This is a genomic window from Streptococcus sp. 3.1, from assembly GCF_016648915.1.
GTDB classification, from domain to species: Bacteria; Bacillota; Bacilli; order Lactobacillales; family Streptococcaceae; genus Streptococcus; species Streptococcus salivarius_E.
In genome coordinates, this window is the sequence record NZ_JACLQV010000002.1 from 1 (window position 1) to 115343 (window position 115343).

The 115343-nt window shown below is 40.4% G+C and carries 105 protein-coding genes, 1 tRNA gene, 5 pseudogenes and 1 other annotated feature; of the genes and pseudogenes, 102 read left to right on the plus strand and 9 right to left on the minus strand.

All coding sequences use genetic code 11. From position 1 onward, the window contains the following. The 15 genes and pseudogenes from H7U02_RS01290 to H7U02_RS01360 form a co-directional block, all read left to right on the plus strand. A partial coding sequence (locus tag H7U02_RS01290) for a DUF6287 domain-containing protein (RefSeq protein ID WP_221339829.1) occupies positions 1-384 on the plus strand: 384 nt, incomplete at its 5' end. A gap of 64 nt (positions 385-448) precedes the next feature. Further along, the gene (locus H7U02_RS01295; protein ID WP_002885564.1) at positions 449-739 is read left to right on the plus strand and encodes a hypothetical protein; all 291 of its coding nucleotides are present in this window, start codon (positions 449-451) and stop codon (positions 737-739) included. A gap of 285 nt (positions 740-1024) precedes the next feature. Beyond that, positions 1025-3580 carry an SH3 domain-containing protein gene (locus H7U02_RS01300; RefSeq protein ID WP_201042635.1) on the plus strand — a complete coding sequence of 852 codons (2556 nt, stop codon included), beginning with the start codon at positions 1025-1027 and terminating at the stop codon, positions 3578-3580. A gap of 201 nt (positions 3581-3781) precedes the next feature. Further along, a complete protein-coding gene (locus H7U02_RS01305) occupies positions 3782-4534 on the plus strand; it encodes a response regulator transcription factor (protein ID WP_037600457.1) in 753 nt (250 codons plus the stop codon). Positions 4535-4669: 135 nt separating this feature from the next. Further along, positions 4670-5335, plus strand: a complete 666-nt coding sequence (locus H7U02_RS01310) for a DUF6287 domain-containing protein (protein ID WP_037600454.1) — start codon at positions 4670-4672, stop codon at positions 5333-5335. 247 nt (positions 5336-5582) lie between these two features. Continuing rightward, positions 5583-6317 carry a response regulator transcription factor gene (locus H7U02_RS01315; protein ID WP_037600451.1) on the plus strand — a complete coding sequence of 245 codons (735 nt, stop codon included), beginning with the start codon at positions 5583-5585 and terminating at the stop codon, positions 6315-6317. Then, complete coding sequence (locus H7U02_RS01320; RefSeq protein WP_037600449.1) at positions 6314-7633, plus strand: sensor histidine kinase; 1320 nt, start codon at positions 6314-6316, stop codon at positions 7631-7633. Before H7U02_RS01315 ends, H7U02_RS01320 begins: the two co-directional genes overlap by 4 nt. A 97-nt stretch (positions 7634-7730) precedes the next feature. Next, positions 7731-8384, plus strand: coding sequence for a DUF6287 domain-containing protein (locus H7U02_RS01325; protein WP_037600446.1), 654 nt, complete (start codon positions 7731-7733; stop codon positions 8382-8384). Between the two features lie 274 nt (positions 8385-8658). Continuing rightward, the gene (gene ldcB, locus H7U02_RS01330; RefSeq protein WP_201042636.1) at positions 8659-12477 is read left to right on the plus strand and encodes an LD-carboxypeptidase LdcB/DacB; all 3819 of its coding nucleotides are present in this window, start codon (positions 8659-8661) and stop codon (positions 12475-12477) included. 131 nt (positions 12478-12608) lie between these two features. Further along, positions 12609-13391: a carbon-nitrogen family hydrolase gene (locus H7U02_RS01335; protein ID WP_110981043.1), complete on the plus strand. Its 783-nt coding sequence runs from the start codon at positions 12609-12611 to the stop codon at positions 13389-13391. A 9-nt stretch (positions 13392-13400) separates the two neighbouring features. Beyond that, a pseudogene (locus H7U02_RS01340) lies at positions 13401-14581 on the plus strand (pyridoxal phosphate-dependent aminotransferase). Between the two features lie 127 nt (positions 14582-14708). Then, entirely contained in the window at positions 14709-15731 is a 1023-nt protein-coding gene (gene argC / locus H7U02_RS01345; RefSeq protein WP_156685158.1) for an N-acetyl-gamma-glutamyl-phosphate reductase, read from the plus strand. Positions 15732-15759: 28 nt separating this feature from the next. Next, positions 15760-16953: a bifunctional glutamate N-acetyltransferase/amino-acid acetyltransferase ArgJ gene (gene argJ / locus H7U02_RS01350; protein ID WP_155198045.1), complete on the plus strand. Its 1194-nt coding sequence runs from the start codon at positions 15760-15762 to the stop codon at positions 16951-16953. A gap of 26 nt (positions 16954-16979) precedes the next feature. Beyond that, a complete protein-coding gene (argB, locus tag H7U02_RS01355; RefSeq protein ID WP_156685157.1) occupies positions 16980-17717 on the plus strand; it encodes an acetylglutamate kinase in 738 nt (245 codons plus the stop codon). 3 nt (positions 17718-17720) lie between these two features. Then, on the plus strand, positions 17721-18851 hold the full coding sequence (locus H7U02_RS01360; RefSeq protein ID WP_107372619.1) for an acetylornithine transaminase: 1131 nt from the start codon (positions 17721-17723) through the stop codon (positions 18849-18851). A gap of 40 nt (positions 18852-18891) precedes the next feature. On the opposite strand, the gene H7U02_RS01365 is transcribed toward H7U02_RS01360, so the two are convergent. Beyond that, positions 18892-19770, minus strand: a complete 879-nt coding sequence (locus H7U02_RS01365; protein WP_201042637.1) for a polysaccharide deacetylase family protein — start codon at positions 19768-19770, stop codon at positions 18892-18894. 172 nt (positions 19771-19942) lie between these two features. Here H7U02_RS01365 and H7U02_RS01370 point away from each other — a divergent pair, with 172 nt between their 5' ends. From H7U02_RS01370 to H7U02_RS01540, 35 genes and pseudogenes are all read left to right on the plus strand, one after another. Continuing rightward, entirely contained in the window at positions 19943-21229 is a 1287-nt protein-coding gene (locus tag H7U02_RS01370; RefSeq protein WP_201042639.1) for a homoserine dehydrogenase, read from the plus strand. An 83-nt stretch (positions 21230-21312) separates the two neighbouring features. Further along, entirely contained in the window at positions 21313-22173 is an 861-nt protein-coding gene (gene thrB, locus H7U02_RS01375; RefSeq protein ID WP_201042641.1) for a homoserine kinase, read from the plus strand. Further along, the gene (gene rarD / locus H7U02_RS01380) at positions 22166-23050 is read left to right on the plus strand and encodes an EamA family transporter RarD (protein ID WP_201042643.1); all 885 of its coding nucleotides are present in this window, start codon (positions 22166-22168) and stop codon (positions 23048-23050) included. Before thrB ends, rarD begins: the two co-directional genes overlap by 8 nt. A gap of 112 nt (positions 23051-23162) precedes the next feature. Next, positions 23163-23780, plus strand: a complete 618-nt coding sequence (locus H7U02_RS01385; protein ID WP_070576484.1) for a PepSY domain-containing protein — start codon at positions 23163-23165, stop codon at positions 23778-23780. 132 nt (positions 23781-23912) lie between these two features. Continuing rightward, complete coding sequence (locus H7U02_RS01390; protein WP_002886082.1) at positions 23913-24116, plus strand: hypothetical protein; 204 nt, start codon at positions 23913-23915, stop codon at positions 24114-24116. 227 nt (positions 24117-24343) lie between these two features. After that, positions 24344-24559 (plus strand): hypothetical protein, encoded by a 216-nt coding sequence (locus H7U02_RS01395; RefSeq protein ID WP_037612505.1) that lies wholly within the window; start codon positions 24344-24346, stop codon positions 24557-24559. Positions 24560-24570: 11 nt separating this feature from the next. Continuing rightward, positions 24571-24849: a hypothetical protein gene (locus tag H7U02_RS01400; RefSeq protein WP_142390731.1), complete on the plus strand. Its 279-nt coding sequence runs from the start codon at positions 24571-24573 to the stop codon at positions 24847-24849. 396 nt (positions 24850-25245) lie between these two features. Beyond that, entirely contained in the window at positions 25246-25824 is a 579-nt protein-coding gene (locus tag H7U02_RS01405; protein WP_201042645.1) for a flavin reductase family protein, read from the plus strand. Between the two features lie 13 nt (positions 25825-25837). Beyond that, a pseudogene (locus tag H7U02_RS11465) lies at positions 25838-25960 on the plus strand (GNAT family N-acetyltransferase); the annotation flags it as partial. Positions 25961-26029: 69 nt separating this feature from the next. After that, a complete protein-coding gene (locus H7U02_RS01415) occupies positions 26030-27226 on the plus strand; it encodes a hypothetical protein (RefSeq protein WP_257056723.1) in 1197 nt (398 codons plus the stop codon). 13 nt (positions 27227-27239) lie between these two features. After that, positions 27240-29891 carry a valine--tRNA ligase gene (locus H7U02_RS01420; RefSeq protein ID WP_201042654.1) on the plus strand — a complete coding sequence of 884 codons (2652 nt, stop codon included), beginning with the start codon at positions 27240-27242 and terminating at the stop codon, positions 29889-29891. Between the two features lie 73 nt (positions 29892-29964). After that, positions 29965-31062 carry a hypothetical protein gene (locus H7U02_RS01425; RefSeq protein ID WP_201042655.1) on the plus strand — a complete coding sequence of 366 codons (1098 nt, stop codon included), beginning with the start codon at positions 29965-29967 and terminating at the stop codon, positions 31060-31062. 640 nt (positions 31063-31702) lie between these two features. Then, a complete protein-coding gene (locus H7U02_RS01430) occupies positions 31703-31936 on the plus strand; it encodes a transposase (RefSeq protein ID WP_201042657.1) in 234 nt (77 codons plus the stop codon). 188 nt (positions 31937-32124) lie between these two features. Then, a complete protein-coding gene (locus tag H7U02_RS01435) occupies positions 32125-32436 on the plus strand; it encodes an IS3 family transposase (protein WP_201042659.1) in 312 nt (103 codons plus the stop codon). Positions 32437-32781: 345 nt separating this feature from the next. Next, a complete protein-coding gene (locus H7U02_RS01440; RefSeq protein ID WP_002890193.1) occupies positions 32782-32979 on the plus strand; it encodes a F0F1 ATP synthase subunit C in 198 nt (65 codons plus the stop codon). A 32-nt stretch (positions 32980-33011) separates the two neighbouring features. Next, positions 33012-33719, plus strand: coding sequence for a F0F1 ATP synthase subunit A (gene atpB, locus H7U02_RS01445; protein WP_037601951.1), 708 nt, complete (start codon positions 33012-33014; stop codon positions 33717-33719). Between the two features lie 20 nt (positions 33720-33739). After that, complete coding sequence (atpF, locus tag H7U02_RS01450; RefSeq protein WP_014634008.1) at positions 33740-34237, plus strand: F0F1 ATP synthase subunit B; 498 nt, start codon at positions 33740-33742, stop codon at positions 34235-34237. Continuing rightward, the gene (locus tag H7U02_RS01455; protein ID WP_037601953.1) at positions 34237-34773 is read left to right on the plus strand and encodes a F0F1 ATP synthase subunit delta; all 537 of its coding nucleotides are present in this window, start codon (positions 34237-34239) and stop codon (positions 34771-34773) included. The genes atpF and H7U02_RS01455 overlap by 1 nt, the downstream gene beginning before the upstream one ends. Before the next feature lie 15 nt (positions 34774-34788). Beyond that, positions 34789-36294: a F0F1 ATP synthase subunit alpha gene (gene atpA / locus H7U02_RS01460; protein ID WP_037601955.1), complete on the plus strand. Its 1506-nt coding sequence runs from the start codon at positions 34789-34791 to the stop codon at positions 36292-36294. Between the two features lie 18 nt (positions 36295-36312). After that, positions 36313-37191 carry a F0F1 ATP synthase subunit gamma gene (locus tag H7U02_RS01465; RefSeq protein WP_002890208.1) on the plus strand — a complete coding sequence of 293 codons (879 nt, stop codon included), beginning with the start codon at positions 36313-36315 and terminating at the stop codon, positions 37189-37191. Positions 37192-37267: 76 nt separating this feature from the next. After that, the gene (gene atpD, locus H7U02_RS01470; RefSeq protein WP_002890209.1) at positions 37268-38674 is read left to right on the plus strand and encodes a F0F1 ATP synthase subunit beta; all 1407 of its coding nucleotides are present in this window, start codon (positions 37268-37270) and stop codon (positions 38672-38674) included. Positions 38675-38686: 12 nt separating this feature from the next. After that, the gene (locus H7U02_RS01475) at positions 38687-39103 is read left to right on the plus strand and encodes a F0F1 ATP synthase subunit epsilon (protein ID WP_002890211.1); all 417 of its coding nucleotides are present in this window, start codon (positions 38687-38689) and stop codon (positions 39101-39103) included. A 258-nt stretch (positions 39104-39361) separates the two neighbouring features. Further along, positions 39362-40642 (plus strand): cell division peptidoglycan polymerase FtsW, encoded by a 1281-nt coding sequence (gene ftsW, locus H7U02_RS01480; RefSeq protein ID WP_037601957.1) that lies wholly within the window; start codon positions 39362-39364, stop codon positions 40640-40642. 236 nt (positions 40643-40878) lie between these two features. Further along, positions 40879-42075, plus strand: a complete 1197-nt coding sequence (gene tuf, locus H7U02_RS01485; RefSeq protein WP_002886182.1) for an elongation factor Tu — start codon at positions 40879-40881, stop codon at positions 42073-42075. A gap of 254 nt (positions 42076-42329) precedes the next feature. Next, positions 42330-43088, plus strand: coding sequence for a triose-phosphate isomerase (tpiA, locus tag H7U02_RS01490; RefSeq protein WP_002885895.1), 759 nt, complete (start codon positions 42330-42332; stop codon positions 43086-43088). Positions 43089-43391: 303 nt separating this feature from the next. Further along, positions 43392-45377, plus strand: coding sequence for a transketolase (gene tkt / locus H7U02_RS01495; protein WP_201042666.1), 1986 nt, complete (start codon positions 43392-43394; stop codon positions 45375-45377). A 92-nt stretch (positions 45378-45469) separates the two neighbouring features. After that, positions 45470-45542: transfer RNA gene (locus H7U02_RS01500), tRNA-Thr, on the plus strand. 110 nt (positions 45543-45652) lie between these two features. After that, complete coding sequence (tmk, locus tag H7U02_RS01505; RefSeq protein ID WP_155123811.1) at positions 45653-46282, plus strand: dTMP kinase; 630 nt, start codon at positions 45653-45655, stop codon at positions 46280-46282. A gap of 8 nt (positions 46283-46290) precedes the next feature. After that, positions 46291-47166 (plus strand): DNA polymerase III subunit delta', encoded by an 876-nt coding sequence (locus H7U02_RS01510; RefSeq protein WP_073685601.1) that lies wholly within the window; start codon positions 46291-46293, stop codon positions 47164-47166. Next, positions 47163-47969, plus strand: a complete 807-nt coding sequence (gene ricT, locus H7U02_RS01515; RefSeq protein WP_048676194.1) for a regulatory iron-sulfur-containing complex subunit RicT — start codon at positions 47163-47165, stop codon at positions 47967-47969. The genes H7U02_RS01510 and ricT overlap by 4 nt, the downstream gene beginning before the upstream one ends. Further along, a complete protein-coding gene (gene yabA / locus H7U02_RS01520) occupies positions 47956-48276 on the plus strand; it encodes a DNA replication initiation control protein YabA (RefSeq protein ID WP_002887582.1) in 321 nt (106 codons plus the stop codon). The genes ricT and yabA overlap by 14 nt, the downstream gene beginning before the upstream one ends. A gap of 2 nt (positions 48277-48278) precedes the next feature. Further along, positions 48279-49145: a 16S rRNA (cytidine(1402)-2'-O)-methyltransferase gene (gene rsmI, locus H7U02_RS01525; protein ID WP_155123812.1), complete on the plus strand. Its 867-nt coding sequence runs from the start codon at positions 48279-48281 to the stop codon at positions 49143-49145. A gap of 120 nt (positions 49146-49265) precedes the next feature. After that, positions 49266-49504: pseudogene (locus H7U02_RS01530) on the plus strand (ammonia permease); the annotation flags it as partial. Positions 49505-49628: 124 nt separating this feature from the next. Further along, positions 49629-50285 carry a glucosaminidase domain-containing protein gene (locus tag H7U02_RS01535; RefSeq protein WP_021144572.1) on the plus strand — a complete coding sequence of 219 codons (657 nt, stop codon included), beginning with the start codon at positions 49629-49631 and terminating at the stop codon, positions 50283-50285. A gap of 17 nt (positions 50286-50302) precedes the next feature. Beyond that, complete coding sequence (locus H7U02_RS01540; protein ID WP_060972511.1) at positions 50303-51124, plus strand: Cof-type HAD-IIB family hydrolase; 822 nt, start codon at positions 50303-50305, stop codon at positions 51122-51124. A 17-nt stretch (positions 51125-51141) separates the two neighbouring features. Here the strand turns inward: H7U02_RS01540 and H7U02_RS01545 are convergent, their stop codons facing one another. Next, positions 51142-51651, minus strand: coding sequence for a YgjV family protein (locus H7U02_RS01545; protein WP_175057441.1), 510 nt, complete (start codon positions 51649-51651; stop codon positions 51142-51144). Between the two features lie 225 nt (positions 51652-51876). Here H7U02_RS01545 and H7U02_RS01550 point away from each other — a divergent pair, with 225 nt between their 5' ends. The 8 genes and pseudogenes from H7U02_RS01550 to H7U02_RS01585 all read left to right on the plus strand — a co-directional run bounded on the left by H7U02_RS01550 (position 51877) and on the right by H7U02_RS01585 (position 62834). Further along, positions 51877-52953 (plus strand): SH3 domain-containing protein, encoded by a 1077-nt coding sequence (locus tag H7U02_RS01550; RefSeq protein ID WP_175057442.1) that lies wholly within the window; start codon positions 51877-51879, stop codon positions 52951-52953. Positions 52954-53090: 137 nt separating this feature from the next. Then, complete coding sequence (locus tag H7U02_RS01555; RefSeq protein WP_002890237.1) at positions 53091-54722, plus strand: Na/Pi cotransporter family protein; 1632 nt, start codon at positions 53091-53093, stop codon at positions 54720-54722. Positions 54723-54806: 84 nt separating this feature from the next. Then, positions 54807-55955 (plus strand): N-acetylglucosamine-6-phosphate deacetylase, encoded by a 1149-nt coding sequence (nagA, locus tag H7U02_RS01560; RefSeq protein WP_175057443.1) that lies wholly within the window; start codon positions 54807-54809, stop codon positions 55953-55955. A gap of 105 nt (positions 55956-56060) precedes the next feature. Next, positions 56061-57292 (plus strand): annotated as a pseudogene (locus H7U02_RS01565) (hypothetical protein). A 454-nt stretch (positions 57293-57746) separates the two neighbouring features. Beyond that, positions 57747-58664, plus strand: coding sequence for a glycine--tRNA ligase subunit alpha (gene glyQ, locus H7U02_RS01570; RefSeq protein ID WP_002886077.1), 918 nt, complete (start codon positions 57747-57749; stop codon positions 58662-58664). 282 nt (positions 58665-58946) lie between these two features. After that, positions 58947-60983: a glycine--tRNA ligase subunit beta gene (glyS, locus tag H7U02_RS01575; RefSeq protein ID WP_021144565.1), complete on the plus strand. Its 2037-nt coding sequence runs from the start codon at positions 58947-58949 to the stop codon at positions 60981-60983. Positions 60984-61016: 33 nt separating this feature from the next. After that, the gene (locus H7U02_RS01580; RefSeq protein WP_002886085.1) at positions 61017-61274 is read left to right on the plus strand and encodes a DUF896 family protein; all 258 of its coding nucleotides are present in this window, start codon (positions 61017-61019) and stop codon (positions 61272-61274) included. A gap of 168 nt (positions 61275-61442) precedes the next feature. Next, positions 61443-62834 (plus strand): amino acid permease, encoded by a 1392-nt coding sequence (locus H7U02_RS01585; RefSeq protein WP_021144564.1) that lies wholly within the window; start codon positions 61443-61445, stop codon positions 62832-62834. Between the two features lie 69 nt (positions 62835-62903). Here the strand turns inward: H7U02_RS01585 and H7U02_RS01590 are convergent, their stop codons facing one another. Continuing rightward, positions 62904-63539, minus strand: a complete 636-nt coding sequence (locus H7U02_RS01590) for a hypothetical protein (RefSeq protein ID WP_021144563.1) — start codon at positions 63537-63539, stop codon at positions 62904-62906. 305 nt (positions 63540-63844) lie between these two features. Here H7U02_RS01590 and H7U02_RS01595 point away from each other — a divergent pair, with 305 nt between their 5' ends. Continuing rightward, entirely contained in the window at positions 63845-65746 is a 1902-nt protein-coding gene (locus tag H7U02_RS01595) for a beta-glucoside-specific PTS transporter subunit IIABC (RefSeq protein ID WP_201042668.1), read from the plus strand. Positions 65747-65782: 36 nt separating this feature from the next. On the opposite strand, the gene H7U02_RS01600 is transcribed toward H7U02_RS01595, so the two are convergent. Further along, the gene (locus H7U02_RS01600; RefSeq protein ID WP_155198067.1) at positions 65783-66541 is read right to left on the minus strand and encodes a peptidylprolyl isomerase; all 759 of its coding nucleotides are present in this window, start codon (positions 66539-66541) and stop codon (positions 65783-65785) included. Positions 66542-66830: 289 nt separating this feature from the next. Between H7U02_RS01600 and H7U02_RS01605 the strand changes: the two genes are divergently transcribed. The 21 genes and pseudogenes from H7U02_RS01605 (at position 66831) to rplL (ending at position 89181) form a co-directional block, all read left to right on the plus strand. Then, positions 66831-68183, plus strand: a complete 1353-nt coding sequence (locus H7U02_RS01605) for a hypothetical protein (protein ID WP_201042670.1) — start codon at positions 66831-66833, stop codon at positions 68181-68183. Positions 68184-68517: 334 nt separating this feature from the next. Further along, the gene (locus H7U02_RS11475) at positions 68518-69024 is read left to right on the plus strand and encodes a hypothetical protein (protein ID WP_260318286.1); all 507 of its coding nucleotides are present in this window, start codon (positions 68518-68520) and stop codon (positions 69022-69024) included. Between the two features lie 79 nt (positions 69025-69103). Next, a pseudogene (locus H7U02_RS11610) lies at positions 69104-69217 on the plus strand (TIGR01741 family protein); the annotation flags it as partial. Between the two features lie 76 nt (positions 69218-69293). Continuing rightward, positions 69294-70187, plus strand: a complete 894-nt coding sequence (locus tag H7U02_RS01620; protein ID WP_038675501.1) for an ABC transporter ATP-binding protein — start codon at positions 69294-69296, stop codon at positions 70185-70187. Then, positions 70184-70924, plus strand: a complete 741-nt coding sequence (locus tag H7U02_RS01625; protein ID WP_037602000.1) for a hypothetical protein — start codon at positions 70184-70186, stop codon at positions 70922-70924. The genes H7U02_RS01620 and H7U02_RS01625 overlap by 4 nt, the downstream gene beginning before the upstream one ends. Continuing rightward, complete coding sequence (locus H7U02_RS01630) at positions 70917-71495, plus strand: hypothetical protein (RefSeq protein WP_107373361.1); 579 nt, start codon at positions 70917-70919, stop codon at positions 71493-71495. The genes H7U02_RS01625 and H7U02_RS01630 overlap by 8 nt, the downstream gene beginning before the upstream one ends. 326 nt (positions 71496-71821) lie before the next feature. Further along, positions 71822-73060 (plus strand): CD20-like domain-containing protein, encoded by a 1239-nt coding sequence (locus tag H7U02_RS01635; RefSeq protein WP_175057446.1) that lies wholly within the window; start codon positions 71822-71824, stop codon positions 73058-73060. Between the two features lie 115 nt (positions 73061-73175). Beyond that, entirely contained in the window at positions 73176-74081 is a 906-nt protein-coding gene (locus tag H7U02_RS01640; RefSeq protein ID WP_164332291.1) for a LysR family transcriptional regulator, read from the plus strand. Between the two features lie 8 nt (positions 74082-74089). After that, positions 74090-74551, plus strand: coding sequence for a signal peptidase II (gene lspA, locus H7U02_RS01645; RefSeq protein ID WP_037602007.1), 462 nt, complete (start codon positions 74090-74092; stop codon positions 74549-74551). Next, a complete protein-coding gene (locus H7U02_RS01650; RefSeq protein WP_002886027.1) occupies positions 74535-75425 on the plus strand; it encodes an RluA family pseudouridine synthase in 891 nt (296 codons plus the stop codon). The genes lspA and H7U02_RS01650 overlap by 17 nt, the downstream gene beginning before the upstream one ends. Positions 75426-75645: 220 nt before the next feature. After that, complete coding sequence (gene pyrR, locus H7U02_RS01655; protein ID WP_002890254.1) at positions 75646-76167, plus strand: bifunctional pyr operon transcriptional regulator/uracil phosphoribosyltransferase PyrR; 522 nt, start codon at positions 75646-75648, stop codon at positions 76165-76167. 532 nt (positions 76168-76699) lie between these two features. Further along, positions 76700-77977 (plus strand): uracil-xanthine permease family protein, encoded by a 1278-nt coding sequence (locus H7U02_RS01660; RefSeq protein WP_048676126.1) that lies wholly within the window; start codon positions 76700-76702, stop codon positions 77975-77977. Between the two features lie 24 nt (positions 77978-78001). Next, positions 78002-78928, plus strand: a complete 927-nt coding sequence (locus H7U02_RS01665) for an aspartate carbamoyltransferase catalytic subunit (protein WP_175057447.1) — start codon at positions 78002-78004, stop codon at positions 78926-78928. Between the two features lie 163 nt (positions 78929-79091). Continuing rightward, a complete protein-coding gene (locus tag H7U02_RS01670; RefSeq protein WP_002890257.1) occupies positions 79092-80180 on the plus strand; it encodes a carbamoyl phosphate synthase small subunit in 1089 nt (362 codons plus the stop codon). Between the two features lie 230 nt (positions 80181-80410). Beyond that, on the plus strand, positions 80411-83590 hold the full coding sequence (gene carB, locus H7U02_RS01675; protein ID WP_201041611.1) for a carbamoyl-phosphate synthase large subunit: 3180 nt from the start codon (positions 80411-80413) through the stop codon (positions 83588-83590). A gap of 367 nt (positions 83591-83957) precedes the next feature. After that, positions 83958-84713, plus strand: a complete 756-nt coding sequence (locus tag H7U02_RS01680; RefSeq protein WP_201041610.1) for a class I SAM-dependent methyltransferase — start codon at positions 83958-83960, stop codon at positions 84711-84713. Positions 84714-84775: 62 nt separating this feature from the next. Next, positions 84776-86029 (plus strand): efflux RND transporter periplasmic adaptor subunit, encoded by a 1254-nt coding sequence (locus H7U02_RS01685; protein ID WP_004183010.1) that lies wholly within the window; start codon positions 84776-84778, stop codon positions 86027-86029. A 10-nt stretch (positions 86030-86039) separates the two neighbouring features. Further along, positions 86040-86726: an ABC transporter ATP-binding protein gene (locus tag H7U02_RS01690; RefSeq protein ID WP_207185601.1), complete on the plus strand. Its 687-nt coding sequence runs from the start codon at positions 86040-86042 to the stop codon at positions 86724-86726. Between the two features lie 9 nt (positions 86727-86735). Continuing rightward, on the plus strand, positions 86736-87944 hold the full coding sequence (locus H7U02_RS01695) for an ABC transporter permease (RefSeq protein ID WP_201041609.1): 1209 nt from the start codon (positions 86736-86738) through the stop codon (positions 87942-87944). A gap of 122 nt (positions 87945-88066) precedes the next feature. Continuing rightward, positions 88067-88203: a sequence feature (ribosomal protein L10 leader region), on the plus strand. A 31-nt stretch (positions 88204-88234) separates the two neighbouring features. Beyond that, positions 88235-88738, plus strand: a complete 504-nt coding sequence (gene rplJ, locus H7U02_RS01700; protein ID WP_004183007.1) for a 50S ribosomal protein L10 — start codon at positions 88235-88237, stop codon at positions 88736-88738. Between the two features lie 74 nt (positions 88739-88812). After that, complete coding sequence (gene rplL / locus H7U02_RS01705) at positions 88813-89181, plus strand: 50S ribosomal protein L7/L12 (RefSeq protein WP_002886110.1); 369 nt, start codon at positions 88813-88815, stop codon at positions 89179-89181. 123 nt (positions 89182-89304) lie between these two features. Here the strand turns inward: rplL and H7U02_RS01710 are convergent, their stop codons facing one another. Then, complete coding sequence (locus H7U02_RS01710; RefSeq protein ID WP_201041608.1) at positions 89305-89577, minus strand: hypothetical protein; 273 nt, start codon at positions 89575-89577, stop codon at positions 89305-89307. A gap of 324 nt (positions 89578-89901) precedes the next feature. Here H7U02_RS01710 and H7U02_RS01715 point away from each other — a divergent pair, with 324 nt between their 5' ends. Further along, positions 89902-90468: a transcriptional regulator gene (locus H7U02_RS01715; protein ID WP_201041607.1), complete on the plus strand. Its 567-nt coding sequence runs from the start codon at positions 89902-89904 to the stop codon at positions 90466-90468. Positions 90469-90706: 238 nt separating this feature from the next. On the opposite strand, the gene H7U02_RS01720 is transcribed toward H7U02_RS01715, so the two are convergent. Both H7U02_RS01720 and H7U02_RS01725 read right to left on the minus strand, forming a co-directional pair. Continuing rightward, positions 90707-92014 carry a sensor histidine kinase gene (locus tag H7U02_RS01720; protein ID WP_201041606.1) on the minus strand — a complete coding sequence of 436 codons (1308 nt, stop codon included), beginning with the start codon at positions 92012-92014 and terminating at the stop codon, positions 90707-90709. Between the two features lie 9 nt (positions 92015-92023). Further along, positions 92024-92767 (minus strand): response regulator transcription factor, encoded by a 744-nt coding sequence (locus tag H7U02_RS01725; protein WP_060972017.1) that lies wholly within the window; start codon positions 92765-92767, stop codon positions 92024-92026. A 978-nt stretch (positions 92768-93745) separates the two neighbouring features. Between H7U02_RS01725 and H7U02_RS01730 the strand changes: the two genes are divergently transcribed. From H7U02_RS01730 to H7U02_RS01765, 8 genes are all read left to right on the plus strand, one after another. Continuing rightward, on the plus strand, positions 93746-93868 hold the full coding sequence (locus tag H7U02_RS01730) for a putative RiPP precursor (protein WP_151404978.1): 123 nt from the start codon (positions 93746-93748) through the stop codon (positions 93866-93868). Between the two features lie 180 nt (positions 93869-94048). Next, positions 94049-94765, plus strand: coding sequence for an ABC transporter ATP-binding protein (locus H7U02_RS01735; protein ID WP_201042677.1), 717 nt, complete (start codon positions 94049-94051; stop codon positions 94763-94765). Beyond that, a complete protein-coding gene (locus H7U02_RS01740; protein WP_037601755.1) occupies positions 94755-95546 on the plus strand; it encodes a membrane protein in 792 nt (263 codons plus the stop codon). Before H7U02_RS01735 ends, H7U02_RS01740 begins: the two co-directional genes overlap by 11 nt. Then, on the plus strand, positions 95543-96250 hold the full coding sequence (locus tag H7U02_RS01745) for a hypothetical protein (RefSeq protein WP_070654837.1): 708 nt from the start codon (positions 95543-95545) through the stop codon (positions 96248-96250). The genes H7U02_RS01740 and H7U02_RS01745 overlap by 4 nt, the downstream gene beginning before the upstream one ends. A 5-nt stretch (positions 96251-96255) precedes the next feature. Beyond that, complete coding sequence (locus H7U02_RS01750) at positions 96256-96963, plus strand: response regulator transcription factor (RefSeq protein ID WP_201041605.1); 708 nt, start codon at positions 96256-96258, stop codon at positions 96961-96963. Next, positions 96948-98045 (plus strand): sensor histidine kinase, encoded by a 1098-nt coding sequence (locus H7U02_RS01755; RefSeq protein ID WP_201041604.1) that lies wholly within the window; start codon positions 96948-96950, stop codon positions 98043-98045. The genes H7U02_RS01750 and H7U02_RS01755 overlap by 16 nt, the downstream gene beginning before the upstream one ends. 365 nt (positions 98046-98410) lie before the next feature. Next, a complete protein-coding gene (locus H7U02_RS01760; RefSeq protein ID WP_002885969.1) occupies positions 98411-100147 on the plus strand; it encodes an ABC transporter ATP-binding protein in 1737 nt (578 codons plus the stop codon). A 12-nt stretch (positions 100148-100159) separates the two neighbouring features. Beyond that, positions 100160-101947 carry an ABC transporter ATP-binding protein gene (locus H7U02_RS01765; RefSeq protein WP_201041602.1) on the plus strand — a complete coding sequence of 596 codons (1788 nt, stop codon included), beginning with the start codon at positions 100160-100162 and terminating at the stop codon, positions 101945-101947. 96 nt (positions 101948-102043) lie between these two features. Here the strand turns inward: H7U02_RS01765 and queA are convergent, their stop codons facing one another. Next, the gene (queA, locus tag H7U02_RS01770; protein ID WP_201041601.1) at positions 102044-103087 is read right to left on the minus strand and encodes a tRNA preQ1(34) S-adenosylmethionine ribosyltransferase-isomerase QueA; all 1044 of its coding nucleotides are present in this window, start codon (positions 103085-103087) and stop codon (positions 102044-102046) included. A 150-nt stretch (positions 103088-103237) separates the two neighbouring features. On the opposite strand from queA, the gene H7U02_RS01775 reads away from it, so the two are divergent. The 13 genes from H7U02_RS01775 to H7U02_RS01835 all read left to right on the plus strand — a co-directional run bounded on the left by H7U02_RS01775 (position 103238) and on the right by H7U02_RS01835 (position 114589). Beyond that, a complete protein-coding gene (locus tag H7U02_RS01775; protein ID WP_022496435.1) occupies positions 103238-103939 on the plus strand; it encodes a glucosamine-6-phosphate deaminase in 702 nt (233 codons plus the stop codon). Positions 103940-103947: 8 nt separating this feature from the next. Continuing rightward, positions 103948-104295 carry a DUF2200 domain-containing protein gene (locus tag H7U02_RS01780; RefSeq protein WP_073689830.1) on the plus strand — a complete coding sequence of 116 codons (348 nt, stop codon included), beginning with the start codon at positions 103948-103950 and terminating at the stop codon, positions 104293-104295. Positions 104296-104464: 169 nt separating this feature from the next. After that, a complete protein-coding gene (locus H7U02_RS01785) occupies positions 104465-105448 on the plus strand; it encodes a rhodanese-related sulfurtransferase (RefSeq protein WP_107372706.1) in 984 nt (327 codons plus the stop codon). A 178-nt stretch (positions 105449-105626) separates the two neighbouring features. Then, entirely contained in the window at positions 105627-105824 is a 198-nt protein-coding gene (locus H7U02_RS01790; protein WP_004182985.1) for a helix-turn-helix transcriptional regulator, read from the plus strand. A gap of 13 nt (positions 105825-105837) precedes the next feature. Beyond that, complete coding sequence (locus H7U02_RS01795) at positions 105838-106332, plus strand: DUF6773 family protein (RefSeq protein ID WP_107372708.1); 495 nt, start codon at positions 105838-105840, stop codon at positions 106330-106332. 78 nt (positions 106333-106410) lie between these two features. Beyond that, positions 106411-107181 carry a nucleoside phosphorylase gene (locus H7U02_RS01800; RefSeq protein ID WP_107372710.1) on the plus strand — a complete coding sequence of 257 codons (771 nt, stop codon included), beginning with the start codon at positions 106411-106413 and terminating at the stop codon, positions 107179-107181. A gap of 91 nt (positions 107182-107272) precedes the next feature. Continuing rightward, complete coding sequence (locus H7U02_RS01805; protein ID WP_107372711.1) at positions 107273-107956, plus strand: VIT family protein; 684 nt, start codon at positions 107273-107275, stop codon at positions 107954-107956. 79 nt (positions 107957-108035) lie between these two features. Further along, entirely contained in the window at positions 108036-108755 is a 720-nt protein-coding gene (locus tag H7U02_RS01810; RefSeq protein WP_107372713.1) for a 16S rRNA pseudouridine(516) synthase, read from the plus strand. Between the two features lie 248 nt (positions 108756-109003). After that, the gene (locus tag H7U02_RS01815; RefSeq protein ID WP_155198077.1) at positions 109004-110143 is read left to right on the plus strand and encodes an amidohydrolase; all 1140 of its coding nucleotides are present in this window, start codon (positions 109004-109006) and stop codon (positions 110141-110143) included. A gap of 453 nt (positions 110144-110596) precedes the next feature. Beyond that, positions 110597-111709, plus strand: coding sequence for an alanine dehydrogenase (gene ald / locus H7U02_RS01820; RefSeq protein ID WP_155198078.1), 1113 nt, complete (start codon positions 110597-110599; stop codon positions 111707-111709). Positions 111710-111932: 223 nt separating this feature from the next. Continuing rightward, on the plus strand, positions 111933-112295 hold the full coding sequence (locus H7U02_RS01825) for a hypothetical protein (RefSeq protein WP_173018045.1): 363 nt from the start codon (positions 111933-111935) through the stop codon (positions 112293-112295). Positions 112296-112330: 35 nt separating this feature from the next. Further along, positions 112331-113131 (plus strand): alpha/beta fold hydrolase, encoded by an 801-nt coding sequence (locus H7U02_RS01830; protein WP_201042679.1) that lies wholly within the window; start codon positions 112331-112333, stop codon positions 113129-113131. A gap of 141 nt (positions 113132-113272) precedes the next feature. After that, complete coding sequence (locus tag H7U02_RS01835; protein WP_155198081.1) at positions 113273-114589, plus strand: FAD-containing oxidoreductase; 1317 nt, start codon at positions 113273-113275, stop codon at positions 114587-114589. Positions 114590-114771: 182 nt separating this feature from the next. On the opposite strand, the gene H7U02_RS01840 is transcribed toward H7U02_RS01835, so the two are convergent. After that, positions 114772-115335, minus strand: coding sequence for a nucleotidyltransferase family protein (locus H7U02_RS01840; RefSeq protein WP_155198082.1), 564 nt, complete (start codon positions 115333-115335; stop codon positions 114772-114774). Positions 115336-115343: the final 8 nt, after the last annotated feature.

Genomic DNA, 115343 nt, shown 5'->3' on the forward strand with positions numbered 1-115343 from the left:
GAAACAGCTGGAGTAAATCAAGGAACTCCTACAGAACAACCAGCTGCTTCAGCGGAACAAACACCAGCTACCACAGTGGTTGATGCTACGGCAATGGCTAATGGTGATTTCTCTAGTGTTGCTGGTACCTATCAAAATGACTTAGGGGACACAATTACAGTATCCCCATCCGGTAGTGTAACCCGTGTTGGTGCTGAAAGTGGTTATAGTGATACAAGTAGTCAGCTCTTTAATGGTTTTGCTCAAGATGGCGGTTATGTAGCAGGATTTGCTCATAATGATGGACCAACTAGTGACCCAATTTTCTTTGATAGTAATGGACAGATTCGTTTCGGTTCTGATGCGATATATGGTCGAATGCATGTTTACAATAAATTAGATTAATGGTATTGTCCCTCGGTACTTAAGAAAAGGAAATTACAAGTAGTAGAAGGAGTACGCTTTAAAAATGTCTCAAAAAGAACATGGAGAAGTGAGAAGTACTAGTGGTACCTTAAAGGGGACCTATCACTATTTGGATTCTCCCAGTCCTCATTTGTTTCCGTTTGTCTTTATTAGTAACGTAACAGATAGCCTTCAGATGTTTCGCGTGTGTAAGAATGGAAAGCCAATTGCCTTTCCATTACTTCTACCAAATCAGTATAAAATTGTTTACATTAAGGACTTTCAAAATGTTAGCTCCTGCGATGAGATTACAGTGACTGAACATTTAGAAGAATACATCTATGATGAATCATAGTTAGACCAGATTGATACCTATAGTCAAATCAACCCAGAATGAATTAATTAATCTATTCAGATTTGCTTAATGTGTCAAGGAATTAGATGTAGCAAAAGCCCTCAGGTAGTTCTTGGGGGTTTTCTTAATTATAGTTATTTGAAAGAATTAGATATCAATTTTCTACAAAATAAAGTTTAGTAATAATATTGAAATAATTGTAAAAAATATTTCAAAGGGGTATAATAGAAATGTGAAAACGGTTCCAAGTTTTATCAAACAGCCTAGAAAGTGAGAGTGATCAAAATGAGAAAGGCATATGTTGTTAAGGAACGTCAACGTTACTCAATTCGTAAATATTCTTTTGGAGCTGCATCAGTCTTGATTGGTGCGAGCTTGATGCTTGGTGGACATGCTTTGGCTCAGGAACAAGCCAATGGCGCAAGTTCCAGCAAGGATTATGAAGTTTTTGTAAATAATTCTGAACCACTTCAAATCGACCAGGCGACTTCAGAAGCTGTTACCGATGTCCTCAATCAACCAGCTTCAAGATCTGAAGCGCCAAGACCTAAGCTTGCCAGCAGTGAAGTTGCTTCTTCTGAAGCTAGTAGTGTAGTAGCTAGCGAGGCTGCTTCTTTGGAAGTACCGGCAGAGGTTGCTCATTCTGCATCTGCTGTTGCTACTGTTTCTAGATCAGAAGTGGCTAGTCCACGTTCTGAAGTGTCATCAGTAGCTAGCTCTGAAGCAGCAAGTGAGACTAACCGTTCCGCAACTTCAGAAGTAGCAGAAGTTAGAGGTACTGACCGTGAAGCTGTCGAAACACGTCAACCTGGTGTAGATGGTCCAGTGACTGCTGATGGTTCTCTTGATATCCCATCAAACGGTACTTTTTATTTCCGTCGCACAACTGAAATTCGTACAGCGCCTATCATGGATATCAAACCTGCCTTTGTCTTTAGTGCAGGTGACCATGTTATCTATGATAAGGTCTTGAAGAGAGACAATCATCAATGGATTTCTTACATTGGCTACGACTATGAACGCTACTACGCTGATATCGCAGCATTGAAGGCTGAAAACACTAATAGCACCACTGAAGCAACTAGAGATGAAGTCATCCCTGAACGTGGTACTTATTACTTTACTAAACCTGCAGATGTGAAGAACCAACCTAGCTTGACTGCCAAGACTGAGTTCAATTTTGATCCAGGCATGTCAGTCAACTACGATAGATCTTTGCTTGCTGACAACCACCGTTGGATTTCCTATGTGTCATACAATGGTACTCGTCGTTACGTCGATCTAGGTGCTGCAGCAGAGGCTGTAGCTAAACCAAGAGGCGATATTGCTATTGAAAGCCATGATAATGGTGACTTTAGTGTGGTTATCAGTAATGTTTCAGATCAAAACGGTGTCCTTGGGGTATCTGTTCCAATCTGGTCTGAAAAGAATGGTCAAGATGACATCATCTGGTACAATGCGACTCGTCTTAACAATGGTAACTACAAGGTTAACGTCAGTCTAACTGACCACAAGAATGAACGTGGCCTCTACAATGTTCATCTTTACTATGTTGAAACTAATGGTAAATTAGTTGGTGTGGGTGGCATAACTTACACAGTTCCTGCCAAAGTTGAAGAAACTCATACAACTACTAGCTATAGCCTTCCTGATGCAGGAACTTACACCTTCAAAGAACGTTCTAGCATCAAGGCAGAACCTCGTGTGGCAAGTCCAGAGTTGGCCTACTACGATGCTGGCATGTCAGTCAACTACGACAAGATTGTCAGTGGTGATGGTTACCAATGGCTTTCTTACCTCAGCTACAATGGCAACCGCCGTTATGTAGCCGTGTCTAAACTTGCTCAACAAGAAAGCAAACCAAGCGGTACTATCAATATTGAAAATCTCTCTAACCTTGGTTTTGACGTTCATATCACTAATGTTTCTGGTGGTGATAAAGCTATCCAAGGCGTAAGTGTTCCAGTTTGGACAGCTCAAAACGGTCAAGACGATCTTGTATGGCACCAAGCTAGCAGACAAAATGATGGTAGCTACAAGGTTCGTATCAATGTTAGTGACCATAAGGCTGAAGCAGGTGAATACATTGTCCATCTCTACTATGTCCAAGATGGTAAAATGGTAGGTATCGGAGGCACTAGCACAACTGTTCCAGTTCAAAATGCAACCCGCCACAACCTTCCAGCTTCAGGTTCATACACCTTTACTGCTCGTTCTGGCATTAAGACTCAACCTTTGGTAGCCAACCCAGATGTTAGCTACTACGATGCTGGTATGTCAGTCAACTATGACAAGGTTGTCAATAATGATGGCTATACATGGCTTTCTTATCTCAGCTATTCAGGACATCGTTTCTATGTTGCTATCGCACCAACAAGTGTAACTAAACCTGTAGAACAACCAGTCCAACCAAGTACACCTTCATCTGGTACCTATACTTTCAAGGAACGCTCTAGCATTAAAGCAGAACCAAGTGTGGCAAGTCCAGAGTTGGCCTACTATGATGCTGGTATGTCCGTTAACTATGACAGATTGGTGACTGCAGATGGTCATACCTGGCTCTCTTATGTTAGCCATGGAGGCAACCGCCGTTACATTGCTATTGATGCTAAGGCAACAGCAGTTGCTCAACCAGCAAGTCCAAGCCTAGCGGCAACTGGCACCTATACCTTTACCAAACCTAGCTCTATCAAGGATCAACCAAGCGTTGCAAGCCCAGAGTTAGCCTACTATGATAAAGGCATGTCCGTTCGCTATGACAAGGTCCTTACAGCTGATGGCCACACCTGGTTGTCTTATGTAACCTATAGCGGTGCAAGACGCTATGTGGATATTTCTTAAGATTCGTAACATCACTCTCTTTTGAGGGTGGTGTTTTTTAGTTTCAAGAGTTGAATAAATATATTGTTCAATATGTTTTGAAAATATTTGCCGTAAATTAGAGAAAGTTGTAGAATCAAAATGAAAGTATAGGATTCGTTCTATAAGTAGCTAATTCATCAAGTTATTGAAAGGAAATGTTATAAAACGGAGGTATTGAGCATGTTAGATATTTTTGTTTTAGAAGAAGATTATTTTCAACAAGCTCGTCTTGAGGATGCCATCCACAAGTCTAAACAAATATATATTTTAAGAATTGGGAAGGTCAATTTATACGATAAACCCAATCAATTATTAGAGCGTATTACGGAAAGGGGCTCGCATTTACTGTTTTTTCTAGATATTGGATCTGATAGTGATATCGAAGGGGGAGTATTGGTTGCTCAACAGATTCGTGAGCGAGATCCTTATGCTAGTATTGTTTTCATCACAGCACATCCCGAACTCCTACCTTCAACCTTTCAGTATCGCTTAGCTGCACTTGATTTTATTGACAAGAATTTGCCTGATATTGAATATGAAGATAGGATTATTTCTGATATTGGATTAGTACTTTCTAAAAATGGTTTGAGCCAAATAGAGTGTGCTTTTACGGTAGATACAAAGAATGCAACTATACAAGTTCCTTTTCATAAGATTCTTTATTTTGAAACATCTCCAACAGTTCATAAGGTGATTCTTCATACAACGGAAGAGCAGATTGAGTTCTATGGTCAATTGTCAAAAATTGTGAAACAAGACTGCAGACTATATAAATGCCATAAATCATTTGTTGTAAATCCCGAAAACATTGTGAGATTGGACAAAGAGTTAGGTGTAATTTATTTTGAAAATGGAGAGTCATGCTTGGTTTCGAAAGCTAAACAAAAAGAGATTGTTGCTAAGATGCTTGTTCCAAAACCCATGGCAGTTTGATATATATATAGTATTTTTATTTTAAATGTTATTTTCTGATTATGACGAAAAAACGACCGTTTATGACTTCAATGAAAAATTTAGCTGTTTTTGTATTATAATATCCGAGTAAATTATCAGTAAAGGACATCACTCATGAAAAATACAAGTAAACTTATTGGTTTAGTATTAGCCCTTATCGTAGTTATCCTCGCTATCTTTTTGGTGTCTAAATTTAACAGCCATGAATCAGCTCGTGTTAGCACAAGTAGCAGTCCAGTCAAAACGGTTAAGAAGTCATCTTCAAGCTCAAGTAAGGCTGTTAAGAAGGATAAGAAATCAGTTCAATCATCATCTTCAGCAGTCACAAATGAAGAAAATGACAATCAGGCCTCAGCAGTAGCACCTAAAGTTTCCTCTCAAGAACAAGCTCAAGCAGGCACTACAGATGGTGGACAAGTGGCTGAATCTGCAGCTGGAACAGATAAGGCTAAATCTGAGAAGAACACAAATAATAGTCAATCATCGCTTGACTTTGGTGCCCTTGACAATGGTGATATTAGCTCTCTTGTGGGAACTTGGACTAATGCGAATGGTGAATCAGTTACAATTAATGCTGATGGTACAATTATTAAAAACTCAACAGGTTATACTGCTCAATTGAAGCCTCAAAGAGTTTCAGATAATATTTTCTATGCAGGAGTTTTCTCAGATACAAGCTCAGCTGCATTGAGAGCGATTTCTGGAGGTAGTAACGGCTCTGATTACCTTGTTATTGGTCAGGACCAAACTGCTGAAGGTGTCCCTTATTATCGTAACTAGTACGAAAAAGATTGCTATTTATGAACTGCACCCCAAAAGTTAGACAGATAAAATCTAACTTTGTGGGGTGTTTTTTTGGTTGATTGGAGCAAAAAAATGTTACAAACTATTGTTTTTTTGTAATAAAAATGTAAAATAAGTAAAGAGAACAATAAATCTCATTTTGAATAAATAAGAGAGGTTCATTTATTAAAGAAATGCTCTAACTTAGAATTTCTCTTAAGATTATGCTAAAGGAAGTTATGCCATGCTTAACATCTATGTTTTAGAAGATCATTTTATCCAACAAAATCGTATTGAAGAGGTTATTCATACGATTCTTAAGAAAAATAATATTAAAGTGGGGGACTTTGAGGTTTTTGACAAACCCAATCAACTGTTAGAGTCTATTACCGAGCGAGGGTCTCATCAGCTCTTTTTCTTGGACATTCAAATTAAAGACGATACTAAAAAAGGTTTGGAAGTGGCTAAGCAGATTCGCAAGAATGATCCCTATGCCAGTATTGTTTTCTTCACGACTCATTCAGAGTATCTTCCCTTAACTTTTCAATACCAACTGGTAGCTCTAGACTTTATTGATAAGTCTTTGGAGGGTGAGGACTTTCAAAAGCGTGTGGAAAGTATTATCTTATTAACCTGCAAAAAGATACAGAGTCAGAATCCAGAAGACGCTTTTCGGATTGAGAATGCTAAGACCGTTATTCAGGTTCCCTTTCATGATATCTTGTACTTTGAGACCTCGGATATCGTTCATAAGGTTATCCTTTATACTAAAGAGGAGCAGATTGAGTTTTATGGCAGTCTCTCACAAATTGAAAAGAGTGACCCTAGACTGTTTAAATGCCACAAATCTTTCCTTATCAACCCAGAAAATGTCATCAAATTAGATAAAAGTACGGGGACAGTCTATTTTGAAAATGGTGGCGTTTGCTATGTTTCAAAGTTGAAACTAAAGAAATTGCTTGAGAGAATCAGCCTATGACAGCAATCAATTTTTTGTTGGATAATCTAGACTTTTTAGCGGAGATTATCCTCTTTATTGTCATTTATCAATACATTACCTCCGAGAAGATAAAGCTAAGATGGTATATCATCATCCCCTTGATTATCCGATTTTTGTTTGTGCTTTCTCCAGCCCTATCCTATGTTTTAGGGCATGCCTTCTTGGTTGTTTATTCCCTCTACAGAAATCGTTATGGCAATAGGTTATTAGATATTTTCTATGGCTTGTTTCCAATCGTCATAGAGAGTCTTGTTCACAATCTTATTATTTATGGGATTGCCTTAGTCATCAATCGACATTATTTGATTGTACTTAACCATTTTCATTTAAACCTTGTCATTGAGTTGCTAGTCTTTCCTGTGTTTTGGTTAATCATTAAGACCTTAAAAGTAGATTTCAAAGCACTGAACTATGGTTTTAGAAAGTCATTTTCAAAGTACTTTTTATTGCTTATAGATATATCAATGTTATCTTATGCTCCCCTTCTCCAATATATCACCTTTTTTGTGCAACAGAGCCCTGGAGGAAGAGATTGGCATGTTTATCTCGTGGTGACCTATGCTTTACTCTTTCTTGCGACACTTGTTTACATTAATGCGACTTTCAGTGAAAGACTAAAAGAAGAAGTCCTACTCCAAAAAGATAGGCAAATTAGTGATTTGGCTCATTATAGTCAACAAATCGAGCAACTCTATACGGATATTCGTCGCTTCAGGCATGATTACCTAAATGTTTTGTCTAGTATCAAATATGGCATTGACTCCAAGGATATAGCTATGATTTCCGATATCTACGATAATATCCTTGAAAAAACAAAGACTCGGATTGAGGGAAAACAGTACGAAATTGCCAACTTGATTAATATTAAAGATGAAGCTGTTAAAGGTGTCCTGACTAGTAAAATCTTGGAAGCACAGGGACAGTCTATTACCGTTCACCTTGAGGTCAGCGACGTCTTTGAAGTATCGAGGATGGAATTGTTGGATTTCATAACGGTGCTGTCCATCTTCTTGGATAATGCTATTGAGGCTAGTTTGGATAGCAGTACTAAAGAAGTAAACATTGCTCTTATCAGTGGAGAGACAAAGGTAGTAATAGTGGAAAATACCATTGCTCCAGAATCTATCAATACAGTCGGTATCTTTAAACTTGGTCGCTCAAGTAAAGGAGAGGGACGTGGTATAGGTCTGTCCACTGTTCGAGAGATTTTAGGGAAGTATCCTAATTGTTCTTTGTCAACACAATCTAAAGACTATCGTTTTAAACAGACACTAAAAATAGAAGATGTGGTTTGATTATGACGAAAAAACCACCGTTTATGACTTCAATGAAAAATTTAGCTGTCTATATATTATAATAACCTAGTAAATTATCAGAAAAGGAACATCACTCATGAAAAATACAAGCAAACTTATTGGTATCGTGGCAGCTCTTATCGTAGTTATTCTTGCCATCTTCCTGGTGACTAAGTTTAACAGCCATGAATCAGCTCGTGTTAGCACAAGTAGCAGTCCAGTCAAAACGGTTAAGAAGTCATCTTCAAGCTCAAGTAAATCTACTAAGAACGATAAGAAAAATTCAAACCCGCATGTAAAAAATGAAGACACAAAAGATGAAACAGTTGAGGTTAGTGAGTCTTCTGTTGCCAAAGATTCTGCAACTAAAGACACTGATGAAACGGTCTTATCTTCAGGAGAAGTTTCTGAGCCTACAAAAGAAAAAACAGGAGAAGAAACACAATCATCATCATCGTTTAATGGGAAGCAACTAAGTTCAGGTGATTATAGTTCAATCGCTGGTACTTGGACAAACTCTCGAGGAGAATTTGTTACAATTTCACCAGATGGCACAGTACAAAATGGGAGTGGTTATACTTATCATCTCTATTCTGGACATTTAAATAATGGAAATTTTTCAGGAACAATTGCTTCTGATATTGATAGCGCAGCTTTTTGGGCTATTCCTGGAACTGGTAATGGCGATTCAGACCATCTTGTTATTGGTCAAAGTGATGATGCAGAAAATTATCCATTTTATCGCAATTAACATGAAAAAAGATTGCTATTTTAATAGTGATCTTTTATATTTCTCTTAACTTTTTTCTAACAAAATTACGAATAAATTAGTATGGCTTGCTTCGACTTTCGATTATGACAAAAATTGGACAGTTTATGATTTAGGTGTGAACAAGTCAAATAAATTTGGTATACTAATGGACAAGTGAGAAATATTCAGTAATATTCTGTAAAATACTTGTAATGTTTGTCACCGAGTGTTACAATCAAACAGTAACATCAATTCGATAGAGAGAATAATTGATATGAAACGAGAAAAATTTTTACACGAACAACAACGTTTTTCCATTCGTAAATATTCATTTGGGGCAGCATCAGTCCTTTTAGGAGCAAGTTTGGTCTTTGCAGGTCAAGCTTTGGCTGATGAGCATCATGAAGTTTCAACACCTTCAGATGCCACTTTGCGTGCTACCTCAGATAGTGATGCTGTGACAGCAGCTGATATTTTCAATGGTGTAGCGACCGATGGGGTAGCATCAAGCGAGAAAGCTAGCCAAGTCTCAACAACTAGCCAAACCGCTAGTGAAACTGCTACTAGCGAGGCTAGAAGTGAAGTGAGTGCTAGTACCTCACAAGCAGCTGATAAAATTTCTGAATCAACAGCTGCCAGCTCAGAAGTGACAAGGAACACAAATGCTTCATCTGAAACAGCCACTAACCTTGAGGTATCTGCCTTAACGAGAGCAGCTGTCAATACTAGTTTGGTGAGCCAACCAGCTACAACTACAGACAGCGACCTTCCAAGTCAAGGGACTCATGTCTACAAGGAACGTACAGAGATTAAGAATCAACCCAAGGTGTCTGCCAAGGCTGAATTTTATGTAAATCCAGGAGACAGCGTCCTTTACGATCAAGTCGTGACGGCTGACGGCTACCAATGGATTAGCTACAAATCATACTCTGGCGTGCGTCGTTATGCGCCAGTGAAACCAGTGGCAGCTGGTAGTGGTAACGGTAATAGTGGTAATGGGGATGGTAAGCCTTCTAATGGCACTCAAGCCACAACAGGTGCTTTGAACATCCCAGCGACAGGAACTTTCTACTTTACACGTGACACAGATATTAAGAAAGAACCAAAAGCAGACCTCAAACCTACTTTTGTTTTCAGTAAGGGTGACCATGTTATCTATGACAAAGTTTTGACTGCGGATAATCACCAATGGATTTCTTACCTTGGGTATGACTATGTTCGCTATTATGCCGATATTGCGACTTTGACACCTGCTAAAGCTGAAACACCAACTGTTAAACCAACAGAGACTAATCAAGCAAAACCAGAAACTACTGGTGCTGAAAAACTTCCAGCAAGTGGTACTTATAATGTGACACGTAGCTTGAATGTTAAAAACGAACCTAAGGCCTCTGCAGAAACGCTTTATACCTTGGAAAAAGGCTACAAAGTGAACTATGACAAGGTCTTGACTGCGGATAACCACCAATGGATTTCTTACATTAGCTACAGTGGTACACGTCGTTATGTGGATATTGCGACCTTGAAAACTACTGAGTCTAAACCACAAGAAAACCGTGTTTCTGGTAACCTTACCATCAACAACCAAACCTCTAATGGCTTTGATGTTGTCGTTACCAATGTTTCAGGTGGTGGCAAGGCAGTCCAAGAAGTTCGTGTTCCAATTTGGTCAAATAAAGATGGTCAAGACGACCTCACTTGGTATCATGCTGACAAACAATCGGACGGTAGCTACAAGGTTCATGTAGATACAGCCAGCCATAAGGGCGATGCTGGTACCTATTCTGTGCATCTTTACTATATGTTGAATGGTAAGAGAACCTATATCACAGAAACCAAAGCCACAGTCCCTGAATCTCAAGTAACAGGGAAATTGACTATCGACAACCAAACGTCTAATGGCTTTGATGTTGTCGTAACTAATGTTTCAGGTGGTGGCAAAGAAGTTAACGAAGTCCGTGTTCCAATCTGGTCAGATAAGAATGGTCAAGATGATCTTACTTGGTATCATGCCGATAAACAATCAGATGGAAGCTACAAGGTTCATGTAGATAAAGCCAGCCATAAGGGTGATGCTGGTACCTATTCTGTGCATCTTTACTATATGTTAGATGGTAAACGAACTTATATTACCGAAACTACAGCCACAGTTCCTGAATCTCAAGTGACAGGGAAATTGACCATCAGCAACCAAACGTCTAATGGCTTTGATGTTGTCGTAACTAATGTTTCAGGCGGTGGCAAAGAAGTTAAAGAAGTGCGTGTTCCAATTTGGTCAGATAAGAATGGTCAAGATGACCTTACTTGGTATCATGCCGACAAACAATCAGACGGTAGCTACAAGGTTCATGTAGACACAGCTAGCCATAAGGGTGATGCGGGTACTTATTCTGTGCATCTTTACTACATGTTGGATGGTAAACGAACTTATATTACCGAAACTACAGCCACAGTTCCTGAATCTCAAGTAACAGGAAAATTGACGATTACCAACCAAACGTCTAACGGCTTTGATGTTGTCGTTACCAATGTTTCAGGTGGTGGCAAAGAAGTTAAAGAAGTCCGTGTTCCAATCTGGTCAGATAAGAATGGCCAAGATGACCTCACTTGGTATCATGCCGACAAACAATCAGACGGTAGCTATAAGGTTCATGTAGATAAAGCCAGCCATAAGGGTGATGCGGGTACTTATTCTGTGCATCTTTACTATATGTTGGATGGTAAGAGAACCTATATCACAGAAACTACAGCTACAGTCCCTCAAATCACTGAAACTCAAGTGACAGGGAAATTGACCAATAACGGTTCTTACTATAGTGTTCGTGGTAAATATGATGATATTATCATTGTCAATAAGAAGCATGGTCTTTCTAAGGACTATAATCCAGGTGAAAATCCTACAGCTAAGGCAGCCTTTGTTCGCCTTCGTGATGATATGATTAACCAAGGTTTGAATGTCGGACGTTCATACAGTGGTTTCCGTTCTTATGACTATCAAAAGACTCTTTACGACAATTATGTTAGCCGTGATGGTCAGGCAGCTGCAGATCGTTACTCAGCTCGTCCTGGATATAGCGAACACCAAACTGGTTTGGTCTTTGATTTGACTGATAAATCAGGTAACTTGCTTGAGGATGCACGAGCTAGTCAATGGCTTAAAGACAATGCACATAACTATGGCTTTATCGTGCGTTTCCAAGCAGGTAAAGAAGCTTCAACCGGCTACATGCCAGAAGCATGGCATATCCGCTATGTGGGTAAAGAAGCTAAAGACATCCACGATTCAGGATTGAGCTTGGAAGAGTACTTTGGTATCGAAGGTGGCGATTATGCTACTAGCAGCAAACCTGCTGAAAGCAAACCAGCCACTACAGGTGCCATCAACCTTCCAGCGACAGGAACTTATACCTTCACAGGTCGTGCGTCAATCAAGGCAGAAGCTAAGGTTTCAAGCCCAGAGTTGGCCTACTATGACAAGGGCATGAGTGTTAACTATGACAAAGTTTTGACAGCCGATGGTCATCAATGGCTTTCATACATGACATCAAGCGGTGCCCGTCGTTACGTTGATATTGCAACAGTTAAAGCTACAGAAACTAAACCAGAAGTTAAACCGGTTGCTAAACCAGCGGACCAACCAAGTCTTCCAGAATCAGGCACTTATACCTTCACAGGTCGTGCGTCAATTAAGGCAGAAGCTAAGGTTTCAAGCCCAGAGTTGGCCTACTATGATAAGGGTATGAGCGTTAACTACGACAAGTTTTTGACAGCTGATGGTCGTCAATGGCTTTCATACATGACAGTAAGTGGTGCTCGTCGTTATGTTGATATTGCAGCAGCCAAGGCAGAAGCTAAACCAGAAACAAAACCCGTTGCTAAGCCAGCCGATAAACCAAGTCTCCCAGAGTCAGGTCGTTATACCTTCACAGGTCGTGCGTCAATCAAGGCAGAAGCTAAGGTTTCAAGCCCAGAGTTGGCCTACTATGACAAGGGCATGAGTGTTAACTACGATAAGGTTTTGACAGCGGACGGTCACACATGGCTTTCATACATGACAGTGAGCGGTGCTCGTCGTTACGTTGATATTGCTTAGTGTAATAATGATTAGGTTGGACATTATGTCCAGCCTTTTTTGATAGCCTTTCTTTATCATGAGATTGAATTTTTCAATTTTTGTGACGTCTTTTGGAGTGCTATAATGGTTAATATAGAATCGAGGTTATTATGAAAATTGCGTTGGTACAGATGGATGTCGTTCACGGGCAGCCTGTGGAAAATAAAAAACACGTCATAGAGATGTTGGAGAGGGCGCTTGATGACAATCATGATGTTATTGTGCTTCCTGAAATGTGGAATACAGGCTATGCTTTAAATGAACTTGATGGGCTTGCGGATAAGGATGGATTGGACTCTCAAGAACTCTTGTCTCATTTTGCTAGGAAACATGCTGTAGCTATTATTGGAGGGTCCGTTGCTATTGAGAAAGATGGCAAATTTTACAACACGACCTATGTCTACAATAAGTCTGGGGACTTAATCAATACCTATAGCAAGGTCCATCTCTTTGGCCTTATGGCAGAGGATCAGTACATGTCTGCTGGGTCGAATGAGTCTGTTTTTGAGCTTGATGGTGTGATAGCTGCCAGTGTCATTTGTTATGATATCCGTTTTCCTGAATGGGTGCGAACACAGATGGCACAAGGGGCAAAGGTACTTTTTGTGGTAGCGCAGTGGCCGGAACCTCGAGTGCAGCAATGGGAGATTTTGTTAAAGGCGCGTGCGGTTGAAAATCAAGCTTTTGTAGTTGCTGTCAATCGTGTTGGAGCAGGACCCAACGATATCTTTTCAGGACATTCTATGGTTATAGATCCACTTGGAAATGTGGTCTTACAAACCAAGGAGCATGAAGAGGGCATTTTTACGGCTGATATTAATCTTGAAGAGGTAGATAAGGTTCGAGGTCAGATTCCTGTTTTTGAGGATCGTCGCACGGACTTGTATCATTAAGGAGCGTTTATGTTATTTGAAGAATCTGACTTATTGAAGGCATTGCCAGAACAGTTTTTTGCAGGTTTGGTTGCTAAGGTTAATGCCAAGGTGGCGGAAGGAGCAGATGTTATCAATCTTGGTCAGGGTAATCCAGACCAACCAACCTATGACCATATTGTTGAGGCGCTTTGTACCTCAGCGAAAAATCCTGCTAGCCATAAGTATTCACAGTTTCGAGGCAATCGTCCTTTTAAAGAAGCTGCTGCTAGTTTTTACAAGAAACATTATGGGGTAGATTTGGATGCGGAGCGTGAGATTTGTGTCATGGGAGGTGCTAAAATTGGGCTTGTGGAATTACCCCTAGCTTTGATGAATCCAGGTGACCTCCTGCTCCTACCTGACCCAGGATATCCTGATTATTTATCAGGAGTGAGTTAGGACGTGTAGCCTATGAGACCTTTCCTTTGACGGCTGAAAATGATTTCTTGCCAGATTTGGATGCCATTCCTGAAGAGACAGCTCGGCGTGCTAAGTTTATCTATATCAATTATCCAAATAATCCTACGGGTGCTGTGGCGACTAAGGCCTTTTATGAAAAGTTGGTTGTCTGGGCTAAGACTTACGAAGTTGGCGTGGTGAGTGATTTAGCTTACGGAGCTTTGGGCTATCGAGGCTATGAGAATCCTAGCTTCTTATCAACACCTGGTGCTAAAGATGTGGGCATTGAGTTCTATACTTTCTCGAAAACCTTCAATATGGCTGGTTGGCGTTTGGCCTTTGCTGCTGGGAATGACCAGATGATTGAAGCCTTAAATCTGATTCAAGACCATCTTTTTGTGGGAATCTTTCCTGCCTTGCAGGAGGCTGGGATTGCAGCCCTCTTAGATCCTAAATCTGAGGAGGCTGTTGCTCAACTGAATGCGACTTATGATAGCCGTCGAGATGCTTTTGTCCAGGCAGCTGCTAAGATTGGCTGGAAGGCCTTTCCATCCAAAGGTTCTTTCTATGCTTGGATGCCTATACCAGAGGGTTACACTAGTGAGAGTTTTGCGGATCTTTTGCTTGAGAAGGCCCATGTTGCTGTGGCACCAGGTAAAGGATTTGGTCCTGCAGGAGATGCTTATGTTCGTATTGGGCTTTTGGTAGAGCCAGAACGTCTGGTCGAAGCAGTCGATCGTATTGCCAACTTGCAATTATTTAATAACTAGATAACAATCATGAAACAAGTAGTTGGAAAAGACTGCTTGTTTTTTTCATGTTAATTTCAATTCTTCCTTGACAAATGAATAAAAATACAATAAACTAGTTACATATTTATTCAAAAGGAGTGCATAAATGGAAGTTTCAATCGTTGGTATCACTGGTTATAGTGGTTTAGAGTTAGTTAAAATTTTGAATAATCATAAAAAAGTGGAACTTGTTTCTATTCACGCAACCAAGGAAGTGGGCCGACGATTGTCTGATGTGTATCCCTATCTGACAGGTGTTTGTGACTTAGAAATTGAAGCTTACGATGCGGAAAAGATTATGCAAAAGGCGGATTTGGTTTTCTTTGCCACACCTTCAGGAGTCGCTAGCTCGCTAGCAGAGGAATTTGTTCTAGCTGATTTTCCTATTATTGATTTGTCTGGCGATCATCGCTTGCCAGCAGATGTTTATCAAGAATGGTATAAAAAATCACCTGCTAAGCAGAGTGTTTTGAATAAATTTACATATGTATTATCAGAATATGCAGATGTGAAGGATAAGAAATTTATTGCCAATCCTGGATGCTATGCAACAGCGACAGAGTTGGCCTTGCTTCCTTTGGTTGCTACTGGTCTGATTGAGACGGATAGTGTCATTGTGGATGCCAAGTCTGGTTTAACTGGTGCGGGTAAGGCTTTGAGTGAGTCTAGTCATTTTGTCAATGTTCATGATAATTACGTGACTTATAAACTCAATCATCATCAGCATATTCCTGAGATTGTTCAAACCTTGCAGTTCTTTAATCCGGAAATGCCTGAGATTCAGTTTTCAACGTCGCTTTTACCCGTTAATCGTGGAATCATGGCTACGGTTTATTGTAAGTTGAAGAAGGACGTGACTGTAGCTGATGTAGCTTCAGCATTCACAAAGGCTTATAGTGATAAACCCTTTGTACGTGTGCAAGACAGTTTGCCAGAACTACACAACGTTATTGGATCGAATTTTACAGATATTGGCTTTGCCTATAATGAGAAAACCAATGTTCTGACAGTTATTTCAGTGATTGATAATTTGATTAAGGGTGCTGCTGGTCAAGCGGTTCAAAATCTTAACCTCATGCAGGGGTGGGATGAGACGGAAGGTTTGCTTCTGACACCGTCATACTTGTAGATGTAAGCATAGAGTTAGGAGAAAAAAAATGAAAGTCATAGATGGAACAATTGCTAGTCCGCTGGGATTCTCAGCAGATGGGCTACATGCAGGATTTAAAAAGAGAAAAATGGATTTTGGTTGGATTGTCTCTGAAAAACCAGCCAGTGTGGCAGGGGTTTACACGACTAATAAGGTTATCGCAGCTCCTTTGATTGTGACCAAGACCTCAGTTAAAAAGGCTGGGAAAATGAAGGCCATCGTTGTTAACTCAGGTGTAGCCAATTCTTGTACAGGGACTCAAGGATTGGAGGATGCTTACACCATGCAGGAGTGGACCGCTGAAAAGCTAGGTGTTGAACCAGATTTGGTTGGTGTGGCTTCTACAGGGGTTATCGGTGAGTTGCTACCAATGGATACACTGAAAAATGGTCTTTCCAAGTTGGTGGTCAATGGGAATGCTGATGATTTTGCCAAGGCGATTTTGACGACGGATACAGCAACTAAGACTATTGCTGTGACGGAGACTTTTGGTCGTGATGTTGTCACTATGGCTGGTGTCGCTAAGGGTTCAGGCATGATTCACCCGAATATGGCAACCATGCTTGGGTTTATTACTTGTGATGCCAATATTTCTAGTGACACCCTTCAATTGGCCTTGAGTCAAAATGTGGAAAAAACCTTTAATCAGATTACAGTTGATGGGGATACATCAACTAATGATATGGTTCTTGTCATGTCAAATGGTTGCACGCTCAATGAAGAGATTCTGCCAGGTACACCAGAGTTCGAAAAATTTTCGAAAATGCTTAATTTCGTGATGCAAGAACTGGCTAAGAAAATTGCCAAGGACGGTGAAGGTGCCAATAAGCTCATCCAAGTTGATGTGGTTAATGCCCCTAATGCCCTTGATGCTCGTATGATGGCAAAATCTGTTGTCGGTTCAAGCCTGGTCAAAACAGCCATTTTTGGTGAAGATCCTAACTGGGGGCGTATTCTAGCTGCTGTTGGCTATGCCGGTGTGGACGTTCCTGTGGACAATGTTGATATTATGCTTGGCGGTCTGCCAGTCATGCTTGCCTCTAGTCCTGTGACCTTTGATGATGAGGAAATGAAAGACATCATGCATGAGGATGAAGTGACCATTACGGTAGATCTTCATGCTGGACATGAAAAGGGAACCGCATGGGGGTGTGATCTTTCTTACGATTACGTTAAGATTAATGCCCTCTATCACACTTAGACTATCTAAGGAAAAGGAGTTAACTGATGACTGCTGAATATATTGTAATTAAGATTGGTGGAGTAGCCAGTAAGCAGCTAACTCCCGAGATATTGGCTAAACTGTCAGAATGGCAGCAGGCTGGTCAGAAAATTGTTATCGTCCATGGGGGTGGTTTTGCTATCAACCAACTCATGGAGGAACATGACATCCCAATTCATAAGGTTAATGGTCTTCGTGTGACGGGTCAGTCAGATATGGACTTGATTAAAGAAGCCTTGGTTGACATAGTTGGGAAAAACTTAGCAGGTGAGCTGACAACTGCAGGTTTGCCAGCCTATCAGCTTGTAGATGAATTGCCAGACCTTGTTCATGCTGATTTTTTGGATCAAGAGACTTATGGCTTTGTGGGTGAGGTCAAAAACATCGCCAATCAGACCTTAGTAGCACTCCTTGCTCAAGGTAAGATCCCCTTGATTCCTAGTTTGGGTTACAGTGAGCAGGGTGATTTGCTCAATATCAATGCGGATTACCTTGCTAGAGCTGTGGCAATTAGTCTAGGTGCCAAAAAACTTATCCTTATGACAGATGTCAAGGGAGTTTTAGAAAATGGTCAGGTTTTGGAGCATCTGAATTTTGTGGACGTTCAGAAAAAAATAGAGTCATGCGTGATAACTGGGGGCATGATTCCTAAAATTCAAAGCGCTGTTCAGACAGTTCAAGCCGGTGTTGAGCAGGTCATTATTGGTGATAACCTGACAGATGGTACCATAATCAAGGAGTAAGAGATGACAAAACTATTTTCAAACTATAAGCGGGCAGCGATTGATTTTGCTTCGGCACAGGGCAATTATTTGACAGATACAACTGGCAAGACCTACTTGGATTTTTCATCAGGTATCGGGGTAACCAATCTGGGCTATCATCCCTCTGTCAATCAGGCTCTAACAGATCAGGTAGGCAAGATTTTGCACCAGCCTAATCTTTATCACAATCAGTTGCAAGAAGATGTTGCTGGACTTTTAATTGGTGACAAGGACTATCTAGCCTTTTTCTGTAATAGTGGTGCAGAGGCCAATGAAGCAGCCATAAAAATCGCTCGTAAGGCATCAGGTAAACAAGAAATCATTACCTTTCAAAATTCCTTCCATGGTCGAACGTTTGGATCCATGTCTGCCACTGGTCAGGATAAAATCAAACAAGGCTTTGGTGAAGGTGTGCCCCACTTTAGCTATGCTATTTTCAATGACATAGATAGTGTCAAGGCCCTAGCTAGTGACGAAACAGCGGCTATTATGTTGGAGTTGGTTCAAGGGGAATCAGGTGTTCAACCTGCTGATAAGGACTTTGTTAAGGCTTTGGCTGACTTTTGTAAGGAGATGGGTATTTATCTTATTGTAGATGAGGTTCAGACAGGCCTTGGTCGTACTGGTAAGCTTTATGCTTATGAGCACTACGATATTGAACCAGATATCTTTACTCTGGCAAAAGGTTTGGCAAATGGGGTGCCAGTTGGTGCCATGCTTGCTAAGTCATCTCTTGGAGAAGCCTTCTCTTACGGAAGTCACGGCTCTACCTTTGGAGGAAATAAACTGGCTATGGCGGCGGCCAAAGCTACGCTTGAAGTTATGTTGGTCCCAGGTTTTCTAGATACTGCCCTTGAAAATGGAAACCAGCTACAAGCAAAATTGCAGGCAGCTTTATCTGATAAAGAGACGGTTACCACTGTACGTGGCTTGGGCTATATGATTGGGATTGAGACTACTGGCAATTTAGGAGAATTGGTCCAGTCGGCTCGAGATAAGGGGTTAATTGTCTTAACTGCAGGGACAAGCGTGATTCGTCTTTTGCCACCAATCACCCTAAGTGATGCTGAAATTGAAAAGGGTGTGGCTATCCTATCAGAAATATTTGACTAGAACATAAAAATCACTTGATTCTTGAATCAAGTGATTTCTTTTACTCATTGTCAGTATCAATCTCGCTGAGAAGTCCTTTAGCTGTTGTTGTTGGCAGAATACGGACACGATTAAGTGAGAGAAGACCATCCTTGGCACTGGCTAGCCCTTCGTTGGTTGTTAGTCCTAACTTGTAAGTTTTCTTAGCTAGGTCAAGTGTCGTTTGATTATAGCGACCTGATGGGTAGGCAATGGTATTGACCTTGGTATTGAGTTTATTTTCAAGGAAGTCAATAGAATCCGTTAATTCAACCTTTTGTGTCGCCTTATCAGTGGTTGACAAATCGGGGTGGTTAACCGTATGAGATTGGAAACTCATACCGTGAGCCATCATTTCTTTCATCTGTTTGACGGTTAGATTTCCAGCATTCCCTTTCTTGACAAAGCCAGTGATAATATTATTGGTTGCCTTAGCCTTGTATTTTTTGAGAATAGGATAGGCAATAGTATAGAAATCTTCGTTACCATCGTCAAAGGTCAGCCAGACAACCTTCTTAGCAGGTAGGGCGTTTTCAGTGAAGGCTTTGTAGGCTTCTTCAGGCGTTAGGAAGTAGTATCCTGCCTTCGCCAAGGCCTTGATTTGTGCCTCGAAGAGGTCTGGGTCAACGATAAGGTTGGCGTTGGAGGCTTCAGATGGATCCATGACGTGTACTGCATGATACATGAGGATAGGGATTTGGACAGGATCGTCATAGGTTTTCCATTTAGCTGTCGTCTTAGACTGACTGGTCTGAGCTTGTTGTTGCTTGCTTTTCGAATGATTTGGTCGGTTAAGCATAAAGACTGCTAGTAAGCCAAGAAGGACAATATTTAGGAAAAGCAGAAGAAGGTTCAGTTTCTTTCTGTTAGCTTGAGTTGTTTTTTTCTTTTGAGAAGTCATTGTATCCCCTTTCAAATAGGTCTAGTTATTATTCTAACAAAAATGGGATGGAAATGCACAGAATTTTCAGTAAAAAGAATACTTGCCTCCTTAAATGGCAACAATATTCTGTCAATTCCGATAGAAATGTGGTACAATTAAAGAAATGTATGTTTTTAAGGAGAAATCGTAAATGTCTATTAAAATTGGATTGCTTGGCTTTGGTACAGTAGCTAGCGGTATTCCTTTCCTCTTGAAGGAAAATGGTGAAAAGGTTCTTGCGGCCTCACGTGACCAACTCGAAATTGCCAAAGTTTTGGTTAAAGATGACGAGGAAAAAAATCGTCTTATCGCTTCCGGAAACGACTACAATTTTGTCACAAATGTTGACGAAATCCTTAATGATGAAGAGATTCAAATCGTGGTTGAATTGATGGGTCGTATCGAGCCAGCTCGTACCTTCATCACAAAAGCACTTGAAGCAGGTAAAAACGTTGTTTCTGCTAACAAAGACTTGATTGCTACTCATGGAAAAGAGTTGATTTCTCTTGCCCAAGATAAGGGAGTGGCTTTCTACTATGAAGCTGCTGTTGCTGGTGGTATTCCAATTTTGCGTACTTTGGCTAACTCTTTGACGTCTGATAAGGTGACACGTATCCTTGGTGTGCTTAACGGAACATCTAACTTCATGATGACTAAGATGGTTGACGAAGGTTGGTCATATGAGGACGCTCTTAAGACTGCTCAAGAACTTGGTTATGCCGAAAGTGATCCAACTAACGACGTTGAAGGTATTGATGCTGCTTATAAAGCTGTTATCCTTAGCCAATTTGGATTTGGTGCCACAATTGATTTCGACGATGTGACTCACAAGGGGATTACAAACATCTCTACTGATGATGTAGCTGTTGCTCAAGAATTAGGTTATGTCATCAAATTGGTTGGTGATGTGCGTGAAGTAGAATCAGGTATCTCAGCAGAAGTGTCCCCAACATTCTTGCCAAAAAATCACCCACTTGCTAGCGTCAACGATGTCATGAATGCAGTCTTTGTTGAATCTATCGGTATTGGCGAATCAATGTACTACGGTCCAGGTGCTGGTCAAAAACCAACAGCAACATCTGTTTTGGCAGACATTATCCGTATTGCTCGTCGTCTTTCAGATGGCAATGTGGGTAAACCATTTAATGAGTTCCGTCGTGACTTGCCATTGGCTAATCCAGCAGATGTTAAGAGCAACTACTACTTTGCCCTTGATACGCCAGACGAAAAAGGTAAAATCCTTCACTTGTCTGAAATCTTCAACTCAGAAGATATTTCATTTGAACAAGTCTTGCAACAAAAAGCAAATGGTACAACAGCTCGTATCGTTGTGATTACACATGCTATGTCTAAGACACAACTCAAAGCTGTTACTGAAAAACTTGAAGCAGCAGAAGACTTCACTGTTGTCAATACATTGAAAGTTTTGTCTAACTAATTGATAAGCCCATACTGGTGCGTATAAGAAAGGTATTCAAGGAGAAAAGTCGCTGATGGCTTTCCTCCTTTTGGTGTATTATTATGAAAATTACTGTTCCAGCAACATCTGCCAATATTGGTCCAGGTTTTGATTCTGTGGGTGTTGCCGTTTCTAAATATTTGACAATCGAGGTGCTTGAACCAGCGGATGCATGGCATATCGAACATGAATTGGGAGATATTCCTTCAGATGAAAATAACCTCCTCATTTCAACTGCCTTGCAAGTTAAGTCTGATTTGCAGCCCCATAAATTGGTGATGGCATCAGATATTCCCTTGGCGCGTGGGCTAGGTTCTTCAAGTTCTGTTATTGTCGCAGGAATCGAGTTGGCCAATCAATTGGCAAACTTGCAGCTCTCAGACGATGATAAACTTGATATTGCAACCAAGATTGAAGGTCATCCGGACAATGTTGCCCCAGCTATTTTTGGGAATCTCGTTGTAGCCTCTTATGTGGATGAACATGTTAATAGCATCGTGACAGACTTTCCAGAGTGTGCCTTTGTAGCCTTCATTCCGAGCTATGAGCTTAAGACGTCTGATTCACGTGGGGTACTTCCAAGTGACCTGTCTTACAAAGAAGCTGTAGCTGCATCATCTATTGCCAACGTTGCCATTGCTGCCCTCTTTGCAGGCGATTTGGTTAAGGCGGGACATGCTATTCAAGGGGATATGTTCCACGAACGCTACCGCCAAAAATTGGTCAAGGAATTTGCGACTATTAAGGAATTGTCAGGTCAATATGGTGCTTATGCGACCTATCTCTCAGGCGCTGGCCCAACAGTTATGACCTTGACGCCAAATGATCAGGCTGAAGCTCTTAAAACGGCTATCGATGGTCTTGGTTTAGATGGTGAAACCTTCATCCTGTCTGTGGATAAAGCAGGTGTTGTCGTTGACTAGAAAAAATCAAGGGCTACTCTTTGGTCTGGCCACCTATATTCAATGGGGATTTTTATCCCTTTTTTGGAAGCTTTTAGCAGGTGTTTCGGCTTACAACACCTTCTCGTGGCGCATTGTTTTTACAGTGGTGACTATGCTGACTTACGCCCTAGTCGCTAAGCAAAGTACACGTTTCAAAAAGGAGCTTGTGGAACTTTGGCAGGATAAGAAAGCCTTGCTTCGTATGCTACTTGCTAGTTTTCTCATAGCAGCTAACTGGTTGATTTATATCTATGCTGTGGGTCATGGTCAAGCGACGCAGGCTAGCCTGGGCTATTACATTATGCCTATTGTTTCTATCCTGCTTGCCCTCATTTTTCTTCGTGAATCATTGAGTAGGACCATGTGGGCAGCAGTAGTATTGGCCTTTATAGGAGTACTGGTTCTTGTTGCCAATACAGGAAAACTTCCCATGGTTTCATTGGGGTTAGCTCTGAGCTTTGGTTTCTATGGTCTAATCAAAAAAGGGGTTAGACTCTCCAGTGACGTAGCCATGCTAGTAGAAAGCGGCTTGCTACTACCTTTTGTAGCTATCTATCTCGTTTTCTTTTCTCCAGAATCATTTTCTTCCTATTCGAGCATGGAAATGTTTCTCCTAGCCATATCCGGTGTGGTGACGGCTGTTCCATTGCTTTGCTTCTCAGAAGCAGTCAAAAGGGCACCGCTTAACCTTATTGGTTTCATCCAGTATCTTAATCCTACGATTCAACTTCTCGTAGCCATCCTCATTTTTGGTGAGACGGTCAGCTTTGGAGAGTTGAAAGGCTTCCTCTTTATCTGGATGGCCATACTAGTCTTTGTAACTGGCCAAATAGTAACATTTCGTAGAAGTTCCTGATAGCTATCGGGAACTTTTTATGATGTTGTCCTAAAAATGAGCCAAGTTTATCTGACAATTTTAGAACTTTAAGATATAATAGTAGTATTAGATTAAAATAGCGGAGAATTTTATGCGAAAAATGAAAAAGCTAGCGGGCTATCTGCTTCTGCTCGCTATCCCAGTTGCCATCGCTGCAGGCCTGTTTATCTTTAACGGTTCAGGTTATCGCTTGTCAGAACAAGATGCGGCAGACATTGCTTACAAAAATGCAGGTGTCAAAACTTCTGAGATTTCTCAATCAACAGTTTCGAAAGCACGTTCTGGGCTTCACGGAAGTTATGAGATTAGTTTCACAACGTCAGACAACCATTTTGAGTATACAATTGATGGTCAGTCAGGATCTATTTTGAAACATAAGAGTGACCATCCAACAACTAAGGATGAGGATGACGCTCAAAAAGGTGAAGAACCTAAAGACGAGACTCAACCTAGTGAAAGCAAGGAAGAGACAGCTGTATCAAAAGAGACTGCGCAAACAACAGCTCTTAACCATGCTGGCCTAGCTGAAGGTTCTGTGACAAACTTGAAAACGGAATTGAAGACTGAAGGAGATGGTAAGGTCTACAATATCAGCTTTGACTATGCTGCTAGCGGTCTACGTTATAAATACGCGGTAAATGCTGATTCGGGAGCTATCGTAGCCTATACGACTGAGTATCTCACAGGGGCTGCGACTCCTGCTCAGTAGGTCGCAGATAGAGTGAAAGCTCTCCTTATTATTAAGGAAAATCCTTGCAATTTCTCTGAAATGGTGTAAACTAAAGGTGAAAACGGTAACAGTAGCTGTAGATCTTGCCGTAGAATCAAGGAGGCTTTGACCATGAAAGAATTCCAAGCATTTAAAGACACGCTTAGCAATAAGGCTCTCAAAGCCATTTACGAAGAAAGTAAATTGGAAGTCCAAGACGAAACAACTGAAGGTACAGAAGCCTTCTCGCTAGCCTTGGCAACCCAAATGGCTATCAATCTACTCGAAAGCTATGAAAAATGGCTAAAAGAAGAAAGAGCTAAGGAAGAAAAATAAGATGAAATCCTTGTCGGAAGACAGGGATTTTTCTAATAGAAAATAAAGTTATCTAGAATGTAGATTATCTGTCTTGAAATATCTATAATACCATCATTCATGTACTTAAAATAAAATAAATGCTTTTACTTATGATAAGTGAGCCATTTCTTGTGAAAACGGTCTCGATTTTAGCCGATGTTTTGTTACAATGGTTTCAGCAAGTTCCTTAAGAGAGGAGTAGAGAGATGATTTTCTTGGTGGTTAGGATAATTACTATGATGTTAGGGGTTATAGTTACTTACCTGCTATTGTGTTATTTTATTAGTCATACACAGTCCGAACATGTTTTAATTAGAGCACATCAAAGACGAGTTGCAGCTGGGAAAAAGCTCAAAGATGTTTGTGGGCTTGAATTAAAAGTTCATAAAGAACATTTTCAGAAGGATTTTGAAGGAAAGTGATGGTGAACTTCATGGAGTTAATTAAATCATTTCTTGTGGCGCCCTATTTTCTTGGGATGATTCTTGGTGGTGTATTTTTAGGGATTTATGTGTTGATAGATAAGATTATTAAGAATCCGATAAAAGATATCGATTATTACAAACAGTTTGTAGAATCTTACAAAGAAGAAGCAGTTTTTTATAAAATGTCCTCCGAAGAGTATAAAACGATGGCAATAACTTACCGTAAGAGATATTTGGAAAGCCAAGCAAAGTTAGAACTTGTCATGAAAGGTAATAGTAGCCATTGAAAATTGTGAGGAAAAGTAGGACAAAGGACATACTTTCAAATTCAAAAATCAATAAGATTTCCATCAAAATTTCATTTGTCTTGGTCTTAAAATTGTGATAAAATAAGACCATTCAGAGGTGCTTTGAAGCCCATTTGTCACAGGAAGCGGTGGTACTGAGAAATCCGCACAAATGTCAAAGCTGGTTGCTGATGGTCAAATTGAATCAAGAAAGCTGTGAGTGGTTACCACTCAAAACTGGGTGGTACCGCGGATACACATTCGTCCCTGTCATAGTTATGGCAGGGATTTTCTATAGCTTTTAAAGAACCAAGACCGAAGGTCGCAGGTGAATTTAGAGATATTGATGCAGACAGAGCGCAAGCGAGGTCTACGTTCCTATCAGAGGAGGGTGACATGAAGCAATCTTTTGAGACCAGTAAATTGTACTATGGTTTTCCCATTTTTATCTTGGGTTACCAGGACCAGACCTATGGCTATAATGTGACGACTTGTAGTTCTTCTTATAGTCTAGGAGATTGGCTCGTTATAGGGGTCGGTAGCGAGGAAAATGCGGCAGACCAGATTAAACATTATCAGAAGTTCACAGTGAATATTCCTGATGAAAGTTTTATGCTGGAGATGGAGCAGGCTGGTTTTATTAGTCATCGTGAGAAGATTGCTAAACTCGGCATAGATTTTCAACCTTCTGATTTGACACAAGCACCTATCCTGGATGCCTGTCCAGTCGTTCTGGATTGTGAGGTCGACAGAATTATTGAGGAAGATCGTATCTGTCATATCTTTGCTAAGATCCTAGACCGCCTTGCTGATCCTGGTTTGCTAGATGACAAGGGACATTTCCGTAATGATTCTTTTGCACCGACTTACTTTATGGGAGATGGTCATAAACGTGTCTATCGCTATCTAGATGACCGAGTCGACCACATGGGAAGCTTTATCAAGAAAGCGAGGAAGAGGGATGAAAAGAGCTGAGTTACCAGAACTAGTCGCTGAGAAGCTTGGCTTTACCCTTGAAGCTCGCATTCGAGACCGCAAAGATGCTTGAGGCAAGCGCTGTGATAAGTTGAGGCATGGCTTTCTTAGGAGTGAGTGGGAGGAGGAGAAATGAAATGGTTTGTTATCTTATTGCTTATACTTCTAAGTTTTTACTTTTATAAAAAAGAAAAAAAAGAAAAAGTTGGATATTAGTTATTCTAATGAAATTATCCCAAATACTGATTATGAAGTATCTCCAATAAACGAGGAATTTTTAGCTCTAATGCCTAAAATTGAGTTCTTACCTACAGAGATTAATCTTGATGAAAAACCTATTCATGAGATTTCAGATGGAAATGTTGTAGCGAAATTAGATGCTCTTGTGCCTCAAATTGTTCAAAACTTCAACAATCATGTCAAAAATAAATCTATTGAAGAGTTATTAAATAAAGTTAAAGAAGGTAATATTTATCAAGTAATTATCCCACCTGAAGCAAAACTTTATGATTCGAAAAAATTACAGGGAGCTTTTCGCGGTGGTTACAACATAAATAATAAGCTTGCAGGTCAAGCCAATCTTATACCAATAGATGCTGAAAATTTAACAGCTATCTCAAATACAGTAGCTGATGTAATGAATATTTCCTCCATGGTTGTAGGTCAATATTATATGGCTCAAATTGATACTAAAATGACCGAAATGCAAGAAGGAATCGATAAAATATATGATTTTCAACAGACTGAATTTAAAGCTAGAATAATAGCTTTAATAGGAAAAGTTGGTAACATATCCAAATTTAATATCGAAATCATTGAAAATGATGAATTGAGAAAACGTTCTCTAGATGACTTAAGTCGATATAGAGATGATGCAGTTGAATTATTACAGCAAGTCAATTTAACGATAGAAAATATTGTTTCTAAAGGTCATAACAATGAATTTGATAAGTACAAAGAGAGTATCGAGGAAGTTGATAGATTAATTAGCTTTCAACAATACTTGCTCTCGATTTTAGAAGAAATTGGAAGGTTAATTTATCTATTAAACAAGGGTACCGTATCTTCTGATCATTGTTATTCTTTATATAACATTTATATTGAACAATCTACTGATGCTAGAAATTTATTAAATCAATGGCATGATGAGAGCATCAAAACATTTGCACTTGATTTGGATAATAAGAGATATGCTAAGCAAGGTTGGGAAGGATTATTATTCGAAATTCCTGGAATGATTGTCAATGATTGGAAATATAATGAAATACCTAATTCTGTAATCACACAAATTTATAAACAATTAGATAATTCACTTGAGATAAAAAATACAACTGAGAATTTACTCAAAAAAGAAACTAAAATAATATCAAAAGACGGCAAATATTATTATTTAACAGAATAAAAGGAGAACACACATGTCTAAAGAACTTTCACCTAAATACAATCCAGCCGAGGTTGAGGCTGGTCGTTACCAAAAATGGCTTGATGAGGATGTTTTCAAGCCTTCTGGCGATAAAAAGGCTAAGCCTTATTCAATCGTTATTCCACCACCAAACGTAACTGGTAAACTTCACCTTGGTCACGCTTGGGATACTACTTTGCAAGATATTATCATCCGTCAAAAACGTATGCAAGGTTTTGATACGCTTTGGCTTCCTGGTATGGACCACGCAGGTATTGCCACTCAAGCTAAGGTTGAAGCACGTTTGGCTGAAGACGACATTTCTCGTTATGACCTTGGCCGTGAAAAATTCCTTGATAAAGTTTGGGAATGGAAAGACGAGTATGCCTCAACTATCAAGCAACAATGGGGTAAGATGGGACTCTCTGTAGACTACTCTCGTGAGCGTTTCACCCTTGACGAAGGTTTGTCAAAAGCCGTTCGCAAGGTCTTTGTAGAGCTTTACAAAAAAGGTTGGATTTACCGTGGTGAATTCATCATCAACTGGGATCCCAAAGCCCGTACAGCCCTCTCTGATATCGAGGTTATTCACAAGGATGTGGAAGGTGCCTTCTACCACATGAACTACATGTTGGAAGATGGTTCACGTGCCCTTGAAGTGGCAACAACACGTCCTGAAACTATGTTTGGGGATACTGCCGTAGCGGTTAACCCAAACGATGACCGCTATAAAGATTTGATTGGTAAAAATGTTATCTTGCCAATCTTGAACAAGCCAATCCCAATCGTTGGGGACGAACACGCAGACCCTGAGTTTGGTACTGGTGTGGTTAAAATCACACCTGCCCATGACCCTAATGACTTCTTGGTTGGTCAACGTCATAACTTGCCACAAGTCAATGTCATGAACGATGATGGTACCATGAATGAATTGGCTGGTGAATTCAACGGCATGGACCGCTTTGAAGCTCGTAAGGCTGTTGTTAAGAAATTGGAAGAAATCGGTGCCCTTGTTGAAATTGAGAAAATGACTCACTCAGTTGGTCACTCAGAGCGTACAGGTGTGCCTGTTGAGCCACGCTTGTCTACACAATGGTTCGTTAAGATGGATCAATTGGCGAAAAATGCTATCGCAAACCAAGATACAGACGACAAAGTAGAATTCTACCCACCTCGTTTCAACGATACCTTCCTTCAATGGATGGAAAATGTCCACGATTGGGTTATTTCTCGTCAGCTCTGGTGGGGTCACCAAATCCCTGCCTGGTACAATGCTGAGGGTGAAATGTACGTTGGTGAAGAAGCACCAGAAGGTGATGGATGGAAACAAGACGAAGATGTCTTGGATACTTGGTTCAGTTCTGCCCTCTGGCCATTCTCAACTATGGGTTGGCCTGAAGTGGAAGCAGAAGACTTCAAACGTTACTTCCCAACTTCAACCTTGGTTACTGGTTACGATATCATCTTCTTCTGGGTGTCTCGTATGATCTTCCAATCATTGGAATTCACAGGACGCCAACCATTTAAGAATGTCCTTATCCACGGACTTATTCGTGATGAGCAAGGACGTAAGATGTCTAAATCACTCGGTAACGGTATTGACCCAATGGATGTTATCGAGAAATACGGTGCCGATGCCCTCCGTTGGTTCCTTTCAAACGGTTCTGCACCAGGGCAAGACGTGCGTTTCTCTTATGAGAAAATGGATGCGTCTTGGAACTTCATTAACAAGATTTGGAATATCTCTCGTTACATTCTCATGAACAATGAAGGATTGACCTTGGATGTGGCGCGTGAAAATGTAGCTAAAGTGGCTGTTGGCCAAGCAGGTAACGTGACAGACCGTTGGATTCTCCACAACCTCAACGAAACTATTGGAAAAGTCACTGAAAACTTTGATAAGTTTGAATTCGGTGTGGCTGGTCACATCCTCTACAACTTCATCTGGGATGAGTTTGCGGACTGGTATGTTGAGTTAACTAAGGAAGTGCTTTATAGCGACAATGAGGACGAAAAAGTCATCACTCGTTCGGTTCTTCTTTACACCTTGGATCAAATCTTGCGTCTCCTTCACCCAATCATGCCATTCGTGACTGAAGAAATCTATGGCCAAATCTCTGAAGGAACAATCGTGACTGCTGAATACCCAGTGGTTCGTCCAGAGTTTGAAAACGAAGCAGCAGCAGCTGGTGTAGAAGCTCTTAAAGACGTGATTCGCTCCGTTCGTAACTCACGTGCTGAAGTGAATGTAGCACCAAGCAAGCCAATCACCATCTTGATCAAGACTAGTGATAGCAAGCTCGATGCCTTCTTCAATGACAATGTCAACTACATCAAACGCTTCACAAACCCAGAACACTTGGAAATTGCAGCAGATGTCGAAGTACCTGACTTGGTTATGTCAAGCATCATCACAGGCGCAGAAATCTACTTGCCACTCGCTGACCTTCTTAATGTCGAAGAAGAATTGGCCCGTCTTGAAAAAGAATTGGCTAAATGGCAAAAAGAACTGGCTATGGTTGGTAAGAAACTCTCTAACGAGCGCTTCGTAGCCAATGCCAAACCAGAAGTCGTCCAAAAAGAACGCGACAAACAAGAAGATTACCAAGCTAAATACGATGCGACAGTCGTACGTATTGAAGAAATGAAGAAATTGGTTAAATAAACAAAGAAGCACGGCGGAATGCCGTGTTTTTTTGGTATAATTGATCTCATACTAAATGATTAAGGAGAAGATAATGAATATAATTACTATGGAATTAAATTTTCTAGGAGTTAGTGAAACAGATTTGAAGCTGTTTAATTTTATTAGAGATAGTGATGAGATTAGTGTATCTATAAAAGTTGACCTATCTAAAAATTATTTTTTAAATCACAAGAAATTTTCAAAACAATTTAAAGAATATTTTGGTAGTGTCAGATTAGAAGAATTTTTGAATAAATTATCTTTGATTGAAGAAATAAAATTTTCGCATGAGGATAAATTAAATCATCAACAATTGGCTAGTGAAGCTATAAAAAACCAAAAAATTAAAGAGCTTGCTGATAGAGTTTACGGCGAGTATTATTATAATCTTCTAATTAAATTTGTCTCTTTATCAACTGCTATTTGGCTTTTGAAAGATTCTTGTGTACAATCGAATTTAGCTTATACGATTATTGAGAATGGGTATTATTCTGCTTCAAATTCTGATATGAATTATACAATGGCAAATGGGAGTCATCAAGTGGTTTCAGTTGACGGCAGAGAAATTAAGAGTATAAAAAAATATTATGAATTAGTATTTCCAATTATAAATTCTCGTATAGGAACCAAAGAAATTGAGAGAAATCATATTACCAATCATTATACTTCATTTGAAAACGATAAAATAGATAGAAGTAAATTTGCAAGTTATTCTAGAGCCCTTGTCTATTTACAAGAAGCACGTAAGAATAGTTTACTCGCTTCTAAAATTGATAAATATATGCAAGTTCTACAGTGCTTATATGCCTTTGGAGACGGTACGCGTAGAATGGGAAGAAAGCTAAAGTATATTACAGCTAATTTATTGTCAGAGGAATCGACAGAAAAGCAAAAAATAGTTGATAACATTGCCATTGCATATAAGATTAGGTCGCAGCATACTCATGGAAATAGAATAAAATTTGACCAAAATGAGATTGAGCGCATTTCAATAGTTCTTGACGATTATGTTAGGGAGGTTCTAAAAAAGTTATTACCGAATAAAGAATTAGAATATTCAGATGAAAAGACAAGACTTTTTGTTGAAAAACAAATGCGAAGATTTAATGAAGGAAAATTTTCGAATTTCTTTAAGAAAATTTTTAGATAAAATAAAACTAACTTCCGAAAAACTACATCAAAACTAAACTATCTTTTATTTCAAGAAGCAGTAATTTTATGGCTATATCAACTTTAGTCCGTTCGTCAGATGAACTGAATGAAAAACTGTCTTTATAGACGAGATAGACGAGTGCTTACAATATTCTAAATCAGATTTTTTTCATAGATTTTGACTGAAAAAGATAGCGGATCTTTATGGGAACCAAGAAGCTGACTTTGCGAAGCAGGAGTGTTTTAATGGTAGCTAAGAACTCTATTCTCATGATGAGAGGATTATGCGTAATAGCTAGATATTAGGTTTGCTATATTTTAACTTTTTCAAGACCATTAATAAATTGGATAGAAGGGCACAGCATTTCATTATCAAGTGGAATGCTAAACACTTGGTAAATGTTGACTTTCCTAAGGGAGGAGTGAAAGATTATGAAAACTATTAACTTTAGGGCACTAATTTAAGATAAAAACATGATTAAATATCCTTTTTGAGGTATAATTGTGATAGATTAATTTTTGAGGAAATGTTTATGGCTAAGAATACTGAAAATTATAATTTGCTTTTACATTGATGTTAGTATGATTTTATGGACACGTTTTGGTGGAATAGTATCTAACCAAAAGGAGATGTCCAAATGAGCCAAAAATATACCAAAGAGTTCAAGGAAACAATTGTTCAATTGCATGAAGCAGGACAGCCTGTTTCAGATTTAGTCAAAGAGTACGGAGTTGCCAACCAAACTATATACAAATGGCTTCAACTATATGGGAAATTTAAAGATCAAAATGTATCCCTTCATGAACTCCAACAAATGCGCAAAGAGATGGCTAAAATGAAGGAGGAAAATGAAATCTTAAAAAAGCCTTGACGATCTTTGCGAAGAAATAAAAGATTCTACTATCTTTCAAATGATCGATCATCTTTATGCTAGTCACCAGTTTTATATTAAGGTGACGTGTAACCTATTCCAAGTTTCACGGTCTAGCTACTACGCCTTTAAAAGCCACCAACCAAGCCAACGAGATCAAGAAAATAAACTTCTTTAAAAAGGAGATTATGATCTCTTATCTTGCCTCTTCTAAGCGATATGGTGCTCCAAAAATCCATAAAGATTTATTGGAAAAGGGATACCAGATTTCTGAAAAGAGAGTACAAAAACTGATGACTGAATTAAATATTCGTTCGATCGTCAGAAAGAAATACCGACCTGCTTCATTGTCAAAACAAGAAGCTAAAGAATACCCTGATTTGTTAAATCGTGATTTTTCAACAGATAAAATCAATCAAAAGTGGGTAACTGACATAACATATATCTACACACTTTCGGATGGGTGGCGAAGAATAAATAATTATTTTCATATTTTATAAATAATTCCCGCCTTCAGCTTTCTTTAAGGAACTCAAGTTATACTATAGTCATCCTAATAAGTATTACTGAACGTCGTTCGGTAGCGCTCACATGTTCTGGTTTTAAGTCAGACAGTGTATCTTTCTTTTTTCATAAATCTCCCAAACAAGTCTAATCTCACAAGGTTAGGCTTGTTTTTATGAAATAAGCAGAAAGTTTTTCATTAAAAGTAAACGCTTGTGTAAGTAAAATGAAAACGTTAGGTAAAGTCAGTGAAAACGTCTTAAAAACCGTCAATTCATTGACTTTCGTGGAAAATAGGACTAAAATAACAGGGTAAAAAAAATTAAAAGGAGAATTCTACTATGAATCTAACTATCTTAGCCCTCGGTTTGGCCGTTATGGGTGTATCTGTTGGTGAGGGTATCCTCGTTGCCAATATCGCTAAAGCTGCAGCTCGCCAACCTGAGATGTTTAGCAAACTTCAAACATTGATGTTTACTGGTGTTGCCTTTATCGAAGGTACCTTCTTCGTATTGTTTGCCCTTAGCTACATTGTCTAATAGACAAATAAAAGATGAAGGAGGGATGAGCAGTGGAAACTACAAGTAATCCAACCGTCTCATTATTTGGGATTGATTTTGACTTGACTGTCCTTGCCATGTCTCTCTTGACAGTAATTATCGTTTTTGGAGTGGTTTTTTGGTCAAGTCGTAAGATGACCATTAAACCAAAGGGAAAACAAAATGTGCTTGAGTTCATCTATGAGTTTGTGAATAGTACCATTTCTCAAAGTCTTGGGAAATTCACGAAGAATTATAGTTTGCTCTTGTTTGTAATTTTCACCTTTGTTTTTACAGCAAACAACTTAGGTTTGCTTGTGTCTGTAAAAAGTGAGCATTACAATTTTTGGACTTCTCCAACATCGAACTTCGGTGTTACTATCACTCTTTCTTTGATTATTACCCTCATTAGTCATATTGAGGGGATCCGTAAAAAAGGGTTTAAAGGCTATCTAAAGGGCTACCTTTCACCATACCCAGCTATGCTCCCAATGAACATTTTGGAACAATTAACCAACCCTGCTTCATTGGCCTTGCGTTTGTTTGGTAACATTTATTCTGGTGAGGTACTTACTGGCTTGATTCTTCAATTGGTGACCTGGTCTGCTTTTGCAGCACCTGTATCCTTTGCTTTGAACCTTGTCTGGGTTGCCTTTTCAGCCTTTATCGGCTTTATCCAAGCCTATGTCTTTATTATCCTAAGTTCAAACTATATTGGTGATAAAGTCAACGAAGAATAATTAAGAAAGGGAGAAATGAAATGTCAATACTTATTAATAGTACGACACTTGGTAATATCATTATCACACTCGGCTCAGTTTTTCTCTTGTATTACCTCATCCGTAAATTCGCATGGGATCAAATTACAGGAATCTTTGCTGCTCGTGAAAAGAAAATTGCCACAGATATTGATAGTGCTGAAAATGCTCGTCAAGAAGCAGAAAGCTTGGCACAAAAACGTCAAGATGAGTTGGCAGGTGCTCGCACTGAGGCAGCTCAAATTATTGATGGGGCCAAGGAAACTGGTAAAACTCAAGAATCAAAAATCATTGCAGAAGCACATGATGAAGCTAAACGCTTGAAAGAAAAAGCAAATCAAGACATTGCCCAAAGCCGTGTGGAAGCACTTGCTGGCGTTAAAGGTGAAGTTGCAGACTTGACTGTCCTCTTGGCGGAAAAAGTTATGAAACAAAACCTTGATGCTAAAGCGCAATCTGACTTGATTGATAGCTATCTTGATCAATTAGGAGATGCTTAATGGATAAGAAAACACAAGCTCTTGTTGAGCAGTATGCCAGAAGCCTGGTAGAAGTCGCTTTTGAACAAGACGCCGTGTCAACAATCCAAGAAGAAGTAAGGCAAATCCTAACAGTTTTTGCTGAAACAAATCTAAAAACCTTCTTGTCGCAGGAAAATGTGACAAGTGAAGCTAAAAAAGAAAGTTTGAGCTTGTTTCAAGAGTCTTGTTCAGTGTATATGAACAATTTTCTTGAGGTAATCTTACTCAATGACCGTGCCAACATTCTCTATGATGTGTTGAAATTGGTCCTTGAGCTCTTTGACCAAGAAGACAATAGTTACGATGTCACAGTGACATCAGCAAGTCCCTTGTCTGAGGAACAAAAAGCCCGACTTTTGGCGATTGTTTCACAAAAATTTGAGATTAAGACACGTCGTTTAGTAGAAAAAATTGATGAGGACCTCATCGGAGGATTCGTCATCAAAGCAAAAAATAAGGTTGTTGACACGTCAATTCGCAGTCAATTGCAAACCTTTAAAACGAATTTGAAATAGAAAGTGGTGTGACTTTTGGCAATTAACGCACAAGAAATTAGCGCTTTAATTAAAAAGCAAATTGAAAACTTCCAGCCAAACTTTGACGTCACTGAAACTGGTGTCGTTACCTATATCGGTGACGGTATCGCACGTGCTCGTGGTCTTGATAATGCCATGAGTGGTGAGTTGCTCGAATTTGAAAATGGTGCCTATGGTATGGCCCAAAACCTTGAATCTAATGATGTCGGTATCATTATCTTGGGGGATTTCGTAGCAATTCGTGAAGGCGATATTGTTAAACGTACTGGAAAAATCATGGAAGTTCCAGTTGGTGAAGCCCTTATTGGTCGTGTAGTAAACCCACTTGGGCAACCAGTTGATGGTCTTGGTGACATCGAAACAACAGGTTTCCGTCCAGTTGAAACACCTGCTCCAGGTGTTATGCAACGTAAATCAGTTTCTGAGCCATTGCAAACTGGTCTTAAGGCCATTGATGCCTTGGTTCCAATTGGACGTGGTCAACGTGAGTTGGTCATCGGAGACCGCCAAACTGGTAAAACTTCAGTAGCCATTGATGCTATCTTGAACCAAAAAGGACAAGATATGATCTGTATTTATGTGGCTATTGGTCAAAAAGAATCAACAGTTCGTACACAAGTAGAAACTCTCCGTAAACATGGTGCTCTTGATTACACAATCGTTGTGACTGCCTCAGCATCACAACCATCACCATTGCTTTACATCGCACCTTACGCTGGTGTTGCAATGGCTGAAGAGTTCATGTATAACGGAAAACACGTCTTGATTGTTTATGATGATTTGTCTAAACAAGCCGTGGCCTACCGTGAACTTTCATTGCTTCTCCGTCGTCCACCAGGTCGTGAAGCCTACCCAGGGGATGTCTTCTATCTCCACTCACGTCTTTTGGAACGTTCAGCTAAAGTTTCAGATGATCTTGGTGGTGGTTCAATTACTGCCTTGCCAATCATCCAAACGCAAGCCGGAGATATCTCAGCTTATATCGCAACAAACGTTATCTCAATCACAGATGGACAAATCTTCTTGCAAGAAAACTTGTTTAACTCAGGTATTCGTCCAGCCATTGATGCGGGTTCTTCCGTATCACGTGTAGGTGGATCAGCGCAAATTAAAGCGATGAAGAAGGTTGCTGGTACACTTCGTCTTGACTTGGCTTCATATCGTGAACTTGAAGCCTTTACGCAATTTGGTTCAGATTTGGATGCTGCGACTCAAGCGAAATTGAACCGTGGTCGTCGTACAATCGAAGTTTTGAAACAACCGCTTCATAAACCACTTCCAGTTGAGAAACAAGTTGTTATCCTTTACGCTTTGACACACGGTTTCTTGGATAGTGTTCCGGTTGATCAAATCTTGGATTTTGAAGAAGCACTCTATGACTACTTTGATAGTCACCATGAGGATATCTTTGAAACTATTCGTACAACTAAGGATATTCCTGAGGAATCTGTACTTAATGAAGCTATCCAAGCTTTCAAAGATCAGTCAGAATACAAATAGAAATAGGGAGGACAGCATATGGCAGGCTCTCTAAGAGAAATCCAAGCAAAAATTGCTTCAACAAAGAAAACGAGTCAGATCACAGGAGCCATGCAAATGGTTTCTGCATCAAAATTGACACGTTCTGAGCAAGCTGCTAAAGATTTCCAAATCTATGCCTCAAAAATTAGACAGATCACAACAGATCTTCTACATTCAGAATTAATTAATGGTTCGTCAAATCCAATGTTGGATGCACGTCCAGTTCGTAAGACAGGTTACATTGTCATTACTTCAGATAAAGGACTTGTTGGAGGTTATAACTCAACAATTCTTAAAGCTGTGTTGGACATGATTAAACGTGACCATGATTCTGAAGATGAATATGCTATCATTTCCATTGGTGGAACAGGTTCAGATTTCTTCAAGGCTCGTAACATGAATGTTGCTTTTGAACTTCGTGGCCTTGAAGATCAACCTAGTTTTGATCAAGTCGGAAAAATCATTTCTAAAGCTGTAGGAATGTATCAAAATGAACTTTTTGATGAACTCTATGTGTGCTATAACCACCATGTTAACAGTTTGTCTAGCGAAGTTCGTGTGGAACAAATGCTTCCTATCGCTGATTTGGATCCCAATGAATCAGAAGGTCATGTGTTGACCAAGTTTGAATTGGAACCAGATCGTGACACTATTTTGGATCAACTCTTACCACAATATGCGGAGAGTCTTATCTACGGTGCTATCGTAGATGCCAAAACAGCTGAGCACGCAGCGGGTATGACTGCAATGCAGACAGCCACTGATAATGCTAAGAATGTGATTAACGATTTGACAATCCAATATAACCGTGCGCGTCAAGCTGCCATCACTCAGGAAATTACTGAAATTGTTGGTGGTGCAAGTGCACTTGAATAGCTAGAGATTTGTCTTAATTAGACACACATGAAAAAGGGATGATTGTCATCCAAAAAACTATCATAAGGAGAAAACAATGAGCTCAGGCAAAATTGCTCAGGTTGTTGGTCCTGTTGTAGACGTAGCGTTTGCAGCCGGTGATAAACTCCCTGAGATTAACAATGCATTGGTCGTTTATACTGATGAACAAAAGTCTAAACGTATCGTGCTCGAAGTAGCTCTTGAACTTGGAGAAGGTGTGGTTCGTACCATTGCCATGGAATCTACTGATGGATTGACTCGTGGACTAGAAGTTCTGGACACTGGTCGTCCAATCAGCGTTCCTGTTGGTAAAGATACCCTTGGACGTGTCTTTAACGTTCTTGGTGATACCATTGACTTGGAAGCACCTTTTGCAGAAGATGCAGAGCGTGAACCAATTCACAAAAAAGCACCAACTTTCGATGAATTGTCAACATCTACTGAAATCCTTGAAACAGGGATTAAAGTTATCGACTTGCTTGCCCCTTACCTTAAAGGTGGTAAAGTCGGACTCTTTGGTGGTGCCGGTGTTGGTAAAACCGTTCTTATTCAAGAGTTGATTCACAACATTGCCCAAGAGCACGGTGGTATTTCCGTGTTTACAGGTGTTGGTGAACGTACACGTGAAGGTAATGACCTTTACTGGGAAATGAAAGAATCTGGCGTTATTGAGAAAACAGCCATGGTCTTCGGTCAAATGAACGAACCACCTGGAGCACGTATGCGTGTTGCACTTACTGGTTTGACAATTGCGGAATACTTCCGTGATGTCGAAGGTCAAGACGTGCTTCTCTTCATCGATAACATCTTCCGTTTCACTCAAGCAGGTTCTGAGGTTTCTGCCCTTCTTGGTCGTATGCCATCAGCCGTTGGTTACCAACCTACACTTGCTACTGAAATGGGTCAATTGCAAGAACGTATCACATCAACTAAAAAAGGTTCTGTTACATCAATCCAAGCCATCTACGTTCCAGCCGATGACTATACTGACCCAGCGCCAGCTACAGCATTTGCTCACTTGGATTCAACAACCAACCTTGAACGTAAGTTGACACAAATGGGTATTTACCCAGCCGTTGACCCATTGGCATCAAGCTCACGTGCCCTTTCACCTGAAATTGTTGGTGAAGAACACTATGCTGTTGCGACTGAAGTTCAACGTGTGCTTCAACGTTACCGTGAATTGCAAGATATTATCGCTATCCTTGGTATGGATGAATTGTCAGACGAAGAAAAAACATTGGTTGGACGTGCTCGTCGTATCCAATTCTTCTTGTCACAAAACTTTAACGTTGCTGAACAGTTTACAGGTCAACCAGGTTCTTATGTTCCAGTTGCTGAAACCGTTCGTAGCTTTAAAGAAATCCTTGAAGGTAAATATGACAATCTTCCAGAAGATGCCTTCCGTAGCGTAGGTCCAATTGAGGATGTAGTAGCTAAAGCTAAAGCTATGGGCTACTAATGAGGTGAAGATATGGCACAAATGACCGTACAAGTGGTAACTCCGGATGGTCTGAAATATGACCACCATGCCAGCTTTATCCACGCGGTTACTAAAGATGGTCAAATTGGTATCTTGCCAGGCCATATTAACTTGATTGCGCCACTTGAAGTGGATGAACTCAAGGTTCGTCGTGTGGATGACGAGAGTCACGTCGATTGGATTGCCGTAAACGGTGGTATCATCGAAGTTAAAGATGATTTTATTACTATCGTTGCCGATTCAGCAGAACGTGAACGCGACATTGACGTTTCTCGTGCCGAACGTGCCAAGCAACGTGCCGAACGTGACTTGGAAGAAGCAACTAAATCTGACCGTATTGATGAAGTTCAACGTGCTCAGGTTGCTCTCCGTCGAGCACTTAATCGTATCAGTGTCGGTACAAAATAAGACAAAAAAAACGAGACTTTGGTCCCGTTTTTTATTTGTCGTAAAAGAAAACATGAGAAGTAGCAAAGTTATCAAAGAAAGTTCATTGTAAAACCTATCTGAAGGTAAGATAAAAAATCAGATTTCCAGTCCTGAAAACGGTTAATTTAGCTTTTACTTTAGTTTAAGGTATCAAAGTGTTATAATATAAGCTGTTAGCTTTATATTTTAAGAGAAAATGTAGAGTAACGTAATAGAAAGTATGAGTTTTTTAAAGATATGAAAATTGAAAAGAAGCATCTTTTAGATTACACCATCTTGATACCTTATTTAATCTTATCCATAGTTGGTTTAATAGTAGTGTATTCAACAACAAGTGCTCGTTTAGTAGCCTTGGGAGCCAATCCCTTCGCATCTGTTATAAACCAAGGAGCCTTTTGGTTGGTATCCTTGTTCTCTATTTTTTTCATCTACCGACTGAAATTGAACTTTCTCAGGAAAGATAAGCTTTTGGGTGTTGTTATTGCCTTTGAGATTTTACTTTTGGTCATTGCCAAATTTTTCACCAGGGAAATCAATGGTGCCAATGGTTGGATTGTGCTAGGTCCCTTGTCTTTCCAACCAGCGGAGTACCTTAAAATCATTGTTGTTTGGTTTTTGGCACACACCTTTTCAAAAAAACAGTCTGCCATAGAACGTTATGACTACCAAGCCCTGACGAAGAATAGATGGATTCCTAGGAATGGTAAGGAACTTAATGACTGGCGTGTCTATTTGCTTGTAATGATCGGTTTGGTTGCTATCCAACCTGACTTGGGGAATGCGGCTATCATTGTGTTGACTACAGTAGTGATGTTTTCAATTTCTGGTGTTGGCTACCGTTGGTTTACGGCCTTGTTTGCCAGTATTGTTGGGATTTCGTCAGCCTTCCTTGGGTTAATTGCCTTGGTTGGGGTTCAAACCATGGCTAAGGTACCTATCTTTGGATATGTTGCCAAGCGTTTCGCAGCATATTTTAATCCGTTCAAGGATTTGACAGGATCTGGTCTTCAGCTATCTCATTCATACTATGCTATGAGTAATGGGGGCTGGTTCGGCCTTGGACTTGGAAATTCGATTGAAAAAACTGGTTATCTCCCAGAAGCTACAACAGACTTTGTGTTTTCAATTGTAATTGAAGAGTTAGGTCTTATCGGAGCTGGCTTGATTCTGGCCCTCCTCTTTTTCCTCATTCTTCGTGTTATGATTGTGGGAGTCAAGGCACGAAATCCTTTTAACTCTATGATGGCATTGGGTGTAGGTGCCTTAATGCTAATGCAGGTCTTCGTTAACATCGGAGGAATCTCAGGGCTGATTCCATCAACAGGGGTTACCTTCCCCTTCCTTTCGCAAGGAGGTAACTCTCTTTTAGTGACTTCAGTTGGGATAGCCTTTGTCTTGAACATCGCTGCTAATGAAAAGCGTGATAATATTGTTCAAGCGATTGAGGATGAGTTATCTCAGACTCAAGAATTGGAAAATCAAGATGAAAAAATCGTGCCTTTAAGAAGAAGTCGTTAATACGGCTTCTTTTTTCGTTAGATGGTGTTAGGCAGTAGTATGAAGATAGTGAAAGCTAATAGGAGCAGTAGAAATAGAATTATTGAAAGGAATATTTGTAATTACTCTAAAGAAAAACTGAAAACTATATAAAATACTTGCAATTCTATGACATTTTGATAGAATAGTAGAGTAAAGTTAGACTGTATTGCCTACTGTCTATCTATAAAATATATTTTATTGGAGGCTTTTCCTAAATGGCAAAAGAAAAATACGATCGTAGTAAACCACACGTTAACATTGGTACAATCGGACACGTTGACCACGGTAAAACTACTTTGACAGCTGCTATCACAACTGTATTGGCTCGTCGTCTTCCTAGCGCAGTTAACACACCAAAAGACTACGCTTCAATCGACGCTGCTCCAGAAGAACGTGAACGTGGTATCACAATCAACACTGCACACGTTGAGTACGAAACTGAAAAACGTCACTACGCTCACATCGATGCGCCAGGACACGCGGACTACGTTAAAAACATGATCACTGGTGCCGCTCAAATGGACGGTGCGATCCTTGTAGTAGCATCTACTGACGGACCAATGCCACAAACTCGTGAGCACATCCTTCTTTCACGTCAGGTTGGTGTTAAACACCTTATCGTCTTCATGAACAAAGTTGACTTGGTTGACGATGAAGAATTGCTTGAATTGGTTGAAATGGAAATCCGTGACCTTCTTTCAGAATACGATTTCCCAGGTGATGACATTCCAGTTATCCAAGGTTCAGCTCTTAAAGCTCTTGAAGGTGATTCTAAATACGAAGACATCATCATGGACTTGATGAACACTGTTGACGAATACATTCCAGAACCAGAACGTGACACTGACAAACCATTGTTGCTTCCAGTCGAAGACGTATTCTCAATCACTGGTCGTGGTACTGTTGCTTCAGGACGTATCGACCGTGGTGTTGTTCGTGTCAATGACGAAGTTGAAATCGTTGGTCTTAAAGAAGACATCCAAAAAGCAGTTGTTACTGGTGTTGAAATGTTCCGTAAACAACTTGACGAAGGTATTGCCGGAGATAACGTCGGTGTTCTTCTTCGTGGTATCCAACGTGATGAAATCGAACGTGGTCAAGTATTGGCTGCACCTGGTTCAATCAACCCACACACTAAATTCAAAGGTGAAGTTTACATCCTTTCTAAAGAAGAAGGTGGACGTCACACTCCATTCTTCAACAACTACCGTCCACAGTTCTACTTCCGTACAACTGACGTAACAGGTTCAATCGAACTTCCTGCAGGTACTGAAATGGTTATGCCTGGTGATAACGTGACTATCGACGTTGAGTTGATCCACCCAATCGCCGTTGAACAAGGTACAACATTCTCTATCCGTGAAGGTGGACGTACTGTTGGTTCAGGTATCGTATCTGAAATCGAAGCTTAATTAATATTAAGTTCCCAATACAATTATTCGTCAGACAATAATTGAGAGAGTCGAGTTTACTCGGCTCTTTTTGGTGTTTAAAAATACTTGTGATTTTATACTTTTAAGGTATTTTAGATGCTTAAGCTAAGTTTTGATAGTGATAAATAGACATAAAGCAGGTTGAGTTTTCGGAATTTTCCTAAAATCCTAGTAATAGTAAGGGATTTGTGATAAAATAAACGAGTAAATAAATAAAAGAAGAGGTATGTGAAATGTCACGTAAACCATTTATCGCTGGTAACTGGAAAATGAACAAAAATCCAGAAGAAGCAAAAGCATTCGTTGAAGCTGTAGCATCAAAACTTCCTTCATCAGATCTTGTTGAAGCTGGTATCGCAGCTCCTGCAGTTGACTTGACAGCTGTACTTGCTGCCGCTAAAGGTTCAGACCTTAAAGTTGCTGCACAAAACACTTACTTTGAAAATGCTGGTGCCTTCACTGGTGAAACTAGCCCACAAGTTTTGAAAGAAATCGGTACTGACTACGTTGTTATCGGTCACTCAGAACGTCGTGACTACTTCCACGAAACTGATGAAGACATCAACAAAAAAGCAAAAGCAATCTTTGCTAACGGTATGCTTCCAATCATCTGTTGTGGTGAATCACTTGAAACTTACGAAGCTGGTAAAGCAGCAGAATTCGTAGGTGCTCAAGTTTCAGCTGCTCTTGCTGGATTGACTGCAGAACAAGTCGCTTCAACAGTAATCGCCTACGAACCAATCTGGGCTATCGGTACTGGTAAATCAGCTTCACAAGACGACGCACAAAAAATGTGTAAAGTTGTTCGTGACGTTGTAGCTGCTGATTTTGGTCAAGAAGTTGCCGACAAAGTACGTGTTCAATACGGTGGATCAGTTAAACCTGAAAACGTTGCTGAATACATGGCTTGTCCAGACGTTGACGGAGCTCTTGTAGGTGGTGCATCACTTGAAGCTGAAAGCTTCTTGGCATTGCTTGACTTCGTTAAATAATTTTAGATAAAGTCGAGGTTTCCCTCGGCTTTTTTCTTGTTTGTCTTAAGTGTTTTTCTAAAAAAAGCCAGGTTTCTCTTATCCTGTTTTGGGGAGCAAAGGTGCTTAAATGTAGAACAAAAACTCCTATTTTGTAAGCCCTATCTTTTTGTTTGGATTTTTTAAAACTTTGAGCCTAGGCAAGTACAATTGGATTGTCCCAAGAGGCAGATAATATGCTATAATGAGAGTAGTATAACTAGAGCGCAGGCACTGATAGTCTGTTTGCTCCGCATTTTTCCAAGAAGAGGAGAATTAGAAATCATGACTTTTGATGCAATTGACCAAATGGCGGTCAGCACTATTCGTTCGCTTTCGATCGAGGCCATTCAAGCCGCGAATTCTGGACACCCAGGTCTTCCTATGGGTGCAGCGCCAATGGCATATGTACTTTGGAACCATGTGATGAATGTTAATCCAAAGACTAGCCGTAACTGGACAAACCGTGACCGTTTTGTTCTTTCTGCAGGTCATGGTTCTGCTTTGCTTTATAGCCTCTTGCACCTTTCAGGCTATGATGTATCAATGGATGATTTGAAGAACTTCCGTCAATGGGGTTCTAAGACTCCAGGTCACCCTGAAGTTAATCATACTGATGGTGTTGAAGCAACATCAGGTCCTCTTGGTCAAGGAATTGCTAATGCTGTAGGTATGGCAATGGCTGAAGCGCACTTGGCAGCTAAATTTAACAAACCTGGTTTTGATATTGTTGACCATTATACTTATGCCCTCCATGGCGATGGTTGTTTGATGGAAGGTGTTTCTCAAGAAGCTGCCAGTCTTGCTGGTCACCTTAAACTTGGTAAGTTGGTGCTTCTTTACGATTCAAATGATATCTCACTTGATGGACCAACTTCAATGGCTTTCACAGAAGATGTTAAGGCTAAGTTTGAAGCTTATGGTTGGCAACACATTCTTGTCAAAGATGGTAATGATTTGGAAGCTATTGCTAAAGCCATCGAAGAAGCTAAGGCTGAGACAGATAAACCATCTATCATTGAAGTTAAGACAATCATTGGTTATGGAGCTGAAGGACAAGGAACATCAGCTGTCCACGGTGCTCCAATCGGTCAAGATGGCATTGATCACGCAAAAGGTGTTTACGGTTATGATGCACCGGCATTTACAGTTCCAGATGAAGTTGCTCGTCGTTTTGAAGTTGGTATTAAATTCCGTGGTGAAGCTGCTGAAAATGCTTGGCAAACTAAATTTGCAGAATATGAAACTGCTTACCCAGAATTGGCTGCTGAATACAAGGCTGCCTTTGCAAATGAACCTGTACACGTTGACTTGAATGCTCATGAATTGGGTTCAGCAGTTGCTAGCCGTGTATCAAGCCAACAAGCTATCCAACAGATTTCTGAACAAGTTCCTTCATTCTGGGGTGGTTCAGCAGACCTTTCAGCTTCTAACAATACTATGGTTAAGGCTGAGTCTGATTTCCAAGCAGACAACTATGCTGGACGTAATATTTGGTTTGGTGTGCGTGAGTTTGCTATGGCTGCAGCGATGAATGGTATTGCTCTTCATGGTGGTACTCGTGTTTATGGTGGTACCTTCTTCGTCTTCTCAAACTATTTGCTTCCAGCAGTACGTATGGCAGCTCTTCAAAACTTGCCAGTAACTTATGTTATGACACATGACTCAGTAGCAGTTGGTGAAGATGGACCTACTCACGAACCAATCGAACAATTGGCAAGTGTGCGTTCAATGCCTAACCTTAACGTTATCCGTCCTGCAGATGGTAATGAAACTAATGCTGCATGGAAACGTGCCTTGGCTGAGACTGAACGTCCAACAATGCTAGTCTTGACACGTCAAAACTTGCCAGTCCTTGATGGTACTGCTGAAAATGCTGAAACTGGTGTCAATAAAGGAGCTTACATCATCTCAGAAGCAAACGGTGATCTTGATGGTATCATCATTGCAACTGGTTCTGAAGTGAAATTGGCACTTGATACGCAGGCTGCTCTTGAAGCTGAAGGTGTGCATGTTCGTGTTGTTTCAATGCCATCACAAAATCTCTTTGATGAACAAGATGCTGCATATAAAGAAGAAGTCCTTCCAGCAGCTGTGACAAAACGTTTGGCTATCGAAGCTGGAACTAGCTTTGGTTGGGGTAAATATGTTGGTCTTGCAGGTAAAACACTTACTATTGATACTTGGGGTGCTTCAGCACCTGGTGACCGTATCTTTAAAGAATACGGATTCACTGTTGAAAATGCAAGTCAACTTTACAAATCATTGTAAGAAAAGAAAGAGCTTGGCTAGTCCAAGTTCTTTTTTGTAAATTTCGTACAGAACTTGACTTTTTAGGGCATAGTGTTAGAATGACTGTGTCAGCCGATTTAGCTCAGTTGGTAGAGCAACGCACTCGTAACGCGTAGGTCACAGGTTCGAAACCTGCAATCGGCATGGTCAGAAGTATTTAGATAGAAAAAAGGAGGGGTGGAAACCTCTTTTTTTCTTCCATCTAAGCTAAAATTTGATAAAATAGAAGATGAAAAAAATCAAAAGGAAGTATCATGTCAAAAGGGTTATTAATCTCAATCGAAGGGCCAGACGGTGCTGGAAAGACTACAGTTTTGGAGGCACTTTTGCCACGTTTAAGAGAGGTTTATCCAGCTCAGGTTGTGACGACACGTGAACCAGGCGGAGTAGCTATTGCAGAGCAAATCCGAGAGGTTATTTTGGATGTCAATAATACGGCTATGGATGCTAAGACAGAGCTCTTGCTCTATATTGCGGCTCGTCGTCAACATCTGGTTGAGAAGGTTTTGCCAGAGCTTGAAAAAGGCAATATGGTCATCATGGATCGTTTTATTGATTCATCAGTTGCTTATCAAGGTACTGGCCGTGGCTTGAATCAGGATGAGATTGCCTGGTTAAATGCCTATGCGACTGATGGTTATAAACCTAATGTGACCTTATTGTTTGATGTGGATTCTGAGACTGGTTTGGCCCGCATTGCAGCCAGCGGTGAACGTGAAGTCAATCGGTTGGATTTAGAGAAGCTTGACTTGCATCAGCGTGTACGTCAAGGTTATTTAGATTTAGCACAGGCTGAACCAGAACGTATCAAGCTAATCGATGCCTCACAGGCTTTTGAAGATGTTGTAGAGGACGCTTGGAAAGTAATTAAAGGCTATTTATAAGGAGCAAGATGAAGTTAGCTGAAAGTCAAAGCAAACTATTTGAAGAGTTTTCACAAATTATCAGGGAAAATCGTTTGAGTCATGCTTATTTGTTTTCGGGTGATTTTGGAAGTCTCGACATGGCTATTTGGCTAGCACAGAGTCGTTTTTGTGTGACTCCTGAGAATAGTCTACCTTGTGGTCACTGTCGTCCTTGTCGTTTGATTGCTCAGGGGGACTTTTCTGATGTTAAATTAGTAGAGCCACAAGGACAGATTATTAAGACGGACACGATTCGTCAGTTGACTAGAGAGTTTAGTCAATCGAGTTTTGAAGGGCAGGCTCAGGTTTTTATCATTCGTGATGCAGATAAGATGCATGTCAATGCTGCCAATAGTCTATTAAAGTTTATTGAAGAACCTCAAAGTCAGATTTATATTTTTCTTTTGACAGCTGATGATAGTCGGATGTTACCGACGATTAAAAGTCGAGCTCAACTCTTTTATTTTCCTAAGAATCGGGCTTATCTGGAAGAATTGCTGCAGAAGGAAGGCTTGTTGCTGACACAAGCCAAAGTGTTGGCGGATTTTGCTAAAGATGATGTTCAGGCTTTAGACTTAGCTAAGGATAATAGGATTCTTGATCTGATTAATACAGTAGAGCGTTTCACACAGTCCCTGCTATCTAATCAGGACCTGCTTTATTTGGATGTTGCAAAACTGGCTGTCCAGTGTAGTGAAAAGTCGGAACAAGAGATGGTCTGGGCTTTTTTAACTTATCAATTGGGGAAGGATATACAAAATCCACAAGCAAGACGATGGTTAGGCTTAGTTTATGAGGCACGAAAAATGTGGCTAGCTAATGTCAGCTTTCAAAATGCGATGGAGTATATGGTATTATCATGACAGAAGTCATTGGAATAAAATTTGAGGAAACTGGAGCAGTAGAATATGTTGTTCCTGATAAAAATTATGCCAAAGATGACTTTGTAGTCGTTTTGGAGAAAAAAGATAAGCGCCTAGCTCAGGTTGTCATGGAAAACGCTGATTTTCCTGAGGTTAGTTTGCCTGCGGATTTGAATCGGGTTGAAGGATTGGCAGGGGAGAAAGATTTCGCTAGATATGATGAAAATCTTTTGAAGGCTGAAAAGAGTATGGGAGTAGTAGCTGATTTAATTGCTCAAAATCAGCTAGAAATGAAGGTCGTTGATATTGTCTTTCCGCTAAATTGCTCTTATGTACTAATCAGTTTTGTTGCTGAAAAACGGGTAGATTTTCGTCAATTGCTCAAAGATTTGGCTTCTTACTTTAAGACACGTATTGAGTTGCGCCAAATTTCAAGTCGTGAGGAATCAAAGATTTATGGTGGCCTAGGACCTTGTGGTCGGGCACTTTGTTGTTCTAGTTTTTTGGGTGAATTCCCACCAGTATCGATTAAGATGGCTAAAAATCAGAGTTTATCTTTGAATTCTGGTAAGATGAATGGGGTCTGTGGTCGACTTATGTGTTGTCTCAGTTATGAAGATGACTTTTACCGAGATAGCAAGGCTAGTTATCCTGACTTGGGTGATGACATTGAAACCAAGGATGGTACAGGTCAGGTCGTTGCCATTGATGTAATTGCAGGGACCATTAAGGTTGTATTTGAAAAAGGGCGTGCGCCCCTAACTTATGGAGTGGAGGAAGTTCAGCTAAATGGAAAAGCGTGAATTGTATGATAAATTCGAGGAATTATCACAAAATTTGATGTCGATGTTGGCAGAAGTGGAAGCGATTAAGGCGAACTTCTCAGGGATTCTTGATGAAAATACGGCCCTCAAGTTGGAAAACGACAAGTTGCGTGAGCACTTAAGTCAAGTGGTTCAAGAGGAGACAGGGACTAAAATGTCTCATGGTAAGGTAAATCTCGAGGCTATTTACGATGATGGATTCCATATTTGTCCAGATTTTTATGGCCAACGTCGTGATAATAATGAAGCTTGTGGCTTCTGTGCAGAATTGTTGTACGGAGACTAAACATGCAGGTTCAAAAGAGTTTTAAGGGGCAATCTAGCTACGGTACCCTCTATCTGGTTCCCACTCCTATTGGGAATTTGCAGGATATGACTTTTCGTAGTGTGCAAATCCTGAAAGAGGTGGATCTTATTTGTGCGGAGGACACGCGCAATACGGGTCTCTTGCTCAAGCATTTTGAGATTGAAACCAAGCAGTATTCTTTTCATGAGCACAATGCTTATGAGAAAATTCCAGATTTACTGGAGCGCTTGAAGTCAGGTCTTTCTTTGGCTCAGGTTTCTGATGCGGGGATGCCTTCTATTTCGGATCCTGGGCATGATTTGGTCAAAGCTGCCATTGCTGAGGATATTCCTGTGGTGGCCTTACCGGGAGCATCGGCTGGTATTACAGCCTTGATTGCCAGTGGTTTAGCACCCCAACCTCATATTTTTTATGGCTTCCTACCCCGTAAAAAAGGACAGCAGATTGATTTCTTCAAGGAAAAACTGTCTTATCCTGAGACACAGATTTTTTACGAGTCACCTTACCGTGTGGCGGATACTCTTGAAAATATGCATGAGGTCTATGGCAACCGTCAAGTAACTTTAGTTCGAGAATTGACCAAGCTTTATGAAGAGTACCAACGAGGATCTATTTCAGAAGTTTTAGATTATATTGCTAGTAATCCTCTCAAGGGTGAATGTTTACTGATTGTGGCTGGAGCTTCTGAAAATGATAAGGAAGAAAATCTAACATCAAATATTACCCCGGTAGAGGCTGTAGAAGCTTTAATTGCCTCTGGAATGAAACCTAATCAGGCTATAAAAACCGTTGCTAAAGAGCGAAAAATGAATAGGCAAGAGCTTTATAACCTTTTTCATGGGGTTTAAAGGCTCTTTTTTGTGGCAACACAAGATGTTAGAAAAGAAAGAATTATCAAAAAATTCCGTAAATACACTTGTTTGTCTCGTGGTTTTGTGTTATATTATCTGACATAAAATATTTTGCACATATGGTTTGGTTGGTTTGGCTTTTATGCAGGATCAGCCTTGGCTGCTAATGGTTGGCAGTTCACACGCTAGTAACCGCTCATGTGTCAGCTGCTGCAGGCATGTTTTCATGGTTGGCAATTGAAAAACATGTCACAGGACATCCATCCTTGGTTGGTGGTTCAACCGGTTTGGTAGCAGGTCTAGTTGCAATCACACCTGGAGCTGGTTTTGTTTCAATTTGGAGTGCTATCCGTATTCGTACTGGTGAACGTGGTGGAGACGCCATTTAATATAATGGAGGCTTAAACCGGTTGGTTTGGGTCTTTTTTAGTGATTTTTGATATACTTAGGAGAGTTAGTATGATTTGAGGGGGTGACCGATTGGCGAAAGGAAAAAAGAAAAGTAAGTCTAAAGCTAGACCTAAGAAAACTAAAAAGAAACAGAAGTCTTTCTTGCTCTTTCCTAAATTTTTCCAAAAGTGGAGTCTGATTTTTATCGGCCTATTTGCCTTATTGGGACTCCTAGCTAGTTTAAATTTTCCAAGGTTGACCATGGAAAAGAACATGACGTCTACGGATGAGACGACGGTTGCTTTTATTGCTGAGATTGGTGAGACGTCGCGCTATTTGGCAGCTAGAAATGATCTTTATGCATCTGTTATGATAGCTCAGGCCATCTTGGAATCTGACTCTGGACAATCTACTTTGAGTCAGAAGCCGTCCTATAACTTCTTTGGGATTAAGGGGGACTACAATGGTCAAAGTGTGACCCTACCGACCTGGGAGGATGATGGTAAGGGCAATCCTTACTATATTGATGCAGCTTTTCGTTCTTATGGCTCTGTGGAAAATTCTTTACAGGACTACGTAGACTTCCTTGAGGGCAGCTACTATGTAGGGGTACACCGTTCCAAGACTAAGAATTATAAGGATGCCACAGCTGCCCTAACAGGGGTCTACGCTACGGATACAACTTATGGAGAAAAATTAAACAGCATCATTGAACAATACCAGTTAACCATTTATGACACTTATTAGAGCTAAAGGAGAGTAAAATGAATCAGAACCAAGTGAAACTCATTGCAATAGATATGGACGGGACGCTCTTAAATAGCCAAAAAGAGATTCCTGAAGAGAATATTAAGGCTATTCAAGAAGCAGCTGCGGCAGGCATTAAAATCGTACTTTGTACAGGACGCCCACGTTCAGGCATTCTTCCACATTTTGAGAAATTAGGATTGAGTGAAGAAGAGTATATTATCATGAACAATGGTTGTTCAACTTATGAGACAAAAAATTGGACCTTGCTGCAATCTGAAAGTTTATCTCGCCCTGAAATGGAAGAACTCTTGCAGGCTTGCGAAGACTTTCCAGAGGTGGCTCTAACCTTGACTGGAGAAAAGACTTATTATGTTGTGGGCGATGAGGTGCCTGAGTTAGTAGCTTATGATGCTGGCACTGTCTTCACAGAAGCGAAAGCTAGGAGTTTGGAAGAAATCTTTGCGGAAGGTCAAGTGATTTTCCAAGCCATGTATATGGCTGATTCTGAACCTTTGGACGCCTTCCAAAACGCCGTGCAAGATGGACTTAGTCAGAGCTATAGTACAGTTCGTAGTCAAGACTATATCTTTGAAATCATGCCACAAGGGGCAACAAAGGCTAGCGGGCTTAAACATTTAGCAGAAAAGCTTGACATTAACCCAGATCAAATCATGGCTCTAGGCGATGCTGCCAATGACCTTGAAATGCTTCAATTCGTCGGTCAAAGCGTTGCCATGGGTAATGCGAGTGACGACATTAAGGCTTTGTGTAAGTATGTGACTTTGACAAATGACGAGGCAGGTGTGGCACACGCCATTCGTACTTGGGCTCTATAAGAAAAAGACCTTTAGCTTTATTGTTTGCTAAAGGTTTTTCGATTTCTGATAATGGCAATGAGAGTAGTAAGTGTGATAGTGACATCAGTGATGGCAGCTGGGTAAGCCTGAATGGTCAAATCGTAAATTAGCCAAAGTAACATATTTTCAATAATGACCCAGCGAAGCCATTGAAGGTTTGGTGTGGTAGCAATAGCTAGGCTATAGGAAACTGAAGAGATGATAGGTAAATAACCAACAATCCCAAGTTGATTGAGATAGGTTCCGACGATGATTTGAATAATGATGAGGATGGTCAAGATAGTCTTGGTCATCTTCTTTTTGACCATCAGGCTATTACGTATGATGGAAATACTAATGGTTAAAGCACCGGTATAGCCTCCGAGAAGCAGGTTGGCAATAGCAGTAAAAATATAGTCGGTAATTTGCCAGACGAGCATGTTATTTTTTGATTTTGCAAAAGAGGATATAGCGACACATAGGGCACCTATGGCTGAGAATACTTGTGCTAGAAGATAGAATGTCATGGTATAACTTTCAATTTTTTGTCTCTATTATATCACAAGGATTCAAGATATTTTCATCTCTATTTTAGGATTTACAAGGCTAATATCTTAGCGTTTACATTAGAAAATGATATAATAAAAGTGTAGATAAGATTGTTCCCTTAAAAGTAGAGAGAACCCTGTGTTTCCTTGTGACATAGGTCCTATCTTTACTTTATGTGATAGACTAGAAATGAGGAAATGATTATGAAAAACAAATTTTCCCAAGCAATCGTGCTTTCAATGGTTACCCTTTCCTCAATGGCTTTGCTGACGGCCTGTTCCAGCCATAAGGAATCCAGTTCAGCAGATAAGACGCCTAATAGCAGCCAGGTGACCTCATCAAGTAAGGCTAAATCATCTAGTAAAGATAGCGGTAAGACTAGCAAGTCTAGTGCTAAGGTCAAGGAATCTTCGGGTTCAAAGACGGAATCTTCAAGCGCGCAAAGTAGTCAAAAGGCTTCTGTCCCAAGTTCGAGTAGTAGTCAGGCTCAGTCATCATCTTCAAAGAGTTCATCAGTTCCCTCAAGTAGCCAGTCCCAAGCACCTAAATCATCAAACGAGAGCCAATCTTCAGCCAGTCAATCTCAAGCGCCAAAGAGCTCAAGTGATAGCCAAGCTTCAAGTAGCCAATCTAGCAGTCAAGCTCAAGCTAAAACGGATACGCAAGTAACCACCGTGGATATGGATGTGAGTGCTGTAGCGCGTGGTCAGTTTGATAGTATTGCTGGAACTTGGAAGTCCAGTGATGGTAGTCGTCTGGTCTTTAACAATACTAGTCTAGTAGGAGATATCACTGCCCAAGGTCAAGCGACAGTTCACAATTATGTGCATCCGAAAGATAATTATCAAGAGGGCTCAGGTAAGTATGATGCTACCCTTTCAAGAGATAGGGGTGACACCTCTGGTATTGTTGGCGATATTAGTTTTGTTTCTAAAAAGGCAGCTATTTCTGGTCCTAGCTATGAACAAGATACCATTCAAGTAACCAGTACTGGTGGAACAAAGGTCTACTTTAAAGAATCAGACAATGTGACGCTACCTAAAGATGTGACAGTTACTGACAATCAACTTCCAATTGATGGTGGTATAGCAGAATCTGGCAGTTACACGCTTACCAAACGCACAGTTGTCAAAAATACTCCTAGTGATACAGCTCCAGTTGAATTTTACTTAGAAGCAGGCGATAAGATTAACTTTGATATGAAGGTTACTCAAGACGATCATAGTTGGATTTCTTACATCAGCTATAGTGGTGTTCGCCGTTATGTTCAAGTGGATTAAATAAGATATCTAGAAAGGTCAGAATTTCTTCTGATCTTTCTATTATTTTGTGGAAAAAGCCTTGTCTATTCCCTAATAAATCGATACAATAGAAAGGTCGGTTTAACCGAAAATTTTTAAATAATGAGGACAAAAATGTGTCAGTAAATTGGCAAGATATTGCGTTTTCTTTCCTCGGTGGTTTGGGGCTTTTCCTCTTTAGTATCAAGTATATGGGAGATGGTCTTCAACAAGCAGCCGGAGATAAGTTGCGCTTTTACATCGATAAGTATACCAGCAACCCGTTTTTAGGGGTTTTGATTGGTATTGTCATGACGGCCTTGATTCAATCGAGTTCAGGGGTTACCGTTATTGTCGTCGGTCTGGTTTCGGCAGGGCTTTTGAGTCTTCGTCAGGCTATTGGTATTGTCATGGGGGCAAACATCGGTACAACCGTAACTTCCTTCATGATTGGTTTCAAGCTTGGTGACTATGCCCTTCCAGTGATTTTCCTGGGGGCTGCGCTTCTCTTCTTTACAAGCAATAAGAAGCTCAATAATCTAGGACGTATCTTGTTTGGTGTTGGGGGGATTTTCTTTGCCCTTAACCTTATGGGAGATGCGGTAGAACCTTTGAAGTCAGTTACAGCCTTTAAGGACTACTTGGCAACCTTGGGTGATCGCCCAGTCATGGGGGTTATCATCGGTGCTGGCTTGACCATGTTGATTCAATCGTCAGCAGCGACCATCGGTATTCTTCAGAGCCTCTACTCAGGTGGTTTGCTTGATCTGCAAGGTGCCCTTCCAATCCTCTTTGGAGATAATATCGGGACGACTATCACAGCGGTTCTAGCTGCTCTTGGTTCAAACATTGCAGCTAAACGTGTGGCGGGGGCTCACGTCCTGTTCAACGTCATCGGGACGGTCTTGTGTTTGATTCTCTTGGTACCATTCACAGCCTTGATTCAATGGTTTAAGTCTGTGCTTGGTTTGACACCTGAGATGACTATCGCCTTTGCTCACGGTACTTTTAACATCGCAAATACTATTGTTCAATTCCCATTCATCGGACTCTTGGCTTACCTTGTGACTAAGATTATTCCTGGTGAAGATGAGATTAACAAGTACGAAGCACTCTACTTGGACCGTTTGCTTATCACACAAGCACCAGCTATCGCCCTTGGTAATGCTAAGAAAGAATTGGTGCACTTGGCATCGTACGCCATCCAGTCTTTGGAAGCTTCCTATGCTTTCTTTGCTAAGGGAGATGAAAAATACTTCGATAAGGTTGAGAAGTATGAAACAGCAGTTAATAGTATTGACGAAGAGTTGACAACTTATTTGATTGACATCTCTAACGAATCTCTAAGCGTTTCTGAAAATGAAGTGTTGGCAAGTGTGCTTGACTCTGTTCGTGACTTGGAGCGTATTGGTGACCTTGCAGTTGCAAGTGCAAACCTTTCACAACACATTCATAATAAGGGAATTGAATTTTCTGATACTGCCAAGGCTGAGCTTGCGGATGTTTACAACCGTACTCACCGTATCGCCCTTGATAGTATTCGTGTTGTTGTAGATGACGATAAGGTACTTGCAGGTCAAGTCATCCTTCGCCATGAAGAGTTGGAAAAACTTGAAAAACAATTGCGTAAAATACATACCAAACGTCTTAACAATGGTGAGTGTACTGCGCAAGCAGGTATCAACTATGTTGATTACCTCTCACATTACACACGTATCGCAGACCATGCGATTAACCTTGTTGAAAAGGTTACAGAAGGTGTGATTTAATAGAGAAAGTCGAGAAAATTTCTCGGCTTTTTTGTTATAATGAAAGCGTATTAAAAACATAGAAAAATGATGAGAGGTGGTCCTATGACCTATTATATTTCAGCCAAACGTTTTTATTTTGAACATAAAATCAAGGAAGGTGGCTACCTAGCGGTTGAGGATAGCCGTTTTGGTGACTGGACGGAAAATGTACCAGAAGGTGCAGAGGTGCTAGATTACAGTGATTATCAGATTTCTCCGGGTCTTGTAGATACTCACATTCATGGATTTGCGGGTTATGATGTCATGGATAATTCTGAGGAAAGTCTTATAGGCATGAGTCAAGCCTTGCTTTCAGCAGGTGTGACCTCCTTCTTACCGACAGCTTTAACAGCGCCATTTGAAGAGTTGAAGGCTATTTGCCAAACAACAGCTAATACGGTTGGTAAGGAGACTGGTGCCAAAATTCAAGGGCTCTTCTTTGAAGGACCTTATTTCACTGAGACCTACAAGGGAGCTCAAAATCCTAAGTATATGGGCAATCCAAGTGTGGAACAATTGAAGGAATGGCAGGAGGCGGCTCAAGGAAAACTGATTAAATTGGCTCTTGCCCCTGAACGTGAGGGAGTAGCTGAATTTATCCAAGAAGCAACCAAGCAAGGTGTGACAATCGCTCTAGGTCATTCCAATGCCACATATGAAGAAGCCATGGCAGCAGTGGAAGCCGGGGCGTCCGTTTGGGTTCACGTCTACAACGGGATGCGTGGCTTTACCCACCGTGAGCCAGGTATGGTTGGGGCAGCCTTCGATAGTCCAGAAACTATTGGTGAGCTGATTGCAGATGGTCATCACGTGGTCCCTGCAGCTTGTAAGGTTCTTATCAAGCAAAAGACACCTCAAGGAGTTGCCCTAATTACAGACTGTATGTCAGCGGGAGGCTGTCCGGACGGCGACTATATGTTAGGCGAACTTCCTGTTATTGTTGAAAATGGTACCGCCCGCCTCAAAGAAGGTGGTAATCTAGCTGGATCTATCTTACAACTTAAAGACGGTGTCAAACATGTGGTTGATTGGGGACTTGTGACAGTTGCTCAAGCCTTACAAATGGCAACTAGTGTTCCAGCTAAATCGGTTGGACTTGAAAATACTTGCGGAAGCCTAAAAGCAGGTTTACCAGCTGATTTTATTGTATTAGATGACTCCTTGGAATTACAAGCAACCTTTGTTGATGGACGAAAAGGTTGGGAAAAATAAGAGTATGAGTAGCACTTTCTTATGAAGGTGCTGTTTTTTATTGATTTTTACAAAGGTGTTAGTGTAGTGTAAAATAGAAATACTTTGTATTTTACAGGAGGGAATATGTCAAAACGTATTTGGAGCATTGCCCTGGCCTATGTCGGTGTAATGATTGGTGCAGGGGTATCTTCAGGACAGGACCTCTTACAGTATTTTGTTAGTTTTGGAGCCTGGGGACTGATAGGTGTCATAGTTCTAGGAGTTTTGCATGACTCATGATTGCTCTGGGAAGTTATTACCGCTCAGACGATCACTCAGTAGTCCTGGCAGAAATCAGTCACCCTGTTATCTACCGTATTTTGGATATCGCTTTGATTATCACTTGTTTCCTGTTTGGCTTTGTTATGACAGCGGGGGCAGGGGCTAACCTAAACCAACAGTTCGGCTTTCCGATTTGGGTAGGTGCCTTCCTGTGTACAGCTCTGACAATCTTTGTGAGTTTCCTAGATTTCAAAAAAATCATTGGTGTTATTGGAGTTTTTACCCCTATGATTTTGGTTATGATTGCCATGATATTCGTGACCAATGTTTTAGGGCGTCACTGGGATTTTGCTGAGATGGATAAGGTGTCGCAAACCATTCAATCTCCCTTCCCAAGTATTTGGCTGTCTGTGGTTAATTATTTTGCCGTTTGTGTCATGTCAGCCATAGCCATGGCCTTTGTCATGGGTGGCTCTATTCTCAAAATCAATGAAGCTGAAAAGAGCGGAGCCTGGGGAGGATTTATGGTTGGTGTGATTTTCTTTGTCACAACCTTAATCCTCTTTGCTAACAGTGATGAAATTGCTAGCTCGGATGTTCCTATGTTGGCTATCGCTAAGGAAGTGAATCCTATCTTTGCAACGCTTTACGCTTTAGTAATTTTTGGCTTGATTTTTAATACCGTCTTTAGTCTCTACTATGCCCTTGGTAAACGCTTTTCAGCAGGTAGTGAGAAACGCTTCAAGTTCTTCGTGGCTGCATTTGCTCTTGCTGGTTTTGCTATTTCCTTCATAGGCTTCCGTCAACTGGTAGCGGTTATGTATCCTATTATCGGTTATTTGGGAATGCTGATGTTGGTAGTGCTAGTTGTGGCTAGCTACCGCAAAAAAGCTAAGATTCGTAAGGAAAAGGAAATTCGAAATCATCTCTTGTCTATCGTTGAGAAGGCTTATGATCCCAATCAAGACTTGACCCATCGGGACAAGAAAAAGGCTGAAGAACTTCGAGAAGCCTCAATTCTTGATAATGATATTCTCCATGAAGACTCCCATGTACATGTTCGTCAGGAAATGGGGATTAGTAAGAAGGATTAGAATTTTATTTTACAAGTTTCTCTATTTCTGCTATAATACTGACAAGAAAGAAGGGCTTATGGCGTTTTTCTAGCGAGCTTGGGACAGTGGAAGCCAAGTAGAGCAAAGTAGGCAAGTGGCGCTTTCTCTCAGCAAATAGCTGAAGACAAACAGATAAAATGAAGTAATAAATTAGGGTGGAACCGCGTTTCTGACGCCCCTAGGTCGTTTGACTTAGGAGCAGAGACACGGTTCTTTTTGTATTCTAAGTCACGGATTTAATATTAAATTAAGGAGTATCAATGCCTAAGAAATTAACCTTTCACTGCGTCAGTGGCAGATACCTCCTTATAGTCGGACTGCCCCACGCTCAGCACTAGGGTGCCTGAGCTAGACGCAGTACTAACTCGTCTTGCCTCGTACGATCGACGAGGTAGACTCGTGTCGCAAGAAATTATAGAAAAAGGAGTAAAACATGTCCAAAAAATTGACTTTCCAGGAAATTATCCTTACTTTGCAACAATACTGGAATGACCAGGGTTGTATGCTCATGCAGGCTTATGATAATGAAAAAGGTGCGGGAACAATGAGTCCATATACCTTCCTTCGTGCCATTGGTCCTGAGCCATGGAATGCGGCTTATGTAGAGCCATCACGTCGTCCGGCAGACGGTCGTTACGGGGAAAACCCAAACCGTCTTTACCAACACCACCAGTTCCAAGTGGTTATGAAACCATCACCATCAAACATCCAAGAACTCTACCTTGAGTCATTGGAAAAATTGGGGATCAATCCTTTGGAGCACGATATCCGCTTCGTTGAAGACAACTGGGAAAACCCATCAACTGGTTCAGCTGGTCTTGGTTGGGAAGTTTGGCTTGACGGTATGGAAATCACTCAGTTCACCTACTTCCAACAAGTTGGTGGATTGGCAACTGGCCCGGTAACTTCTGAGGTCACTTACGGATTGGAACGTTTGGCTTCTTATATCCAAGAAGTAGATTCAGTTTACGATATTGAGTGGGCTCCAGGCGTTAAATACGGAGAAATCTTCCTTCAACCAGAATATGAACACTCAAAATACAGTTTTGAAGTTTCTGATCAAGATATGCTTCTTGAAAACTTCGAAAAATTTGAAAAAGAAGCAGGACGTGCTTTGGAATTGGGCCTTGTTCACCCAGCCTATGACTACGTTTTGAAATGTTCACACACCTTCAACTTGCTTGACGCTCGTGGTGCTGTTTCTGTTACAGAACGTGCTGGCTACATTGCCCGTATCCGTAACTTGGCCCGTGTCGTAGCCAAAACCTTCGTCGCAGAACGTAAAAAACTTGGTTACCCACTTCTTGACGAAGCCACACGCGCAAAACTCCTAGCAGAAGAGGAAGAATAAAAAGAGTTACAAGAATGGAAAATGGGCAAACAAAGTGAGCCCACATGACTACCCAGAGGCAAGTCGAAGACTTGCTAAAGGGATAGGCACTGCCGTAATGGTATATGGGGATTTTTGAAACGTTAGGTTCAAAAATCAGTTGGCTAAATCCACTTTGATGAGACTGTTGGAAATCGATGTCAAGGAGACAGAAGATTTCCCTACAGCCTCACAAAGTTAGTTAGCGACGTCCCCAGTACCTAAGATGCCTATCAAAAAGAAGAATTTTGTAAAGGAAAAAACATGACAAAAAACTTATTAGTAGAACTAGGACTTGAAGAGTTGCCAGCCTACGTTGTCACACCAAGTGAAAAACAACTCGGTGAGAAAATGGCAGCCTTCTTGGATGACAACCGTCTTTCATACGAAAGCATTCAAACCTTCTCAACACCACGCCGTTTGGCCGTCCGTGTGATTGGTTTAGCTGACCAACAATCGGATTTGACTGAAGATTTTAAAGGACCTTCTAAGAAAATCGCCTTGGATGCAGATGGAAACTTCTCAAAAGCGGCGCAAGGGTTCGTTCGTGGAAAAGGCTTGACCGTTGATGATATCGAATTCCGTGAAGTCAAAGGCGAAGAGTACGTTTATGTCACTAAACACGAAGCTGGAAAACCAGCTAAAGAAGTCTTGGCTGGCGTTCCAGAAGTGCTTGCTTCATTGACCTTCCCTGTTAGCATGCACTGGGCTAACAACACATTTGAATACATTCGCCCTGTTCACACTTTGGTTGTCCTTTTGGGCGACGAAGCACTTGACCTTGATTTCTTGGATATCAAGTCAGGTCGTGTGAGCCGTGGACACCGTTTCCTTGGACATGAAGTGGAAATTACTAATGCGGATTCTTATGAAGAAGACCTTCGTACCGTTTACGTGATTGCGGATAGCAAAGAACGTGAAAACATGATTCGTGAGCAAATCAAAGCTATCGAAGCAGAACAAGGCGTTCAAGTCCAAATCGAAGAAGGACTTTTGAATGAAGTCTTGAACTTGGTCGAATACCCAACTGCCTTTATGGGAAGTTTTGATACTAAGTATTTGGATGTTCCAGAAGAAGTTTTGGTGACATCAATGGAAACGCACCAACGTTACTTTGTTGTACGTGACCTTGATGGTAAACTTAAACCAAACTTCATCTCAGTTCGTAATGGTAACGCTGAGCACTTGGAAAATGTCGTTCGAGGAAATGAAAAAGTCTTGGTGGCACGTCTTGAAGATGGTGAATTCTTCTGGCGTGAAGATCAAAAACTTAAGATTGAAGACCTCGTTGCTAAATTGGCTAACGTAACCTTCCACGAAAAAATTGGTTCTCTTTCAGAACACATGGCGCGCGCTGGTGTCATTGCAGCGTCACTAGCTGAGCAAGCTGGTTTGACTGCAGAAGAAACGGAAGCCGTAGCTCGTGCAGCTGAAATCTACAAATTTGACCTCTTGACTGGTATGGTCGGAGAGTTCGATGAATTGCAAGGAATCATGGGTGAAAAATACGCTCTCCTTGCTGGTGAAGATGCTGCGGTTGCGACAGCTATCCGTGAGCACTACCTTCCTGATTCAGCAGACGGAGCTCTTCCAGAGACTAAGGTTGGTGCTATCCTTGCGCTTGCAGATAAATTGGATACCCTCCTTTCCTTCTTCTCAGTTGGCTTGATTCCATCAGGTTCCAATGACCCATATGCGCTTCGTCGTGCAACACAAGGGATTGTTCGTATCTTGGATGCTTTTGGTTGGCATATCCCTATGGATGAGTTGATTGACAGCCTTTACGGACTTTCGTTTGATAGTCTTTCATATGACAATCAAGCAGAAGTCATCAACTTCATCAAAGCGCGTGTGGACAAGATGATGGGACGCACTTCAAAAGATATCAAAGAAGCCGTTCTTGCTGGTTCAAACTTTGTCGTGGCTGATATGCTTGAAGCAGCTGACGCCCTCTCAGAAGCTGCTAAGACTGATGGTTACAAGGCAGCTGTTGAGTCACTTTCTCGTGCCTTCAACTTGGCAGAAAAAGCGGATGCTTCAGTGACAGTCGATGCTAGTCTCTTTGAAAACGACCAAGAAAAAGCCCTTGCTAAAGCGATTGAAGAGCTTGAATTGACAGGTTCAGCAAGTGACAAATTGGCACAGCTCTTCGCTCTTAGCCCAGTCATCGATGCCTTCTTTGACAACACTATGGTCATGGCAGAAGATGAAGCGGTTAAAAACAACCGTTTGGCCCTTCTTGCAGGTCTTGTAGCCAAAGCCAAAGCTGTTGCAGCTTTCAACCAATTGAACACAAAATAATGATCTGGTAACAGGTAGGAAGTAGGTTTTATTATGACACCTGAAAAAATCGCTCGTATCAATGAGCTTGCTAAAAAGAAAAAAACCGAAGGTTTGACTCCAGAAGAAGAAGTGGAGCAAGCAAAACTTCGTGAAGAATACATTGAAGGTTACCGTCGCTCAGTTCGTCACCATATCGAAGGAATTAAAGTGGTTGACGAAGAAGGTAACGATGTGACACCTGAAAAACTACGTCAAGTACAACGTGAAAAAGGTTTGCATGGCCGTAGCCTCGATGATCCTGAATCATAATAACGATGTACAAGGGTTTGGAATTTTTCCAAGCCCTTGTTTTGAAGTATAAAATTCTGAATATTCTGTATAAAATTGACCAATTATTTCAAAAATGGTAAAATATAAGTTATGTTAAAAAATGGCATGATTCAATGAGTCGTGCTCAATAGAATTGGAGTGAAAAAAATGTCGCAAAAGCAACATCATAAAGACGACGACAACCAGACTGAGAATGGGATGGTTCGTGGTCTTCAAAACCGTCACGTCCAGCTGATTGCCATCGCTGGTACAATCGGTACAGGTCTCTTCCTCGGGGCAGGGCGTTCTCTCTCCCTAACAGGACCTTCAATCATCTTAGTATATATACTAACTGGTATCTTCATGTATCTTATGATGCGAGCGATCGGTGAGATGCTCTATATGGATCCTGACCAGCACACCTTTATCAACTTTATTACCAAATACCTTGGTAAGGGCTGGGGATTCTTCTCGGGTTGGTCTTACTGGGTATCACTGATATTCCTCGGGATGGCAGAAATTACGGCAGTATCAACCTATGTGCAATATTGGTTCCCAAGTTGGCCTGCCTGGCAGATACAGATCATCTTCCTGATTATCTTGAGTTCGGTTAATCTGATTGCAGTTAAGATTTTCGGGGAAGTTGAGTTTTGGTTTGGGATGATCAAGATTATCACCATTCTTGCTCTTATCGCAACAGGTATCTTCATGGTAGCGACCAACTTTGAAACGCCTGCTGGACATGCTAGTCTTTCCAATATTACACAAGGCTTCCAGATGTTCCCTAAAGGTTGGGTAAGCTTTGTCATGACCTTCCAAATGGTCTTCTTTGCTTACCAAGCCATCGAATTTGTAGGGATTACAACTTCCGAGACAGCAAATCCACGTAAGGTCTTACCAAAGGCCATCAAGGAGATTCCGATTCGTATTGTCATCTTCTATGTGGGTGCCCTCATTGCCCTCATGGCTATCTTCCCATGGCAAAAACTTCCAGTTAATGAATCACCGTTCGTAACGGTCTTCCAAATGGCTGGTATCAAGTGGGCAGCAGCCTTCATTAACTTTGTTGTCTTGACAGCAGCGGCTTCATCATTGAACTCAACACTTTACTCTACAGGTCGTCACCTCTTCCAAATTGCTAAGGAAACACCAAATAGTAAAGTCATGAAAGCTTTGAAGCTAGATACTTTGTCACGTAATGGTATTCCTTCACGTGCCATCATTGTTTCAGCCATTGTGGTATGTGTTTCAGCCTTCATCAATGTCTTGCCTGGTGTATCTGATGCCTTTGCTTTGATTACCGCATCATCATCAGGGGTCTACATCGCTATCTATATCTTGACCATGCTTGCTCATCTCAAGTACCGTAAATCTCAAGAGTTTATGGCTGATGGTTTCCTTATGCCAGCCTACAAGATTCTTAATCCATTGACTATCCTTTTCTTTATCTTCGTCTTTGTTTGTCTCTTCTTGCAAAAGTCAACAGTTGTCGGAGCTATTGGAGCAGCCATCTGGATTGTCGTATTTAGTATCTATAGTAACTGGAAACACAGTAAATAAATCAATCTAGCTCACCTTTATGGTGAGTTTTTTGTTGCAAAAAAGGACACAAGGTGTCCCAATTATTATCTATGCAATACTTTCTTGGCTTCCATGGTGAAAGAAACCACTTAAGAGGCCCTTACTACGATGGAAAATAGCAGGCTTGTGATCGTTGTGCGAACGACCATTAACATCAAGTTTAGCCCATTCAAGAGCCTGGTGGGCATTTCGGTCTGAGACTGTAGATGTCCCAATATAGCTGTAGATGCCTGCCTGAGCGAGAATAAAACCTTGCAGTTGGCGAATATGTTCATCATTGAGTGTTTCGGAAAAATGAATCTTAACTGTCTTATAAGTTAAAGATTGGACAGACTCAACGATAGGTGAATCTGCTAAGAGGTGCAAAAGTTCTTGATGCTTAGTAAAGGACTTATCATAGTCCATTGGAAGAATTATAGTATGGGTAATCCAATCTTCTAAGTTGGCTTTAGCCTTTTTACTAAGACCTCTTGCTGTGATACTAAGGTTATCTATATTGAAAGGAAGTTGGTCGATGTGAGCAGTATTTGAACCATATACCTTTCTGAAAAGCGGTGTACTTGATAGAATATGTCCAGTAGGAGAAATAATAGCTAAGGCAGTTTCCTTGGTTTGGTAACCAAGTTCGTGGCATTCCATGCTAGCGTATGTATCTTTAAATTCAATAATTGCACTTGTTTTCATCGTGTAACTCTCTTTCTGTTAGTTTATAAACTAACAATAGTTTATCATGACTTATTATCTTGGTCAAGATTTTACCTCAAAAAACAAAAAATATTTTTGTAAGGGCTTGCAAAAATATTTGAACTCTGATATTATATAACCATAGCAAAAGGATTGTTACTGGTCAGCAGGCAAAACCTAGATAAATACGAAAAACTAATGGGAGTAGTGTATACTCACCCTAATTGGTTCTTGGTATTTATTTAGGTTTTTTTCGTTGAAAAAGCCTCGAAAGAACTAAAATCCTAGAAAAGAAAGGAGCCCTTATGGATAAATATACTGAATTAGCTGAAGACATTCTCAAACACGTCGGTGGTAAAGAAAATGTCAATAGCTTGAAACACTGTGTGACACGCTTACGCTTTGATTTGAAAGATGAGTCTAAAGCAGATGATGACTACCTTAAGAACCGTGACGGTGTTGTTACTGTTGTTAAGGCAGGTGGTCAATATCAGGTGGTTATCGGTAACCATGTCCCTGATGTTTATGCGGAGGTTCTCCAAGTTGGCGGTCTTCCAGCAGGTGGTAGTCTTGATATTGATGAAGGTGATGCGCCTAAAGGGAATCTTTTTGACCGCTTTGTATCTTTGGTTTCAAGTATTTTCCAACCTTTCCTTGGACCTTTGGCTGCGGCGGGGATTATCAAAGGGATAGTTGCTATCATGGCAGCTTGTGGCTTGTCAGCTGCAACGAGTCCTATGTATGTCATCTTTAATGCAGCAGGAGATGGTTTCTTCCAGTTCTTGCCAATCTTGATTGCATTAACATCTGCCCGTCGTTTCAAGGTTAATGAGTTTACAGCTATTGCGATTGCAGCGGCACTTGTTTATCCTGATATTGCTACGCTGGTGACTGCTCTTCAGAAAGCTGGTCAAGGTCATGTTCTAGGAGTTATTCCATTTGCACTTCCTGCAGGAGGTTACCTCTCAACAGTAATGCCTTCTATCTTGGCAATTTGGGTGGCTTCATACATTCAAAAATTCTTTACTAAGATTACTCCAGATGTCATTAAAGTCTTCGTAGTGCCTTTCTTTACATTACTCATTACTGTCCCATTAACATTCTTGGTGGTAGGAACAGTTGCCAATACTTTCTCTAATGGATTGACAAGCCTTTTCCAAGCAATCATGAACTTTAATCCGATTGTCTTTGGTTTTATACTTGGTATTTTGTGGCAAGTCTTGGTTATGTTCGGAATGCACTGGGCACTTGTTCCTCTTGCAATCTTAGATGTGGCAACAAACGGAAGTTCAAGTATTCTTTCAGCAGCACTTTTCCCATGTTTCACGCAAACAGGTGTATTGGGAGCTATCATGCTTAAGACAAAAGAAGAAAAAGTACGTACCATCTCTATGCCAGCATTTGTTTCATCTATTTTTGGGGTTACAGAACCGGCTATCTATGGTGTGACACTGCCAATGAAAACACCATTCTACATATCATGTGGTGTTTCAGGACTTATGGGGGCTGCCATGATGGCCCTAGATATTAAGATGTATTCAATAGGTGGTCTGGGTGTCTTTGTCTTCCCAAGCCTTATTGGGCCTGACGGTAATCTTTCTAAAGTTATCTTTGCCATTATCATTGCCATTGTGGGTGGTGTTCTTGCCTTCTTTATCCAACTCTTTGTACGAGTACCAAATTTATACGGTGGTGGAGCAGCTAAGGTTGAAGAAAAAGCTGAGGAAGCTGCACTTGCTCCTAAAGAAATGCAACAAGAAATCATCGCTAGCCCACTTATTGGGAATGTTGTACCACTTGACCAAGTTCCTGACCAAGTCTTTGCTTCAGGAGCTATGGGTAAAGGTATCGCTATTGATCCTACCGATGGTATTGTTGTTGCACCAACTAAGGCAACGGTTAATTTAGTCTTCCCTACCGGCCATGCTATTGGTTTGACAACTGAAAATGGTGCAGAGCTTCTCATCCATATTGGTATGGACACTGTTTCTCTTGCTGGAAAAGGGTTCAAGACCTATGTGGAAGCAGGGGATGTCGTAGAAGCGGGTCAAAAACTTATAGAATTTGACCTAGCAACTATCCGAGACGCTAAATTACCAGTTATCACACCAGTCATTGTAACCAATACAGCTGACTTTGATGATGTCTTAACAACTAAAGAAGCTCGTGTTAACACTGGTGATTATCTCCTCACCGCTGTTAAATAAAAAAGAAATCCGAGAATCAGCTTCTCGGATTTTTGCTTATTTGAATTTGTAGTCTTTAACGACTTCAACAGAATTGACCGTTACATTTTCTTTTGGTTTGCTGTTGTCATCGACTTCAAGATTGCCAATGGTATCAACGACATCCATGCCTTTGATGACTTGACCAAAGACGGTATATTTAGTATCGCCAGCTGGGTAACCACCTTTTTTGTAGGCGTCAATGATAGGTTTTGGATAGCCAGCATTTCCTAGCTGTTTGCTTTGATCATCCTTGTTTTGAACAATGTAGAATTGGCTGCCGTTTGACTCTTTAGCACCAGTATTAGCCATAGCAAGTGCGCCACGGATGTTGTATAGGAATGGTGTAGGCTCAACAGCGAAACCTTTCTTCCAGATAGATTCTCCACCAGTACCGTCACCCTTAGGGTCACCACTTTGAATCATGAAGTCCTTGATGACACGGTGGAAGGTAAGACCATCGTAGTATTTGTCCTTGGCATGTTTCAAGAAGTTTTCAGAAGCCTTTGGAGCAAGTGTAGGGAAGAGTTTGACTGTGATATCACCCTTTGAAGTATGGAGAATAACTTCAGCTTCGTCCTTACCGACCTTGTCAGACAACTGTGGAAAGGCATCTTTTCCAGATTTTTGGGCTTTTTCTAATTGTTTAGTGAATATCTTATTATCAACATAAGCATCTCCACGAACGGCGCGTGCGATGTTCTCACGAAAGGCAAAACCTAGGCCTGCGATAACAAGTACAATAATTAATGGAATGTACTTTTTAATGTTTTTCATATATAACTCCTTTGGTGCATTATACCTACTATTGTAGCAGAAAAAAACCTTTTGGGAAACGGTTAACAGAGGTCTTTAAATATGGTAGAATGGGATTATCAACAAGAAGATGAACAATGGGACTAGATATAGGAAAAAGGTTGCCTCAGGCTAAAAGGTGAGGGCTGACTTTTGGAAGGACGCATGCTACTTGCTCTTATCAGAGATAGGTGTCTAAATCCTAACTATAGAAAACTTTGCTAAGCTGAAGGGACCTCTTGTTTGGATTTCTTGAAAAAAGGAGATTTTTATGTCAACTAAAGCAGAATGGGCTGAACTCTTTGAGTCGGTACATGGGCGTAAGCCTAGCCCCCAAGAATTTTTGGATGCTAAAGCAGCTGACTTTGATACTAGCGCTTTGACTGCTCAAACAGCATCTGTAGAAGCACCAGCTAATGAACCTGTCGCTACTGAAAAAGTCACAGAACAAGATGACATCGCAGATGTGGCTGAAACAGCTGAAGATGCTGTCGCAGAACAAGCAAGCAGTGAATCACCAGTTGGTGCAGAAGCTTTCTCAGAAGTACCTGTGCAACAGCCAACCCCACAGTTTGATTCAAGCATGTTTGAAAAGGCACCTATCTCTTCAGCTCAAGGATTTGGAACAGTTCCTAATCCAGCAGCAGCTGGCTCAGCAGATAAACCTCTCTTCAATCTTATCTTGCCAATCGTTGCGATTGCACTTTCAGTAATCTTTGCAATCTTGGCATGGTTCGTAAGTCCTGCTTGGTTCTTTATCATCTTGACAGTTCTCGCAGTTGCAGTGGCAGTTGTTTCACTTGTCTTTAGCCTTAAATCAAGCAAGAAATTGCTTTCAATCATCGCAACAGGTGTTGCTGGTCTCATGCTCTTTGTTTCTATTGGTGGTTTGATTTTCCAAATCTCTCAAAACGCTAGTGACAACACAAGCTCAAGCAAGACATCAAAAGTTGCTGATAAAGATGATGATGACAAAAAAGATGATGACAGCGATTCAAAATCAGATTCAAAATCAGATTCTAAATCTGATTCAAAAGGTGACAGTACTGATGTCAACGACTACATTGACAAAAATGCTAAATTTGATTGGAATGAATCTAAGTTCAAGAAGTTGAAAGCAGGTAAGGATACCGTTAAGTCTATCATCAAGACTTATGGTAAGGCTTCTGATGCACAAATCTCTGGCGATGAGATGAAGTTGAATTACTCTGGTAAAGACTATGGTGAAAGTGTTTACCTAAACTTTAAGAAACAATATGACGGTACATTTATCTTGTCATATGCTTCAGGTAGATTCCCTCAAGATAAGGTAGAAGTTGATCGCTCTTACAAAGCTGATTGGACAAAAGAACAGTTTGATGCTCTCACTAAGGGTGATTACACTGATCCATCAAACGGTACGAAACTTGAAGATATCGTTAAGGATCACCCTAAAGCTTCAAGTGCAGAATACACAATCTCAACATCTCGTCAAGGTGAATTCAAAAAAGAAATGAGCATTTCTTATAGTGACTATGAGGCTGGAGATGGTAAACTCAAGAGTGTTTACTTGTCATTTGATACCAAAGAAGATGACGATACGTTCTACCTTACTTATAAATCAGGTCCAGATGGCGAGGATTAATTAAGGAACAGGAGGGGAAACCTTCCTGTTTTTTCTTGATAAAAGGAGAAAACTATTGAGATTTTTAAATTATACATTCGAGCAAAGTCAGTCTCTTGTCACTAAGGAGACCGTAGAAAAGCTCAATCAAAAAGGAAGCTGGAAACGATTTATTGGCTTGTTTATCACTTCAATTGTTATTTATTTCTTCTCTATTATCACACCCATGTTTATAAAAGGATTGACGCTTGATCAAAATCCAACATTTTCTTGGATTCAGTGGCCAATCATTCTTTTCTATGTAGTCATGTATTTGGTCTATCTTTTCTTTTCAATTAAGAACAGAAGAAGCCCGATGAAACTAAAATTTTGCACCTACTTTTACATGGTAGTCTTACTCGCTATCTTTACAGTATGTGCCGGAATAATGATGATGACACGACGAAATATTGTCAGTATACTATCGGGAGCTATGTTTCTTATTTCCATTTATTACTTGATTCGAACGGTTCCCCGTAAACTGAAAGAAGCTGTTCAAAATCAGACAGAGTTTAGCCCCATGGTAGCACTTGTGACTGAAAAGATTTCGGATGGTTTAGTCTTTTTAGGTGGAACCGGGATTACAGGTGCCCTTGTGCTCTTTGACCGCTCCACTGGAAGTGATACTAGAGGGAGCATTGATGCGGTGTTGATGCCTATTATACCTGCCATATTTGTCTTTGCGACTTATGTCTTTTCCATTGATTTGCTACGAGGTTATTACCTCTTCAAATACTCTGAGCAATATAGAGAGCAGTTTGGCTACTCAGCTAAGGATTGGTATGGAGAGAAGTCGAAGGAGTATAGGAGGATACAGGGCTAAGTTGTGGTTAAAGTAATGTATGAAATTGATGGCAAAATGCTTGAAGTTAAAACAATTTTAAACCGTATTGGAGGATAAAATGGAAAAACAAATTAATGAAAAAATTCGTGAGATTGCTCAGAGTGTTAATGAAGAGGGGAAAAATGAGTATATCTACAATCTCTATATTCCAAAGCAATATAATTTTCCTAATAATACTGAAATTATAGATATTGAAAAAATAATTGAACAAATTAAAGGGAATCTTCCAAATCAAGGGGTAATCTTAAATGACTAACATAACATTTTCACAAGTTCAAAAGAGTTTTCACAAGAAGTTGGTGTTAGACATTCCTGATTTTCAAGCAGATTCAGGTGAAATCTTCTCCATCGTTGGTGGCAATGGTGCCGGTAAGTCGACTTTTATCAAGCTCTTGGCAGGGATTTTTTTGCAGGATAAGGGCGAGGTTCGTGTCTATGACGTTTCTAATCGCTCCAAGAAAATCCACTCGCTGGTCAAGTTTGTCTTGGAGAGCGGGCAGGGGTTGTACAGTTATTTGACAGCTATGGAGAATCTCCAATATTTTCTAAGCTTGAATGGGATTGCCTTGTCTCATATCAAGGCAGAGGTGGATGTCTTGTGTGACCAGCTGGCTTTTACCCCTTATAAGGACACGCTGGTTTCAGAACTGTCCCAGGGCAACCGTCAAAAATTGACCTTAATCTTAGCCTTGGTGCAAAAACCGAAAGTACTCTGTTTGGATGAGCCGACCAATGGGCTAGATTTGCTGGCAAAAAAACAGCTGATGACTCTTTTGCAGGATTATGCTCGTCACCATCAAGCCAGTATTTTTATCACCAGTCATGATGCTAGTTTTATCGAGAAGGTCAGCACTCGGGTGGTGGTAATTCAGGAGGGGCGGCTTTATCGTGAAGGAACCTTTGAAGAGATTTTTGGCAATGTCCACCAGCATGAAGTCTATCACTTGCTGTTAGATAAGAGTGCAGAAAGTGTACTGAAACAAAGATTCCCTGAGCTGGACTACAAGGTGCTTGACGGTGGGATTTCGGTAGAGACCAGAAATCCAGACCTTTATCGGCTATTGCTGGAAGAAACAGAAGTCTTGCAGTTCACCCGAGAACCTGCCTCTTTGGAAGATTTGCTTTATGAGGTGCTCAAATGATGCTAGCAGCTATTGGGCGAGAGTTTAGTCGCCAACTCAGTGAATACAAACAGTTCAAAGTCAATCTTCTCTTTGCCAATCTGGGAATTTTCTTTCTAATTACGGGTTTTCTGACCTATTTTGACAGCCAGCAAGATACTTTTGAGCTGTTTATCTTGCTTTTTACTTGGTATTTTTCTAGCCACAGTATCACCCATCCAACCTATTTTATCGAGGATGAGATTGCAGACCGCACCATTATCAACGTGATTCAGAGTCGGCGGAGCATATTTGGCATGCTTTTTATCAAAATTATCGTACAGATTTTGTTGGACTTGGTCAAGGCCATTCCTTTGTTTTGCTTGGTTGCCTTGGTTCAGCAGATTGCCTTTCCTACTGACTGGGTCGATACATTTGTTACCTTTCTTCTGTCCTTTGTGGTTATTGCGTCCCTTTATGGTCTAGGCTTTCTCTTTGCCAGTTTTTCCTTTGTCTTTACAAAAATTTCCAGTATTACTAGTCTCCTTGCTTACGGGATTCTCTTTTTGGTTGGTTTTCAGGAACAATCGAGTCATTTGATTGCTACTTTAACTCGTTTCTTGCCTTTTCATCTCTTGGTGAGTTTTATCCGCCAACCAAGTTGGTTCGTTCTTTTATTATTACTGGGATACGGTTTGATTTACTGGCTATTGGGTTACTTGTGCTTTCAAACTTGTTTGACCTATGCCAAAAAGAAGGGAAGTTTGTTCCATGTATAATGAAGTGAAGCGATTTTATCTCTTTCGCAGGAGACGCTGGGCGGATACCCTGTTTGACACCCTCTACCACGTCATTTTCATTCTTGGTTTTTATAGCCTTTTGAGGGGAAATTCTGACTTTCAGTTGTCCTATTTCTATTATTATTTTATCTTGACCCATGTGGTTTCCTTGGGAAATGAAGAGTTGGAGTACGAGATTCGGTCTGGGCAATCTTTTGGCACCCAGTATGCTTTGCAATCAGTGTATAGAATTTACCTGCAACGAGCAGTGGTTTACTTTGTTTGGTTGTCTTTGATCTTCTGGATTGCTCTGCTTTTGATTCATCAGGGTTTACCAACTCACTTTTCTTTGAAGGTCATCAGTTTCCAAGGACTGCTCGTGGTACTGATTGGTTTCCTGATTTTCCTCGGCTATTATCTTGTCATGATTCGACTGACCATCCGCTTCCAACGAATTTCAGTCTTGGTAGATTTTCTAAACACCGTGCTCTTATTCTACTCAGGACTCGTCTTTCCAGTGGTGAGTTTTGGGAATTTGAAGAAATTATTTGATGGGATTATAAGAAATTAAGGATTCTTTTTCAATGCAGAGTCCTTTTTCTATTGAAATCTTCTTTTAATTCCTATCCTCTGAGACGGTGAAGGTGATATACTCCCACTTACAGTGGACAGTGAAAATACTATAATTCACTAGAAGTGAATGGCACCACAAAAGTTAGACAGAAAAATCAAACTTTAGGGTGCAGTTTTTTTCGACTTTCATCCATTTTCATGAGATGGCTTGACACTAAAGCACATCAGGCAGTCTCAAAAAATTCTCTCTTATATTCGACCTTATTTTCATAAGACCAGATTAAAGTATGATAAAATAAAGAAAAAGAGATAAAGGAGTCAGCTATGGCAACTAGAGAAGAATGGGTGCGTCACTTTGAGGACGTCAATGGTCGTAAACCAAGTCCTGAGGAGTTTATGGAGGCTAAGAAAGAGGGCTTTGTCATTGCTTCTGAGGAACCAAGTGCCCAAGTATCTGAGCAGGTTGAAACTCAGCAGGTGGATAGCTCTGAAACTACTGAAGAGGTGACAGCTGACTCAGTAGTAGATACGCAACCAGACGAGGCTCAGGTGGCATTAGAGGAGGAAGCTTTTAAGCAAATGCCTGAGTTGAATCTGGAGAAAGAACAAGAAAAAGAGGCTCCAAAGGCAAGTCAGATACCTTTGGAAAACCCTTATTACAAGCCAAAAGTAACCAAGAACAATGCTTTTGTTAATATTGCTTTGCCAATCATTATTCTAGTTTTGGGGATTCTATTTGTCATTTTGTCTTGGACACTTCCTATCGGTTTTGTCTTTACCTTCCTTGCTTTCTTCCTTATCATTTTGGCGATTGTGACTTTGGTTTTGAGTCTGAAATCGACACGCAAGGCACTATCTATTATTGCCTTAGTCATGTCAATTATCTTCTTCATGACTTCGCTTGCTGGAGCAGGTTATCAAGCGGTGAAATATGTCATGAACCATGCTGAACAGTTCCAAAGTGACGGTCGCAACAGAGCTTATCAGTACATTGACGAGAATTATAAGTTTAACTGGACTGAGGATCAGTTTAAGGAGTTGAAGGTTGGTACTTTGACATTGGATGAGGTCTTGGACGCTCACGGTAAGGCGACTGATGCCGAGTATAGTGATGCTTACGAGAAAGATAAACCAGATTTGCTAGACCTCACCTATAGAAAAGAAAACACAGATGGAAACAACTATGTGCGTTTGACTTTTGAGAAAAAAGACGGTGTCTATGTTTTGAAATCTGCCTCAGCAACCTTCGACTATGATAAGGTCAAAGAAGTCGATGACTATCATAGCAACTGGACAAAAGATGACTATGAAAAGTTGTCTGTAGGTACACAAGCTGATTTGCTTAAGGGGACACGACTTTCTGAAGTGGTTGAAAAACACCCAGAGGCTAGCTTCACTTATCATGAAATGACACAAACTGAACAGGGCGATCTCACTCAGTCAGTGAGTCTTAGCTACCGTGATTATAATCCAGAAAGTGGTAAGGTAGATACTGTTCGTTTGACCTTTGACTATGACAAACGTGAAAACGAGTACTTCTTGACAGATAAATCAGACGAATAGGACTACTTTGTTAGTCATTCAAGCTCAGGGTTGCCTGGGCTTTTTAGTATCAACAAAAGAGGATAAAATCTGGTATAATAAAATTGATTGATTTTTCAAGAAAGAAGTGTCACAGATGAACATACAACAACTACGTTATGTCGTAGCCATTGCCAACAGCGGAACCTTCCGTGAGGCAGCCAGCAAGCTCTTTGTGAGCCAGCCTAGCTTATCAGTGGCTATCAAGGATTTGGAGCAGGAGTTGAATTTTCAAATTTTCACCCGTACAACGACGGGGGCTGTCTTGACCAGTCAGGGTATGACCTTTTATGAGCGTGCGCTTGAAGTGGTACGCAGTTTTGATAGTTTTGAAAATCGCTATCTCAATGCTTCTGAAAAGGGTAACCAGTATTCGATTGCCAGCCAGCACTATGACTTTTTGCCACCTTTGATTACGACTTTTTCAGAGCGTTACCCTGATTACAAGGATTTCCGTGTCTTTGAGTCTACGACCATTCAGATTTTGGATGAGGTAGCCAAGGGACACAGTGAGATTGGGATTATCTATTTGAATCGTCAAAATAGCAAGGGAATCCAGCAAAATATGGACAAGCTTGGGCTTGAGGCTATTGATTTGATTCCGTTTAAGACGCACATTTATCTCCGTAAGGGGCATCCTCTGGCTAAAAAAGAAAGTCTGGTCATGGAGGACTTGGCGGCCTTGCCTACGGTGCGTTTCACTCAGGAGAAGGACGAGTACCTTTACTATTCTGAGAACTTTGTGGATACGTCAGATTCGTCTCTTATGTTTAACGTGACAGACCGTGCGACTTTGAACGGTATCTTGGAACGTACGGATGCTTATGCGACGGGGTCTGGCTTCTTGGATGCACAAAGTGTGAATGGGATTACGGTGATTCCGCTTGAGGATAATTTGGATAACAAGATGGTTTATGTCCGTCGTAAGGGGATTAACTTGTCGTCTTGTGCTCTCAAGTTTGTCAATGTTATGTTTGACTACTTTGATACATACAAACCATAGGAGGATTTATGCGTAAGGTTGCGATTCCTTTGGCTATTCTAGCTCTGATTGGTTTGGATCAGTGGGTTAAGCATTGGGTTGTGGCAAATATTGCCCTTAACCAAGTTATCAAGGCTATTCCTGGACTTTTCAGCTTGACTTATCTACAGAACCGTGGTGCTGCCTTTTCGATTTTACAGGATCAGAAATATTTCTTTGTGATTTTGACGGTTCTAGTGATTGGTGCGGCTCTGGTTTATCTGGTTAAGAATTATCAGAAGAGTCTTTGGCTGGTGCTATCTTTGGTTTTGATTATCTCAGGTGGTATTGGTAACTTTATTGACCGTCTGCACTTGGGTTACGTGGTTGATATGGTTCAGCTTGATTTTATTGATTTTGCGATATTTAACGTGGCAGACTCCTATCTAACGGTGGGCGTGTTGCTCTTGATTTTAATCTTATGGAAAGAGGAAAATGGAAGTCATCATTAAAGAGGCGGGAAACCGCCTGGACAAGGCTTTGGCAGATTTGACAGAATTGTCACGTAGTCAGGCCAATGAAGCAATCAAGGCTGGGACAGTCTTGGTTAATGGTAAGTCGGCAAAGGCCAAGTATGCGGTTAAAGAGGGTGATGTCATCACCTATGAATTACCAGAAGAAGAGGTCTTGGAATACAAGGCTGAAGATATTCCTTTGGATATTATCTACGAAGATGCGGATGTGGCAGTGGTCAACAAACCTCAAGGAATGGTGGTCCATCCCTCAGCTGGTCACACGTCTGGTACCTTGGTCAATGCCCTGATGTATCATGTCAAGGACCTCTCGTCTATCAATGGTGTGGTTCGTCCAGGAATTGTCCACCGTATCGACAAGGACACGTCTGGTCTTCTTATGATTGCTAAGAATGATAAGGCTCACAATGCTTTGGCGGCGGAGCTTAAGGATAAGAAGTCCCTTCGTAAGTATGTGGCTATCGTGCATGGCAATCTGCCTAACGATCGAGGCGTGATTGAGGCTCCGATTGGGCGCTCAGACAAGGACCGCAAGAAGCAGGCGGTTACAGCTAAAGGAAAACCTGCAGTTACACGATTTACCGTTCTTGAACGTTTTGGCAACTATACGTTGGTAGAGTTGCAACTGGAAACAGGTCGCACGCACCAGATTCGTGTGCACATGGCTTATATCGGTCACCCGGTGGCGGGAGATCCTCTTTATGGGCCACGTAAGACACTCAAGGGCCATGGCCAATTTCTACATGCCAAGACCCTTGGTTTCACGCATCCTACGACTGGAGAATTGGTCGAATTTACAGCGGAAGAACCTGCTATTTTCAAGGAAACCTTGGAGAAGTTGAGAGAAGCTTAACAGTTATTAAACGGATAGTCTTTCTTGGGAGAGGCGTCCGTTTTTTTCTTGTAAAAGAGTCTGAAATTTGCTATAATTTACCTAATTAAATAAGTCCTTTAATCACTGTCCAGAGAGGCAGGCAAGGAGCCATGAGAAGTGTACGGGTGAACTGTACTCATATTTTTGTGTATCTCCTTGTTTTCGAGGGGATTTTTTTGTATTTAGAAAGGTTCTTTTTATGAAGAAAAAAGAGATCGTCGATGACGTAACCATGAAACGTGCCATTACACGTATCACTTATGAGATTATTGAGCGTAACAAAAATCTCGACAAGATTGTCTTGGCTGGTATTAAGACACGTGGTGTTTATATTGCTCAGCGTATCCAAGAGCGCTTGAAACAGTTGGAAAACCTTGATGTGCCATTGATTGAGCTTGATACTAAGGCTTTCCGTGATGATGTTAAGGCTGAACAAGACACATCTGTTTTCCCTATTGAAATTGATGGAACGGATGTTATCCTTGTGGATGATGTGCTTTACACAGGTCGTACTATCCGTGCAGCTATTGACAATATCGTTAGCCATGGGCGTCCGGCGCGTGTTGGTTTGGCTGTCTTGGTTGACCGTGGTCACCGTGAATTGCCAATCCGTGCGGACTATGTTGGTAAAAATATCCCAACAAGTGAGTCAGAAGAAATCGAAGTTTTGGTGACAGAAGTTGATGGCAAAGATAGCGTCAACATTATTGATCCAAGCTAAGTTGGCTGACAGATAGGGTGAAACGCCCTTTGTATCTTGTTAATTGAACACGGGCTAAGAGCTGTGTAAAATAGATAAATCTTCCTAGAAGCTAAAGCTTCGGCGTCAGATTTCCTAATTTTACTTTGCTCTTTATACGCCCTTTGTATCTTGTTAATTGAACACGCCCTAAGCCTTGTGCAAAAAAAGATAAATACTCTTAGGAGCTGGTGCTCCGTCATCGTATTTCCTATTTTTGCTTTAGGCTATAGACGGGCTTTGTATCTTATTAATTGAACACGGGACTCATTTCTTAGGAAAAAGATAAGTCTCCTAGCACTCTTTGGAGTGCCTTGTCGACTTCCTATTTTTCTACAGAAATGTTTGGCTTAGCCAAAACGTCCCTTTGTATCTTATTTAACTGAACACGGGCTAAGAGCTGTGTAAAATAGATAAATCTTCCTAGAAGCTAAAGCTTCGGCGTCAGATTTCCTAATTTTACTTTGCTCTTTATACGCCCTTAGTATCTTATTTTAAGGAGTCCTTTGATATCGTGAATAACGTAAAATATGATGTGAATGATATGCCAAAACCTGGTTTATTGGTTGGTTTGTCATTCCAGCACTTGTTTGCCATGTTTGGTGCGACGGTGCTTGTGCCGATTTTGGTTGGGATTGATCCCGCTATTGCTCTTTTCTCATCTGGTTTGGGAACTTTAGCTCACTTGACGGTGACCAAGTACAAAATTCCAGCTTACATGGGCTCTAGTTTTGCCTATATTGCGGCTATGCAGACACTTATGAAGACTGATGGCATTGCGGCAGTGGCTCAAGGTGCCATGGCAGGTGGTTTGGTTTACTTGCTTGTGGCTCTGATTGTTAAGTATGCGGGTAAAGACTGGATTGATAAGGTCCTTCCACCAATTGTGGTTGGCCCTATTATCATGGTGATTGGTTTGAACCTTGCGGCTAATGCAGTCAATGATGCAACAACTTTAAATAAAAGCTATAGTATCTATGCTCTCTTGATTTCGATGGTGACCCTCTTTGCGGTTATCCTCTTTAACATGTATGGCAAGAAGATTATCGGTGTTATCCCAATTTTACTTGGTTTAATTGTGGGCTATATTTTCTCAGCGGTTCTTGGTTTGCTGACAGGACATAGCTTTATCAATTTCTCAGAGGTAGCAGCGGCACATTGGATTCAGGTTCCAAACTTTGACATTCCATTTGTGGATTATAGCTTCAAGCTCTATCCAAGTGCGATTTTGACCATGGCTCCGATTGCCTTTGTGACGATGACTGAACACTTTGGTCACGTCATGGTTCTAAACAGTTTGACTGAGCGTGATTACTTTAAAGATCCAGGTCTTGACCGTACCCTTACTGGTGATGGTTTGGCACAGATTATCGCTGGCTTCTTTGGAGCTCCTCCGGTAACTTCTTATGGTGAAAATATTGGGGTTATGGCCCTCAGTAAGGTCTACTCAGTTTACGTTATTGCGGGCGCAGCAGTGATTGCGGTCTTGATGAGCTTTATTGGTAAGTTATCAGCACTCTTGCATTCTATTCCAACTCCTGTATTAGGGGGATTATCTATTGCCCTCTTTGGGGTTATCGCTGCTAGCGGTTTGAAAATTTTAGTTGAACATAAGATTGATTTTGATAATAAAAAGAATCTCTTGATTGCTAGTGTTATCTTGGTATCTGGTATCGGTGGTTTGATGATTGACCTTGGTGGTCTTCAAATCACGGGTGTGGCAAGCTCAACCATTCTTGGTATCTTGCTTTATCAAATTTTGCCAGATCCTAAAAAAGGTAGCAAAGATTAGTCAATCAATTTAAAAGGAAAAACTATGGCGATTGCAGATGGAAAAGTGTCACTGAAGCATTTGGTGACCATGGAAACCCTCACGAATGAAGAGGTCTTGGGCCTGATTCGTCGAGGTGGAGATTTTAAAAATGGCAGAGCTGATTTCCAGCTGGATCGACAGTATTTCGCTGCCAATCTCTTTTTTGAAAATTCAACACGAACACACAAGTCCTTCGAAGTGGCTGAGAAAAAACTTGGCTTGGATGTGATTGAGTTCGATGCTGGAACTAGCTCGGTAAATAAGGGTGAGACCCTCTATGATACCATTTTGACCATGTCTGCCTTGGGCGTTGACATCTGTGTGGTTCGCCACTCGGAAGTCGATTACTACAAGCAGTTGATTGATAGTAGGACTATTCAGACCTCTATTGTCAATGGTGGTGATGGTTCAGGGCAACACCCAAGTCAGTGTTTGCTTGACTTGATGACCATTTACGAAGAGTTCGGAACCTTTGAAAATCTTAAGATTTGTATTGCAGGTGACATTACGCATTCGCGTGTCGCTAAGTCCAATATGCAGATTCTCAAGCGTTTGGGTGCTCAGCTTTATTTTGCTGGTCCTGCAGAGTGGTACTCGAATGCGTTCGATGTCTATGGTCAGCATGTGGCTATTGACGACGTCATTGAGGACTTGGATGTGCTCATGTTGCTTCGTGTTCAGCACGAACGTCATGGGGACGATAAAGGATTTTCAAAAGAAGACTACCATGCTCTCTATGGTTTGACTGAAGAACGTTATGCCAAGTTAGCTGATCAGGCGATTATCATGCATCCTGCTCCGGTTAATCGTGATGTGGAGATTGCTGATAGTCTGGTTGAGGCGCCTAAGGCTCGTATCGTTGCTCAGATGCAAAACGGGGTCTTTGTCCGTATGGCAATTATTGAAGCTATTTTAAATGGCAAAGCGTAAACTACGTTAACCGATTCCTGAGAGAATCAGACGAAAAAGAACATGGGCTAAATCTTTGAAAAGAGACAAATCTTCCTAGAGGCTAGAGCTTCTTTGTTAGGTTTGATTTTCATTCAGATGTTTAACGCCCTTTGTATCTTAGTGAAAGGAACAATTTACTATAATGGCAAAACGTTTACTTATTTTGGAAGACGGCACTATTTTTGAAGGTCAGGCCTTCGGTGCTGATGTGGATGTGACGGGTGAAATCGTCTTTAATACTGGTATGACAGGTTATCAAGAATCTATCACAGACCAGTCTTACAATGGTCAAATTTTGACTTTTACTTATCCACTTGTTGGTAACTACGGTGTTAACCGTGACGACTATGAGTCAATTAAGCCAACGACCAAGGGTGTTGTTGTGTCAGAGGCTAGCCGTCGTGCCAGCAACTGGCGTAACCAAATGACCTTGGATGAGTTTTTGAAAGCAAAAAACATCCCTGGTATCTCTGGTATTGATACACGTGCCTTGACTAAGATTATCCGTCAACACGGTACCATGAAAGCGACTTTGGCTAATCCTGGTGACAGTATCGAGCACTTGCAAGATCAATTGCGTGCGACTGTTTTGCCAACCAACAATATTGAGCAGGTATCAACTAAGACAGCCTACCCAGCACCAGGTGTTGGTAAAAATATCGTTTTGGTTGACTTTGGTCTCAAGCACTCTATCTTGCGTGAGTTTTCAAAACGTGACTGTAACGTGACTGTTGTGCCACATGATATCACTGCTGAAGAAATTCTCCATCTTAATCCAGATGGTGTGATGTTGTCAAATGGTCCAGGTAACCCTGAAGATGTACCGTATGCACTTGATATGATTCGTGGCATTCAAGGCAAAATTCCAATTTTTGGTATCTGTATGGGTCATCAGTTGTTTAGTTTGGCGAATGGTGCCAAGGCCTACAAGATGAAGTTTGGTCACCGTGGATTTAACCATGCGGTTCGTGAAATTGCGACTGGTCGTGTTGACTTCACCAGCCAAAACCATGGTTATGCCATTGACCGTGAGACACTTCCAGATTGCCTCATGGTAACACACGAAGAAATTAACGATAAGTCAGTTGAAGGTGTTCGTCACCGTGACTTCCCTGCATTCTCAGTGCAATTCCACCCAGATGCAGCACCTGGTCCACACGATGCGAGCTATCTCTTCGATGAGTTCTTGGAATTGATTGATGCTTTCCAAGCTGAAAAAGCACGTCGTTAATTGCAACTGTCTAGTGACTATAGTGGGGTGTGACTCTTGTTCGCCCCAGTCTACTACCTTATTTAATGACAACCAGAGAGTTGTCAAATAGAAAGGAGAAGATACAGGTTCACGGAAGTGAACACGCCCTAAGGACTGTGTGAAAAAGATAAACGGTGACTAGATGCTTAGGCGTCGTCGTCACGTTTCCTATTTTCACTGGGTCCTTAACGGGCTTTGTATCATAAATTATGCCTAAACGTTCTGATATTAAAAAAATTATGGTTATCGGGTCTGGTCCTATCATCATTGGTCAGGCTGCTGAGTTCGACTACGCTGGTACGCAAGCCTGCTTGGCCTTGAAAGAAGAAGGCTACAGTGTTGTTCTTGTTAACTCTAACCCTGCGACTATCATGACTGATAAAGAAATCGCAGACAAGGTTTACATTGAACCAATTACGCTTGAGTTTGTCACACGTATTCTTCGTAAAGAGCGTCCGGATGCTCTCTTGCCAACTCTTGGTGGACAGACTGGTTTGAATATGGCAATGGAATTGTCAAAAGCTGGCATTCTTGATGAGCTTGGAGTAGAGCTTTTGGGAACAAAATTGTCTGCCATTGACCAAGCCGAAGACCGTGACCTCTTCAAACAATTGATGGAAGATTTGGAACAACCAATTCCAGAATCAGAGATTGTAAATACGGTTGAAGAAGCAGTTGCCTTTGCGTCAGAGATTGGCTACCCAGTTATCGTTCGTCCAGCCTTTACCCTTGGTGGTACTGGTGGAGGTATGTGTGCCAATGAAGAAGAACTTCGTGAAATCGCTGAAAATGGATTGAAATTGTCACCAGTAACCCAATGTTTGATTGAACGTTCTATCGCTGGTTTCAAAGAAATCGAATACGAAGTTATGCGTGATGCCGCAGACAATGCTCTTGTGGTATGTAACATGGAAAACTTTGACCCAGTTGGTATCCACACAGGGGACTCAATTGTATTTGCTCCAACGCAAACCTTGTCAGATATTGAAAACCAAATGCTTCGTGATGCCAGCTTGAAGATTATTCGTGCCCTTAAAATTGAGGGTGGTTGTAACGTACAGTTGGCTCTTGACCCTAATAGCTTCAAGTACTATGTTATCGAAGTAAACCCACGTGTGTCTCGTTCATCAGCCCTTGCCTCAAAAGCAACTGGTTACCCAATCGCCAAATTGGCAGCCAAGATTGCTGTTGGTTTGACACTTGATGAAATGATTAACCCAGTCACTGGTACAACTTATGCCATGTTTGAACCAGCTCTTGACTATGTGGTTGCTAAGATTCCGCGTTTCCCATTTGATAAATTTGAACACGGGGAACGTCGTCTTGGTACTCAAATGAAAGCAACTGGTGAAGTTATGGCTATCGGTCGTAACATCGAAGAGTCACTTCTTAAAGCCTGCCGTTCACTTGAAATTGGTGTTTACCACAATGAAATGCCTGAGCTTGCGGACGTCACAGACGACGCCTTGGTTGAAAAGATTGTCAAAGCTCAAGACGACCGTCTCTTCTACCTCTCTGAAGCCATCCGTCGTGGATATACTATTGAAGAATTGTCAGAGTTGACTAAGATTGATATCTTCTTCCTTGACAAATTGCTCCATATCTTTGAATTGGAACAAGAACTGGCTACTCACGTAGGCGATGTTGAAGTTTTGAAAGAAGCTAAACGTAACGGTTTCTCTGACCGTAAGATTGCTGATCTTTGGAATCAAACAGCCGACCAAGTTCGTACGACACGTTTGGAAAATAACATTGTTCCTGTCTACAAGATGGTCGATACCTGTGCGGCTGAGTTCGAGTCATCAACACCATATTTCTACTCAACTTACGAGTGGGAAAATGAATCAATCAAATCTGATAAAGAATCTGTCATCGTTCTTGGTTCAGGTCCTATCCGTATCGGACAAGGGGTTGAGTTCGACTATGCGACAGTTCACTCTGTAAAAGCTATCCAGGCTGCAGGTTACGAAGCTATCATCATGAACTCTAACCCTGAGACAGTTTCAACAGACTTCTCAGTTTCAGATAAACTTTACTTTGAACCATTGACTTTTGAAGACGTGATGAACGTTATCGAATTGGAACAACCTAAGGGTGTCGTGGTTCAGTTTGGTGGACAGACAGCCATCAACTTGGCAGAGCCATTGTCTAAAGCTGGTGTGAAAATCTTGGGTACACAGGTTGCTGACCTTGACCGTGCCGAAGACCGTGACCTCTTTGAACAAGCCCTTAAAGATTTGGACATTCCACAACCACCAGGACAAACAGCGACAAACGAAGAAGAAGCGGTTGAAGCAGCTCGTAAGATTGGCTTCCCAGTTCTTGTTCGTCCATCATACGTTTTGGGTGGACGTGCCATGGAAATTGTTGAAAATGAAGAAGACCTTCGTTCTTACATGCGTACAGCCGTTAAGGCAAGTCCAGACCACCCAGTCCTTGTTGATAGCTATATCATCGGACGTGAGTGTGAAGTGGATGCCATCTCTGATGGTAAGGATGTCTTGATTCCAGGTATTATGGAACACATCGAGCGTGCAGGGGTTCACTCAGGGGACTCAATGGCAGTTTACCCACCACAAACCCTTTCTAAGAAAATCCAAGAGACTATCGCTGACTACACTAAACGCTTGGCTATTGGTCTTAACTGTATCGGTATGATGAACATCCAGTTCGTTATTAAGGATGAAACAGTCTATGTTATCGAGGTTAACCCACGTGCCAGTCGTACCGTACCATTCTTGTCTAAGGTGACTGATATCCCAATGGCTCAAGTTGCTACAAACTTGATTCTTGGTAAATCATTGGCTGAGCAAGGTTACAAAGATGGTCTTTACCCAGAAAGCAACCATGTCCATGTCAAAGCACCAGTCTTCTCATTCACAAAATTGGCTAAGGTAGATAGCCTCCTTGGACCTGAAATGAAATCAACTGGTGAAGTTATGGGTACAGATGCGACTCTTGAAAAAGCGCTCTACAAAGCCTTTGAAGCATCTTACCTCCACTTGCCAACCTTTGGTAATGTTATCTTTACTATTCATGATGATACTAAAGAAGAAGCCCTTGACTTGGCTCGTCGTTTCGACGCTATCGGTTATGGTATCTACGCCACTGAAGGAACAGCCAAGTTCTTGAATGAACACGGGGTTCACGCAACGCTTGTTAACAAATTGGGTGAAAATGACGATAACGACATTCCAGCCCTCGTTCGTACAGGTAAAGCGCAAGCTATTATCAATACGGTTGGTAACAAACGTACTTATGACGAAGACGGAGCAGCTATCCGTAGCTCAGCTATTGAAGCTGGAATTCCACTCTTCACAGCGCTTGACACAGCAGATGCTATGGTGCGTGTGCTTGAAAGCCGTAGCTTTACAACAGAAGCTATCTAATCACGAAATAGAGTCTCAGCTTTGCTGGGGCTTTTTTTTTGAAGACAAAGTTTTCTTTTGAGACTTTTCTTAAGTGATGACGGTCGTCAGCGACCTTCTGCGAAGTTCCATGACTCAGTTTTGAGCCGGAAGTCTCAAAACTTCCGAACGCCTGAAACTAATCGTTTCAGACGTTTTTATCACTACGAAAAGTCTCGGTATAAGCTTACTAGGTTCGCAAAATCTATTTCATATTTAAAAATAGTTTAATTATGTTCTGAGTCTCAGCCTTACTGGGGGCTTTTTTCTTACACAAATGTAAGCTATCAAATTAAAATGAAAGCTAAGACTATGGTTTTGTTTCCTAAGATTCTGCTATACTAGAAACATGATTATTACCACATCTTTACGTGAAAATGAGGCCTTGATTGCGCGTGCCCAAGAATTGGCCCACGAACTGGGAGCTGACTACCAGCCTCGTCGCAAGTTATCCTTGGCGAAATGTTTAGAGCGATTTGACCCCTTTTATCTTCTATATAAAGACAGATTGTCTTTTGTCAATGAGGATGGCAGTGAGCTGTCCTTTCATCCAGATACGGCAGTTCTTCGGATTAAGGCACCACACGATGCTCTAGTCAATCTTTTGGGTTCGTCTAGCAAGTCTATTCTCGACACGACCATGGGGCTGGCTTCCGATAGTCTAGTTATGGCGGCAGCGGGAAATAAGGTGACTGCCCTTGAGAGTCAAGAAGTGATTTTTCAGGTAGTTTCTCGTGGTCTGGCCACTTATCAGACAGATGACAAGCAACTTGAAAAAGCGATGCGGTCTATTAAGACCATTAAGAGCGATAGCTTATCCTTTTTGAAGTCTCAGGCTGATCACTCTTTTGATATCATTTATGCTGATCCTATGTTTTCAGAGACTATCAAGGAATCGGAAAATCTACAAGCTATCAAACCTTTGGCCAATGGCAGCCGTCTGACAGAAGAATGGTTAAATGAGGCTAAGCGTGTCGCACGAGAAAAAATTATCATCAAGGCGCATTTTCGAGATACCGTTTTTGAGGAACTTGGGTTTGAACGTCAGATTCGCCCCAATCAAAAGCTGCACTATGGTGTCATGGATTTAAGCGAAGGCCATTGACACAGAAAGTTAAAAGTATTACAATTGTTTTATTTATACGATACAAAAGAAAAGAGAGACTTATGCGAAAGAAAATCAGTCCAAAGTTATTTAAAAATAAAAAAAGAGTTTGGATCATTGGAGGAATTGGCTTCCTTGTCCTTTTGGTCCTAGGATTTAACCTTTTTGCAGGTGGTGGCAAAGATGATAAGGCTTCCGAGTCCCCTACAGCAAGTAAGGTAACCAAGGGGCAGTTGGCCTCGTCTACCCTTCTGACTGGCATGGTGAAGGCTCAGTCGGAACAGTACGTTTATTTTGACAATACCATTGGACGCAATGCCACTGTGACAGTCTCTGTTGGTGAGGAAGTTAGCGTTGGTCAGCAACTGGTCCAATACGACAGTACCTCTGCCCAAGCAGCTTATGATACGGCTAGTCGTGCCTATAATAAGGCAGTTCGTGACCGTAATTATTTCCAACAGTATGGGACAGCTCCTGCGGCTTCGGCACAAACAAGTAGTGATTCGGATGAGGATGATTCGACGACTACCGTTAGCCCTCAACAGCGTCAGCAAACCGAGGCAAGTAATTACCAAACCTTGCAAGATTATAATGATGCTGTTGCTAACGCAGCATCAGAGCTAGAAAAGGCACAAGATGTCCTCAACCAAACAGTCATTGTTTCAGATGCTAATGGAACAGTCGTAGAAGTTGCGGACTCTGTGGATCCTGCTTCAAAAGAGAGCCAGACTCTAGTTCATGTGACCAGTGAAGGCCAATTTGAGATTCAAGGAACCTTAACGGAATATGACATTCCAAATATTTCAGTAGGTCAAAAGGTCAAGATTACTTCCAAAGTATACCCAGATCAAACTTGGACAGGGAAAGTTAGCTACGTTTCCAATTATCCTAAGCAAAATGCCAGTCAGTCAGCGGGGACATCTAGCAATTCAGGACAGACAGGCTCCCAGTATGAATATAAGGTTCAACTGACTAGTCCAATCGGTAAGCTCAAGCAAGGTTTCAATGTATCTCTTGAAGTAACCAAAGATGATGATGCTTTACTAGTTCCAGTAACTGCTGTGACCAAGAAAGGCTCTGACAACTACGTCTGGGTTTACGATGACGAGAGTCAAAAAATCAAGCAAGTCAAGGTCAAACTTGGTAATGCAGATGCTAAGCAGCAAGAAATTGCATCAGGGCTTAAAGAAGGTCAAAAGGTTATTACTAAGGCTGAAAAATCCTTCAAGGATGGTGAGACACTAAAGGATGTGACGGATGCCGATAGCAAAAAATCAAAAGAGACTAGTGGAGAAGAGGTGAAGTCTAGTGACTAAGCCAGCTCTTATGGTCTTAAAAGGCATCACCAAGTCTTTCAAAAATGGTCAGGAGTCCTTGCAGGTCCTTAAGGGAATTGACTTATCAGTTGAAGAAGGTGACTTCGTGGCAATCATGGGTCCTTCTGGTTCAGGGAAATCAACCCTCATGAATATTATTGGACTTCTTGATCAACCGACTACAGGTTCCTATCAACTCGAGGGCGAGGATGTGGCTAATCTCTCTGAAAACCGCCTGGCCAAGGTAAGAAATGACCAGATTGGCTTTATCTTTCAGCAGTTTTTTCTCTTGCCAAAGTTAAGTGCCCAAAAGAACGTAGAGCTTCCCTTGATTTATGCGGGGAAATCTCCACGTGAACGTAAGCAAAGGGCACAACAATTCTTGGAAAAAGTTGGCTTGTCAGACCGTAGCCATCATTTGCCATCAGAGCTATCTGGTGGTCAGAAGCAGAGGGTGGCTATTGCGCGTGCACTGTCTAACGATCCGGCAATCATTTTGGCGGATGAACCTACGGGTGCGCTTGATACCAAGACAGGAACCCAGATTATGGATCTCTTAACCCAGCTAAACCGAGAAGGGAAGACCATTGTCATGGTTACCCATGAACCTGAGATTGCGGATTATGCCCGACGTAAGATTGTTATCCGTGATGGGGAAATCACCCAAGACACAACGGACAGCGTTCGGATTGACTAGGAGGTAAGAATGGAAAATTGGAAATTTGCTCTTAGTTCTATTCGTTCACACAAGATGCGGTCCTTCCTGACCATGTTGGGGATTATCATTGGTGTTGCTGCGGTAGTACTTATCATGGGTCTAGGAAATGGGATGCGTCAGAGTGTTACCGATAGTGTGACCGGTGATAAGGATACCGTTCAAGTCTACTATGAAGCCAAGGGTGAGGAGCTAGATCCAGCCTATGCGGACCTGTCACATCCGACCAAACCGGTTAAAGAAGTTTGGTTGGAGCAAGTGGCTAGGCAGACGCCTGGTATCGATAGTTATTTTGTGACCAACAGCCTAACTTCCTCTATCTCCCTCCAGAAAAAGACTGTGAAGAATGTTAATATCACAGGTGCCAGCCAGGGCTACTTTAAAGCTAAAAAGTTAGAGATGTTGACAGGACGTTCCTTGCAAGACAATGATTATAAAAACTTTTCACGAGTCATTGTCATTGATCAGATGGTGGCTAAAAAACTCTTTGAGTCGAATGAGGATGCCCTTAACCAAGTGGTTACTATTGGGAACAATGATTATCGTGTGATTGGTGTTTATAAGAATAAAGACACAGCAATCGGTGCCTATGGTGAAATTGGAACAGCTCTTGTGGCCAATACCCAGTTAGCAGCTGAAAATAACACCGATGCTATTGGTCAGATTTTTTTCCATGTGACCGATGTGAAAAATAGTAGTAGCGTTGCTAAGGATGCTGCCAAACGCTTGACCCAGTTGGCCCAAGATGACAATGGAGAATATAAGGCAGCAGATATGAGTTCGGCCCTAGAACAGGTGAATACGATTTTTGGAACCATTACCACCGTTGTCGGAGCTATTGCTGGCATTTCACTCTTAGTTGGCGGAATCGGTGTTATGAACATCATGTTGGTTTCGGTAACTGAGCGGACACGAGAGATTGGTCTTCGTAAGGCTTTAGGTGCCACACGTCGTAAAATCTTGACTCAGTTTCTGATTGAGTCCATGGTTTTGACCATCCTGGGAGGTTTGATCGGGCTAGGCTTTGCGGCCCTAGTCGTTGGACCAATTGGGAATGCCATGGAGCTTAAAGCGACAGTCTCTCTTGGCGTAGCCATGGGAAGCATCGCTTTCTCAGCAGCTGTGGGAATTATCTTTGGTCTCCTACCAGCTAATAAAGCTTCGAAACTCGATCCTATCGAAGCTCTTAGATATGATTAGACATCACCTCTTGAAATCTTTGGATTTTGAGAGGTTTTATGCTTTTAAAAAAAGATAGAGAAAAAAATAAAAAAATTTGCATTTTTTTCTTGACGTCTGATTTAGGTCATGATATTATAAATGAGGTTTGAAAAAACTGACCTAAGACAGTTGGGGAGTTAAACTCATAAACATCCAACCGAGGCACAAAACGTAACTATTTTTTTGTAACGTATTGTACTTTCGTGTCTAGGTTTAGGTACGATTTTTTTGTGCCTAGCCCAAAAATAAAAACGGAGGTAAAACTACTAATGAGTGAAGCTATTATTGCTAAGAAAGCTGAACAGGTTGCGATTGTCGCTGAGAAAATGAAAGCTGCAGCATCTATCGTTGTTGTTGACTCTCGTGGACTTACAGTTGACCAAGATACAGTTCTTCGTCGTAATCTTCGTGAATCAGGCGTTGAATTTAAAGTTATCAAAAACTCAATCTTGACTCGTGCAGCTGAAGAAGCAGGTCTTGAAGACCTTAAAGGACTCTTCGTTGGTCCATCTGCAGTAGCATTCTCAAACGAAGATGTTATCGCACCAGCGAAAGTTATTAGCGAATTTGCTAAAGACGCAGAAGCTCTTGAAATCAAAGGTGGTGTTGTTGACGGCGCGTTCACTTCAGTCGAAGAAATCAACGCTCTTGCATCACTTCCAAACAAAGAAGGTATGCTTTCTATGCTCCTTTCTGTACTTCAAGCGCCAGTGCGCAACGTTGCATACGCTGTCAAAGCGGTTGCAGAAAGCAAAGAAGACGGTGCTGCGTAAGCCCATCTTCACAACTCGTAGCCTAAGCTACGTTTAAAAAATTATATTAAAAAACACATTTGGAGGAAATCACAATGGCATTGAACATTGAAAACATTATTGCTGAAATTAAAGAAGCTTCAATCCTTGAATTGAACGACCTTGTAAAAGCTATCGAAGAAGAGTTTGGCGTAACTGCTGCTGCTCCTGTAGCTGCTGCTGCAGCTGGTGCTGCTGACGCTGGTGCTGCTAAAGATTCATTCGACGTTGAATTGACATCTGCAGGCGACAAAAAAGTTGGCGTTATCAAAGTTGTACGTGAAATCACAGGCGAAGGTCTTAAAGAAGCTAAAGCTATCGTTGACGGTGCACCATCAGTTCTTAAAGAAGGTGTTGCTGCAGCTGAAGCTGAAGAAATCAAAGCTAAACTTGAAGAAGCTGGAGCTTCAGTTACTCTTAAATAATAAGGTAACGACTCAAGTCGCTTAATAAAGAAAACCAGGGCAAAAGCTCTGGTTTTTTATTGCAATAAACGATTATGAGAAACTGTTTGAATTAATAGGTTCCCTACCAAAAAACTGCCAAATTTATTTTTGGCAGTTTTTTTGTTTTTCTATTTTAAACTGGTTTTGTTCATTTTCAATATGTGCTGTAATTATCACATATTGGTTTTTACTAATATAAAATATTTTTGGATCATATCTAAATGTTAAGTAAGTATGTCTTAGTCCAGCGCCATTTCGAATAAATAATTTTAGGTAAGAGTAATCCTCATTATGTTCTATATTTATGATTTTTCCTCTTGCAATAACTGTATTCCTTCTTCTATTTTTTATCTGGGAATTGACATGATTCATCATTTATTATCTCCTTATTTTCAATAGTCAATTCTTCACAATGAAAATCTGATTCATTATCTGTTTTAGCATCATACCCAAATAGCAGAGTAGGGGGTGAATCACGTCTTCCGCCCTCTAAGTAATCTCGTTCGTGTTGTGTAAGTTTTTCATTTAATTCTGTATCATGACGAATAATATTATCAAGACCATCATTTTAAATAGACGCTAAAAATAGAAGATGTTGTCCTTTTATGACGAAAAAACTACAGTTTATGACTTCAATGAAACTTTAGTTGTCTTTATATTATACTAATCTTGTAAATCATAAGAAAAGGAACGTCAATCATGAAAACAACAACTAAACTCATTGGTATCCTATCAACTCTTATTGTAGTTATCCTCGCTATCTTCTTAGTGACTAAGTTTAATAGTCATGAGTCAGCACGTGTTAGCACAAGTAGTAGCCCAGTCAAGACGGTCAAGAAATCATCTTCAAGCTCAAGTAAAGCTGTTAAGAAGGATAAGAAAGCAGCTCAATCATCATCTTCAGCAGTTTCAAATGAAGAAAATAACAATCAGGCTTCAGCAGTAGCACCTAAATCTTCTTCTCAAGAACAAGCTCAAGCAGGCACTACAGATGCTGGGCAAGTGGCTGAAGCAACAACACCAGCTTCTCAAGTTGGAGGAGTTGAAGGTGGTCGAGGTGCTTGGACAGCAACTTCTGGAACATTGACACTTGATGAGGAAACACCTGTATATACTGCGCCAGATAAAGATAGCGGAGCAGTTTCTACACTTCCTGCAGGTGATGTTGATTGGGATAAATATGAAATTTTACCCGATGGAAACTGGTATAGTTTTGTTAAAGATGGGCAACGTTATTATATTTCATATTCAGATGTAGGGCATTGATAAAGTATTAAGAAGTCTTTATAAACCACTTTTCAAGTCTATCAAGGCTTTAAGATAAACATGAAATAAAAAAGACAGTAACTATTCTGAAGTTACTGTCTTTTTGGGTCCTACGAAAACTACTAGCACAGCTAGTGGTCCCAAAAATTATTAAGCTATGTAGCAAAAAATACTAGAAACAGACTATTCAAATGCAAAACCGAAGTCGATTAAAGAGGTTAAAGTTTAAAGTCGACACTTATTTACAAAATCTGATAGTTTGAGAAAAGAGATGATTTGCACTACGAGTGGTAATTGTAGATTTAGGGTATTTTTCTAATATGCTATTTACATTATGTAACCCAAGACCTCTTCCTTCCCCTTTACTAGAGTACCCCCTAGCAAAAATACGACTAACATCCACTTTTTCTGTTTTTATACTATTTTCGACGATAAGTACCAACGAATCATCATTATTCATGAAAGCAACAGTCATTCTTGGATTTATAGCTTCAATCGTAGCTTCGATAGCATTATCACAAAGGACAGAAAGAACAGTTATGAAATCTAGTAATTCTATCCTAAAATTACTAACAGGTTCTTCAATCTCAACAGAAATTGAAATACCTCTATTTTGTGCCTCAAGTAATTTAGCGGAAAGAATACTTTTGATAGCATCATTCTTAATATTACTAAGTTTAGCAATATCAAACTTACTATCATAGAATTGGTTTGCACTATCTCTAAGTACGCCATTGTAAACAGTTTTAATAGCTTCAATATCTTGATTATCAATTCCTAATTTTAGACTGGTCAAAATATTAATGTAGTCATGACGGAAACTCCTAATTTCCTCATAAAGTGATTCAACATGATGGCTATAGATAGATAGTTCATTTAGTTGAGTATCTTTTTGATCAATAATTTCCTTCTCTAGTTTTTCTTTTGAAATTGCATTGAGATAGAGTAGCATTACAAAAAACAGAACAATATAAAAGTTATTAATATGTCCTCTCCAGTTATCTGCATCAGCTAATTTGTCTCTATAAATAACAAGTATAGAAACTAAGAGCATATATACAAACATAGAGATGTTGATCAGTAATAATAAATACTTGAAATAGTAACGCTTGAAACCTTCTTTTATTTCGTCAAAATCTAACCTAAGAGATTTTACTATGAGTAAATGAAGAGGGAAAACCAGTAATTCAATTAAGATATCATACCAACTTAGTTTGACTTCATTGAAGACAGAGACTCCTAGTAGAGGGAAAACGTAGAATGCTAACATTCTACCTAGCAAGCTTTGAACGATAATGGGGTACAAGCCATAAAAAATATCAAGTGTTTTACTACCATACTTATTTTGATATATGTTATAAGCAATAAAGATAAAAAAGAAAGCAAAGTACCCAACAGGAGGACATATGATGAGGAGTAGGACATACAAAAATGGACCAATAATATTCCACAAAGGTTTGATTGGTTGGTTACTCACCTGTTGAAACATTAACAATACTACTAATGTCTTAGAATAGAACAGCAATAAATTTATAACTATATCCATAGAAACACCTTAGATTTTCAAAGATTTAACTTTTTCTAGGAGACCCTTATATTTCGTACGGGAAATGGGACATTCATTATTATTTTCAAACATTACCATTTTCTCTTCTTTATTGATCTTAACGATATTTTCAGGATTAACGATAAATGAACGATGGCATCGATATAGGCGGTCGTCAGCTCGTTCAACTTCTGAAATACTGGCGTAGAACTCCATTCGTTCTTCTTTAGTATGCAAAATAACTTTATGTATTGTTGGAGACGTTTCAAAAAATAAGATATTGTTAAAAGGCACTTGAACATGGGCCGTAGCTGTTTCAAAAGTAAAAGAATCTTGGGCAATAGTGGCACCCATTTTATCCATGGTATATTCAATTGCTAAATGAACACGTTCATAAAAATCTTCATCATCTAAAGCTTTATCAATAAAATCTAGTGCAGCAACTCTATATTTAAAAGTGACTGGCATAAATTCTGAATGTGTTGTTACAAAAACAATTGTTGCATTAGGATCTTTTTTTCGAATTTCTTTCGCAATGTCTAGCCCCTTTTTTTCTTCTCCTTTAATTTCAATATCTAAAAAGAAAAGTTGGTGAGAACCTCTTTCCGTAATTGCGTCAAGTAACTGGCTAGGTTTTCCAAAAATCTCAGGTCCTTTACATTTTAGAGATTTTTTTGCAATAACATTTTTTATAACATTCTCTATTCGTGATTGTTGTAAAAATTCGTCTTCTAAAATAAAAATATTTAACAATTAGTGTACTCTCCATTCGATAAAATATTTAGTACTGCAGTAAAAGACATTGAAGTCTTTTTCCAGTATGAAAATATATTTGTTTTGTTTTTTTAGGACGTCTAAATAAAAATCCATGTTTCTTTGCAAATACAGATAATTTTCCCTAACATGCAGTACACATATAAGTATGGAAACTTTTAAGTAATGATAGTAGTCATAAAACCGGTATATCGTAACAGTTCTAGAAACTATTATATCGGTATACTTTTACTGTAAATGACAAAAAATGAACCGTTTATGATATATGACAAATTAAATGGTATAACCAAGCTATAATAAAAATAGGAATTGGAGGTGAAGTATGTTCAATATTGTGAGGCACTTTTGGTTGTTGATAACTGTTAAAAAGTATATTAAAAAATATAAGTTAAAAGTTAAAGTTAACAATCATTTTAATTCTATAAGGATTACTACAGCAACTAACACTCTTTATTTTATCACATTTACAAAGAATTGTAATTATGGAAAAAAGTTAAAAAAATTAGGAGGAGTAACGTTTATGCACAAATTATTTTATTGACAGCGAATATTGATTATAACAAAATATTTAATGAACATCTCGAACTATTAGGTGTCATTGATATCAAAAAGTCATTAGCGAATACCTCTAATGAAATTTGTGATTATCTAGATTATTTTTTTAATATCGAAAAGGTGCACTAACCTCCATGTACATGTAAACTGTACTTGAGGTTATTTTTTTATCATCAGATTAAATAGTTTTTCGATGTTTTATTGTAATAAACGTTTTGTTTAGGTATTGCAACTCTACTGTAACGAATTTATTCCTTTTTGTGTTTACACAACTTATATTCTACTACCATCAGGAATTGTTTATAAATTTATTTTTTCTGAAAAAAATCTGAATAATCTTTGTTACTATTTTAATAGTCAAGCAGTCTGGACTATTAAATATTGACTTAGAAAGGAAAGTATATGAGTTATACGAAGCCAGTTATAGAAAAAATTTCTACTTTTAAAAGTGGTACTGCAGGATTAGTCGCAGGTAGCTTCAGAGATATATTTGGTGGCAGGGCTTTATTTTTAATTAGAATATAATCCATTACCCGAATATATTCATTAAGTTAATATAGTAATTATTATGGAAAACAAGTAATCCACATAGTGGAGGTGAAAAAAATCTGAAATTTGTTCAATCTTAATCTATTTTCTGATATTTTTCCGAAATTCATATTATAGAATTTAAAAGAACAATTTTTAGCATAGGAGTATCGTATTATGACAAATAAGATTGAAATAAGAGATGTTACAAAAACTCTTAAAGAAGGAGATATATTAAAGAACGTATCCTTTACAGCTGAGGAGGGGGAAGTCACTGCCTTTTTGGGACCGAATGGTGCCGGAAAAAGTTCGACACTACGAATACTTTTGGGTCTGGATAGGGCATCTTCAGGAACTGCTTTAATAGGAGGTAAGAAATATTGTGATATTGAACGTCCTCTTTTAACTGTAGGAGCTTCTTTTGATGGTGTGGGGGCTCCTAGTGATCGAACAGTTTTTCAACATTTGAAAATTGCTGCCGCTAGTAATGGAATAGATTATTCCAGAATATCAGAGGTGTTATCCATTACTGATATTGAACATAAAAGAAATTCAAAAATAGGCAACCTTTCCTTGGGAGAGGGTCAGAGATTAGGTATTGCAACAGCGCTGTTGGGAAACCCCCAGTACCTGATTTTAGATGAACCTACAAATGGTCTAGATCCTAGTGGAATTAGATGGTTTAGAAATTTTATTAGGGAACAAGCAAACACTGGTAAGACAGTATTGTTATCTTCACATATACTTTCAGAAGTAGAAGCGGTAACTGATAGGGTTGTTTTTATTGACAAAGGAAGTATCATAGCTTCGAGTACACTTCGTAATATATTGAACGGATTTGATAATCTAGAAGATGTTTTCTTTCATTTAACAGGAGGTGGCTATGATGAGTAGTATAAAAATCAATAATACTTTATCAGAGCTATATAAAATTTTTTATAGTAGATCAACCCGAATAGTTTTACCAATTGTTTTTATTTTTCAGCCGTTATTGTCTTATATCAGTTCTAAACAAATTTTAGCAGTTGGATTGAATGCAACCCCTGAAACAAATAGCAGCTTAGTAGAACCAATACCTCCAATTGAGTATATTGGTTTTGAAGCTATACTATTGGGCTTGTTTGCTATGATTATTTTAGGAGCAATTCTTGGAAGTATGGAATATAAAAATAGTTCTTTACGTACCAGCTTGTTATTATGTTCAAATAAGGCAGTATTCTTTGTAATAAAATTTTTTGTTACAAGTGTATTTATTTTTGTTGTGTCATTTGTTTCAATCTATTTATCTATTGCAAGTGCACAGTTTGGTTTAGAAAGAGAAGGATTGAGCCCTCTGATACTGAGTAATAATGTTTGGTACTTTATATTGTTAGGATCATTGTCGTGGTCGCTACTAGCGGTGTTATCCTATTCAATTGCTTTTTATTTTAAATCTTCACTTGGATCATTATTATTCTTATTACCACAAGTCTATAATTTAGGTAGTTTTCTTGCTGACAGAATTCAGCTTGCTAAGTATTTACCAGTATCTTTAGGGCAAGATTTAATTGCAACATCTCCTTTAAAAATCACAACACCAGGACGCAGTGTTTTATTTTTGAGTACTTGGGTGCTAGTAATTAGTAGCTTTGCATATTACAAATTTTTGAAAGAAGATGTAGGTAATGTTAGATGAATTCTTTTAGAAGTGAGTATTTAAAGTTTATTTATAATAAATGGTTATTATTGACTGTCCTAGCAACTATAATTTTAGTACCTTTATTTGTTATTTTTTTACATGAAACTCCAAGTTATATAACCGAGGATTATGTTTTAACGCAAATCTTAGAAAGCTTCTATCTCGGACAAGCTGGGATTATTATTATTACAATACTATTTATAGGTCAAGAATTTAACGGTTCAACTTTAAGAAGCAGTTTATTAGCTAACCCAACACGGTGGAAATTCTTTTTTATAAAATTAATAGTAATATTATCAATATCTATATTAGTTTGGAGTCTGGTTGCTTTCTGTACTATTTGCGTAGTATATACTTTTTATGGTCTATTAATTCCCTTACATATTTATACCTTAGCATTAAGAATAATATTGGTATCAATTGGTTTAATATTAATATGTTTTAGTTTAGTTCTTATAACAAGGAGTATAGTTGTTCCAATGGGAATGTCCTTGTCTTTCTTGTTGGGGTTAGGTCAAATGCTTCTGCAATTCAGCGATGCTTTTCTCTACTTCCCGATTATCTCCACTATGAATTCATTTTTTATGATTGAGAATCAATCTTATATACCTTATACAATAGGTATTGCAATTCAATTTTTATGGGGGATTTTGCTGTTATCTTTCTCTATTTTGCTGTTTAGGAAGAGGAGTGTACGATAAAAATTTTGTATTTTGTGATAATATTTAGTTATGAAAGAAAAAAAGTATATCGAATATTAGCAATTGATGATGATGAAAGCATTCTTCGTTTGATAAAGAATTCTTTAGAACGCTCAGAGTTTGAAGTTACGACGAGGAGAGAAGTAGGTAACATAGATATTTGTTCATTTATTGGCTTTGATTTAATTTTATTAGATATCATGATGCCGATTGATGGTTTAGAAATTTGTAAATCCATTCGAGAACAAATCGATGTACCGATAATTTTTGTAACAGCCAAGCAATTGGATAGTGATTTGGCTAGCGGGGTAAAGGCTGGTGCGGATGATTATATAAAAAAACCATTTAGTATTACAGAATTAGTTGCTCGTGTTAGGATGCATATCCAAAGGGAGGAAAGAACTCGTAAAAATAATAAAGAAATATGTACAAAGAATTTGATAATTAATGTCAGCAATCAAGAAATCTTAATTGAAGAAGAGACTATATCATTGACAAAGCGAGAATTTACAATTTTATATACTTTAGCAAGCAACCCGAAGAGAGTATATTCCGTTGAGGAGCTCTATGAGAGAATATATCCGTCGGAATCAGATGCACAATTTCGTTCTATTGCTGAGTATATTTATCAAATTCGTTCAAAATTAAAACCCTTTTCAATTAATCCGATCAAGACACAGTGGGGAGGCGGATATAGTTGGAACGAAAATTAGATTTTAAGGCTTTAGTAAAAAAGACGCAGTGGACAATTGTTAAACAATTTTGTTTGAATGTAATTGTAGCCTATATTTTTCCTATATCAACTATTTCTATCAATATCCATTCAGAAAATCAGTCAATCGCTAGTGGCTTGTTAGGGCTATTATTTAATGTTTTTTCATGGGTTTATATTTGTATATCTTTGATTATTATAGTTTCTATTAATATTAAAGCTTTGTTAACAAGAGTAAAGCAAGAAATGGAGATTGTTTATCATGGTAGCATGTGGCTAACATCTGTAAACAATTCATCGAATTTAACAATTCTTGAATTCATAGAAACAAATAAACACATTGAATTAATGCAACAAAGAATTAAAAATATGATTCAGGTAGAGAAAGACCAAAAGGAGGATATTCTCTTTAAAGTTTCAGCGATGGCGCATGACTTGAAGACACCTTTGACTGTAATTAAAGGAAACTCGGAATTGTTGCAATTGGCACCTTTATCAGGTGTTGATGTTCAATGTCTTAAAGACATTGAAAGAGCAAGCAACCAATTAGATAGCTATTTTAATCAGTTAATCAACTACTCTAAAACTTTTTACTCTTATCAGATTTCTTTCCATCAGTATCGTATTAGTAATTTATCCAAAATACTGGAACAAGAGTGTGAATACCTTATTGGAGATAACATTGACTACAAGTATAATTCGAAGATAGACCGAGACTGTAATATTGAATTGGATTTAGATTTAATAATCCGTTCGGTGGCAAATATTGTTAATAATGCAATGGCTTATGCAGACGATTCTAAAAAGAGAATCAGAGTTATCTTTGAGTTAGAAGATGGTAGTATTGCCTTAAGTATTTGGAATAATGGTTCTAAATTTTCTGAAGATGTTTTAAAAAATTTTGGAAAATTATTTTATCGAGAAGACACTAGTAGAAATTCACAGTTTGAACATTTTGGAATAGGTTTGGCATTTGTAAAACAAGTAATGAGCATTCATTCTGGTGATATACAACTGCAAAATAAGGAAAAAGGGGCTATGGTTAAATTAATTATTCCTATAAAAAATAGTGATAACACCTAGGCTTGAATATCGTAATCTTGAATTCTATGAAGTTCATAAAGTAAGCATATTGATAATAATTATTTCAAAATCTTTGCAATTAGCACTCATAACTGATTTATTCGGTTCTTTTCCACCATTTGTCAAGTCTATCATGGCTTTAAGTAAAGATAAATAATAAGGTAACGACTCAAGTCGCTTAATAAAGAAAACCAGAGCATTAGCTCTGGTTTTTTCTATTGCTTTTAATATTTTCATTTGTTAGAATGTAGGTAATGTGCGTGCTTGTCACGCCCTTTTTCTGTGCCTTTTTCGGCTTTAGTGGTTGTCAATAACTATAAAAATCCTAAAGGCATGGTAAATGCAAAAAAGAAAAGGAGAAATTTATGGCTTATATTTGGTCTTATCTCAGGCGTTATCCTAAGTGGCTAGCAATGAATTTTACGGCGGCTATTTTATTTGTTATTGCTAACTTAGGTCTGCCGACGGTTCTTGCCAGAATGATTGATGAGGGGATTAACCGTGGAGATGCTGACAAGCTTTATACCTATGCTTGGGTCATGTTCGGTGTGGTCTTGACTGGGATTGTTGGTCGTGTGCTCTTGTCCTATGCGGTTAGTAAGTTGACGACCACAATGGTGCAGGTCATGCGTAATGACATTTACGCTAAGCTTCAGGAGTATTCCCACCATGAGTACGAGCAGATTGGGGTATCCTCTTTGGTAACTCGTATTACATCTGATGCTTTTGTTCTCATGCAGTTTGCAGAACAGATTCTAAAGATGGGTGTCATTACTCCTCTGATGATGGTTTCCAGTGTCTTCTTAATTTTGACGACAAGTCCATCTTTGGCTTGGATTGTGGCAATTTCCTTGCCTTTCCTAGCCGTAGTAGTCTGGTATGTGGCGGTAAAAACGCGTCCGCTTTCTGAGAAACAACAGGCAACTCTCGACAAGATTAACCAGTACGCTCGTGAGAATCTGACTGGACTTCGTGTCATCCGAGCTTTCGCTAGAGAAGATTTTCAAGAGAAGAAGTTTGCTTCTGAAAATGCTGTCTATGCGGATAATTCAAACAAGCTCTTTAAATTAACTGGTTTGACTGAGCCACTTTTTGTGCAAATCATCATCGCCATGATTGTAGCTATTGTTTGGTTTGCTCTTGAGCCATTAGGTTCTGGAACGTTGGCAATCGGGGATTTGGTTGCCTTTATTGAGTACAGTTTCCATGCGCTATTGTCTTTCCTTTTCCTAGCTAACCTCTTTACCATGTATCCTCGTACGGCGGTATCTAGTGAACGTCTGCAGGAGATTATGGATATGCCTATTTCTATCAATCCAAATGAAGATGGAGTGACAGAGACTGAGACTAAGGGATATTTGGAGTTTGACAATGTGACTTTTGCCTATCCTGGTGAAACTGAGAGTCCTGTCCTACACAATATTTCTTTCAAGGCTAAACCCGGTGAAACCATTGCCTTTATTGGATCTACGGGTTCAGGAAAATCATCACTTGTACAGTTGATTCCACGCTTTTATGATGTGACCTTGGGGCGCATTCTTGTGGATGGTGTGGATGTTCGTGACTACAATCTTAAGGCTCTTCGTCGTAAGATTGGCTTTATTCCACAAAAAGCCCTGCTCTTTACAGGGACCATCGGTGAAAATATCCGTTATGGTAAAGAAAATGCCAGTCATGAAGAATTGAATCAAGCTACGGATGTCGCTCAAGCTAAGGAATTCATCGACAGCAAGGAAGAACGCTACGATTCTCACTTGGCTGAGGGTGGTAGCAACCTTTCTGGGGGACAGAAGCAGCGTTTGTCAATTGCACGTGCAGTGGTTAAACGTCCTGACCTCTACATCTTTGATGATTCCTTCTCTGCCTTGGACTACAAGACAGATGCGACCTTGCGTCGCCGTCTGAAAGAAGTTACCCAGGATGCGACAGTCTTGATCGTGGCTCAACGTGTGGGAACTATCATGGATGCTGACCAGATTATCGTTCTGGATAAGGGTGAAATCGTTGGTCGTGGCCGTCACGAAGAACTCATGGAAAGCAATGAGATTTATCGTGAAATTGCTAATTCTCAATTGAATCAAAAGAGTCTTACAGAAGACTAGAAGGAGGTCGAAATGAAGAATAATAAAAAGAAAACAAGTCATTCCTCAAGTTTTGGCCGCCTTTGGTCCTACTTGCAGGCTTATCGTTTCCCACTTTACCTAGCCATTTTCCTGAAAATTGTTAGTGTTATCATGAGTGTCCTTGAACCCGTAGTTATTGGTTTAGCTATTACAGAGCTGACCAAAAATACGCTGGCCATCATGAAGGGTGTCGAAGGCGCTCATATCAACGTTTCCTATGTTGGTTTGGTTTTGGTTGTTTATCTCTTGCGTGGTCTTATTTATGAGTTGGCCGCCTACTATTCCAACTATTTCATGACCAATGCTGTGCAGGCAACGGTTCAGGATATGCGTAATGAGATGACTGAGAAAATCAATCGTATCTCAGTGTCATACTTTGACAAGCATCAATTTGGGGACCTCTTGGGACGCTTTACCAGTGACGTCGAGACAGTTTCGAATGCCTTGCAGCAGTCCTTTTTACAGGTAGTTAATGCGGTCTTTACTTTGGCCTTGGTTATCGGGACAGTGCTTTACCTTAATCTTCAATTGGGAGCTATAGTTGTCATCACTATTCCCATTACTTTCTTTGGTGCTCGCTTTATCATGAGTAAGTCTCAGCCCTATTTTAAGCAGCAGGCTGATGCCCTAGGTGCCCTTAACGGTTTTGTTCAGGAAAATCTAACTGGTTTCAACGTTCTTAAGCTATTTGGCCGTGAGGACAGGTCTTTGGACGACTTTAAAGAAATCACGGAAGACCTTCAGAAGGTAGGTTTTAAGGCCAATTTCATTTCAGGACTCATGATGCCTGTCCTTAATGGTTTGTCTGATCTGACCTATCTGATTGTCGCTGTTCTTGGTGGTTTGCAAGTTTTGGCTGGTCGTCTGACGATTGGTAATATGCAGGCCTTTGTTCAGTATGTTTGGCAGATTAACCAACCCATTCAGAACTTGACTCAGTTGGCTGGACAATTGCAGAGTGCTAAATCTTCTTTGGACCGTATTTTCCAACTCATGGATGAACCAGACGAGGCTAATGATGCTACTGAAGTGCTAGAGGGAGATTTGACTGGCCAAGTTAGCTTTAAGCATGTGGACTTCCAGTATGTGGCTGATAAACCTTTGATTCGTGACTTTAATCTTGAGGTTAATCCTGGCGAAATGGTAGCCATTGTCGGTCCTACCGGTGCTGGAAAATCAACCATTATCAACCTCCTCATGCGTTTCTATGATGTGACTGCCGGGTCTATCTCGGTTGACGGTCACGATATCCGTAACCTGTCACGTCAGGATTATCGTAAACAGTTTGGTATGGTGCTTCAGGATGCTTGGCTCTTTGAAGGAACTATCAAGGAAAATCTTCGCTTTGGTAATCTTGAGGCGACTGACGAGGAGATTGTTGAAGCCGCTAAGGCTGCCAATGTGGACCACTTTATCCGTACACTACCTGGTGGTTACAACATGGAAATGAACCAGGAATCAAGTAACATTTCACTAGGACAAAAGCAACTTTTGACCATTGCGCGTGCGCTTTTGGCTGATCCTAAAATCTTGATTTTGGACGAGGCAACCTCATCGGTTGATACCCGTCTGGAACTCTTGATTCAAAAAGCCATGAAGACCCTTATGCAAGGTCGAACAAGTTTTGTCATTGCCCACCGTCTGTCGACTATTCAAGAAGCAGACAAAATTTTAGTCCTTAAAGATGGTCAAATCATCGAACAAGGGAACCATGAATCCCTCCTTGCAGATAAAGGCTTCTATTACGACTTGTATAATAGCCAGTTTGCGGAGAAATAAACAAAAAAATCCATCAGTTCATAACTGGTGGATTTTTTCTGAATTTGACGAGCAATAAAAGAGACTTCCCCGGAAAGAGAAGTCTCAAAATCAATATTATTTTTCAGCACGTCGTGTGACGAACATGGCATCTCCGAAACTGAAGAAGCGGTAGTGTTCTTGGACGGCGTGTTTATAGGCATCAAGGACGAATTCACGGCCAGCAAAGGCTGAAACCAACATCACCAAGGTTGATTTTGGAAGGTGGAAGTTGGTTGAAAAGGCATCTACGACTGTGAATTGGTAGCCTGGTTTGATAAAGATATTGGTCCAGCCTGAGTCGGCTTGGAGTTGACCATCGTATTTATTGCCGATTGTTTCTAGTGTTCGAATAGAGGTTGTTCCCACTGCAATGATGCGTCCTCCAGCGGCTTTGACACTATTGAGTGTATCGGCAGCGTCTTGGCTGAGGGTGTAAAATTCTGAGTGCATCTCATGTTCGTCGACATTATCGACAGAAACAGGTCGGAAGGTTCCCAGTCCAACGTGAAGGGTGAGGTAGACCAATTTTACACCTTTAGCTTCAATCTTTTGAAGTAATTCAGGAGTGAAATGGAGGCCAGCTGTAGGAGCAGCGGCAGAGCCATTTTCCTTGGCATAGACCGTTTGGTAACGGTCACGGTCTTCTAATTTTTCATGGATATAAGGTGGCAGTGGCATCTCGCCCAAACTTTCCAAGACCTCAAGGAAGATACCGTCGTAGCTAAATTCTACGATTCGACCACCGTGATCTAGTTCCTCAGTGACAGTGGCAGTCAAGCGGCCATCGCCAAAACTGACTTTAGCACCTACTTTAAGGCGTTTGGCTGGTTTGGCCAATACTTCCCATTTATCCCCTTGGGTATTTTTCAAAAGTAGGAATTCCACATGGCCGTGGGTATCAGGCTTTTCACCATATAGGCGGGCTGGAAGCACACGTGTATTGTTCATGACCAAGGCATCGCCAGGGTTAAGCTGGTCGATGATGTGGTCAAAGTGGGTATCAGTCATTTCCTTAGTTACAGGATCAATGACCAAGAGTTTAGAGGCATCACGTTGTTCCAATGGGGTTTGAGCAATCAGTTCCTCTGGCAGTTCAAAATCAAAATCGTTTGTATTCATTTCTTTCCTCGTTTAAAAATGTTCAGCCTTTTTATTATAGCACGATATAGGGCGACCGTCATTAAAGGAGTTGAGTGAAAGCGCTTGACAAAAAGGTTAAAAAAAGAGATAATAAAGAAAATGGTATATACCAATATTGAGGTGAATAGAATGAAAAAGATTTTAGTTAAGAATCAAGTTGAGGGAGGCCAAGTTGCCTTTGATCTTCTTAAAGAGAGCCTTGTAGCAGGTGCTCAAACATTGGGCTTGGCGACAGGTAGTTCCCCTATCGCCCTTTACCAAGAGATGGTTGAAAGTGACGTGGATTTTTCGAAACTTTACAGCGTCAATTTGGATGAGTACGTCGGACTAGCACCAGACCATGAGCAGAGCTATCATGCCTTTATGAAGGCTCAACTCTTTGATGCCAAACCATTTAAGGAGAGCTTCTTGCCTGACGGTATGGCTGAGGATTTGGAGCAGGCGGCTAAGGATTACGATGACGTCTTGGCACAACATGCCATTGACCTGCAAATCCTAGGCATCGGAAGTAATGGGCACATTGGTTTTAATGAGCCAGGTACGCCTTTTGATAGTCAAACTCATGTGGTCGACTTGACTGACAGCACCATTGAAGCCAATAGCCGTTTCTTTGCCAGTCGTGACCAAGTCCCTACAAAGGCTATTTCAATGGGAATTGCTTCTATTATGGCTGCCAAGAAGATTATCTTGTTTGCCTATGGTGACAAGAAGGCAGATGCCATTTTCAAGATGGTCAAGGGTCCGGTGACAGAGGAAGTCCCAGCTAGTGTTTTGCAAAATCATCCAGATGTGACTCTCATCTTAGATGAGGCAGCTGCTGCGAAATTGTAGGAGAAAACATGAGTTACAAAATTTACGACATGTGCTTTTCAAAGGTCTATCCTATGCTAGTGGCCAAGGCAGAGCGGAAAGACAGGAGTCGAGCAGAGGTGGATCAGGTAACTACGTGGTTGACCGACTATTCGTCAACGGCTATTGAGGAGGCTCTATCATCTGAAGTTAGTTACGGAGATTTCTTTCGTCAAGCTCCTGCCCTCAATCCTAAGCGTCATCTGATTACGGGATCCATCTGTGGGGTTAAGTTGACTGAAATTAAAGAACCTCTTATGCAAGATATTCGCTATCTGGATAAGCTAGTAGATGAGCTGGCTAAGGGGAGACCTATGGAAAAGGTAATAAGAAGTTAAGTTATTTAAACTCAGGTTGAGGCATCTGGTACTCAGCCTTTTTCTTTTGTGACAATTCTCCTCCAAACAAATCAATTGCCTAGTCCTCTTTGATAGCGCTATAATAGTTAAGTTGACTTTGACTATCAAACAACAGATATAGATATTTCATAAAGAAAGAGGACATACAATGGCAAAACCTATTCGAGTATTGCTTTATTATAAATACCTTCCCATCGAAAATGCTGAGCAATTTGCGGCTGATCACTTGGCTTTCTGTAAGTCAATCGGTTTGAAAGGACGTATCTTGGTCGCTGACGAGGGAATCAATGGAACGGTTTCTGGTGACTATGAAACCACTCAAAAATACATGGACTACGTTCACAGCCTTCCAGGGATGGAGGATCTCTGGTTCAAGATTGATGAGGAAGAAGAGCAAGCCTTCAAGAAGATGTTTGTTCGTTACAAGAAGGAAATCGTCCACCTTGGTTTAGAGGATGACAACTTTGACAGCGACATTAATCCACTTGAAACTACAGGTGCTTACTTGTCACCAAAAGAGTTTAAAGATGCTCTTTTAGATGAGGACACTGTTGTCCTCGATACACGTAACGACTATGAGTATGACCTTGGTCACTTCCGTGGAGCCATTCGTCCAGACATTCGCAACTTCCGTGAATTGCCACAATGGGTCCGCGACCATAAAGAAGAGTTCATGGATAAGCGCGTGGTTGTGTACTGTACTGGTGGTGTCCGCTGTGAGAAATTCTCAGGTTGGATGGTCCGTGAAGGCTACAAAGATGTTGGTCAATTGCACGGTGGTATCGCAACTTACGGAAAAGACCAAGAGGTTCAAGGGGAGCTTTGGGATGGTAAGATGTATGTTTTTGACGAGCGTATTGCTGTGGATATCAACCATGTAGACCCTGTCGTTGTCGGTAAAGATTGGTTCGATGGCACGCCATGCGAACGCTATGTTAACTGTGGTAACCCATTCTGTAACCGTCGTATCCTTGCTTCAGAGGAAAATGAAGACAAATACCTCCGTGGCTGCTCACACGAATGTCGTGTTCACCCACGAAACCGTTATGTCTCTGAAAATGGTTTGAGCCAAGAAGAAGTTGTCGAACGCCTTGCGGCTATTGGTGAGAGTTTGGATGTAACACCAGCCTAAGTTTAAATAGAGAAGAAGCTGAGAGCAATCTCGGCTTTTTATTTTGCAATTTATTTCTAAAATAATGACATATATATATTGCAATTAGAAATATATAGTGTATAATTAAGATGAAAATAGCTGGTGAACCTAATCAATTTCGACGATAATATCAGATATGATGTAAAGGAGGGGGCATGTGGCAAAGAATTTACGTTTAAAAGCAGCTCGAGCAGAGCATGATATGACCCAGGGTGACTTGGCAGAAGCTGTAGGTGCAACAAGACAAACCATAGGTTTGATTGAAGCTGGAAAGTACAATCCCAGCCTAGCCTTATGCATTGCCATTTGCAAGACACTGGACAGGACCTTGGATCAACTGTTTTGGGAGAATTAGGAAGGAAGTAAAGATGATGAAATTCAAACTGGTTAATAATAAGGTTACAGATGAACGCGAGAAAGCTCTAAATAATAAGGTTGCTGCTGAATGTTATTACATAATGATTGCAGGGACGCTTGTATGCTTGGTCTATAGCTCCTTCTTTAATAGGGGTGCCATCACCTCTAATTACTTGGCCTTTCCAATGTTGATAGCATGGATTTGGTCTATTTATAGATCTGAACGACTTAGTGTTAACACTTTTGGGGGTTCTGGTATGACAGTCCTAGGTTGTTTACTAGTGACTGGGCTTATCACCCTTATGATAATGTCAGCTAACTATCGGTACAACCATGATGTCTATCATAATAATCCCTTGGATCCTAGATATCTCATGGTTTGGCCAATTACTTATATCATATATGCTCCCGTTGTTTTCTTTATGAATTGGTCTATCGTTGCATTGGGAAGATATGAGAGAAGACGTCTCGAAAAACAGCTGGACGATTTGGAGAATGAAGAATAAATAGTGATAGAATCAGACTGTTCTGTTTGGTCTGATTTTTTTATGTTATAATGGGTCCTAAAATTAAGGAGGTCACGTATGCTACTAACTGAATTTGATGCGAATAGACAAGCGATTATCAATCCCGAGGACTTGAATGAGCCTCTTGAGGGGTTTCCTAAAATAGCTGTGTCCTGTTTTTCTCGTTCGACCTTTCAACGAATGCTTGAGATGTTTCCCCATGAACTTATCTATGAGACGTCCATGGCGAATGTGGCTATTCCGATTTATAAGCTTGTTATTGCTGAGCAGGAGTTGGCTCTTTTTAATGCACCTGTAGGCGCCTCTGCCTGTGTGGCTATTTTAGAGGATATTTTTGCCTTGGGAGCTGATAAACTTGTACTCTTTGGGACTTGTGGTGTTCTTGATGAAGATATTAAAGAGACTTCTATTATTATTCCTAGTCATGCCCTTAGAGATGAAGGGACGAGTTTTCACTATGTGGAAGCCAGCGATGAGATTGCGGTAAATGTGGGTGTTTTAGACCGTTTTCGTTCCTATCTCAATGAACGTCAGATTTCTCATAAGGAAGGCAAAGTTTGGACAACTGATGGCATTTACCGTGAGACGAATGGTAAACTCAAAGCTCGAAAGGCAGCAGGAGCCATTTGTGTGGATATGGAGTGTTCTGCAGTTGCAGCTTTAGCAAAGTTTAGAGGTGTTGAAATCTGTCATTTCTTCTATGCTGCAGACCACCTTTCTGAAGGTAATTGGGATGCCCGTAACTTGATGAATCATGCAGATTTGGATGAAAAGGACAAGGTAGCTTTATTAGCTTTGGAGTTTGCGTGTGACTGGAGTAAACCTTAAAAAATCCTACTTTTCAACCTTCTTATTTGTAATTATTCTAAATAACTGCTATAATATTTTTTAGAATGATTCTAAATAAGGAGTGAATAAATTGGAAGATAAGAATTTTGCAGAGCGTTTAAATATTTTGAGAGCTGGTGTTTTAGGTGCCAATGATGGAATCATTTCCATTGCGGGAGTGGTTATCGGTGTGGCTAGTGCGACATCAAACATCTGGTTTATTTTGATTTCTGCCTTGTCAGCCATTTTTGCCGGTGCCTTTTCGATGGCAGGTGGCGAATATGTCAGTGTCTCAACGCAAAAAGATACCGAAGAAGCTGCCATCGCTAAGGAACAAGCTCTCCTGGATCGCTCACCTGAAGCAGCTAGAGAGAGTTTGTACCGAACCTTCCTCAGTCAGGGGGATTGCGAAACAGCAGCCGAAGTCAAGGTCAATCAAGCCTTCAGTAAAAATCCTATTAAGGTCTTGGTTGAGGAAAAATATGGAGTGGACTTGGATGAAATTACCAATCCATGGCATGCTGCCGTATCTAGTTTCTTTGCTTTTTCGGTTGGTTCCTTGCCACCAGCACTAGCTATCATGCTTTTCCCAGAGCCTTACCGTATTCCTGTAACAGTGGTCGTGGTTGCACTGACTTTGCTCTTGACTGGCTATATTAGTGCCAAGCTCGGAAAAGCACCTATTAAACAAGCTATGTTGCGTAATTTGACAGTAGGACTCTTGACCATGCTTGTGACCTTCTTGGTTGGGCATATCTTCCATGTGAATGTGTAATTGTTAGTAGTATAAGTCTACCTTTTAGGTAGGCTTTTTTAGTCTGCTAGACCAAGCTTATCCGTGGTACAATAGGGTTATGCGTTTAGATAAATTATTAGGACAGGCAGGCTATGGTTCCCGCAATCAGGTTAAGAAGCTCATTCGTAGTCGTCAGGTGTATGTGGATGGTATCTTGGCGGATCGAGATAATCTTAATGTGGATGCTAGTCTTCAAACTATCACGGTTTCTGGTAAGGAACTGGAGCATACGCCAGAAGTTTACTATCTCATGAATAAGCCAGCAGGTGTAGTGTCAGCTCGAAAGGACAAGGAACACCAGACAGTCATTGATTTGATAAAGCCTGAAGATAAGAGAGACGGTCTCTATCCTGTGGGTCGATTGGATAGAGATACGGAGGGTTTGGTGCTGATTACTAACAATGGGCCTCTGGGCTTTGCCATGCTTCACCCCCGCTATCATGTGGCTAAGACTTATTATGTTGAGGTCAATGATGTTCTTGGACCTGATGCACCTGAATTTTTTGAGTCAGGTGTTGTCTTTGAGGATGGTACTGTTTGTAAACCAGCTCAGCTAGAAATTCTAAATTCTGCGAGTGACAAGAGCTGTGCTAGAATTACGATTTCAGAAGGTAAGTTTCATCAAGTGAAAAAGATGTTTTTGGCTTATGGCGTCAAGGTGACCTATCTTAAGCGTATTTCTTTTGGAGAGTTTAAGCTTGATGAAGGGTTAGCAGTAGGATCCTACCGAGCGTTAACGGAAGCGGAAAAAGCAATCTTACGTACTTATCTTGGCTAGCAGCCCTATGTGGCTTAAAGTGCGATAGGGACTTTCAATCTCCTGATAGGTCCATCCTATCACTAGGATTAATACTGTAAGGCCCATAAGGACGGACTTTTCTAGGGGTATAAGTAAAACTTATGACATTCTATAAGTTTTTTTAATTTTTCAAGCCTTGTTTCTGGTGGTATGATGATATCAATTCGATTGAGAACTTAAGCAAGTTAGGAGCAATGAGCAGGTCTAATCAGAAAGGGAGGTTCATTATGACAGAAGCATTTTATGATCATTTAGCAAAGACACGTCATCAGATTCACCAACATCCAGAGGTTTCTGAGGAGGAGCATGAGACGACAGTCTTTTTGAAAGGTTATTTGAAAAATCTAGGTATTGAGCCTTTAAATTATCCCTTGAAGACGGGACTCATCGCTGAGATTGGGTCAGGTCATCCGATTATTGCTTTGCGTGCTGATATTGATGCCCTACCGATTAAGGAAAAGACAGGACTTCCTTATGCCAGCGACAATGGGGCTATGCATGCTTGTGGTCATGACTTTCACCAGACCTCTCTGCTTGGAGCTGCTCAGCTTTTAAAAGAAAGAGAAGCAGAGCTTAAGGGGACCGTTCGATTGATTTTCCAACCAGCCGAGGAGAATTTCCAAGGGGCCTATCAGGTCATTGAAGCGGGTGGTATTGACGGTGTGTCAGCTATCATCGGTTATCACAATAATCCTCACTTGAAACCGGGTCAGATTGGACTTCGTTCAGGTGCTATCATGGCTGGTGTGGAGCAGTTTAGGGTTGATGTTAAGGGTGTTTCTTCCCATGCTGCCCGTCCTGATTTGGGTGTAGATACGGTCTTGGTCACTACGACTATCATCAACAATTTACAGCAGATTGTGGCCCGTACGGTATCGCCTTTTGAATCAGCAGTATTGTCAGTTACTCATATCGAAGTTGGAAATACCTGGAATGTTCTTCCAGCAGCAGGCTTTTTTGAAGGAACGATTCGTACCTTTGAGCCTAAGGTTCGTGAAGATGTCATTGCTCGTTTTGAAAAGGTCGTTCAGGCGACAGCAGACCAGTTTGGTGCTCAAGTTGACATTACTTGGGGCAATTCGCCTTACGTGACCTATAATGACCAGACACTCACACCTCTCATCTTTGAAAATTCTAAGGCCTTCGCAGAAGTGATTGACACCTTGCCATCAACAGGGGGCGAAGACTTTGCGGCTTATCAAAAGGAAATACCAGGAGTCTTTGCCTTTATTGGCTCAAATGGTGAGGAGAATGCACCAGACTGGCACCATGATGATTTCCTTGTGAAAGATGAGGCCTTGCCAGTAGCTGTTAATTACTATGTGGAAAACGCCCTCTTCCTACTTGACTATTTTAAGGAGCAATAAAAATAACCATTCCCTTAATCGGTATTACTAGTAATGAAAAACCTGTCGAAGAAGGAAGCCCCATTTATAGGTGTTCAGTGGCATCCCGAGTTCCTCTTGGGGCATAAGCAATTGAAAGACCAAGGACTCTTTGATTATTTTGTTAAGAGTTTTAAATAAGGTTTTAGGACTTTACATTGGTCCCACTTTTGAAATTGAAAAGGAGGACGTTCCTAAGGAGAAATATTCTTTTGATCATTTAGTTTACACTTAAGAACCCAGCCGCTTGGTTGGGTTCTTTTGTCATATTTTAGAAGCAAAATTTCAGGACTTAAAAAGGGGTGAGAATTTTTCACTTGCTATTTTTGAGCTTTTTAGATAAAATGAAAGCGTTATCATTTCAAAAATAGATAGGAAGTGGTTAAGTCATCTTTATGATGTTTTACCTTATAACTTCCGAATAAGGAGAAACGTATGTTAATTGGTATTCCAAAAGAAATCAAAAATAACGAGAACCGTGTGGCTCTAACGCCTGCTGGGGTGCAAAGTCTTGTAGCTAAAGGTCATGAAGTCCTTATTGAAACCAATGCAGGTCTTGGCTCTGGTTTTACTGATGCAGACTACGAAAAACAAGGTGCCAAAATTGTTGCAACTGCTGCTGAAGCATGGGCAGCTGAGCTCGTAGTTAAGGTTAAGGAGCCTCTTGCTGCAGAATATGGTTTCCTTCGTGAGGATCTCTTACTCTTTACCTACTTGCACATGGCAGCAGCTCCAGAATTGGCAGATGCTATGGTCAATGCTAAGACAACAGGTGTGGCTTACGAAACAGTACGTAGCCAAGAAGGTCACCTACCACTTTTGGTTCCAATGAGTGAAGTTGCAGGACGTATGGCTGTTCAAATCGGTGCGCATTTCTTGACTAAACAAGAGGGTGGCTCTGGTGTTCTCCTAGGTGGTGTGCCTGGTGTTCCTAAAGGTAAAGTAACGATTATCGGGGGTGGTGTCGTAGGGACACACGCAGCCCGTATCGCTCTTGGACTTGGAGCTCAGGTGACTATCCTTGATATCAGTGCTAAACGTTTGTCTGTCCTTGAAGAGGTCTTTGGTAGTCAAATTCAAACGCTCATGTCAAATCCGTTCAACATTGAGGCAAGTGTTCGTGATGCTGACGTGGTTATCGGTGCAGTTCTTATCCCAGGGGCAAAAGCACCGAAACTCGTTACTGACGATATGGTTAAACAAATGCGTCCAGGTTCTGTTATTGTTGACGTTGCCGTTGACCAAGGTGGGGTTGTTGAAACTGCGGATCGCGTGACCACTCACGATGAGCCCGTTTATGAAACACATGGTGTCCTTCACTATGCCGTTGCCAATATCCCAGGAGCTGTGGCACGTACATCAACCATTGCCCTTACTAATGTCACTTTGCCTTATATCGAAGCCCTTGCAGGAAAAGGATTCAGAAAAGCCATTAACGACGACGAAGGTCTTCGTCAAGGGGTTACAACCTACCAAGGTCATATTACTAGCAAACCGGTTGCAAAGGGCTTAGACAGAGAGTATACATCAATTGATGAATTGGCATAAATAGATTATTTAGCATAAACAAAGAGGAGTCGCACCATGATTTGGTTGGCTCTTTTTTTGTGGTCTGAGACAAGAAGTGAATCATTTTTTTGCTAGTTGAGGGGGTGAGTACTTGCAAAGGATGGATTTTTTTCTAATTTTGGTCTTATTTTATGCTATAATGAGTAGAAATATTAAGGGGAGTAATGAGTATCTATAATGCTTGCCATTAGGAGGTTTTATCGTGGCCAATCATATTCGCGTTTTCACAGCAATTATTTTCTCTCAGCTTGTCGTCTTTTATTTTGGTCTTCAAATGGATGTATCATTGTCCGAGCTTATACTTACAGTAGTTGTGGCATCCCTGGTTGAGATTATTTATCATGTGAGGCTTGTTCGTAAGATAGGAGCCAATATTTCTTTTGAAACTTTTTGGAAAAATTGTGACCAACTTTTTAGAAAAAATGCTGTGCTGTTGGCTATTTTAGTTTGTGACCTACTTATTTTTAAAGGTGGGGATTTCATGGCCTTCATTCTTTGGCAAGTTACCTTTGTTGTCTTGGTAAGTATTATCATCATGGCATCAAATAATGCCCCGGACGCATGATAATACTTAAATCTTACAATGAAAGTGTGTAGATAATGTTTACCATTCAAAGAAATCATTTGTCAGACCAGGGCGTTGACTATGTCACCTTTGGTCGAGGAGATAAAGTTCTCGTTATCATTACGGGATTAAGTTTGCAACGATTAGGTGATATGTCCAACCTGACTATTTACTCACTATTTTATCGATACGCTAGGGAGTACAAGGTCTATATTTTTGATAGAAGGGACCACATCGAAGAAGGCGTTTCTATTGAGGATATGGCGGATGACCTCTATCAGTCCTTTCAAGAATTACATATTGATAATGCTTCTATCATAGGCATATCACAAGGTGGTATGATTGCTCAGCTGTTTGCTATCAAGTATCCTCAAAAGGTGACTAGTCTGGTGTTAGCTCTGACATTCTCTCGAAATAATGCTATTAGTAGAGAAACCATCAGAGGGTGGATAGAGATGGCAGAAAATGGTGATATGGATAAGCTCAATAAGGATTCGATGAGTAAATCATTTTCGTCACCTGTTTTAAAGAAATTATATGTGATTAACAGATTATTTTTGAAGTCTGTAAGCAAGGAAAAACGTCATCGCTTTGTTGGTTTAGCCAAGTCAATTCTTGAGTTTGACTGCTATAAGTCGCTTGGTAAAATCACTTGTCCGACCCTTGTTCTGGGAGGCAAAAACGATTTAGTTCTGGGTGTGGATGGCGCCAGGGAGCTGGCAAATGGCATTCCAAATGCTTCCTATCACGAATTTGACAAACTAGGACACGCGGCCTTTATTGAAAGTAAGCAATTTAATAAAATGATATTAGAATTTCTGCGAAAGAATGCTTAGGTAGTGGACTGATAGAAACCTATTAAAATAGAATGAGAAAGGGGTTACAGTGGAGCTTGTAGCCTCTTTTTATTTTCGGTTCAATTGTGTGCAGTCTGAAAAATTAAATGATAGAATGGCAATAGATAGGAGGATACAGAAATGTTGAACTATGATTTGATTGTTATCGGTTTCGGTAAAGCCGGTAAAACTCTGGCTGCTAAGATGAATGCAGCTGGTAAGAAAGTTGCTGTCATCGAGCGAAGTAAGGCTATGTATGGTGGTACTTGCATTAATATTGCGTGTATCCCAACTAAGACTATGATTGTTGCAGCTGAGAAGGGCTGGTCTTTTGACGACACTATGAAAGAACGTGGTGCGGTGACTGGTCGTCTTAATGCTAAGAATTATAAGATGTTGGCAGACAATGGCGTTGATGTCATTGATGCAGAGGCACATTTTGTGTCAAATAAGGTTATTGAAGTAGTGGCTGGTGATGATCGCCAAGAGCTAACAGCTGAGACTATTGTCATAAATACAGGTGCTGTGTCTAATGTCTTGCCTATTCCTGGTTTGACAACAACTGAGCATGTCTACGATTCAACTGGTATTCAAACCCTTGAAGCCTTGCCAAAACGTCTGGGTGTCCTAGGTGGTGGTAATATCGGTCTTGAATTTGCTGGCCTTTATAACCGTTTGGGAAGCCAAGTGACTGTCTTGGATGCTGCGACTAGCTTCTTGCCACGTGTGGAGCCATCTATTGCTAAGTTGGCCAAGGAATACATGGAAGAGGACGGCATTGTCTTTGAGCAAGGTGTTAAAACTTCTGAAGTTAAGAATGACGGTGATGAAGTTGTCGTTGTTACTGACAAAGGTGAGTTTCGTTTTGATGCGCTTCTCTATGCGACAGGACGCAAGCCTAATATCGAACCCCTTCACTTGGAAAATACAGATATTGCCTTGACTGAACGTGGCGGTATTCAAGTTAATAAGCATTTGGAAACAAGCGTTCCTGGTGTCTTTGCGGTGGGGGATGCTAATGGTGGTCTCCAATTCACTTACATTTCACTAGATGATTTCCGTATTGTCTTTAATTACTTGACAGGGGATGGTAGCTATAACCTTGAAACACGTGGAGCAGTTCCAACAGCCATGTTCCTCAATCCACCTTTGGCACAGGTTGGCCTTACTGAAGACCAAGCCAGAGCAGCAGGTGGACCAGTTGCTGTCAAGGAACTTCCAGTTGCTGGCATGCCTCGTGGTCATGTTAACGGTGACTTGCGCGGTGCTTTCAAAGCTGTGGTAAACCCTGAAACTAAGGAAATCTTGGGAGTGACACTCTTTGGTCAAGAATCTCATGAAATTATCAATCTAATTACCCTAGCTATGAATCATCACATTCCATATACAGATTTGGCTAAACAAATCTTTACTCACCCAACTATGGCTGAGAACCTAAATGATTTGTTTGCGATTTAACATGAAAAGAGCCGAGAGGCTCTTTTTTTATGTAGAAGAAAAATTTTTTAAGACTTTCCTTAGGTGGGTCGTCAGCGACCTTCTTAGAAGCTCTATGACTAATTTTTGAAACTATTAAGTTTCAGAAACTTTTCTCACAGCGGAAAGTCTTGTAAAAAGTAAATCTCAAATCATAGTTTAATCTATTCGATAAATTCTATAGAAATGTTTGGCCATATTGTATTCCAATTTTTCTTTTTTACTCTCTCGTTATAGACCGTTTGTCGTTCTTTATCTGAAAAGTAATGTGGTGTGGGAGAGACTCTGAAGTTAACTAAATCGTCTATTCCAAAGGGAATAAAAACCTCTAGTTCCTGATTGTCATTTAGTCTAGCGGCTATGGCAGTACATTTTTCGGGAAATTTTAAAACAGCATCGGTAGAGCTGTCATACTTTTCAGTATTAGGGCTATGTATATTCATATAATACTGATTTTTTATTTCCCAATTGTATTTAGGATACCTTCTCTTTATTTGATTTTCTATTTCAACAGTTTGTTCATATGATATATTTTTATCAAAGAAAATGACATCGATATCTGAGAAATTGATATTTGAAGATGTATTTCCGGTACTTAAGTAGTCCCAAATATAATTGCGTATAGTTCCAGCACAAAGCCAACAGTCATTTAGTTGGAAAGAGTGGATAATCTTTAATAGTGCCATTAGTTCGGAGCTCTGTTTAATTAGTTTTTCGACATTAATCATTTTAAAAC

Coding starts and splice junctions, on each gene's coding strand:
- H7U02_RS01295 (WP_002885564.1), top strand. CDS start 449: ATGTCTCAAAAAGAACATGGAGAAGTGAGAAGTACTAGTGGTACCTTA.
- H7U02_RS01300 (WP_201042635.1), top strand. CDS start 1,025: ATGAGAAAGGCATATGTTGTTAAGGAACGTCAACGTTACTCAATTCGT.
- H7U02_RS01305 (WP_037600457.1), top strand. CDS start 3,782: ATGTTAGATATTTTTGTTTTAGAAGAAGATTATTTTCAACAAGCTCGT.
- H7U02_RS01310 (WP_037600454.1), top strand. CDS start 4,670: ATGAAAAATACAAGTAAACTTATTGGTTTAGTATTAGCCCTTATCGTA.
- H7U02_RS01315 (WP_037600451.1), top strand. CDS start 5,583: ATGCTTAACATCTATGTTTTAGAAGATCATTTTATCCAACAAAATCGT.
- H7U02_RS01320 (WP_037600449.1), top strand. CDS start 6,314: ATGACAGCAATCAATTTTTTGTTGGATAATCTAGACTTTTTAGCGGAG.
- H7U02_RS01325 (WP_037600446.1), top strand. CDS start 7,731: ATGAAAAATACAAGCAAACTTATTGGTATCGTGGCAGCTCTTATCGTA.
- ldcB (WP_201042636.1), top strand. CDS start 8,659: ATGAAACGAGAAAAATTTTTACACGAACAACAACGTTTTTCCATTCGT.
- H7U02_RS01335 (WP_110981043.1), top strand. CDS start 12,609: ATGAAAATTGCGTTGGTACAGATGGATGTCGTTCACGGGCAGCCTGTG.
- argC (WP_156685158.1), top strand. CDS start 14,709: ATGGAAGTTTCAATCGTTGGTATCACTGGTTATAGTGGTTTAGAGTTA.
- argJ (WP_155198045.1), top strand. CDS start 15,760: ATGAAAGTCATAGATGGAACAATTGCTAGTCCGCTGGGATTCTCAGCA.
- argB (WP_156685157.1), top strand. CDS start 16,980: ATGACTGCTGAATATATTGTAATTAAGATTGGTGGAGTAGCCAGTAAG.
- H7U02_RS01360 (WP_107372619.1), top strand. CDS start 17,721: ATGACAAAACTATTTTCAAACTATAAGCGGGCAGCGATTGATTTTGCT.
- H7U02_RS01365 (WP_201042637.1), bottom strand. CDS start 19,770: ATGACTTCTCAAAAGAAAAAAACAACTCAAGCTAACAGAAAGAAACTG.
- H7U02_RS01370 (WP_201042639.1), top strand. CDS start 19,943: ATGTCTATTAAAATTGGATTGCTTGGCTTTGGTACAGTAGCTAGCGGT.
- thrB (WP_201042641.1), top strand. CDS start 21,313: ATGAAAATTACTGTTCCAGCAACATCTGCCAATATTGGTCCAGGTTTT.
- H7U02_RS01385 (WP_070576484.1), top strand. CDS start 23,163: ATGCGAAAAATGAAAAAGCTAGCGGGCTATCTGCTTCTGCTCGCTATC.
- H7U02_RS01390 (WP_002886082.1), top strand. CDS start 23,913: ATGAAAGAATTCCAAGCATTTAAAGACACGCTTAGCAATAAGGCTCTC.
- H7U02_RS01395 (WP_037612505.1), top strand. CDS start 24,344: ATGATTTTCTTGGTGGTTAGGATAATTACTATGATGTTAGGGGTTATA.
- H7U02_RS01400 (WP_142390731.1), top strand. CDS start 24,571: ATGGAGTTAATTAAATCATTTCTTGTGGCGCCCTATTTTCTTGGGATG.
- H7U02_RS01405 (WP_201042645.1), top strand. CDS start 25,246: ATGAAGCAATCTTTTGAGACCAGTAAATTGTACTATGGTTTTCCCATT.
- H7U02_RS01420 (WP_201042654.1), top strand. CDS start 27,240: ATGTCTAAAGAACTTTCACCTAAATACAATCCAGCCGAGGTTGAGGCT.
- H7U02_RS01425 (WP_201042655.1), top strand. CDS start 29,965: ATGAATATAATTACTATGGAATTAAATTTTCTAGGAGTTAGTGAAACA.
- H7U02_RS01430 (WP_201042657.1), top strand. CDS start 31,703: ATGAGCCAAAAATATACCAAAGAGTTCAAGGAAACAATTGTTCAATTG.
- H7U02_RS01435 (WP_201042659.1), top strand. CDS start 32,125: ATGATCTCTTATCTTGCCTCTTCTAAGCGATATGGTGCTCCAAAAATC.
- H7U02_RS01440 (WP_002890193.1), top strand. CDS start 32,782: ATGAATCTAACTATCTTAGCCCTCGGTTTGGCCGTTATGGGTGTATCT.
- atpF (WP_014634008.1), top strand. CDS start 33,740: ATGTCAATACTTATTAATAGTACGACACTTGGTAATATCATTATCACA.
- H7U02_RS01455 (WP_037601953.1), top strand. CDS start 34,237: ATGGATAAGAAAACACAAGCTCTTGTTGAGCAGTATGCCAGAAGCCTG.
- H7U02_RS01465 (WP_002890208.1), top strand. CDS start 36,313: ATGGCAGGCTCTCTAAGAGAAATCCAAGCAAAAATTGCTTCAACAAAG.
- atpD (WP_002890209.1), top strand. CDS start 37,268: ATGAGCTCAGGCAAAATTGCTCAGGTTGTTGGTCCTGTTGTAGACGTA.
- H7U02_RS01475 (WP_002890211.1), top strand. CDS start 38,687: ATGGCACAAATGACCGTACAAGTGGTAACTCCGGATGGTCTGAAATAT.
- ftsW (WP_037601957.1), top strand. CDS start 39,362: ATGAAAATTGAAAAGAAGCATCTTTTAGATTACACCATCTTGATACCT.
- tuf (WP_002886182.1), top strand. CDS start 40,879: ATGGCAAAAGAAAAATACGATCGTAGTAAACCACACGTTAACATTGGT.
- tpiA (WP_002885895.1), top strand. CDS start 42,330: ATGTCACGTAAACCATTTATCGCTGGTAACTGGAAAATGAACAAAAAT.
- tkt (WP_201042666.1), top strand. CDS start 43,392: ATGACTTTTGATGCAATTGACCAAATGGCGGTCAGCACTATTCGTTCG.
- tmk (WP_155123811.1), top strand. CDS start 45,653: ATGTCAAAAGGGTTATTAATCTCAATCGAAGGGCCAGACGGTGCTGGA.
- H7U02_RS01510 (WP_073685601.1), top strand. CDS start 46,291: ATGAAGTTAGCTGAAAGTCAAAGCAAACTATTTGAAGAGTTTTCACAA.
- ricT (WP_048676194.1), top strand. CDS start 47,163: ATGACAGAAGTCATTGGAATAAAATTTGAGGAAACTGGAGCAGTAGAA.
- yabA (WP_002887582.1), top strand. CDS start 47,956: ATGGAAAAGCGTGAATTGTATGATAAATTCGAGGAATTATCACAAAAT.
- rsmI (WP_155123812.1), top strand. CDS start 48,279: ATGCAGGTTCAAAAGAGTTTTAAGGGGCAATCTAGCTACGGTACCCTC.
- H7U02_RS01540 (WP_060972511.1), top strand. CDS start 50,303: ATGAATCAGAACCAAGTGAAACTCATTGCAATAGATATGGACGGGACG.
- H7U02_RS01545 (WP_175057441.1), bottom strand. CDS start 51,651: ATGACATTCTATCTTCTAGCACAAGTATTCTCAGCCATAGGTGCCCTA.
- H7U02_RS01550 (WP_175057442.1), top strand. CDS start 51,877: ATGAAAAACAAATTTTCCCAAGCAATCGTGCTTTCAATGGTTACCCTT.
- nagA (WP_175057443.1), top strand. CDS start 54,807: ATGACCTATTATATTTCAGCCAAACGTTTTTATTTTGAACATAAAATC.
- glyQ (WP_002886077.1), top strand. CDS start 57,747: ATGTCCAAAAAATTGACTTTCCAGGAAATTATCCTTACTTTGCAACAA.
- glyS (WP_021144565.1), top strand. CDS start 58,947: ATGACAAAAAACTTATTAGTAGAACTAGGACTTGAAGAGTTGCCAGCC.
- H7U02_RS01580 (WP_002886085.1), top strand. CDS start 61,017: ATGACACCTGAAAAAATCGCTCGTATCAATGAGCTTGCTAAAAAGAAA.
- H7U02_RS01585 (WP_021144564.1), top strand. CDS start 61,443: ATGTCGCAAAAGCAACATCATAAAGACGACGACAACCAGACTGAGAAT.
- H7U02_RS01590 (WP_021144563.1), bottom strand. CDS start 63,539: ATGAAAACAAGTGCAATTATTGAATTTAAAGATACATACGCTAGCATG.
- H7U02_RS01595 (WP_201042668.1), top strand. CDS start 63,845: ATGGATAAATATACTGAATTAGCTGAAGACATTCTCAAACACGTCGGT.
- H7U02_RS01600 (WP_155198067.1), bottom strand. CDS start 66,541: ATGAAAAACATTAAAAAGTACATTCCATTAATTATTGTACTTGTTATC.
- H7U02_RS01605 (WP_201042670.1), top strand. CDS start 66,831: ATGTCAACTAAAGCAGAATGGGCTGAACTCTTTGAGTCGGTACATGGG.
- H7U02_RS11475 (WP_260318286.1), top strand. CDS start 68,518: ATGAAACTAAAATTTTGCACCTACTTTTACATGGTAGTCTTACTCGCT.
- H7U02_RS01620 (WP_038675501.1), top strand. CDS start 69,294: ATGACTAACATAACATTTTCACAAGTTCAAAAGAGTTTTCACAAGAAG.
- H7U02_RS01625 (WP_037602000.1), top strand. CDS start 70,184: ATGATGCTAGCAGCTATTGGGCGAGAGTTTAGTCGCCAACTCAGTGAA.
- H7U02_RS01630 (WP_107373361.1), top strand. CDS start 70,917: ATGTATAATGAAGTGAAGCGATTTTATCTCTTTCGCAGGAGACGCTGG.
- H7U02_RS01635 (WP_175057446.1), top strand. CDS start 71,822: ATGGCAACTAGAGAAGAATGGGTGCGTCACTTTGAGGACGTCAATGGT.
- H7U02_RS01640 (WP_164332291.1), top strand. CDS start 73,176: ATGAACATACAACAACTACGTTATGTCGTAGCCATTGCCAACAGCGGA.
- lspA (WP_037602007.1), top strand. CDS start 74,090: ATGCGTAAGGTTGCGATTCCTTTGGCTATTCTAGCTCTGATTGGTTTG.
- H7U02_RS01650 (WP_002886027.1), top strand. CDS start 74,535: ATGGAAGTCATCATTAAAGAGGCGGGAAACCGCCTGGACAAGGCTTTG.
- pyrR (WP_002890254.1), top strand. CDS start 75,646: ATGAAGAAAAAAGAGATCGTCGATGACGTAACCATGAAACGTGCCATT.
- H7U02_RS01665 (WP_175057447.1), top strand. CDS start 78,002: ATGGCGATTGCAGATGGAAAAGTGTCACTGAAGCATTTGGTGACCATG.
- H7U02_RS01670 (WP_002890257.1), top strand. CDS start 79,092: ATGGCAAAACGTTTACTTATTTTGGAAGACGGCACTATTTTTGAAGGT.
- carB (WP_201041611.1), top strand. CDS start 80,411: ATGCCTAAACGTTCTGATATTAAAAAAATTATGGTTATCGGGTCTGGT.
- H7U02_RS01680 (WP_201041610.1), top strand. CDS start 83,958: ATGATTATTACCACATCTTTACGTGAAAATGAGGCCTTGATTGCGCGT.
- H7U02_RS01685 (WP_004183010.1), top strand. CDS start 84,776: ATGCGAAAGAAAATCAGTCCAAAGTTATTTAAAAATAAAAAAAGAGTT.
- H7U02_RS01690 (WP_207185601.1), top strand. CDS start 86,040: ATGGTCTTAAAAGGCATCACCAAGTCTTTCAAAAATGGTCAGGAGTCC.
- H7U02_RS01695 (WP_201041609.1), top strand. CDS start 86,736: ATGGAAAATTGGAAATTTGCTCTTAGTTCTATTCGTTCACACAAGATG.
- rplJ (WP_004183007.1), top strand. CDS start 88,235: ATGAGTGAAGCTATTATTGCTAAGAAAGCTGAACAGGTTGCGATTGTC.
- rplL (WP_002886110.1), top strand. CDS start 88,813: ATGGCATTGAACATTGAAAACATTATTGCTGAAATTAAAGAAGCTTCA.
- H7U02_RS01710 (WP_201041608.1), bottom strand. CDS start 89,577: ATGATGAATCATGTCAATTCCCAGATAAAAAATAGAAGAAGGAATACA.
- H7U02_RS01715 (WP_201041607.1), top strand. CDS start 89,902: ATGAAAACAACAACTAAACTCATTGGTATCCTATCAACTCTTATTGTA.
- H7U02_RS01720 (WP_201041606.1), bottom strand. CDS start 92,014: ATGGATATAGTTATAAATTTATTGCTGTTCTATTCTAAGACATTAGTA.
- H7U02_RS01730 (WP_151404978.1), top strand. CDS start 93,746: ATGAGTTATACGAAGCCAGTTATAGAAAAAATTTCTACTTTTAAAAGT.
- H7U02_RS01735 (WP_201042677.1), top strand. CDS start 94,049: ATGACAAATAAGATTGAAATAAGAGATGTTACAAAAACTCTTAAAGAA.
- H7U02_RS01740 (WP_037601755.1), top strand. CDS start 94,755: ATGATGAGTAGTATAAAAATCAATAATACTTTATCAGAGCTATATAAA.
- H7U02_RS01745 (WP_070654837.1), top strand. CDS start 95,543: ATGAATTCTTTTAGAAGTGAGTATTTAAAGTTTATTTATAATAAATGG.
- H7U02_RS01760 (WP_002885969.1), top strand. CDS start 98,411: ATGGCTTATATTTGGTCTTATCTCAGGCGTTATCCTAAGTGGCTAGCA.
- H7U02_RS01765 (WP_201041602.1), top strand. CDS start 100,160: ATGAAGAATAATAAAAAGAAAACAAGTCATTCCTCAAGTTTTGGCCGC.
- queA (WP_201041601.1), bottom strand. CDS start 103,087: ATGAATACAAACGATTTTGATTTTGAACTGCCAGAGGAACTGATTGCT.
- H7U02_RS01775 (WP_022496435.1), top strand. CDS start 103,238: ATGAAAAAGATTTTAGTTAAGAATCAAGTTGAGGGAGGCCAAGTTGCC.
- H7U02_RS01780 (WP_073689830.1), top strand. CDS start 103,948: ATGAGTTACAAAATTTACGACATGTGCTTTTCAAAGGTCTATCCTATG.
- H7U02_RS01785 (WP_107372706.1), top strand. CDS start 104,465: ATGGCAAAACCTATTCGAGTATTGCTTTATTATAAATACCTTCCCATC.
- H7U02_RS01795 (WP_107372708.1), top strand. CDS start 105,838: ATGATGAAATTCAAACTGGTTAATAATAAGGTTACAGATGAACGCGAG.
- H7U02_RS01800 (WP_107372710.1), top strand. CDS start 106,411: ATGCTACTAACTGAATTTGATGCGAATAGACAAGCGATTATCAATCCC.
- H7U02_RS01810 (WP_107372713.1), top strand. CDS start 108,036: ATGCGTTTAGATAAATTATTAGGACAGGCAGGCTATGGTTCCCGCAAT.
- H7U02_RS01815 (WP_155198077.1), top strand. CDS start 109,004: ATGACAGAAGCATTTTATGATCATTTAGCAAAGACACGTCATCAGATT.
- ald (WP_155198078.1), top strand. CDS start 110,597: ATGTTAATTGGTATTCCAAAAGAAATCAAAAATAACGAGAACCGTGTG.
- H7U02_RS01830 (WP_201042679.1), top strand. CDS start 112,331: ATGTTTACCATTCAAAGAAATCATTTGTCAGACCAGGGCGTTGACTAT.
- H7U02_RS01835 (WP_155198081.1), top strand. CDS start 113,273: ATGTTGAACTATGATTTGATTGTTATCGGTTTCGGTAAAGCCGGTAAA.
- H7U02_RS01840 (WP_155198082.1), bottom strand. CDS start 115,335: ATGATTAATGTCGAAAAACTAATTAAACAGAGCTCCGAACTAATGGCA.